Annotated in this window: 99 protein-coding genes and 1 pseudogene (2 of these 100 only partly in view); 62 read left to right on the top strand and 38 right to left on the bottom strand. The window is 70.2% G+C overall.

All coding sequences use genetic code 11. From position 1 onward, the window contains the following. The 3 genes from ABD932_RS08045 to ABD932_RS08035 all read left to right on the top strand — a co-directional run. On the top strand, nucleotides 1–547 hold the 3' portion of the coding sequence (locus tag ABD932_RS08045; protein WP_345010067.1) for a helix-turn-helix domain-containing protein. It extends 314 nt beyond the left edge of the window; the window shows 547 of its 861 coding nt (coding positions 315–861); its start codon lies beyond the left edge, outside the window; its stop codon occupies nucleotides 545–547. Then, nucleotides 548–802: a DUF397 domain-containing protein gene (locus ABD932_RS08040; RefSeq protein WP_019757219.1), complete on the top strand. Its 255-nt coding sequence runs from the start codon at nucleotides 548–550 to the stop codon at nucleotides 800–802. 80 nt (nucleotides 803–882) lie between these two features. Continuing rightward, nucleotides 883–1,701: an SAM-dependent methyltransferase gene (locus ABD932_RS08035; protein ID WP_345010064.1), complete on the top strand. Its 819-nt coding sequence runs from the start codon at nucleotides 883–885 to the stop codon at nucleotides 1,699–1,701. A gap of 65 nt (nucleotides 1,702–1,766) precedes the next feature. Here ABD932_RS08035 and ABD932_RS08030 read toward each other — a convergent pair whose 3' ends face one another. The 4 genes from ABD932_RS08030 to pdxR all read right to left on the bottom strand — a co-directional run bounded on the left by ABD932_RS08030 (nucleotide 1,767) and on the right by pdxR (nucleotide 8,207). Next, the gene (locus ABD932_RS08030) at nucleotides 1,767–2,405 is read right to left on the bottom strand and encodes a protein-tyrosine phosphatase family protein (RefSeq protein WP_345010063.1); all 639 of its coding nucleotides are present in this window, start codon (nucleotides 2,403–2,405) and stop codon (nucleotides 1,767–1,769) included. A gap of 267 nt (nucleotides 2,406–2,672) precedes the next feature. Further along, complete coding sequence (locus ABD932_RS08025) at nucleotides 2,673–3,590, bottom strand: hypothetical protein (RefSeq protein WP_345010061.1); 918 nt, start codon at nucleotides 3,588–3,590, stop codon at nucleotides 2,673–2,675. Further along, the gene (locus ABD932_RS08020) at nucleotides 3,587–6,424 is read right to left on the bottom strand and encodes a PEP/pyruvate-binding domain-containing protein (protein ID WP_345010059.1); all 2,838 of its coding nucleotides are present in this window, start codon (nucleotides 6,422–6,424) and stop codon (nucleotides 3,587–3,589) included. The genes ABD932_RS08025 and ABD932_RS08020 overlap by 4 nt, the downstream gene beginning before the upstream one ends. 262 nt (nucleotides 6,425–6,686) lie before the next feature. Further along, complete coding sequence (gene pdxR / locus ABD932_RS08015) at nucleotides 6,687–8,207, bottom strand: MocR-like pyridoxine biosynthesis transcription factor PdxR (RefSeq protein ID WP_345010057.1); 1,521 nt, start codon at nucleotides 8,205–8,207, stop codon at nucleotides 6,687–6,689. 47 nt (nucleotides 8,208–8,254) lie between these two features. Between pdxR and ABD932_RS08010 the strand changes: the two genes are divergently transcribed. Next, complete coding sequence (locus tag ABD932_RS08010) at nucleotides 8,255–8,782, top strand: carboxymuconolactone decarboxylase family protein (protein WP_345010055.1); 528 nt, start codon at nucleotides 8,255–8,257, stop codon at nucleotides 8,780–8,782. 102 nt (nucleotides 8,783–8,884) lie between these two features. On the opposite strand, the gene ABD932_RS08005 is transcribed toward ABD932_RS08010, so the two are convergent. The 3 genes from ABD932_RS08005 to ABD932_RS07995 form a co-directional block, all read right to left on the bottom strand. Continuing rightward, complete coding sequence (locus ABD932_RS08005) at nucleotides 8,885–10,372, bottom strand: glutamate synthase subunit beta (RefSeq protein WP_345010053.1); 1,488 nt, start codon at nucleotides 10,370–10,372, stop codon at nucleotides 8,885–8,887. Between the two features lie 178 nt (nucleotides 10,373–10,550). Continuing rightward, nucleotides 10,551–11,030, bottom strand: coding sequence for an anthrone oxygenase family protein (locus ABD932_RS08000; RefSeq protein WP_345010051.1), 480 nt, complete (start codon nucleotides 11,028–11,030; stop codon nucleotides 10,551–10,553). A gap of 311 nt (nucleotides 11,031–11,341) precedes the next feature. Beyond that, entirely contained in the window at nucleotides 11,342–12,037 is a 696-nt protein-coding gene (locus ABD932_RS07995; protein ID WP_345010049.1) for a DUF2293 domain-containing protein, read from the bottom strand. 174 nt (nucleotides 12,038–12,211) lie between these two features. Here ABD932_RS07995 and ABD932_RS07990 point away from each other — a divergent pair, with 174 nt between their 5' ends. From ABD932_RS07990 to ABD932_RS07980, 3 genes are all read left to right on the top strand, one after another. Beyond that, nucleotides 12,212–12,844, top strand: a complete 633-nt coding sequence (locus tag ABD932_RS07990) for a nucleoside/nucleotide kinase family protein (RefSeq protein WP_425587420.1) — start codon at nucleotides 12,212–12,214, stop codon at nucleotides 12,842–12,844. A 54-nt stretch (nucleotides 12,845–12,898) separates the two neighbouring features. Next, nucleotides 12,899–13,327 (top strand): PPOX class F420-dependent oxidoreductase, encoded by a 429-nt coding sequence (locus tag ABD932_RS07985; RefSeq protein WP_345010045.1) that lies wholly within the window; start codon nucleotides 12,899–12,901, stop codon nucleotides 13,325–13,327. Between the two features lie 136 nt (nucleotides 13,328–13,463). Continuing rightward, on the top strand, nucleotides 13,464–13,901 hold the full coding sequence (locus tag ABD932_RS07980; protein ID WP_126391192.1) for a CBS domain-containing protein: 438 nt from the start codon (nucleotides 13,464–13,466) through the stop codon (nucleotides 13,899–13,901). Between the two features lie 90 nt (nucleotides 13,902–13,991). Here the strand turns inward: ABD932_RS07980 and corA are convergent, their stop codons facing one another. Continuing rightward, nucleotides 13,992–15,119: a magnesium/cobalt transporter CorA gene (gene corA / locus ABD932_RS07975; RefSeq protein WP_345010042.1), complete on the bottom strand. Its 1,128-nt coding sequence runs from the start codon at nucleotides 15,117–15,119 to the stop codon at nucleotides 13,992–13,994. 305 nt (nucleotides 15,120–15,424) lie between these two features. Between corA and ABD932_RS07970 the strand changes: the two genes are divergently transcribed. Next, on the top strand, nucleotides 15,425–16,219 hold the full coding sequence (locus ABD932_RS07970) for a methyltransferase (protein ID WP_345010040.1): 795 nt from the start codon (nucleotides 15,425–15,427) through the stop codon (nucleotides 16,217–16,219). Between the two features lie 60 nt (nucleotides 16,220–16,279). On the opposite strand, the gene ABD932_RS07965 is transcribed toward ABD932_RS07970, so the two are convergent. Further along, nucleotides 16,280–17,278: a carbohydrate kinase family protein gene (locus ABD932_RS07965; RefSeq protein WP_425587424.1), complete on the bottom strand. Its 999-nt coding sequence runs from the start codon at nucleotides 17,276–17,278 to the stop codon at nucleotides 16,280–16,282. 130 nt (nucleotides 17,279–17,408) lie between these two features. Beyond that, nucleotides 17,409–18,317: a pseudouridine-5'-phosphate glycosidase gene (locus tag ABD932_RS07960; RefSeq protein ID WP_345010038.1), complete on the bottom strand. Its 909-nt coding sequence runs from the start codon at nucleotides 18,315–18,317 to the stop codon at nucleotides 17,409–17,411. 99 nt (nucleotides 18,318–18,416) lie between these two features. Here ABD932_RS07960 and ABD932_RS07955 point away from each other — a divergent pair, with 99 nt between their 5' ends. Beyond that, nucleotides 18,417–18,878 carry a VOC family protein gene (locus ABD932_RS07955; RefSeq protein ID WP_345010036.1) on the top strand — a complete coding sequence of 154 codons (462 nt, stop codon included), beginning with the start codon at nucleotides 18,417–18,419 and terminating at the stop codon, nucleotides 18,876–18,878. A 2-nt stretch (nucleotides 18,879–18,880) separates the two neighbouring features. Here the strand turns inward: ABD932_RS07955 and ABD932_RS07950 are convergent, their stop codons facing one another. From ABD932_RS07950 to ABD932_RS07940, 3 genes and pseudogenes are all read right to left on the bottom strand, one after another. Continuing rightward, nucleotides 18,881–20,170: an MFS transporter gene (locus ABD932_RS07950; RefSeq protein WP_345010034.1), complete on the bottom strand. Its 1,290-nt coding sequence runs from the start codon at nucleotides 20,168–20,170 to the stop codon at nucleotides 18,881–18,883. 193 nt (nucleotides 20,171–20,363) lie between these two features. Then, nucleotides 20,364–20,918, bottom strand: coding sequence for a methylated-DNA--[protein]-cysteine S-methyltransferase (locus ABD932_RS07945; protein WP_345010032.1), 555 nt, complete (start codon nucleotides 20,916–20,918; stop codon nucleotides 20,364–20,366). Between the two features lie 74 nt (nucleotides 20,919–20,992). Continuing rightward, nucleotides 20,993–21,850: pseudogene (locus tag ABD932_RS07940) on the bottom strand (glycerophosphodiester phosphodiesterase); the annotation flags it as partial. A gap of 278 nt (nucleotides 21,851–22,128) precedes the next feature. Here ABD932_RS07940 and ABD932_RS07935 point away from each other — a divergent pair. From ABD932_RS07935 to ABD932_RS07905, 7 genes are all read left to right on the top strand, one after another. Further along, nucleotides 22,129–22,995, top strand: coding sequence for an MHYT domain-containing protein (locus ABD932_RS07935; protein WP_345010030.1), 867 nt, complete (start codon nucleotides 22,129–22,131; stop codon nucleotides 22,993–22,995). Between the two features lie 40 nt (nucleotides 22,996–23,035). Beyond that, on the top strand, nucleotides 23,036–25,183 hold the full coding sequence (gene uvrB, locus ABD932_RS07930) for an excinuclease ABC subunit UvrB (protein ID WP_345010028.1): 2,148 nt from the start codon (nucleotides 23,036–23,038) through the stop codon (nucleotides 25,181–25,183). 196 nt (nucleotides 25,184–25,379) lie between these two features. Further along, entirely contained in the window at nucleotides 25,380–25,958 is a 579-nt protein-coding gene (locus tag ABD932_RS07925) for a TerD family protein (protein ID WP_126391172.1), read from the top strand. 61 nt (nucleotides 25,959–26,019) lie between these two features. Next, the gene (locus ABD932_RS07920; protein WP_345010025.1) at nucleotides 26,020–28,092 is read left to right on the top strand and encodes a TerD family protein; all 2,073 of its coding nucleotides are present in this window, start codon (nucleotides 26,020–26,022) and stop codon (nucleotides 28,090–28,092) included. Nucleotides 28,093–28,317: 225 nt separating this feature from the next. After that, complete coding sequence (locus ABD932_RS07915) at nucleotides 28,318–29,319, top strand: TerC/Alx family metal homeostasis membrane protein (protein ID WP_345010023.1); 1,002 nt, start codon at nucleotides 28,318–28,320, stop codon at nucleotides 29,317–29,319. Between the two features lie 126 nt (nucleotides 29,320–29,445). Next, nucleotides 29,446–29,748, top strand: coding sequence for a hypothetical protein (locus tag ABD932_RS07910; RefSeq protein WP_345010021.1), 303 nt, complete (start codon nucleotides 29,446–29,448; stop codon nucleotides 29,746–29,748). Nucleotides 29,749–29,863: 115 nt separating this feature from the next. Further along, on the top strand, nucleotides 29,864–30,964 hold the full coding sequence (locus ABD932_RS07905; protein WP_345010019.1) for a calcium:cation antiporter: 1,101 nt from the start codon (nucleotides 29,864–29,866) through the stop codon (nucleotides 30,962–30,964). Between the two features lie 49 nt (nucleotides 30,965–31,013). Here ABD932_RS07905 and ABD932_RS07900 read toward each other — a convergent pair whose 3' ends face one another. Continuing rightward, a complete protein-coding gene (locus ABD932_RS07900; RefSeq protein WP_345010017.1) occupies nucleotides 31,014–32,285 on the bottom strand; it encodes an MFS transporter in 1,272 nt (423 codons plus the stop codon). A gap of 95 nt (nucleotides 32,286–32,380) precedes the next feature. After that, nucleotides 32,381–33,427, bottom strand: a complete 1,047-nt coding sequence (locus ABD932_RS07895) for a S66 family peptidase (protein WP_345010015.1) — start codon at nucleotides 33,425–33,427, stop codon at nucleotides 32,381–32,383. A gap of 104 nt (nucleotides 33,428–33,531) precedes the next feature. Between ABD932_RS07895 and aroQ the strand changes: the two genes are divergently transcribed. Next, complete coding sequence (gene aroQ / locus ABD932_RS07890) at nucleotides 33,532–34,005, top strand: type II 3-dehydroquinate dehydratase (protein WP_345010013.1); 474 nt, start codon at nucleotides 33,532–33,534, stop codon at nucleotides 34,003–34,005. Between the two features lie 66 nt (nucleotides 34,006–34,071). On the opposite strand, the gene ABD932_RS07885 is transcribed toward aroQ, so the two are convergent. The 4 genes from ABD932_RS07885 to ABD932_RS07870 all read right to left on the bottom strand — a co-directional run bounded on the left by ABD932_RS07885 (nucleotide 34,072) and on the right by ABD932_RS07870 (nucleotide 37,426). Then, nucleotides 34,072–34,800 carry an amino acid ABC transporter ATP-binding protein gene (locus ABD932_RS07885; protein ID WP_345010484.1) on the bottom strand — a complete coding sequence of 243 codons (729 nt, stop codon included), beginning with the start codon at nucleotides 34,798–34,800 and terminating at the stop codon, nucleotides 34,072–34,074. Nucleotides 34,801–34,841: 41 nt separating this feature from the next. Next, entirely contained in the window at nucleotides 34,842–35,762 is a 921-nt protein-coding gene (locus tag ABD932_RS07880) for an amino acid ABC transporter permease (RefSeq protein WP_345010011.1), read from the bottom strand. Beyond that, a complete protein-coding gene (locus ABD932_RS07875) occupies nucleotides 35,759–36,643 on the bottom strand; it encodes an ABC transporter substrate-binding protein (protein WP_345010008.1) in 885 nt (294 codons plus the stop codon). The genes ABD932_RS07880 and ABD932_RS07875 overlap by 4 nt, the downstream gene beginning before the upstream one ends. A 312-nt stretch (nucleotides 36,644–36,955) precedes the next feature. Beyond that, the gene (locus ABD932_RS07870; RefSeq protein WP_345010006.1) at nucleotides 36,956–37,426 is read right to left on the bottom strand and encodes a hypothetical protein; all 471 of its coding nucleotides are present in this window, start codon (nucleotides 37,424–37,426) and stop codon (nucleotides 36,956–36,958) included. Between the two features lie 283 nt (nucleotides 37,427–37,709). Here ABD932_RS07870 and ABD932_RS07865 point away from each other — a divergent pair, with 283 nt between their 5' ends. Then, complete coding sequence (locus tag ABD932_RS07865; protein ID WP_345010482.1) at nucleotides 37,710–46,400, top strand: golvesin C-terminal-like domain-containing protein; 8,691 nt, start codon at nucleotides 37,710–37,712, stop codon at nucleotides 46,398–46,400. A 24-nt stretch (nucleotides 46,401–46,424) separates the two neighbouring features. Beyond that, on the top strand, nucleotides 46,425–46,943 hold the full coding sequence (locus tag ABD932_RS07860; protein WP_345010004.1) for a hypothetical protein: 519 nt from the start codon (nucleotides 46,425–46,427) through the stop codon (nucleotides 46,941–46,943). Nucleotides 46,944–47,087: 144 nt separating this feature from the next. On the opposite strand, the gene ABD932_RS07855 is transcribed toward ABD932_RS07860, so the two are convergent. Both ABD932_RS07855 and ABD932_RS07850 read right to left on the bottom strand, forming a co-directional pair. Next, nucleotides 47,088–47,738, bottom strand: a complete 651-nt coding sequence (locus tag ABD932_RS07855) for an MBL fold metallo-hydrolase (protein ID WP_345010002.1) — start codon at nucleotides 47,736–47,738, stop codon at nucleotides 47,088–47,090. Between the two features lie 213 nt (nucleotides 47,739–47,951). Beyond that, a complete protein-coding gene (locus tag ABD932_RS07850) occupies nucleotides 47,952–48,638 on the bottom strand; it encodes a maleylpyruvate isomerase family mycothiol-dependent enzyme (protein ID WP_345010000.1) in 687 nt (228 codons plus the stop codon). Nucleotides 48,639–48,889: 251 nt separating this feature from the next. Here ABD932_RS07850 and uvrA point away from each other — a divergent pair, with 251 nt between their 5' ends. Further along, complete coding sequence (gene uvrA, locus ABD932_RS07845; RefSeq protein ID WP_345009999.1) at nucleotides 48,890–51,946, top strand: excinuclease ABC subunit UvrA; 3,057 nt, start codon at nucleotides 48,890–48,892, stop codon at nucleotides 51,944–51,946. Between the two features lie 154 nt (nucleotides 51,947–52,100). On the opposite strand, the gene ABD932_RS07840 is transcribed toward uvrA, so the two are convergent. From ABD932_RS07840 to ABD932_RS07830, 3 genes are all read right to left on the bottom strand, one after another. After that, nucleotides 52,101–53,012 (bottom strand): carbohydrate kinase family protein, encoded by a 912-nt coding sequence (locus ABD932_RS07840; protein WP_345009997.1) that lies wholly within the window; start codon nucleotides 53,010–53,012, stop codon nucleotides 52,101–52,103. After that, nucleotides 53,009–54,121: a LacI family DNA-binding transcriptional regulator gene (locus ABD932_RS07835; RefSeq protein WP_345009995.1), complete on the bottom strand. Its 1,113-nt coding sequence runs from the start codon at nucleotides 54,119–54,121 to the stop codon at nucleotides 53,009–53,011. The genes ABD932_RS07840 and ABD932_RS07835 overlap by 4 nt, the downstream gene beginning before the upstream one ends. Before the next feature lie 255 nt (nucleotides 54,122–54,376). Further along, nucleotides 54,377–55,333 (bottom strand): hypothetical protein, encoded by a 957-nt coding sequence (locus tag ABD932_RS07830; RefSeq protein WP_345009993.1) that lies wholly within the window; start codon nucleotides 55,331–55,333, stop codon nucleotides 54,377–54,379. Between the two features lie 818 nt (nucleotides 55,334–56,151). On the opposite strand from ABD932_RS07830, the gene uvrC reads away from it, so the two are divergent. The 13 genes from uvrC to ABD932_RS07765 all read left to right on the top strand — a co-directional run bounded on the left by uvrC (nucleotide 56,152) and on the right by ABD932_RS07765 (nucleotide 72,909). Next, complete coding sequence (uvrC, locus tag ABD932_RS07825; RefSeq protein ID WP_345009991.1) at nucleotides 56,152–58,290, top strand: excinuclease ABC subunit UvrC; 2,139 nt, start codon at nucleotides 56,152–56,154, stop codon at nucleotides 58,288–58,290. Continuing rightward, a complete protein-coding gene (gene rapZ, locus ABD932_RS07820) occupies nucleotides 58,287–59,303 on the top strand; it encodes an RNase adapter RapZ (protein ID WP_345009989.1) in 1,017 nt (338 codons plus the stop codon). The genes uvrC and rapZ overlap by 4 nt, the downstream gene beginning before the upstream one ends. Then, a complete protein-coding gene (locus ABD932_RS07815) occupies nucleotides 59,300–60,367 on the top strand; it encodes a gluconeogenesis factor YvcK family protein (RefSeq protein WP_345009987.1) in 1,068 nt (355 codons plus the stop codon). Before rapZ ends, ABD932_RS07815 begins: the two co-directional genes overlap by 4 nt. Next, a complete protein-coding gene (gene whiA, locus ABD932_RS07810) occupies nucleotides 60,358–61,347 on the top strand; it encodes a DNA-binding protein WhiA (protein WP_345009985.1) in 990 nt (329 codons plus the stop codon). The genes ABD932_RS07815 and whiA overlap by 10 nt, the downstream gene beginning before the upstream one ends. A 153-nt stretch (nucleotides 61,348–61,500) precedes the next feature. Further along, the gene (locus ABD932_RS07805) at nucleotides 61,501–64,455 is read left to right on the top strand and encodes a M14 family metallopeptidase (protein WP_345009983.1); all 2,955 of its coding nucleotides are present in this window, start codon (nucleotides 61,501–61,503) and stop codon (nucleotides 64,453–64,455) included. Nucleotides 64,456–64,684: 229 nt separating this feature from the next. After that, the gene (gene gap / locus ABD932_RS07800; protein WP_126391134.1) at nucleotides 64,685–65,692 is read left to right on the top strand and encodes a type I glyceraldehyde-3-phosphate dehydrogenase; all 1,008 of its coding nucleotides are present in this window, start codon (nucleotides 64,685–64,687) and stop codon (nucleotides 65,690–65,692) included. 144 nt (nucleotides 65,693–65,836) lie between these two features. After that, entirely contained in the window at nucleotides 65,837–67,048 is a 1,212-nt protein-coding gene (locus tag ABD932_RS07795; RefSeq protein ID WP_345009981.1) for a phosphoglycerate kinase, read from the top strand. A gap of 5 nt (nucleotides 67,049–67,053) precedes the next feature. After that, nucleotides 67,054–67,830, top strand: coding sequence for a triose-phosphate isomerase (gene tpiA / locus ABD932_RS07790; protein ID WP_345009979.1), 777 nt, complete (start codon nucleotides 67,054–67,056; stop codon nucleotides 67,828–67,830). 123 nt (nucleotides 67,831–67,953) lie between these two features. Further along, nucleotides 67,954–68,190, top strand: a complete 237-nt coding sequence (gene secG / locus ABD932_RS07785; protein WP_031121198.1) for a preprotein translocase subunit SecG — start codon at nucleotides 67,954–67,956, stop codon at nucleotides 68,188–68,190. Between the two features lie 201 nt (nucleotides 68,191–68,391). Next, complete coding sequence (locus ABD932_RS07780; protein WP_003976875.1) at nucleotides 68,392–68,727, top strand: RNA polymerase-binding protein RbpA; 336 nt, start codon at nucleotides 68,392–68,394, stop codon at nucleotides 68,725–68,727. Nucleotides 68,728–68,873: 146 nt separating this feature from the next. Further along, nucleotides 68,874–70,142 (top strand): MFS transporter, encoded by a 1,269-nt coding sequence (locus ABD932_RS07775; RefSeq protein ID WP_345009977.1) that lies wholly within the window; start codon nucleotides 68,874–68,876, stop codon nucleotides 70,140–70,142. 52 nt (nucleotides 70,143–70,194) lie between these two features. Beyond that, nucleotides 70,195–71,850, top strand: a complete 1,656-nt coding sequence (pgi, locus tag ABD932_RS07770) for a glucose-6-phosphate isomerase (RefSeq protein ID WP_345009975.1) — start codon at nucleotides 70,195–70,197, stop codon at nucleotides 71,848–71,850. 90 nt (nucleotides 71,851–71,940) lie between these two features. After that, nucleotides 71,941–72,909, top strand: a complete 969-nt coding sequence (locus ABD932_RS07765) for a hypothetical protein (RefSeq protein ID WP_345009973.1) — start codon at nucleotides 71,941–71,943, stop codon at nucleotides 72,907–72,909. Nucleotides 72,910–72,940: 31 nt separating this feature from the next. Here the strand turns inward: ABD932_RS07765 and ABD932_RS07760 are convergent, their stop codons facing one another. From ABD932_RS07760 to ABD932_RS07750, 3 genes are all read right to left on the bottom strand, one after another. Then, nucleotides 72,941–75,289 carry an ABC transporter permease gene (locus tag ABD932_RS07760; RefSeq protein ID WP_345009971.1) on the bottom strand — a complete coding sequence of 783 codons (2,349 nt, stop codon included), beginning with the start codon at nucleotides 75,287–75,289 and terminating at the stop codon, nucleotides 72,941–72,943. 50 nt (nucleotides 75,290–75,339) lie between these two features. Further along, nucleotides 75,340–76,092 (bottom strand): ABC transporter ATP-binding protein, encoded by a 753-nt coding sequence (locus tag ABD932_RS07755; RefSeq protein WP_345010480.1) that lies wholly within the window; start codon nucleotides 76,090–76,092, stop codon nucleotides 75,340–75,342. 80 nt (nucleotides 76,093–76,172) lie between these two features. Further along, nucleotides 76,173–76,688: a PadR family transcriptional regulator gene (locus ABD932_RS07750; protein WP_126391121.1), complete on the bottom strand. Its 516-nt coding sequence runs from the start codon at nucleotides 76,686–76,688 to the stop codon at nucleotides 76,173–76,175. A gap of 125 nt (nucleotides 76,689–76,813) precedes the next feature. On the opposite strand from ABD932_RS07750, the gene ABD932_RS07745 reads away from it, so the two are divergent. From ABD932_RS07745 to ABD932_RS07725, 5 genes are all read left to right on the top strand, one after another. Continuing rightward, nucleotides 76,814–78,091, top strand: coding sequence for an ABC transporter substrate-binding protein (locus ABD932_RS07745; protein WP_345009969.1), 1,278 nt, complete (start codon nucleotides 76,814–76,816; stop codon nucleotides 78,089–78,091). Nucleotides 78,092–78,226: 135 nt separating this feature from the next. After that, nucleotides 78,227–79,870, top strand: coding sequence for a glycoside hydrolase family 13 protein (locus ABD932_RS07740; protein ID WP_345009967.1), 1,644 nt, complete (start codon nucleotides 78,227–78,229; stop codon nucleotides 79,868–79,870). Nucleotides 79,871–79,939: 69 nt separating this feature from the next. Next, nucleotides 79,940–81,271 (top strand): ABC transporter substrate-binding protein, encoded by a 1,332-nt coding sequence (locus tag ABD932_RS07735; protein WP_345009965.1) that lies wholly within the window; start codon nucleotides 79,940–79,942, stop codon nucleotides 81,269–81,271. A 6-nt stretch (nucleotides 81,272–81,277) separates the two neighbouring features. Beyond that, complete coding sequence (locus ABD932_RS07730) at nucleotides 81,278–82,642, top strand: ABC transporter permease (RefSeq protein WP_345009963.1); 1,365 nt, start codon at nucleotides 81,278–81,280, stop codon at nucleotides 82,640–82,642. Continuing rightward, nucleotides 82,639–83,478, top strand: a complete 840-nt coding sequence (locus tag ABD932_RS07725) for a carbohydrate ABC transporter permease (protein WP_345009961.1) — start codon at nucleotides 82,639–82,641, stop codon at nucleotides 83,476–83,478. Before ABD932_RS07730 ends, ABD932_RS07725 begins: the two co-directional genes overlap by 4 nt. A 213-nt stretch (nucleotides 83,479–83,691) precedes the next feature. On the opposite strand, the gene pgl is transcribed toward ABD932_RS07725, so the two are convergent. Genes pgl through tkt form a run of 5 tightly spaced genes read right to left on the bottom strand, consistent with a single transcriptional unit; the run spans nucleotide 83,692 to nucleotide 90,432 of the window. Beyond that, a complete protein-coding gene (gene pgl, locus ABD932_RS07720; protein ID WP_345009959.1) occupies nucleotides 83,692–84,474 on the bottom strand; it encodes a 6-phosphogluconolactonase in 783 nt (260 codons plus the stop codon). Beyond that, nucleotides 84,471–85,652, bottom strand: coding sequence for a glucose-6-phosphate dehydrogenase assembly protein OpcA (opcA, locus tag ABD932_RS07715; RefSeq protein WP_345009957.1), 1,182 nt, complete (start codon nucleotides 85,650–85,652; stop codon nucleotides 84,471–84,473). Before opcA ends, pgl begins: the two co-directional genes overlap by 4 nt. After that, nucleotides 85,649–87,187, bottom strand: coding sequence for a glucose-6-phosphate dehydrogenase (zwf, locus tag ABD932_RS07710; RefSeq protein WP_345009955.1), 1,539 nt, complete (start codon nucleotides 87,185–87,187; stop codon nucleotides 85,649–85,651). The genes opcA and zwf overlap by 4 nt, the downstream gene beginning before the upstream one ends. Nucleotides 87,188–87,191: 4 nt before the next feature. Further along, nucleotides 87,192–88,310, bottom strand: coding sequence for a transaldolase (gene tal, locus ABD932_RS07705; RefSeq protein WP_345009953.1), 1,119 nt, complete (start codon nucleotides 88,308–88,310; stop codon nucleotides 87,192–87,194). 34 nt (nucleotides 88,311–88,344) lie between these two features. After that, the gene (gene tkt, locus ABD932_RS07700; RefSeq protein WP_345009951.1) at nucleotides 88,345–90,432 is read right to left on the bottom strand and encodes a transketolase; all 2,088 of its coding nucleotides are present in this window, start codon (nucleotides 90,430–90,432) and stop codon (nucleotides 88,345–88,347) included. A 364-nt stretch (nucleotides 90,433–90,796) separates the two neighbouring features. Here tkt and ABD932_RS07695 point away from each other — a divergent pair, with 364 nt between their 5' ends. From ABD932_RS07695 to ABD932_RS07680, 4 genes are all read left to right on the top strand, one after another. Beyond that, the gene (locus ABD932_RS07695; RefSeq protein WP_425587419.1) at nucleotides 90,797–91,765 is read left to right on the top strand and encodes a heme o synthase; all 969 of its coding nucleotides are present in this window, start codon (nucleotides 90,797–90,799) and stop codon (nucleotides 91,763–91,765) included. Nucleotides 91,766–91,849: 84 nt separating this feature from the next. Then, nucleotides 91,850–92,140, top strand: coding sequence for a hypothetical protein (locus ABD932_RS07690; RefSeq protein ID WP_345009949.1), 291 nt, complete (start codon nucleotides 91,850–91,852; stop codon nucleotides 92,138–92,140). 113 nt (nucleotides 92,141–92,253) lie between these two features. Then, the gene (locus ABD932_RS07685; RefSeq protein ID WP_345009947.1) at nucleotides 92,254–93,360 is read left to right on the top strand and encodes an amidohydrolase family protein; all 1,107 of its coding nucleotides are present in this window, start codon (nucleotides 92,254–92,256) and stop codon (nucleotides 93,358–93,360) included. Nucleotides 93,361–93,378: 18 nt separating this feature from the next. Beyond that, entirely contained in the window at nucleotides 93,379–94,119 is a 741-nt protein-coding gene (locus tag ABD932_RS07680) for a nucleotidyltransferase domain-containing protein (protein ID WP_345009945.1), read from the top strand. 10 nt (nucleotides 94,120–94,129) lie between these two features. On the opposite strand, the gene ABD932_RS07675 is transcribed toward ABD932_RS07680, so the two are convergent. The 4 genes from ABD932_RS07675 to ABD932_RS07660 all read right to left on the bottom strand — a co-directional run bounded on the left by ABD932_RS07675 (nucleotide 94,130) and on the right by ABD932_RS07660 (nucleotide 97,784). Continuing rightward, the gene (locus tag ABD932_RS07675) at nucleotides 94,130–95,122 is read right to left on the bottom strand and encodes a COX15/CtaA family protein (RefSeq protein WP_345010476.1); all 993 of its coding nucleotides are present in this window, start codon (nucleotides 95,120–95,122) and stop codon (nucleotides 94,130–94,132) included. A gap of 76 nt (nucleotides 95,123–95,198) precedes the next feature. Continuing rightward, a complete protein-coding gene (locus tag ABD932_RS07670; RefSeq protein WP_345010474.1) occupies nucleotides 95,199–95,915 on the bottom strand; it encodes an ABC transporter permease in 717 nt (238 codons plus the stop codon). Nucleotides 95,916–95,971: 56 nt separating this feature from the next. Next, nucleotides 95,972–96,895, bottom strand: coding sequence for an ABC transporter ATP-binding protein (locus tag ABD932_RS07665; protein WP_250082933.1), 924 nt, complete (start codon nucleotides 96,893–96,895; stop codon nucleotides 95,972–95,974). A gap of 91 nt (nucleotides 96,896–96,986) precedes the next feature. Further along, a complete protein-coding gene (locus ABD932_RS07660; protein ID WP_345009942.1) occupies nucleotides 96,987–97,784 on the bottom strand; it encodes an AAC(3) family N-acetyltransferase in 798 nt (265 codons plus the stop codon). A gap of 161 nt (nucleotides 97,785–97,945) precedes the next feature. On the opposite strand from ABD932_RS07660, the gene ABD932_RS07655 reads away from it, so the two are divergent. Genes ABD932_RS07655 through ABD932_RS07620 form a run of 8 tightly spaced genes read left to right on the top strand, consistent with a single transcriptional unit; the run spans nucleotide 97,946 to nucleotide 104,529 of the window. Beyond that, nucleotides 97,946–98,707 carry a helix-turn-helix transcriptional regulator gene (locus ABD932_RS07655; protein WP_250082934.1) on the top strand — a complete coding sequence of 254 codons (762 nt, stop codon included), beginning with the start codon at nucleotides 97,946–97,948 and terminating at the stop codon, nucleotides 98,705–98,707. Then, nucleotides 98,704–100,128 carry a Fe-S cluster assembly protein SufB gene (gene sufB / locus ABD932_RS07650; RefSeq protein ID WP_062719203.1) on the top strand — a complete coding sequence of 475 codons (1,425 nt, stop codon included), beginning with the start codon at nucleotides 98,704–98,706 and terminating at the stop codon, nucleotides 100,126–100,128. The genes ABD932_RS07655 and sufB overlap by 4 nt, the downstream gene beginning before the upstream one ends. Nucleotides 100,129–100,188: 60 nt before the next feature. Continuing rightward, nucleotides 100,189–101,370, top strand: coding sequence for a Fe-S cluster assembly protein SufD (gene sufD, locus ABD932_RS07645; protein ID WP_345009936.1), 1,182 nt, complete (start codon nucleotides 100,189–100,191; stop codon nucleotides 101,368–101,370). Then, nucleotides 101,370–101,687, top strand: a complete 318-nt coding sequence (locus ABD932_RS07640) for a non-heme iron oxygenase ferredoxin subunit (protein WP_031057580.1) — start codon at nucleotides 101,370–101,372, stop codon at nucleotides 101,685–101,687. The genes sufD and ABD932_RS07640 overlap by 1 nt, the downstream gene beginning before the upstream one ends. A gap of 7 nt (nucleotides 101,688–101,694) precedes the next feature. Then, nucleotides 101,695–102,459, top strand: coding sequence for a Fe-S cluster assembly ATPase SufC (gene sufC / locus ABD932_RS07635; RefSeq protein WP_345009932.1), 765 nt, complete (start codon nucleotides 101,695–101,697; stop codon nucleotides 102,457–102,459). Further along, the gene (locus ABD932_RS07630) at nucleotides 102,456–103,712 is read left to right on the top strand and encodes a cysteine desulfurase (RefSeq protein ID WP_345009930.1); all 1,257 of its coding nucleotides are present in this window, start codon (nucleotides 102,456–102,458) and stop codon (nucleotides 103,710–103,712) included. Before sufC ends, ABD932_RS07630 begins: the two co-directional genes overlap by 4 nt. A 20-nt stretch (nucleotides 103,713–103,732) precedes the next feature. Continuing rightward, nucleotides 103,733–104,200, top strand: coding sequence for a Fe-S cluster assembly sulfur transfer protein SufU (gene sufU / locus ABD932_RS07625; RefSeq protein ID WP_126391079.1), 468 nt, complete (start codon nucleotides 103,733–103,735; stop codon nucleotides 104,198–104,200). After that, the gene (locus tag ABD932_RS07620; protein ID WP_345009927.1) at nucleotides 104,197–104,529 is read left to right on the top strand and encodes a metal-sulfur cluster assembly factor; all 333 of its coding nucleotides are present in this window, start codon (nucleotides 104,197–104,199) and stop codon (nucleotides 104,527–104,529) included. Before sufU ends, ABD932_RS07620 begins: the two co-directional genes overlap by 4 nt. 75 nt (nucleotides 104,530–104,604) lie before the next feature. On the opposite strand, the gene ABD932_RS07615 is transcribed toward ABD932_RS07620, so the two are convergent. Then, nucleotides 104,605–105,435, bottom strand: a complete 831-nt coding sequence (locus ABD932_RS07615; protein WP_345009925.1) for an AbfB domain-containing protein — start codon at nucleotides 105,433–105,435, stop codon at nucleotides 104,605–104,607. A 295-nt stretch (nucleotides 105,436–105,730) separates the two neighbouring features. On the opposite strand from ABD932_RS07615, the gene ABD932_RS07610 reads away from it, so the two are divergent. The 7 genes from ABD932_RS07610 (at nucleotide 105,731) to ABD932_RS07580 (ending at nucleotide 110,959) form a co-directional block, all read left to right on the top strand. Further along, nucleotides 105,731–106,570: an endo alpha-1,4 polygalactosaminidase gene (locus ABD932_RS07610; protein ID WP_345009923.1), complete on the top strand. Its 840-nt coding sequence runs from the start codon at nucleotides 105,731–105,733 to the stop codon at nucleotides 106,568–106,570. 71 nt (nucleotides 106,571–106,641) lie between these two features. Beyond that, a complete protein-coding gene (locus ABD932_RS07605) occupies nucleotides 106,642–106,962 on the top strand; it encodes a DMT family transporter (RefSeq protein WP_250082939.1) in 321 nt (106 codons plus the stop codon). Then, nucleotides 106,962–107,498, top strand: coding sequence for a TetR/AcrR family transcriptional regulator (locus ABD932_RS07600; RefSeq protein ID WP_345009920.1), 537 nt, complete (start codon nucleotides 106,962–106,964; stop codon nucleotides 107,496–107,498). Before ABD932_RS07605 ends, ABD932_RS07600 begins: the two co-directional genes overlap by 1 nt. A 143-nt stretch (nucleotides 107,499–107,641) precedes the next feature. Further along, a complete protein-coding gene (gene dapD, locus ABD932_RS07595; protein ID WP_345009918.1) occupies nucleotides 107,642–108,631 on the top strand; it encodes a 2,3,4,5-tetrahydropyridine-2,6-dicarboxylate N-succinyltransferase in 990 nt (329 codons plus the stop codon). A gap of 131 nt (nucleotides 108,632–108,762) precedes the next feature. After that, nucleotides 108,763–109,002, top strand: a complete 240-nt coding sequence (locus ABD932_RS07590) for a hypothetical protein (RefSeq protein WP_345009916.1) — start codon at nucleotides 108,763–108,765, stop codon at nucleotides 109,000–109,002. Between the two features lie 178 nt (nucleotides 109,003–109,180). Next, nucleotides 109,181–109,741, top strand: coding sequence for a SigE family RNA polymerase sigma factor (locus tag ABD932_RS07585; RefSeq protein WP_345009914.1), 561 nt, complete (start codon nucleotides 109,181–109,183; stop codon nucleotides 109,739–109,741). Further along, nucleotides 109,742–110,959 (top strand): WD40 repeat domain-containing protein, encoded by a 1,218-nt coding sequence (locus ABD932_RS07580; protein ID WP_345009912.1) that lies wholly within the window; start codon nucleotides 109,742–109,744, stop codon nucleotides 110,957–110,959. Here ABD932_RS07580 and dapA read toward each other — a convergent pair whose 3' ends face one another. Beyond that, a complete protein-coding gene (gene dapA / locus ABD932_RS07575; RefSeq protein WP_345009910.1) occupies nucleotides 110,960–111,862 on the bottom strand; it encodes a 4-hydroxy-tetrahydrodipicolinate synthase in 903 nt (300 codons plus the stop codon). 160 nt (nucleotides 111,863–112,022) lie between these two features. Here dapA and ABD932_RS07570 point away from each other — a divergent pair, with 160 nt between their 5' ends. The 5 genes from ABD932_RS07570 to ABD932_RS07550 all read left to right on the top strand — a co-directional run. Beyond that, nucleotides 112,023–112,151 (top strand): hypothetical protein, encoded by a 129-nt coding sequence (locus ABD932_RS07570; protein WP_345009909.1) that lies wholly within the window; start codon nucleotides 112,023–112,025, stop codon nucleotides 112,149–112,151. Next, complete coding sequence (locus ABD932_RS07565) at nucleotides 112,148–112,843, top strand: hypothetical protein (RefSeq protein WP_345009907.1); 696 nt, start codon at nucleotides 112,148–112,150, stop codon at nucleotides 112,841–112,843. Before ABD932_RS07570 ends, ABD932_RS07565 begins: the two co-directional genes overlap by 4 nt. Nucleotides 112,844–113,373: 530 nt before the next feature. Beyond that, on the top strand, nucleotides 113,374–113,853 hold the full coding sequence (locus ABD932_RS07560) for a DUF3618 domain-containing protein (protein ID WP_345010472.1): 480 nt from the start codon (nucleotides 113,374–113,376) through the stop codon (nucleotides 113,851–113,853). Nucleotides 113,854–114,109: 256 nt separating this feature from the next. Beyond that, nucleotides 114,110–114,811 (top strand): antibiotic biosynthesis monooxygenase, encoded by a 702-nt coding sequence (locus tag ABD932_RS07555; RefSeq protein ID WP_345010470.1) that lies wholly within the window; start codon nucleotides 114,110–114,112, stop codon nucleotides 114,809–114,811. An 87-nt stretch (nucleotides 114,812–114,898) separates the two neighbouring features. Next, on the top strand, nucleotides 114,899–115,343 hold the 5' portion of the coding sequence (locus ABD932_RS07550) for an ArsR/SmtB family transcription factor (RefSeq protein ID WP_345009905.1). 206 nt of this gene lie beyond the right edge of the window; only the first 445 of its 651 coding nucleotides appear in the window; its start codon is at nucleotides 114,899–114,901; the stop codon falls past the right edge of the window.

Here is a 115,343-nt window from a genome sequence, read left to right as displayed (position 1 = left end):
CCTGGAGGGCGCCGCCGGCCTCATCCGGTCGTACGAACCCCACTTCGTGCCCGGCCTGTTGCAGACCGAGGACTACGCGCGCGGAGTGCTGAGGTCGGGCGCCATCGGCCAGACCAGCCCCGACGACATCGAGCGCCATGTCGCCCTGCGCATGCAGCGCCAGCGACTGCTCACCCGCGAGGACGCGCCCCGGCTGTGGGTCGTGATGGACGAGACCGTGCTGCGCCGCCCGGTCGGCGGCCCGGAGGTGATGCGTGCCCAGATCGACAGGCTGCTCGAGGCCGCGAAGCTGCCCAACGTGACGCTGCAGGTGGCCCCGTTCGCGAACGGGCCGCACCCCGGCACGTACGGGCCCTTCGTGCTGTTCCGCTTCGCCATGCCCGAACTGCCGGACATGGTCTACAGCGAGTACCTGACCGGCGCCGTCTACCTCGACGCGCGTACCGAGGTGGCGACCCACCTCGAGGTCATGGACCGCATGGCGGCGCAGGCCGCTACGGCACATCGCACGAAGGAGATCCTCCGGGATCTCCGCAAGGAGCTGTGAATGGATCGCATCAAGCCGCGCATACGCGTCTACAACGGCATGCCCGCGCGGGACTTGGGCAGCGAAGGCTGGCACAAGCCGTGGAGCGGCGGCAACGGAGGCAACTGCCTGGAGGCGATGAAGCTCGCCGACGGCCGGATCGCCGTCCGTCAGTCCACCGACCCGGACGGGCCCGCGCTGATCTACACCACGGACGAGATGACCGCGTTCATCGAGGGCGCCAAGGCGGGGGAGGCGGACTTCCTGCTGTCCTGACCTTGTTGTTCAGTCGCTGCCCTTGTTTTTCAATTCCCTTATTTTGGTACTGAGTTGAACGTCTTCTACTGCAGACCCTTATGGAGTTCGTCATGACCGGGCGGAACCGTTTCGTGGAGATCGACACCAGCAAGCCGCATCCCGCGCGGATGTACGACTGGTATCTCGGCGGCAAGGACAACTACCCGGTCGACGAGGCCATGGGGCAGCAGATGCTCGCCCTCGACCCGCGCGTCCCGGTGATGGCGCGGGTCAACCGGGCCTTCATGCACCGTGCCACCGGCTGGCTCGCCCGGCACGGCGTACGGCAGTTCCTGGACATCGGCACCGGCATCCCGACCGAGCCGAACCTCCACCAGGTCGCCCAGCGGATCGCGCCGGACGCGCGCGTGGTCTACTGCGACAACGACCCCATCGTGCTCGCGCACGCGGCGGCCCTGCTGCGCGGCACCGACGAGGGGGTCACGGAGTATCTCCAGGCCGACGTCCGCGACCCCGACGCCATCGTCGAAGGCGCCAAGCAGGTCCTGGACTTCGGCAAGCCGGTGGCCCTCTCCCTCGTCGCGCTGCTGCACTTCGTCTCCGACGAGGACGGCGCGCACGAACTGGTCAGCCGACTGCTGTCCGAACTCCCCTCCGGCAGCTACCTGGTGATGAGCCACGCGAGCGCCGACTTCACTCCGGAGGAGTCCGAGGCGGCGACCGAGAAGCTCAAGGCGGCCGGCGTCACGCTGGCCCTGCGTTCCCGCGAGGAGTTCACCCGCTTCTTCGACGGCCTCGAACTCGTCGAGCCCGGCGTGGCAGTGCCCCACCACTGGCACCCCGAGCTGGGGGAGCCGGTACCCGGGCAGGACGACGGGGTCATTCCCGGGTACGGGGCGGTGGGGCGCAAGCCGTAGCCGTACGGCGTCGGCGTCGGCGTCAAAGGCCTCGCGAGTGCCTTACCGGTACGGCATCAAGTGCCTTACAGGTACGACATCATGCGCCGCGGAGCGTCCACCAGGCGGCTGAGGAAGACCACCGGCAGCGGGGGCTGCTCCGCCTTGGCCGGGCTGAGGTTCAGCCCGTAGTAGATCTGCTCGATCGACGGCGGTCCGACCGCGAGGTTGCGCCGTACCGCCTGCGACGGCGACTCCTCACCGGTCTCCACGAGGTACGCCGCGACCATCGCGCCCGTACGGCCGACACCCGCGCCGCAGTGCACGAACACCGGGCCGGACGCCGAGGCGACGGTGTCGAGGAAGCGCTGCACCTGGTTGGGCGACGGCGTCTGCCCGTCGCGGATCGGCAGGCGTACGGCCTTCAGCCCGGCCTCGCCCGGCTCGGCGAGCTGTGCCGCGCTCATGCGTTCGGCGCGCAGGTCGACGACGGTGGTGATGCCCATGCTCGCCAGCGCCCGGTAACCGGCGGGGGAGGGGGCGGAGCCGCGCCACAGCCGGCCGTCGGTGTCCACGGGCTGGAAGTGGTTCACGCCCTGGACGGTGCGGGTGCCGACGGGTGCCGGGGTCCCTTCGCGGGCCAGGTACGACAGGCCGAGAATGCTGCCCGCGCCGGCTGCCCACAGGACGAGGTAGCCGATGAGGAGCCCGATGAGGAGTCGCATGGCGCGCCGGGACAGCGGGCGCTTGCGGAGGGTAGGGCGGGGCAGGGTAGCGGTGAGAACAGCCATGGGCGACCCGGGGGACTAGGGGACGAGGGCGCGAATGGCAAGCGTAGCCCGGGTCTGTGATCAACTGGGCGTTAAGTCCGTTTTTGTGTAATACATCTCACTTGTCATGTTCGGTCGTAGTGCAGGCCGGGCAGGCCCTGGCAGGCTGGTCGGTCGCGGCCACTCGGGGGCGGCCGCTCGGTCACCATCGCTCGGCGACGGTCACTCCTCGCTCGGCTCCGCGTCGCCGACGGCGACCACCGTGAGGTGGGCGCGCTCCACGGTCGCGTCCTCCAGGCAGCCGCGCAGTCGCATCAGGTCGTGCTCGCTGAGCGCGGGCCGTACGACCCCGGCGAACATGTCGTCCCCCAGGTCGCCCAGGGTGGCGTGGCACAGCGGTACGGCCGTGGAGTCCCGGCAGCTCTCCCAGATCTGCTGCGCGGCCAGGGCCTTCCGGGCCGATGTCATGTCCGGGCCCCGCAGATCGACCTGGACGACGACCGAGGTCGCCTCGTTGTCGTTGGACTCGTCGGCCCTGGTCTGGGTGAGGTTGGCGAGCCCCACGATCAGCGCGGCGAGCAGCGCGGCGGCAAGGACGCCGACGGTGGTCACGCGTGCGGTACGGCCCCGGGAGGACCCGGCGCCCAGCGGCGGCAGGTCGTCCAGGTCGCCGGATGCCCCCGGATCAGGCGCGGCGAGGACCGCCAGCCGCCCGGCCAGTCGCCGCTCGGCGGGTCTGGCCGTGGCCGCCGCGACCTTCTGCACCACCCAGGCCAGCCCGGTCAGCACCACGCCGGCGACCATGAGGACCGGCACGAAGACGTACGTCCGGTCCGCCGGGTCGTCCAGCCACCGGAACCGCTTCTCCTCGCGCGCCGCGGCCGGCTCCCGCAGCCGCGTCAGTACGTCCTCCTGGCGGGCGTCCAGCTCCCGCTGCCGCCGGTCGGTGTCGCGCAGCCGCTCCTCGATCCGGTTCAGCCGCCCCAGCGTCACCAGGCCGAACAGCATCACCTCGACCACCAGCAGCAACACCCCGCAGATCATGGCCCGCTGCCACTGCCAGCGGTACAGATAGACGATGAGATAGGTGCCCGCGCCGGCGGCGGCCAGCGCTCCGAAGACGTACGCGATCCTTCTCATGGCGCGTCCCCCTGTCGTACGTCACCCGCCGTCCCGTCGACGGTGAGCCGGGAGCCGGGCGGGAAACGGCGTACGGCGTCGGTGGCGCCGACGACCGCCGGGAGCCCGAACTCCCTTGCCAGGACGGCCAGATGGGACAACGGGCTGCCGGTCTGGGCGACCAGACCGGTGAGGTCCGGCAGCAGCGGGGCGAGCGCGGGGTCCAGGGTGCGCACGACCAGTACGGCATCCGTCGGCCGGGGGCCCGTCCCGTCCCACACGGTCCCGACGACCCGCCCCGCGGACACGCCCCGCACGCCGTCGCCCCGGCCGGCGGTGCGCTCGGCGACGACGACCTGACCGTCCGCGAGCCGGAAGGCGTCCGGCAGCGGCGGCGACTCGGCCTGCGGCACGCGCGCGTGCAGGTCGCCGGGCAGGGCCTCGCCGGCCAGCACGGCGGCCAGCTCCGCCCACCGCAACAGCCCGACGCGTTCCACGCCGATCCCCAGCCGCCGCGCGACGTCCCGCACGAGCCGGACCTGGAGTTCCTGCACCCACCGGATGCGTAGGCGGAGGGATTCGCGGGGTGTGAGGAGGGGGGTGCGGGCGGGGGCGGGTGTGTGGGGGTGCGCGGCCGGTTTGGTCAGCGGGTGGGGGAGGGGGGCGGCTTCAGCGCGGGAAGTGGGGGAAGTGCGGGAAGTGAGGGGAGCGGCCTGAGTGGTCCCGGTGAACGGGGCTGCGTAGACGGCGAGGGCCGCGCTGGTGGGGGTGGTCGTGCGGGTGGTGCCGGTCGGGGTGGTCGCGGTGCCGGTTGGGATGGTCGCGGTGCCCGGTGTGGGGAGCCGAGCCGGCTCGAGGGTCGGCAGGCGCGGAGCGGGCGTGCGGCTGCCGTTGCCCGTGGGCGGGGTGTGGGGCGTCGGGGGCGGCGTCGCTTCGGGGCGGGCGGTGCCGTTGGCTTTCCGGACGCGAGTCGGCTCGGGGGCGGTGGTCGCGGCGGCCGCTTGGGTCGCCTGGGGCCGTGGTTCTTGTTGTCCCGGTTCCTCCACTGCTCGGCCGATCGCTGTGGGGCGGGTCGGGTCGGGCGCCGTGGCCGGTGTCGTCGACGCTGCCGCCGTAGCGCCCGGCGGTCGACCCCGTCCCCGCAGGCTCGGGGTGGTGAGGGCCAGGATCACGGGGTCCGTGGCGATCAGCTGGTCGTCGGGTATGCCCTGGGCGCGGGCCTCGGCCAGGGTGGCGAGAGCCGTACCGGCCGCTGTGCGGCTCTTGGGCGGTTCGTCGAGGAGGGCACCCGCGAGAGCCTCCTGGGCGTGCAGCGAGACCAGGGCCCGTCGGGTCCAGCGGAGCTCCGCGGCCAGGGCGGAACCGGAGAGGCCGCTGGGCGACGGGATCTCGGCGAGGCGGCGGTCGACGTCGGCGACGAGATCGGTCGCCAGCCCGGGCAGGGAGGACACGAGGCGCCCCACCCGCCAGGCCGCGACGAGCCGACGCGCCCCCGGCGCCGGGTTGAGCAACGCGAGCCACCGGTGCCGCGGCGGCACCGCGCCGAGGAGACGCAGGTCGGCGGCGGCGCGTCCGGCGACGGTGGTGACCACGGGCACCGACTTCAGCAGCCGACGCGGCGCGGTGCCACCGATGTCGAGCGCGGCCGCGAGCCCACGGGCCATCGGCACCACCCACAGGTCCTCCTCCAGCGGGGCCAGCTGCTCCGGCAGCGTCTCCGCCACCGGGCCCGGCCCGAGCAGCCGCGCACCGCGGCCCGGCCGCGCCGCCATCGCCGTGATCGGGCGGCTCTGGAACAGCCACAGCCGCCCGTCCGCGTCGAACCCGAACTCCACGTCCTGCGGCCCGCCGAAGACCCGCCGGACCTGCCGCGCGAGCCGCGCCAGGCGGAACAGCTCGGCGCGCGTGAGCAACGTGCTGCTCTCCGCGGATGCGGGATGTGGATTCTCCGAGGGGGCTTTCGAGGGGACGGCGTGCGGGTTCGTCGAGGACACGGCTTGCGGATCCCTGGAAGGCCTCCTCCGCGGGCCCTCCGAAGACTCCGTGGACGACGCCGGCCACGGCTCGTCCGAAGGCGCGGCGCGGTGGTCCCCCGGAGCTTCGGTCCGTCGTCGTCCCTCCGCTGCCTCCGACCTTCGATTCCCCCGATTCCCCGGACTCCTCGGATCCCCTGGACCCTCCGGATTCCCCGGAATCCCCAGATCCCCCGAAGTCTCCGTCCGCAGCAGTCGTCCGTGTCCGCTCAGCCAGTAGTCGGTACCGGCATGCGCCCCGCTGACCAGACTGTCCGGTCCGCCGCGCACCGCGCTGACCAGCAGCCGGTCGGCCCGCCCCTCGACCGGGTCGGCGCCGAACATCACCCCGCCGACCCGTGCGGTGAGCATGGGCTGCACCAGCACCGCCATCTGTGCCGTGGACCCGTTGGCCCGGTGCGCCGAGTCGAGCACGGTCTGTACGGCCGTACGAAAGGCCTGCCAGCCGCGTACGTCGAGCACCGAGGCGAACTGGCCCGCCAGGGAGGATTCCTCGGTGTCCTCCTGTGGCGAGGAGGACCGTACGACGAGCGGGTGGGCGCCGCCGTCGGAGAGCTCTTCCCAGGCGCGCCGCAGAGCGACCATGTCGCCGCCCGCGCGGTGCGGGATCACGAACCCGGGCAGCACGGGCAGTCCGGCGCGGGCCGCGCGGGCGAGGTTCGCGGCCTTGGACCCCGTCAGCTGTGGGAGTGCCGCGCCGGGCCGGTCCAGCGGGACGATGGCCGGGCCGTACTCCTCGACGGCCTGGCCGGGGGCGATGTCACCCCGGTGCACTTCCCTGTCGCGGGCACCTTCTCCATGACATTCGTCGATCGTCGTCATCGAACACCCTCCAGGACCGACCGCCAACAGGGGGGACGCGCGGGGGTGGCCCTGCGCCTGACGACGGAACGAAGGATGGGGGCGAGCCGCTACCGGCCCGGTCCGGGTGCGACGACAGCACGCCTCCTGCTCCGATGATCCCACTCCTGTTCAGCTGCATGTAGCCCAGAAGTCACTTTTCGGACAGATGTCGGACAGATGGGAGAACAAATCAGAATGCGGCAGTATGCCGGGACGGGCCGACTCGTTCGGCGCCCGGTCCTCAGCCGCCGTCCGGTCCCCGCTCCTCACCGGGCGGCAGCACCCCGCACAGCGCCTCCAGTGCCGCCCCGTACGCATGCTCCGAGGGGGTGGCGCAGCCGACGACGAGGCCGTCGCGGACCGGCATGTCCGACTCCGTGGCCTCCGGGTGGCGGAACTCGGCGAGGCCGTCCAGGGCGATGCCCTGCCAGGTCGCCGCTTTGACGGTGGACCGCTCGGTGCCGGGCGGCAGTCGCAGCACCGCGTGCAGTCCGGCGGCGACGCCCGTGACCTCGATGTGCGGAGCCTGCTCGGCGAGGGCGGTGACGAGGCGGTCGCGGCGGCTCCGGTACCGCTGCCGCATGCGCCGTACGTGACGGTCGTACGCCCCGGAGACGATGAAGTCGGCGAGGCTCAGCTGGTCGAGAACGCTCGCCCAGGCCTCGCGCTCGCCCTTGGCCGCGAGCACGGCGTCGACGTACCGCTCCGGCAGCACCATCCACCCGAGCCGCACCGCAGGCGACAGGCTCTTGCTGACCGAGCCGATGAAGATCACCCGCTCGGGATCGAGGCCCTGGACGGCGCCGACGGGCTTGCGGTCGTAACGGAACTCACCGTCGTAGTCGTCCTCCAGGATCACGCCCCCACGCGCGCGTGCCCAGTCGATCACGGCGGCGCGGCGCTCGGGGTGCAGCGGGCCGCCGGTCGGGAACTGGTGCGCGGGAGTGAGCAGCACGGCCCGCTCGCGTGCCAGCCGGTCGACGCGTGCGCCGTCCTCGTCGAGGGGGAGCGGTACGGTCCGTACGCCCGCGGCGGCGAGGAGTTCCCGGTGGAAGCCGAGCCCGTACGCCTCGACGGCCAGCGGTCCGCGCAGCACGCCACGACTCCCGCCTCTGCCTGCGCCACCGTCCGTGCCCGTGCCCCTGCCTGTGCCCCCGCCCGCGTCCTGGGCGAACAGGAGCCGCAGGGCGTGCGCGAACCCGGAGCAGATCACGATGCGACCCGGCTCGGTGCGTACGCCACGCGCGCGTGCCAGGTACTCGGTGAGTGCCTCCCGCAGTTCGACGCGTCCGGCGGGATCTCCGGGCCCGAAGACCTCGTTCGGCGCCTGCTGGAGGGCCCGCCGGTAGGAGGCCAGCCAGGCCGCGCGCGGGAACGCCGACGCGTCCGGAGTGCCCTGCCGCAGGTCGTGCCGAGGTCCACGCGCGCGTGGAGGTGTCCGGGGGGACTTACGGGCCACCCGCTCGGCGGCCCGCAGAGGCTCGGCGCGCTCGGCCACCCTCGTCCCCGCCCCCTGCCGGGCGGTGAGCCAGCCCTCGGCGACCAGTTCCGCGTACGCGTCGGCCACCGTGTTGCGGGCGACCCCGAGGTCGGCGGCGAGCGAACGGTACGGCGGCAGCCGGGTGCCCGGCGCGAGCCGCCCACCGCGCACGGCGTCGCGCAGGGCACGCGTCAACGCGGCCCGCCGCCCGCCCGGTCCGGACAGCTCCAGATGCAGGTCGGCACCGATCCGCTCCGCGGAATTGACCCACGATTTCGCCATGGAAATGCACCCTACAGCCGGTCTTTCCGACCCATAGGTTGAGGGACATGACGACGCACACGATCAACACCACGACCGCCGGTACCCCTGCCTCCGCTGCCTCCATCGCCGCCGCCGAGGCCGCGAGGACCCGCCTGGACTTCGCGAAGGCCGCCCCCAAGGTCTTCCGCGCCATCATCGGCTTCGACGCCGCCGCCCGGGAGGGCCTCGACCCGACCCTGGTCGAACTGATCCAGATCCGCGCCTCGCACCTCAACCACTGCGCCTACTGCCTCCACATGCACACCAACGACGCCCGCAAGGCCGGCGAGAGCGAGGACCGGCTGCACATGGTCGCCGTCTGGCGCGAGGCCCGCCACTTCTTCACCGAGAAGGAGCAGGCGGCCCTGGCCCTGACGGAGGCGGTGACCCTGGTGTCCGACGGCGGCGTCCCGGACGAGGCCTACGCCCAGGCGGCGGCCCACTTCGACGACGCGGAACTGGCTCACGTCCTCGCCCTGATCATGACGATCAACACGTGGAACAGGGTGGCGTTGGCCACGGGGAAGGTGGCGGGGACGGACGAGCGACGGTAGACGGACGAGGCGGCGGTAGACGGACGAGCGGTCGCGGGGGAGGCGGGAGCTCGTGGCCGAACCCTCCGCAGCCACCGCCGGGGGCTCTCCCGCCGGGGGCTCTCACACGGTCATGGGCCGGTCGTACGGCGAGATCGGCGATGGCAGCCTGGAACTCCCCGTCAGATAACGATCGACGGCCGCCGCCACAGCCCGCCCCTCCGCGATCGCCCACACGATGAGCGACTGTCCCCGGGCGGCATCCCCGGCGGCGAACACCCCAGGCGCGTTCGTCGCGAACCCGGCATCCCGCGCGATCGTGCCGCGAGGCTGCAGTTCCAGCCCCAACTGGTCGATCAGCCCGTCCTCCCGGTCGGGCCCGGAGAAGCCGAGGGCGAGCAGTACGAGGTCGGCCGGCAGCGTCCGCCCGGTGCCCGGCAGCGGGCGGCGCCGGGCGTCCACCTCGGTCAGGTGAAGCGACCGTACGTGCCCGTCGGCGTCACCGGTGAAGCGGAGCGTGGACGCCGCGAACAGCCGCGCGTCCGCGTCCGCCGCCGGCGCCGTCTCCAGATCGCGCGCCTCCTCGTGGGCGGCCGACAGCCGGTAGATCTTCGGGTACGTCGGCCAGGGCTCGGTGTCCTCGTCCCGCTCGGCATCCGGCTGGGCGTAGATGTCCAGCTGGGTCACGGACGCGGCGCCTTCCCGTACGGCCGTGCCCAGACAGTCGGCCCCCGTGTCCCCACCGCCGACGATGACGACATGCTTCCCGGCGGCGGACAGCGGAGACGTCTCCAGATCTCCCTCGCGCACCCGGTTGGCCAGCGGCAGATACTCCATCGCCTGCTCGATACCGCTCAACTCCCGCCCCGGCACCGGCAGTTCACGCCAGGCCGTGGCCCCGGTGGCGATCACCACGGCGTCGTAGCGCGACCGCAGCTCGGCCGCCCCGATGTCCCGCCCGACCGCCGTCGACGTACGGAACTTGGTCCCCTCGGCCGTCATCTGCTCGATCCGCCGCTCAAGATGGTGCTTCTCCATCTTGAACTCGGGGATGCCGTACCGCATCAGGCCGCCGATCCGGTCGTCCTTCTCGTACACGGCGACCGTGTGCCCCGCCCGCGTCAACTGCTGCGCCGCCGCGAGCCCGGTGGGCCCCGACCCGATCACCGCGACCGTCCGCCCGGACAGCCGGTCCGGCGGCTTCGGCGGCGCGAACCCCTCCTCCCAGGCCCGGTCCGCGATGGCGCACTCGACGTTCTTGATGGTGACGGCCGGCTGATTGATCGCGAGCACGCACCCGGCCTCGCAGGGTGCCGGACACAACCGCCCGGTGAACTCGGGGAAGTTGTTGGTCGCGTGCAGCCGATCCGCCGCCGCCCGCCAGTCCTCCCGCGACACCAGGTCGTTCCACTCGGGGATCAGATTGCCCAGCGGGCAGGCGTCGTGGCAGAACGGTATGCCGCAGTCCATGCAACGGTCGGCCTGCTTGCTGATGATCGGCAGCAGCGCCCCGGGGACGTACACCTCGTCCCAGTCCTTGACCCGCTCCTCGACGGGCCGGCGCGGCCAGTCCTGGCGGGGGGTGGTCATGAAACCCTTGGGATCGGCCATGGCCGTCTTCCTCATGTGCGCGCGTGTGCCGTGTCGGAGCCGTCCGTCATCGAGCGACACCCTGCCGACGCTCTTCCGGCACTCTTCCAGCACTCTTCCGGCAACGATACGTCCGACCAGCCACGTGCGCAGGGTGGGGGACAGCGCTTTCTCCGGCCCGCCCCAAGTCGGTGCGGGGTCAGGTGAGGGCCAGGACGTACGCCACCGTCGCGGCGGCCGAGGCGACCATGCGGACGTGGTTCCACGCCGTCCACTCGCGCACGTACGTCGGCCAGTAGTCGGCCGCCTCCGGAGTGCCCGCGTCGAGCTTGAGCAGCGCGTCGTTGCGGGGCACGTTCGCCACCATGGTCACCCCGAACGAGCCGAACAGATACAGCCCGCTGCCCAGCAGCAACTCCACCAGCCCCTCGTCCGGCCAGAGCACGAACGTCACCACGGCGATCACCGCGCACAGCACCGCCGACCCGAGGAACACCAGCATGAAAGCCGGCGCCAACGCCGTCACATTGATCGCCTTCATCGCGGCGACGCCCTGCGCCGGCGGCAGCGCGGCCAGCCCGCGCATCACGAAGGTCGAGAAGGCGCAGAAGACCCCGGCCACCAGACCGGTCCCGACCACACCGATCACGACCAGTACGAAGTACGGCCCATCGATCATGTCAACGTCAACTCCCCGTGTCCCGCCGAGATCCTTCCCGGCCCGGCCCATCTGTCACCTCAAGTGAAATCCTGTACGAGAACGGTCACCATGGCCGAGCGGCGCGAGCACATACGCGAACGTCCAGCAGGCCGATGGACGGGTGCCGCGCCCTGAGGAACGGCGCCGTGGGCGGTCGGCGCGGGTCCGGTGGTGGCCGCAGTGCCTTCCGTGCCCGGCGCGTGCGAGCCCTGTGCGCGCTCTTGCCCAGGCGGTTCCCGTCGGCGTCGGCTGTCGCCGAGGCGCGCGACCGAAACCGAAGGGGATCACCGTCAGCCGGCCTCCGACACCTCGGCCCGCCACCCCCGCAACGTCGTCTCCACCGCCGCCATGATCCGCCGCCGAGCCTCGTGCCGTGCCACCCCGCTCATCAGCAACTGGTCGTACGGCGTGTCCAGATGCCGCACGGACGCCACGACCGCCGACGTCACCGCCCCCTCGGACAGCGCCCGCCCCGCCGCACTCCGCCCCACCCGCCCGCTGCCCCGCGCCGACGCATGCCCGGCGATGTCCCGCGCCCGCTCCACCGGACACCCCGGGAACAGCCGCCGTATCTCCGCCGCGAAAGCCTCCGCGAACCGCACGTCCTCCCGCGCCCGCCGCCGGGCGTCCCGCATCCGGCGCCGCCGTCGAGCCTCGTCGTCCGCCAGACACCGCTGCTCGGCCCGGGCGAGTCCCGCCTCCTCGACGAGCACGCCCTGCCGCTCGTAACGGCCTCCGCGCCGGTTGAACCGCACGACCACCGCCGACAGCGCACTCTCCTCCCTCGACCGACGCGTCAACGCCGTGTCGCCGCGCGGCAGGAACACCAGATGCCCGAGATCCGCACAGTCGAGACAACGCGGCGCCCCGTCCTCCAGCACGAGCATCTGCAACGGCCCCCCATGACACTCCGCACAGTGCCGCCGCTTGAGGGGCTGAATCACCAGAAGGCCGGTGCGGTGTGGGGGAGTTGCGAGGGGCGCCATACCGGGTTCATTCCCCTCCGGGCGGGTCCGGGGAACTACCCGACAGTCGTCCGACGCGCCGCGCTCAGCATCGCGACCACACCGCAGTACCGTCCCCCGACTGCGTAGCACCCCGCACTGCGCACCCCGCACCCCACGCCACCCCGTCCGCCTCCCTGTCGCATCATGGGCCCTGTGCGACTCGAAGCGATCACCTGGGACCGGCTCGGCGACCTGTTGGCCGAGCGGCTGCTCGACCTGAAGCCGGCCGACGGCAGCCCCTGGCCGCGCGTCGCCTTCGACGGTGCCCCGGCGGCCCGCCCGGGAGACCTCGCCGAGCGGGTGGGCGAGGCGCTGCGCATACGCGGTCGCCGCTCGCTCGCCGTCAGCGCGGAGGGCTTCCTGCGCCCCGCCTCGGTCCGGCTGGAGTACGGCCACCAGGACGTGGATGCCTATTACGACAGCTGGTTCGACACCGGCGCCCTGTGGCGCGAGGTCTTCGGCCCTCTCGAACCCGGGGGCGACGGCCGCGTCCTGCCCGACCTGTGGGACCCGCTCACCGACCGAGCCACCCGCAGCCCCTACGTCCAACTCCCGCCCGGCGGCGTCCTGTTGCTGCACGGCCCCCTCCTGCTGCGCCACTGGTTTCCCTTCGACCTGACCGTCCACGTTCTCCTCTCACCCGGCGCCCTGCGTCGTCGTACTCCCGAGGCCGATCACTGGACCCTCCCCGCCTTCGAGCGCTACGACCACGAAACCGACCCGGCCGGCACCGCGGATGTCCTGGTGCGCGCCGACGACCCGCGACACCCGGCGTGGAACGGCTGAGCAGGATCTGGCAATCCGCTTTTGCATGCACGTGCATTTAATTACCCTGCTGCCATGACGAACTCCACGAGTGATCCGATCTCCTCCGGCGACTCCCCCTTCGACGACTCCCTCCGCTCCCTGCTCGACGGCAAGAACTTCGCGAGCGTGGCCACCCTCGGCCCCGACGGCGCCCCGCAGAACTCGGTGGTCTGGTTCAAGCGCGAGGGCGACACCGTGCTCTTCTCCTCCGTCGACACCCGCCAGAAGGTGCGCAACCTCCGCCGCGACCCCCGCATCAGCCTCTCGGTCTACGACCTCGCCAACCCCTACACCTCAATCGAGATCCGCGGCACCGCCGAGATCGTCCCGGACGAGGCCAAGCGGCTCCCGTTCGAGCTCTCGCACAAGTACCTCGGCATCGACCCGCCCGCCGAGAAGGACGACGAGACCCGAGTGATCATCCGTGTCGTCCCGCGGAAGATCGTCCGTTTCTCGGCCTGATCACCGTCTGCCAGCCGGTGGCCGTGACCGTTCGGCTCCGGGTGCATGCAGCGGACGGCGCGGCGAGAATGAAGGGCGCCGGGACTAGCGGTGCGTCCGGCGCCGCGCCGGCCGTCCGGCATCGGGAGGTACTCCAATGACCACTGCCGGAGACATCATGCACCGCGGCGCCCAGTGGATCCCCGCCCACGAGACCCTGGACCGCGCCGCCCAGCTCATGCGCGAGCTGGGCGTCGGAGCTCTGCCCATCAGCGACGAGAACGAACGGCTCTGCGGCATCCTGACCGACCGTGACATCGTCATCGGCTGCGTGGCCGTGGGTCATGACCCGAGCAAGGTCACCGCAGGTGAGATGGCCCAGGGCACCCCGCGCTGGATCGACGCGAACGCCGACATCAGTGACGTGCTCCGGGAGATGAAGGAGCACCAGATCCGCCGGCTTCCCGTCATCGACGACAAGCGCCTGGTCGGCATGATCAGCGAGGCCGATCTGGCCCGGCATCTGTCGGAGGGTCAGATCGCCCACTGGGCCGAGAGCGTCTACGCCACGTCCGGGGCGCAGAAGAGGCGCTGACCCGGCGAACGCTCCACCTTCACCTCCTGTGTCGTCCCCGTCCGGCCGGCCGTGCCGGGCGGGGACGCACCGGAGTCGGCCGGAGAACCGTCAGAGCCACCCGTTGCGCCGGAAGCCGCGGTACAGGACCACGCACGCGACGGATATCACGGCTATGACCAGCGGGTAGCCGAACGTCCAGCGCAACTCCGGCATGTAGTCGAAGTTCATTCCGTACACCCCGCACACCATCGTGGGCACGGCGATGATCGCGGCCCAGGCCGTGATCTTCCGCATGTCCTCGTTCTGCGCGACGGTGACCTGCGCCAGGTGCGCCTGCAGGATCGAGTTCAGCAGTTCGTCGAAGGCGAAGATCTGTTCCTTGGCCCGCAGCAGATGGTCGGACACGTCGCGGAAGTAGGCCTGTATCTCCGGCTCCACCACCCGGATCGGCAGCGTGGCCAGGTTCTCGAGCGGGCGGCCCAGCGGAACCACGGCCCGCTTCAGCTCCAGGAGTTCCCGCTTGAGCTGGTAGATCCGCCCCGGGTCGGCTCGCGCGCCGTTCTCCGCGAACACATCCGTCTCCACCTCGTCGATGTCCTCCTGCACCGAGTCGGTGACGCTCAGATAGTCGTCGACCACGTGGTCCGCGATCGCGTGCAGCACCGCCGCCGGCCCCTTGGCGAGCTGCTCGGGGTTCGACTCCAGTTCCTCGCGCAGCGGGCCCAGTGAGCCGTGCCGCCCGTGCCGCACCGTGATCACGAAGTCCTGGCCGACGAACACCATGATCTCGCCGGTGTTCACGACCTCGCTCGTCGCCGTGAGCTGCTCGTGCTCGACGTAGCAGACCGTCTTGAACACGGCGAACAGCGTCTCGTCGTAGCGCTCCAGCTTCGGGCGCTGATGTGCCTCCACCGCGTCCTCGACCGCCAGTGGATGCAGGGCGAACAGCTCGGCGATGCCCGCGAACTCCTGGTCCGTGGGTTCATGGAGGCCCAGCCAGACGAATCCGGCCCCGCGTTTGCGCACTCGCTGCACGACGTCCACCAGGTCGCCGTTCTCCTGGACCCGCACGCCGTCCCGGTACGTCACGCAGTTCACCACGGAGGAGCCCAGCGGGGACCTGGCGGGGTGGCTGAGGTCGACACGCGGGCGCCGTCGAGCCAGCCGTGCCACCTTGCGGAGGCTGCCGACCTTGTCGAGGCCCGTGACCTTCCGCAGATTCCCTGCCATGGACATCTGGATCTCCTTGCGTGGATCCTCGCGCCGCACTTCTGCGCCCTGGCTGGCCAGTTTGCCAGTTGGGGGTGAGCTGCGGGTAAGCCTGTGGGAATAGCGGATTCCGCTTTGTTCCCGGTTGTGGATGAAGGGATTCTGTCCAGGTCTCCGTACGGAATGGGTCCGTTGGGTGCGAAGCGTCGTGCGATGCGCGGTGCGGAGGGTGGTGCGCATGGCCGGAAGCGGGGTGGGGCGGGTGGAATTCGGGCCCGTCCCACCGAGCGTCGACCACTCCCGGCAAACAAGACAAATGGGATGATCTCGGCATGATGCGAACCGACCGGAATCTCCTCCACAACCGGCAGGCCGAGGCGGGCGAGCACTGCGACGCACTGGGCCCTCTCTTCGATCCCACGACGTTCCGGTACCTCGAAGGGTTCGGCATCGGACCCGGCTGGCGCTGCTGGGAGGTGGGCGCCGGCGGCACCTCGGTGGTCTCCTGGCTGGCCAAGAAGGTCGGCCCGACCGGAAAGGTGGTCGCGACCGACCTCGACACCTCACGGCTCGCCCCGGCCGCCCGCCCACCGGTCGAGGTCCGGGTGCACGACGTGGGCGCCGAGGAGCCGCCGGGGGAGGAGTTCGACCTGGTGCACGCCCGGGTCGTCCTCTCTCATGTACCGGACCGTGAATGGGCGTTGCGGTCGATGATCAAGGCCCTGCGCCCGGGCGGCCGGCTCCTGGTCGAGGACGCCGACCCCCTCCTGCAGCCCCAGCTCTGCCCCGACGAGTACGGCCCCGAACAGCAACTGGCCAATCGCCTCCGCGACGGCGTCCACGCCCACCTCGCCGAGCACGGCGCCGACCTCTCCTTCGGCCGCAGACTCCCGCGCCTGCTCCGTGCGGCCGGGCTGCGCCGGGTGGTCGCCGACGTGTACTTCCCGGTCTCCTCGCCCGCCTGTGCCGCCCTGGAGTCCGCCACCGTTCGCGAAATCCGCGACCAGCTCGTCACCGCGGGCATCGCCACCGACCGGGACATCGACCGCCACCTCGCCAACATCACCGCCGGCGGCATGGACCTGGCCGCGACCCCGATGATCTCGGCGTGGGGGCGCAAGGCGTAGACAGCGGACAGCGGACAAGGGGCATGCGAGGGCGTGGGCGGCACGCCGGACCAGCGGACGTCACCCCCGCCGCGGCGGCCTTCCGCCCACCCGCTCCACCGCCAGCGCCCCCGCCCGGCATCCCTCCCGAGCCGCGTCCTGCGGTCCGGCCCCGGAGAGGAGGGCCGCGAGGAAGGCGCCGGTGAAGGAGTCGCCCGCACCCGTCGTGTCCCGAGGCGTCGCCGGCACGGCGGGGACGTGGGCGCTCACGGTGCCCGACCGGGCGACCACAGCGCCGTCCGCGCCCTGCTTCGCCACCACCAGCGGGACATGACGGCTCAGCTTGGCCGCCGCGTCCGCCCCATCGGGCAGCCCTGTGAGCAGGCACGCCTCGTCGCGGCTCGGCAGCAGGACATCCACGCCCTCCACCAGAGCCAGGAAACGGTCCACGCCGAGCTCCACGAGGAACCCCGCCGACGCCGGATCCAGGCTCACCGGCACGCCACGCGCGCGTGCCGACTCCAGAGCCACCGCCACGAGCGCCCGGCCCTGCTCGGAGAACAGCAGGTAGCCCGAGAGATGCAGCCGGGCGACACCGTCCAGCATCGCGTCCGACCAGTCGCCGGGCTCGAGCCGCAACGACGCGCCGCTGTCGGTGAGGAAGGTGCGCTCGGCGGCCGCGCCGGTGTCGACCAGGCAGATCACCGTCCCGGTCGGCGCCTGCGGGTCCACGACCAGACAGGGCTGTACTCCGCCGGCGGTCAGCTCACGCTCGTGCCATGCGGCCGTGTCCACGCCGACCCGCCCCAGCAACCGCACATCCGCACAGCCCCAATACGCGGCCCAGCAGGCCACGTTGGCGCCCGCGCCGCCAGGCACCGTCCGGACGGCCGCGGCCGTGTCCGTACCCGAGGCGAGCGGCCCCCGGTGCCGGGCGATGACGTCCGTCACCACGTCGCCGACGACAAGAAGCGCACCGTCGCCGACGCGGCTGACGGCCCGTCCGCTCCCCGAACCGTCAGGCGCTGTGCCGCCGTTGCCCGGATGGTGCACGGCTGCCCCGTTCCCCGGATGGTGCACGGCGGCCCCGTTGCCCGGATGGTGCACGGCGGCCCCATTCCCCGGCTTGTCCACGGCTGCCCCGTTCCCCGGTCCGCGACCGCCCGCCTCGCGCCCGGTTCCGCGTGCCCCCGTCCCGGTCACCTGCCGCTCACGCCCCGGCCGACGCTGCCGCGATCCGCCCCGCGAGCCGTACGTTGCCGCGCACCGCCGCGAGATTGGCGCTCAGCGAGGCACCGTCCGTGTGCCTCACCAAGTAGTCCAACAGGAACGGAGTGACCGCCTGACCGGTGACGCCCTGCTCCTCGCACGCGTGCAGCGCGTCGGCGAGCACGCGCGCGTGCAGTTCGGGATCCAGCTGCTCCTCCTCCGGCACCGGATTGGCGACGATCAGCGCCGACTCGGGCCCGCCGAGGGCGTCCTGAGCGCGCATCACCTCGGCCACCTCCCGCGGCGATCCAAGCGTCCACTCCACCGGATGCCCCGAGTCGGAGAGGTAGAAGCCGGGGAAGCGCTCCGTGCGGTAACCGGCCACCGCCACACCCAGCGTCTCCAGCCGCTGCAGGGTCGCCGGGACATCCAGGATCGACTTCACGCCGGCACACACCACCGTGATCCTCGTGCGCGCCAGGAGCCCCAGGTCGGCCGACTCGTCCTGTGTCACCGTCCACTCCCGGTGCACACCGCCGAGCCCACCCGTCGCGAAAACCCGTACGCCTGCGAGGGCCGCCAGCAGGGCCGTCGCCGACACCGTGGTCGCCCCGCTCGCCCCGGAGGCCACCGCGAGCGGCAGATCCCGGTGCCCCAGCTTGCGGATCCCGTCCTCGTTCGCGACCCGCTCCAGCTGCTCCTTGTCCAGCCCGACATGGGGTCGGCCGTCCAGCACGGCGATCGTCGCGGGAACGGCGCCTTCCCGCCGTACGACGTCCTCCAGCTCCAGCGCCACCTGCAGATTGCGCGGGCGCGGCAGCCCGTGCGCGATGATCGTGGACTCCAGGGCCACCACGGGTCGACGCGCGTCGATCGCCTCCCGCACCTCTTCGGACACCACCAGCACCACGCGCCTGCCTCCTGTCTGTCGGTCTTCCCTCATTTCTGGCGGGCTGCGCACCAGGCCAAACCCTTGCGGCCTGTGGGAGACGACACCAGCCTGGGATGTATGAAGGACAACACCGCACGTCTCGACCATGTCGTCCTCTGGGTGCGCGACCCGGTGGCCTCGGCCGACTTCTACGAGAAGGCGGTCGGCATGGAGCCGGTCAGGCTCTCCGAATACTCCTCGGGGGCGGTTCCGTTCCCCTCCGTGCGCCTCAACGAGGAGACGATCCTCGACCTCATGCCGCTCACCATGGCGGAGCGCATGAAGATGCTTCCCGGCGCCGCCGACAGCTCCGGCCACCCGGTCAACCACGTCTGCCTGGCTCTGCCCGGCGACGACTTCGACGCGCTGCGGTCCCGCCTGGAGGAGCGCGGCGCGCCCGTGTCGGACATTTCCCACGACGCCTTCGGCGCCCGCGGGAAGGCCAAGCGCAGCTTCTACTTCCGCGATCCCGACGGCAATGTCTTCGAGGCCCGGCACTACGACTCGGGGACTGGCCCTCGATCGGCGGCCCGGGCCTGAACTCAACCGTCCGCCGAGACGTCCCGCGCCTGCCGCCCGCGCCGCGTGAACAGTGCCAGCGCTGCCAAGGGGACGAGCAGACACGCGGCGGTGAAGTTCAGCCAGGCGTAGCTCGCCTGGGCGACCACGAGCCCGGCGACCGCTCCGCCGACGCCCGCGGAGGCGTTCATGATCAGGTCCGAGAGCCCCTGAGCGGCGGCGCGCGCGGGCTGCGGTACGGAGTCCGTGAGCAGCGCGGAACCGGAGACGAGCCCCGCCGACCAGCCGAGCCCCAGCACGAACAGCCCGACGGCCGTCTGCCTGTGATTGCCGCCCGCCGTACCGGCGAGGAACACCGCGCACGCCAGCAGCCCCACGGAGAGCCCGATCCCGGACAGCCGCCCAAGTCGGTCCGACAACCGCCCCATGAGCGGCGCGAACGCGTACATACCCGCGATGTGCCCGCTGATGACCAGCCCGATCAGATCGATGCCCGCACCGTGGTGCGCGAGGTCGACCGGCGTCATCGACATCACCGAGACCATCGCGGTGTGCGCCACGGCGACCGTCACCACCGCGAGCCTGGCGCGCGACGAGGCGGCCACAGCGGCCAGCCCGGCGCGCAGCGAACGCGCCGCGGGCGACTGTTCCTCGGCCGGTGCGAGTGCCCGCGCCGTCAGCAGCGGGTCCGGCCGCAGCAGTACGGCCACCACGACCGCGGATATCAGGAAGATCCCGGCCGCCCACAGGAACGGTCCAGCCGCCGCGGGTATCCCGAGGCCCGTGACACTGCGGCCGGCGGGCGCGGCGATGTTCGGGCCGATGACCGCGCCTATGGTCGTCGCCCACACGACGAGCGAGATGGCCCGAGCCCGCCGCTCCGGCTCGGCCAGGTCGGCGGCCGCGAATCGCGCCTGCAGATTCGCCGACGAGGCAGCGCCGAACGCGGCCATACCGCACAGCAACAACGGAAAGCTCCCGACACCGGCCGCGACCACCGTGACACCGGCACCCACCGCACCGATGAGATAGGCCAGCACCAGCCCTGGACGGCGACCCCGCGCGGTCATCAGCGCGGCCAGCGGCATCGACAGCACCGCTGTACCTGCGACGGTCGCGGTGGGCGCGAGCCCGGACAAGGACTCGGTGCCACTGACCTCCGTGGCCAGCACGGCCGCGAGCGCGATGCCGGTGGCGACACCCAGCCCGCCCAGGATCTGCGTCGCGATCAGCACGGCCGATGTACGGCGCCGCAGGGCCGGCAGCCGGTCGGGCGTCACGGTCGCGATGACCTGCCGCTCGACGGAGGTCACGACGCGCACCCGGCCGTACGGCGCGCCGGACCGGCCGACCCGGGACAGCACACCGGGCCGGCCGCGTACAAGTGGGTGAAAGGTGTCGTCACAGGCGCAGTTTCCCCCTCTGGTCCCGCCTGCCCAACCCGTGCGTCCGCCGAAGACGCCCGGTTGCAGAGCGCTGCCCAATCCTCGGAAGTTCCGGAAAGCCTCAGAACAGCGGCTCCGGCAGCACTCCCTCCAGCGCGAGCAGCTTCCGCTTGGTCTCCAGGCCGCCCCCGAACCCACCGATGCCGCCGTCGCGCTCCACGACCCGGTGACAGGGCACCACGACGGGCAGCGGATTGGCGCCCATCGCCATGCCCACCGCCTGGGCGGCACCCGGCTGTCCGACCCGCCCGGCCAGATCGCCGTACCCGACGACGGTGCCGTACGGGACCCCGGCGGCCAGCTCGCGCAGCACCTCCCGGTTGAAGCCGGAGATGAGCGACCAATCCAGGGGCAGCTCGAAGTCGCGCCGCGTACCCGCGAAGTACTCCTTCGTCTGACGTATCCCCTCGGCCAGCAGCGGCGAGCCGGGTGCTTCGACCGGCTCGGTGCCCAGCCGGGACGCCAGCCGGTCGAGTGCCTGGTCGCGCACCTTCTCCGTGGCATGGAAGACGACGCTGACCAGGCCGTCGCGGGTCGCGGCAAGCATCAGTGGACCGATGTCGGTACCGACGACGGCCCACACGACCTGCTGCTCGTACTGCCCATGGCTGTCCATGCGCCCACCGTACGACCCACCGCTGACAACGCCCCGAGAGCGGACGCCGACTCCCGCTCAGGGTTTTCCTCGGGCAGGGTGTCCCGCACCACGTCGGGATTGTTGGTGATGATGCCGTCCACGCCGTACCCGGCGACCAGCCTGGCGGTGTCCGCGTCGTTCACGGTCCATGTGAAGACCTCCAGCGGCCTGCCGTGCGGCCCGGTGAAGGTGTGCACGGAGGCGACATAGCGCCTGGAGATGGAGCTGTACGAGGGGTTGATCTGGTCGGCGAAGGTCGCGTACCCGGCGAGGTCCGACGCGGGCGGTGTGCCGAGGAAGCCGGTCTTGACGGCGGGCTTCAGGTGGTGGACGGTTCGAATGCTGTCGGCGCTGAAGCTCTGCACGATCAACCGGCTCGCGAGGTGGTGCGGATCAAGCCAACCCGCGTCGTCCAGAACCTTGAGGGTCTGCCGCTCGATACCCGGGTACAGATCGGGGTTCTTGATCTCCAGCAGCAGCTTCTGGTGGTGCAGCTCCAGGCGGTCCGCGAACTGCTCCAGCGTCGGCACGCGCGCGCCCGCGTACGCGGGACCGAACCAGCTGCCCGCGTCCAGGCGGGCGATCTCGGCGGCGGTGAAGTCCTTCACCTTCCAGGGCGCCCGGTCGGGGAAGACCTGCTCCACATCGGTCGTGCGCTTCAGGTTGTCGTCGTGGACGACGACCAGCTCGCCGTCCTTCGTGCGCTGGACATCGTTCTCCACCCAGCTGATGCCCAGGTCGGCGGCCTTGTCGACGGCGGCCAGCGTGTTCTCGGGGGCGTATGCGGAGGCTCCCCGGTGGGCGATGACCGTGGGCTGCTCGGTGCCGGCCAGGGCGTCGGAGGCGGGAAGCAGAAGAGCGGCGGTCCCCAGGAGCGCGGTCGTCGTGGCGGCTACAGCGCGCGCGTGCATGCGTACTCCTCGCATCGAACGATCACGGACAGCACAACTCTGACAGCAGAGGGTCAACGATGAGGGAGTACAGAATGGCCACAGATTGAATGGAGTTGCCCGGGCCCGCTCACCTGTGCCGCACAACTGGGGCAAGCCCGTGTTTCTTTGCCGGAAAATCGTTCGACCATTGCGGTGGGAGTTACTCTCTGCCTCAACCCTGACCGCTCGGGCGGTCCTGGGAGGGGGCGCATTTCACGGAGTTCCGGGACGTAAGAGGGCGGGAAGGGCAGCCGCGTATGCAGGGCACGATCGACGGTTTCAGCTACGGACTCGTCACACCGCTGGTGGCCTACCTCATGGCCTGCCTCGGCGGTGCCCTCGGTCTGCGCTGCACCACCAGATCGATGCTCGTCTCGCATTCCTGGCGCCCGGGCTGGCTCGCCCTGGGATCGGCGGCCATCGGCTCCGGCATATGGACCATGCACTTCGTCGCGATGATGGGGTTCACGGTCGCGGAGACGCCGATCCACTACGACAAACCGATGACGTTCGCGAGCCTGGCCGTCGCCATCGTCATGGTGGGCATCGGGATCTTCATCGTCGGCTACAGAGGGGCCAGCGGAACGGCGCTGTTCACCGGCGGCACCATCACCGGCCTGGGCATTGCCTCGATGCACTACCTCGGCATGGCCGGTATGCAGCTCAACGGCAGGCTCGAGTACAACACCTTCACCGTCTCCGCCTCGGTCGTGATAGCGATGGTGGCGGCCACCGCCGCCCTGTGGGCCGCCGGACAGGTCAGAGGGTTCCTGTGGAGCGTGGGCGCGAGCCTGGTCATGGGCCTCGCCGTCAGCGGCATGCACTACACGGGCATGGCCGCCCTGAGCGTTCATCTCCACGGCACGGAGGCCCCCTCGTCGGGTGACTCGCCCGCCTCCCTGCTCGCGCCGATGCTGGTCGGCCCGCTCGCCTTCCTCCTCCTCGCGGGCGCCGTCGTGCTGTTCGACCCGAAGATGGTCATGGGGAAACCCACCGGTGCCCCCGTCGAGCACAAGCCGGGCGTCCCGGCGCACGCCACCGTCCCGCACCCGACCCGCCGCCCGCCGCTGCGGCCCCGCCAAGCCAAGGGCCACCGAGGCTCCCGAGCCCCGCAGAACCACTGATCGGACCGCGTTGTCAGTGGCGGGTCGTACGGTGGATTCCATGCGGCCCGTTTCCAGCATCGAACGCACGGTGGCGCCCTTCGAGGTCGTCAGCCCCTACCAGCCCAGCGGCGACCAGCCGCAGGCCATCGCCGAGCTCGCCCGGCGCATCGAAGCCGGCGAGAAGGACGTCGTCCTGCTCGGCGCGACCGGCACAGGCAAGTCCGCCACCACCGCGTGGATGATCGAGAAGCTCCAGCGCCCCACCCTGGTGATGGCGCCGAACAAGACGTTGGCCGCCCAGCTGGCGAACGAATTCCGCGAGCTCCTGCCGAACAACGCCGTCGAGTACTTCGTCTCGTACTACGACTACTACCAGCCCGAGGCCTACGTCCCGCAGTCGGACACCTACATCGAGAAGGACTCCTCGATCAACGAGGAGGTCGAGCGCCTGCGCCACTCCGCGACCAACTCGCTGCTCACCCGCCGTGACGTCGTCGTGGTCGCCTCGGTCTCCTGCATCTACGGCCTCGGCACCCCGCAGGAGTACGTGGACCGGATGGTCCCCCTCAAGGTCGGCGAGGAGATCGACCGCGACCAGCTGCTGCGCCGCTTCGTGGACATCCAGTACACGCGCAACGACATGGCCTTCAGCCGCGGCACCTTCCGGGTGCGCGGCGACACCATCGAGATCTTCCCGGTCTACGAGGAGCTCGCCGTCCGCATCGAGATGTTCGGCGACGAGATCGAGGCCCTGTCCACGCTCCACCCGCTCACCGGCGAGATCATCAGCGACGACCAGCAGCTGTACGTCTTCCCGGCCTCCCACTACGTCGCGGGCCCGGAGCGCATGGAGCGCGCTGTCAACGACATCGAGAAGGAACTGGGCGAGCGCCTCGCCGAACTGGAGAAGCAGGGCAAGCTCCTGGAGGCCCAGCGCCTGCGGATGCGCACGACGTACGACCTGGAGATGCTCCGCCAGATCGGCTCCTGCTCCGGCGTCGAGAACTACTCGATGCACTTCGACGGCCGCTCGCCCGGCTCCCCGCCCAACACCCTGATGGACTACTTCCCGGACGACTTCCTGCTCGTCATCGACGAGTCGCACGTCACCGTGCCGCAGATCGGCGCCATGTACGAGGGCGACGCGTCCCGCAAGCGCACCCTCGTCGACCACGGCTTCCGCCTGCCCTCCGCCCTCGACAACCGGCCCCTGAAGTGGGAGGAGTTCCAGGAGCGCATCGGGCAGACCGTCTACCTGTCGGCGACCCCGGGCAACTACGAGCTCTCCCGCTCGGACGGCGAGGTCGAGCAGATCATCCGCCCCACCGGCCTGATCGACCCGGAGGTCGTCGTCAAGCCCACCGAGGGCCAGATCGACGACCTGGTCCACGAGATCCGGGAGCGCGTCGCGAAGGACGAGCGCGTCCTGGTCACCACCCTCACCAAGAAGATGGCCGAGGACCTCACGGACTACTTCCTGGAACTCGGCATCCAGGTCCGCTACCTGCACAGCGACGTCGACACGCTGCGCCGTGTCGAGCTGCTGCGCGAGCTGCGCGCCGGCGAATTCGACGTCCTCGTCGGCATCAACCTCCTCCGGGAGGGCCTCGACCTTCCCGAGGTGTCCCTGGTGGCGATCCTCGACGCCGACAAGGAAGGCTTCCTGCGCTCCGGCACCTCCCTCATCCAGACCATCGGCCGCGCGGCGCGCAATGTCTCCGGCCAGGTCCATATGTACGCCGACAAGGTCACCCCGGCGATGGAGAAGGCCATCGACGAGACCAACCGCCGCCGCGAGAAGCAGGTCGCCTACAACAAGGCGAACGGCATCGACCCCCAGCCGCTGCGCAAGAAGATCAACGACATCGTCGCGCAGATCGCCCGCGAGGACGTCGACACCGAGCAGCTCCTCGGCACGGGCTACCGCGCGAAGAAGGACGGCCGGGGCACCAAGGCACCCGTGCCCTCTCTCGGCGACAAGGCGGCCAAGGGCGCGAAGGCGACCAAGCCGGCCAAGGGCAAGGGCAAGGAGACGGTGCCGACCGACCGGCCGGCGGCCGATCTCGCCGAGCAGATCGAGGAGTTGACGGAGCGTATGCGCGCCGCCGCCGCGGATCTGCAGTTCGAGATCGCGGCCCGACTGCGTGACGAGGTGTCCGAGATGAAGAAGGAACTGCGCCAGATGAGGGAGGCGGGCCTGGCCTGACGGGACCGCAGACGCCGGTCCACGCCCCGAACCGATGCCCCCGAACGCCCTTCGGGGGCCACCGAGTACGCGCTGTGTTGCAAGACCGACACAAAGTGCGGACCGGGGTACGGCACTGTCAGTGCCCCTGCGTAGGGTTCTGGTCATCCGCGGAGCCCGCGGCCAACAGGGGACAGCTCGAGAGGGGATTCAGCACGTGACCGTCAACATGACCAAGGGTCAGGCCATCAGTCTGCAGAAGAACGACGGCGGCAGCCTGACCGCGGTGCGCATGGGTCTCGGCTGGCAGGCGGCTCCCCGGCGCGGCCTGTTCGGCTCGCGGACGCGAGAGGTCGACCTCGACGCCTCCGCCGTCCTGTTCGCGGACAAGCAGCCGGTCGACGTCGTCTTCTTCCGTCACCTGGTGAGCGACGACGGTTCGGTGCGCCACACCGGTGACAACCTCGTCGGTGGTGTCGGCCAGGGCGGTGACGACGAGGCGATCCTCGTCGACCTCGCGCGCATCCCGGTTCACATCGACCAGATCGTCTTCACCGTGAACTCCTTCACGGGCCAGACCTTCCAGGAGGTGCAGAACGCGTTCTGCCGCCTGGTCGACGAGACCAACGGCGAGGAGCTCGCCCGCTACACCCTCGCGGGCGGCGGCTCCTACACGGCCCAGATCATGGCGAAGGTGCACCGCGCGGGCGCCGGTTGGCAGATGACCGCCCTGGGCACCCCGGCCAACGGCCGCACCTTCCAGGACCTGATGCCGGCGATCCTGCCGCACCTGTAGGACTGCAGGGCGGCCCGGCGGGCGGCACACGACACGAAAAGCGACACAGGGGGACGAAGGCATGACGGCCGAGCTGGTGCGGGGACAGAACCACCCGCTCTCCCAGGCCCGACTGGAGATCCGGGTCTCGGCCGGCACGCCGATCGTGGCCGGAGCCACGCTCGGCGACGAGCAGGGCAGGATCCACGGCGTCGAATGGGTGGCGCACCCCGGCGCCCCTACTCTGCCCGGCCTCGAAGTCTCCCGGCAGGCGGCCGCCGATCATCGCCTGGCGGTGGACCTGGACGCCATGCCGGAGGCCGTCCACCGCATCAGTGTGCTGCTCGCCCTGCCGATCGGAGTCACAGGCCCGACCCGCTTCGGCGCCGTCCCCACCCCCTTCGTCGCGGTCACCGGCCTCGACGGCACCGAGGTCGCCAGCTACACCATCAACGGCCTGGAGGCCGAGTCGGCCGTCGTCGCCCTGGAGCTGTACCGCCGACAGGGCGCCTGGAAGGTGCGCGCCATCGGCCAGGGCTATGCCGGAGGCCTCGCCGACCTCCTCACCGACCAGGGCCTGCCCCAGGCCCACCAACTCGCCGACGGCATCAACGAAGCCGTGGCCCAGGGCATGGCCCGTTCGGTGCCGGCGCCCCCGCCGCGGACGGACGGCGACCGCTCCCGGCAGACGGCCGCACCGGCACTCGGCCCGGACCAGGGCGGCCCCGCCCCGCAGGGCGCCCCCGGCTCCGTATCACCGCAGCAGTCGTCGCCCTACGGCACCCAGACACCGGGCGGGCCGGGCCACTCGGCAGCGCAGCCGGATTCGTACGACATCCAGCCGCCCGGCGTACCGGGCCGGCCCACGCCGCAGCCGTCGTATCAGGACGGAACCGGCGCAGGCGACCCCGCCCAGTCCACGCCCACGTCGGGCGGGCCGATCGACTACAGCCACCCGCGCCGCCAGAACGCGGCTCCGCCGCCGCCCCCGCCGGCCGCGCCCCCGTCCCAGCCCGGACAGCCCGCGCAGCCCGTCGCGGGTGACGCCACCGGCTGGTCGATGGACGAGCGGCTCTACAACCAGGTGTGGGGCATGTTCGAGGACCTGGCCCGTACGACCGCCGCCTACCGCAGCGCGGTCGACTTCGCCGACTCGCGCATGGAGAAGGAGCTCGACCAGGTCCTGTCGGACCCGCGCAGCCGGATCGGCGGGCAGGGCGACGCCGCACGCGAGGCGGCCCAGGTCAAGCACGCCCAGCTCGTCAACCAGGCCAGGGCGACGCTCGACCGGGACATCGCCCAGCTCACCGCCGAGGCCGAGGTCGTCGAACCCGCGCTGCCGCCCGCGTACGCACGCTGGGACAACCCGGTCTGGCACGGCTACCGCGTACCGATGGAGATCCCCATGGCCCTGCGCCTGGGCGACCTCCATCTGCCCGAGAGCGAGGGGCTGCGTATCCCGATGCTGGTCCGGCTGCCGCTGGAGCGCGGTCTGTGGATCGACAGCGGACGCGGCGGATCGCTCGACGGCTCGTTCACCGACTCCCACGAGCTGCGGCGCCTGGCGATGGAGACGGCGGTGGCGCACGCGGCACGGCTGCTCGCCGTCTATCCGGCGGGCGAGTTCACGGTGCACGTCATCGATCCGGCCGGTTCGGGCGCACAGGCACTCGCGCCGCTGGTGCAGACCGGTGTGCTCGCGGCCCCGCCCGCCGTGGGCGCGGCCGGTGTCACGGAGACCCTGACGCGGCTCACCCAGCGCGTCGACCTGGTGCAGATGGCGGTGCGCGGCGGTGCCCCCGACTCCCTGCCGCCCGGCTTCGACACCTCCGAGCAGCTGCTGATCGTCAACGACTTCCCGCACGGTTTCGACGACCGTGCTGTCAACCAGCTGCGCTACCTGGCGGACGAGGGGCCCGCCGTCGGCGTCCACCTGATGATGGTCGCGGACCAGGAGGAGGCGGCCGGCTACGGCCCGTTGCTCGACCCGCTGTGGCGTTCGCTGCTGCGACTGACCCCGGTGCCGGACGACCATCTCGCCGACCCGTGGGTGGGGCATGCCTGGACCTACGAGCCCTCATTCGTGCCGCCCGGCAGCCAGGTGCTCCAGCAGGTGCTCACGCAGGTCGCGGCGGCTCGCACCAAGTACCAGTAAAGTGCCTCTGACCAGCACACTTGGCCTTTCTTTTGCCAAGTACTTTACCTTTCCTTGGTGATTGGGGTACTGTTCATCCCACGGAGGGGAGTACTCCCTGTCTGCTGCGGCGTACCCGTCAATACGGATCAGGCCAGATCCCGGGGCGTCGGCCCATCGTGGGTGGAAGAGACCTCCGGCGCGCGACGACGCTGTCATTTGCCGTTACGTACTGCCGGAGGCGCAGTGGAAGTTTCTACGACCCTGTGGGTCCTGACCATCGTGGGCCTTGCCGCCCTGATCGCGGTCGATTTCTTCATCGGCCGCAAGCCGCACGACGTGTCGATCAAGGAAGCCGGGATCTGGACCGTTGTCTGGATCGCCCTGGCCGGTCTCTTCGGGCTCGGCCTGCTGGTCTTCGGTGGCGGGCAGCCCGCCGGCGAGTTCTTCGCGGGCTTCATCACCGAGAAGTCACTGAGTGTCGACAACCTCTTCGTCTTCGTCCTGATCATGGCGAAGTTCGCGGTGCCGTCCCAGTACCAGCAGAGAGTGCTGCTGGTCGGTGTCCTCATAGCCCTGGTGCTGCGGGCCATCTTCATCGCCGCCGGTGCCGCGATCCTCGCCAGCTTCTCGTGGGTGTTCTACCTCTTCGGTGCCTTCCTCATCTGGACCGCCTGGAAGCTCATCCAGGAGGCCCGGGCCAACGAGGAGGACGAGGACTGGGAGGAGAACAAGCTCCTCAAGGCCGCCGAGCGCCGCTTCGGCGTGGCCGACCGCTACCACGGCACCAAGCTGTGGATCCAGCAGAACGGCAAGCGGGTCATGACCCCGATGCTGGTCGTGATGCTGGCGATCGGCACCACCGACGTGCTCTTCGCCCTCGACTCCATACCGGCGATCTTCGGCCTGACGCAGGACCCGTACATCGTGTTCACGGCCAACGCCTTCGCGCTGATGGGTCTGCGGCAGCTGTACTTCCTCATCGGTGGCCTGCTGAGGAAGCTGGTCCACCTCAGCTACGGCCTGTCGATCATCCTGGGCTTCATCGGTGTGAAGCTGGTGCTGCACGCGCTGCACGAGTCCGGCGTCCACGTCCCGGAGATCAGCATTCCGGTCTCGCTCGGCGTGATCTGCTCGGTCCTGATCGTCACCACGATCACCAGCCTGCGGGCTTCCAAGAAGCAGGCGGCGGCCGAGGCGGCGCAGGAGCGGAGCGAAGGCGCTCCGAAGGACAGCATCGACGTCTGACCACGTCGGACGTAGGAACAACCAACACCGGGAGTGGTGCCCAGCGAATTGCCGAGCACCGCTCCCGGTGCTTCGTTGGTGCTGGGTGTCCCTGGCCGGGGACACCACGGCCCGTCGGAGGCACCCATGAAGTTCGTGCAGATCATCGACTTCGAGACCGATCGCATCGATGAGATGCGGGAGCTGGCCCACGAGACGCAGCAGCGCCTGGCAGACCGCAGCGGCGGCCCCACGCGCCGGCTCGTCCTCAAGGACAGGGACCAGACCAACCGCTACCTCGTAGTGATCGAGTTCGATTCCTACGAGGACGCCATGCGCAACAACGATGATCCCGAGACGACCAAGTTCGCGGAGCAGATGGCCGCGCTGTGCACCAGGCCGCCGTCCTTCACGGACTGTGACGTACAGGAGATGACCGATTTCGCGTAGCGACATACGGCACACAGGGCCCCCGCACCCCGAGGGCGCGGGGCCGCCCGACAGCCACCCTGACGACCACACGGACCGGAATGCGAACCTCCAGGCCCTCTGCGACGATCGCTCCATGATCGCTCGGCTCAGGCCGCTCACGACCCGGTGGACGTCCTTCGTGCCGGTGCTCGCGGTCGTCCTGCTGGTCTTCACCTGGGGACGGGACCTGCCCGGCGCGATCGTCGCGCTGGTGACGCTGGTCCTCGCGGGGGCCGTCCTGGCCGCCGTGCACCACGCCGAAGTGATCGCCCACAAGGTCGGCGAACCCTTCGGGTCCCTCGTCCTCGCCGTCGCCGTGACGATCATCGAGGTCGCCCTGATCGTGACCCTGATGGCGGACGGCGGTGACAAGAGCTCCACCCTTGCCCGGGACACGGTCTTCGCGGCCGTGATGATCACCTGCAACGGCATCGTCGGGCTGTGCCTGCTGGTCGCCTCGCTGCGGCACCGTACGGCGGTCTTCAACCCCGAGGGCACGGGAGCGGCGCTCGCGACCGTCGCCACCCTGGCCACACTCAGCCTGGTGCTGCCGACGTTCACGACGAGCAAGCCCGGGCCGGAGTTCTCCAGCGTGCAGCTGACGTTCGCCGCGCTCTCCTCGCTGATCCTGTACGGCCTGTTCGTGACGACCCAGACCGTGCGGCACCGCGACTACTTCCTGCCCATCACCCGGCAGGGCGAAGTGATCACCGTGGACGACCACGCCCAGGTGCCCTCCAAGCGCGCCGCCTTGATCAGCCTGGGGCTGCTGGGCCTGGCCCTCATCGGCGTGGTCGGCCTGGCCAAGGGGGTGTCGCCCACCATCGAGTCCGGCGTGGCCGCCGCCGACCTGCCGCACGCCGTGGTCGGCGTGATCATCGCCCTGCTGGTGCTGCTCCCCGAGACGATCGCCGCGGTGCGCTCCGCCCGCCGCGACCGCGTGCAGACCAGCCTGAACCTCGCGCTCGGCTCGGCGATGGCCAGCATCGGCCTGACCATCCCCGCAGTCGCCCTGGCCTCCATCTGGCTCTCGGGCCCGCTCGTCCTCGGCCTCGGCCCCACCCACATGGTGCTGCTCGCCCTGACGGTGGTGGTGAGCTCGCTGACGGTGGTGCCGGGGCGTGCGACGCCGCTCCAGGGCGGCGTCCACCTGGTGCTGTTCGCGGCGTACCTGGAACTCGCGCTCAATCCGTGACGGCGGTACGGTCCGTGACCGCCGTCGTTCATCGCTGCGGCGGAGCCCGTCACCCGGTGGCGGGCTCCGCCGCCACGGCGGGCACCGGCCGTGTCTCGGGCAGCAACGCGAAGCACCCCAGGCTGAGCAGCGCGATCCCCGTCAGATACGCCCCCACACCCCAGGGCACCCGACCGCCCTGTTCGGCGAGCGCCGTCGCCGCGATCGGCGTGAGCGCGCCCCCGAGAACGCCACCGAGGTTGTAGCCCACCGCGGCGCCCGTGCAGCGCACCCGGGGCTCGTACAACTCCGGCAGATACGCGGCGATCACGGCGAACATGGTGATGAACGCGAGCATCGCCCCGAGGAAGCCCAGGAACATCAGCAACGGCTCGCCCGTGGCGAGGAGCGCGACCATCGGGAACATCCACAGGGCGGCGGCAGAGCATCCGATCAGGGTCAGGGGCCGCCGCCCGTACCGGTCGCCGAGCACCGCCGCCACCGGTGTGAGGGAGCCCTTCACCAGCACCACCGCCATGATGCAGGTCAGCATGACGCTGCGGTCCACTCCGAGTCGCTCGGTGCCGTAGGCGAGGGACCAGGTCGTCACGGCGTAGAAGATCGCGTACCCGATGGCGAGGGCTCCGGCCGTCAGCAGCACCAGTCGCCAGTGGTCGCGCACGACCTCGGCGAGCGGCACGCGCGCGTGGTCGTCGATTTCGAGGAACCGGGGGCTCTCGGCGAGCGACGACCGCAGCCACAGCCCCACCACGGCCAGCACACCGGCCGCCCAGAACGGCACCCGCCATCCCCACGCCGCGAACTGCGCCTCGGACAGGGTCGCCGACAGCCCCAGCACCACCCCGTTGGCCAGCAGGAAGCCGAGCGCGGGCCCGACCTGCGGGAAGCTCGACCACAGACCGCGTCGCTCGGCGGGCGCGTGCTCCACGGTCAGCAGCACGGCACCGCCCCACTCGCCACCGAGGCCGAGCCCCTGCAGAAAGCGCAGCACGAGCAGCAGCAGCGGAGCGAACACACCGATCGTGTCGTACGTCGGTACGCAGCCCACCGCGACCGTGGACGCGCCGGTCAGCAGCAGCGAGGCGACGAGGACCGGCCGGCGTCCGCGCCGGTCGCCGATGTGCCCGAACAGCACCGACCCCAGTGGCCGCGCCACAAAGCCCACGCCGAAGGTCACGAAGGCGGCCAGGGTCCCCGCGACCGGCGAGAACGTCGGGAAGAACAGCGGCCCCAGGACCAACGCCGCAGCGGTCCCGTAGACGAAGAAGTCGTAGAACTCGATGGCCGTCCCGGCGAGCGAGGCGGCCGCGAGCCGCAGCATGGAGGGGTCCTTTACGGTGCGTACATCGTGCATGCTGCGTCAACTACCCACGGTGACCACGGGTTACGGGGGCGCACGGGCGCGCCGGGGCTTGATCAGTACGTGACGGTGATGCGCCGGGCGGGGCCGTCGACGCGGACGATGCCGCCGTAGGGGATGACGAGTTGCGGGTCGGTGTGGCCGAAGTCCACGTCGAAGACGATCGGGGTGTCGGGGGCATATACCCGCATGGCCCGCAGCACGGCCTCGCGCTGCTCCGTGGCGTAACGGGCGGCATCCTCCGGGCTGTTGGGGCACTCGAAGGACCAGGTCTTCGCCCGGCCCATCAGCAGGGCCGAGAAGCGCTGGAGCAGGCCGCGTTCGCCCATGTTCCGCAGGATGCGGAAGACCTCCGTGCCGCTCGGCATCTCCTCGGACGTCTCCAGGAGCAGCACTCCGCCGTCGTACTCGGAGAGATCGCGGGCGATCTCGCGATCGGCCATCAGGAGCCAGCCGAGGATCTCCAGACAGCCGCCCCAGCTGCGGCCTTCCACCACCCGGTCGTCGTTGACCCACGTCCATCCGCTGCCGGGCCGCGTCTCCGGCTCCGCGTCGAAGGTCGCCGGGTCGGCCCAGTCGCGGTTGACGTCGTTCCAGCGCTCGGCAGGCCGGAGTTCGTACTCACCGGAGGTGAACAGCGCGGCCCGCAGTGATTCGGCGGTCAACGGCTCCATGGCGACGGGGCGGCCCAGTGCGGTCATCACGGTCGCGCCGTGGTACCCGACGATCCCCGTGTTACGCAGGTACATGAGCAGGTTCGTGTTGTCGCTCATCCCGAAGAACGGCTTCGGGTTCGCCCGGATCAACTCCCGGTCCAGCAGCGGCAGCACGGTGATCTGGTCGTCGCCGCCGATGGACGCGATGACCGCCTTGATGTCGGGGTCGGCGAACGCGGCATGGATGTCGTCGGCCCGCTCCTGCGGCGTCGAGCCCATCTTGCGGGTCGCCGGGTACTCGACCGGTTCGAGCTCGTAGTCCTTGCGCAGCCGCTCCAGGCCCAGCTCGAAGGGGCGCGGGAAGAGCCCGGGCAGGCCCGCGCCGGGGGAGATGACGGCGATGCGGTCGCCGGGGGAGGGCTTGGGAGGGTACGAGATCATGGTCATGACTGGAGGGTAGGACCGGTGGCGTGATCCGCGCACCGTGATAAACCGGGGTCTGAGCAGCGGTCGTCGACGCGCCGCCCGACCCCGAAAGGACCGGAGGAACCGTGCCCCGCACCCTGGCCAACGCCCCGATCATGATCCTCAACGGCCCCAACCTGAACCTGCTGGGCCAGCGCCAGCCGGAGATCTACGGCTCCGAGACCCTGGCCGACGTCGAGGCACTGTGCGCCAAGGCGGCGGCCGCGCACGGCGGCACGATCGACTTCCGGCAGTCCAACCACGAGGGCGAGCTGGTCGACTGGATCCACGAGGCGCGCCTGAACCACTGCGGGATCGTGATCAACCCGGGCGCCTACTCGCACACGTCGGTCGCGATTCTGGACGCACTCAACACCTGCGACGGACTGCCCGTGTTGGAGGTCCACATCTCCAACATCCACAAGCGCGAGGCGTTCCGGCACCACTCGTACGTCTCCCTGCGCGCCGAGGGCGTCATCGCGGGCTGCGGTGTGCAGGGGTACGTCTTCGGGGTGGAGCGGGTCGCGGCACTGGCGGGGGCGGGACAGGCCGACACCTGACGTCAGCCGGCGGGGCGAACATGTAAGGACCGCCCGGCCATGGCGAGCGGTCCTTACAACCGGTCCTTACAACCGTCCCGCCTCCACGATCCGCCGCAGGAAGCGCCGAGTCCGCTCCTGCTGCGGATCGCCGAAGATCTGCTCGGCCGTGCCGCGCTCCAGGACGACACCTCCGTCCAGAAAACAAACCTGGTCCGCGACCTCGCGTGCGAACCCCATCTCATGCGTGGCCAGCACCATGGTCATCCCGTCGTCCTTCAAGTCGCGGACGACGGTGAGGACTTCGCCCACGAGCTCCGGGTCGAGGGCGGCGGTGATCTCGTCGAGCAGCAGCAGCCGGGGCCGTACGGCAAGAGCGCGCACGATCGCGACGCGCTGCTGCTGGCCGCCGCTCAGCCGGTCCGGGTACTCGCCCGCCTTGTCGGCCAGCCCGAGCCGCTCCAGCAGCTCACGCGCGCGTGCCTCGGCCTCCGCGCGGGACACGCCGTGCACCCGGCGCGGGGCGAGGGTGATGTTCTCCAGGACCGTCAGGTGCGGGAACAGGTTGTACGCCTGGAACACCACGCCGATACGGCGCCGTACGGCGTCCTGGTCCACGCGCGGATCGGTGATCTCCTCGCCGTCCAGCCAGATCGCGCCGTCGTCGATGTCCTCCAGGAGGTTCGCGCACCGAAGCAGCGTCGACTTGCCGGAGCCGGAGGCCCCGATCAGCGCGGTCACCGTGTGCGGGGCGACCTCCAGGTCGACGTCCCGCAGCACGACCGAGTCGCCGAAGGTCTTGCGGACGGACTCCATGCGCAGCACAGGCGCGTCGCTCACCGGCGCGGGCGTGTCGCTCACAGGGCTCCTCCTTGGGCGCGCCGGCGGTCCATCCGGGCCGTCACCCAGTCCGTGAAGCGGGTCATCGGGATGGTCAGCGCCACGAAGACCAGGCCCGCGACGATGTACGGCGTGTAGTTGAGGCTGCGGCCCACGATGATGTCCGCGGCGCGTACGGCGTCCACCGCGCCGCCGATCGAGACCAACCCGGTGTCCTTCTGCAGCGACACCAGGTCGTTCAGCAGCGGCGGTACCTGACGGCGTACCGCCTGGGGCAGGACCACGTGCCGCAGCGCCTGCCGGTTGGTGAGGCCGAGCGAACGGGCCGCGGCGCGCTGCGAGGGGTGGACCGACTCGATGCCCGCGCGGAACACCTCGGCGACGTACGCCGAATACGTCAGCGTCAGCGCCGTACCGCCCAGCAGCACCGGGTCCACGGTCACACCCTGCAGCCGCAGCGCGGGGACGCCGAGGACGACGATCATGAGGTTGATGATGAGCGGAAGGCCCCGGAAGAAGTCCGTGTACGCCGCCGCCAGCGCCCGCAACGGGAAGAACACCGGGCCGCGCAGCGTGCGGGCGACGGCGATGAGCATGCCGAGGACCAGCACGGCCGCGCCGCAGATCAGCAGCAGCCGGACGTTGAGCCAGAGCCCTTCGAGGACCTTGGGGAACGCCTCGCGCGCGTACCCCCAGTCGAAGAAGGTCTCCTTGGTGCGCGGCCAGCCCGGGGCGTTGACCACGACCAGGTAGAGGACGACACCGGTGACCAGGGTGGAGAGGGCAGCGATCGCCGTGGCGCGGCGGGCGCGCAGGCGCTTGTGGCGCTCGCGGTCGAGACGCCGCTGCGAGGGCACGTAGCCGTCGTCACCCGCGCCGGACATGCCATCGTCGTCGTCCGCGCCCTCGTGGCCGGACTCCTCCTTCGTGAGAGTCACTTGAGCACCGGAGCGTCGACGGCGTCCGACAGCCACTGCTGCTCGAGCTCGGCCAGGGTGCCGTCCTCGCGCAGGGCGTCCACGGCGTCCGTCACGCACGAGGTGAGCGCGCTGTCCTTGTCGAGGACGAGCCCGAACTGCTCCGGCGTACCGCCCTGGTTCTCGAACTGGCCGACGATCGTCGCGTCCGTCACCTCGGCCGCGGTGATGTAGAAGGCGGTCGGCAGGTCGACGACGATGGCGTCGACCTGACCGTTCTTCAGCGCGGACTTGGCCTGGTCGTTCTTGGCGTACGCGGCGGCCTCCTGCGTCGGCTTCACCACGTCGTCGATGTAGTCGAGGCTGGTGGTGCCGACCTGGGCGCCCAGCTTGAGCCCCTTGAGGTCCGCGACGCTCTTGGCCTTGGCCGCCTTGCTGTCCTTCAGGGCGATGACGGCCTGGCGGACGTCGTAGTAGCCGGACGAGAAGTCCACGGCCTTCTTGCGCTCGTCGCTGATGGACACCTGGTTGATGTCGAAGTCGAAGGTCTTCTCGCCCGGCGCGAAGGCCTTGTTGAACGGCACGCTCTGCCAGACGACGGCGCTCTTGTCGTAGCCGAGCTGCTTCGCCACGGCGTAGGCGACCGCCGACTCGAAGCCCTCACCATTGGCGGGCTTGTCGTCCTTGAACCAGGGCTCGTACGCCGGCTCGTCGGTGGCGATGGTCAGCTTGCCGGAGGCCTCGGTGGCCAACTTGCCCTTGGCGCAGGTGTTCCCGGCCGACCCCGACGGTGTGCCGGCGGCCTTGTCGTCCGGCTGGGGAGCGCAGCCGAGAGCGGTGGCGAGGAGAGCTGTCGTTGCGACGACGACGGCGCGGCGCAGCGCGCGAGGGGCAGGATGCATGGCGGGAGATTGACAGTACACCGTCGCTTTTGTCGAGGTAACGACGGTGAATGTCCGCATAGTGGGAACGGGTGTTGCGTTCCTGTGAACAGTCCCCACACCAGTCCCGGCGCCAGGTCCCCGCGGCAGTCGCCGGGGCCGCCGGCCGAGGGCGGGGATTTTGAGACCGGCGGCCCGTACCGCTCAGGAGCCGTCATCCTGAGCGGGGCTGCTTCCAGTTGACTGCGCAACTACGCGCGCCGGGAGCGCGCGCGGGGCGCCGACGCGTGCGAATGGTTCACACGGGGTGTGCGCGCGGGCGGTGCGGGGAGCTCATGATGCGGCGGCCATGGTGGCCCCGGGCAGGGCGCCGCTGCAGGTGGCGCGGCCGAACGTGCCGGTGGCGGTGGCGCTTTGGACGTGTTGGCCGTGGATGGCCAGGGCGCAGCGGGCCTGGCCGCCCTGTTCACCGAGGGTGATGCTGACCGTCGGGTCCTGGCCGAGGGGAACGTCGACGGTCTTGCGCCAGGGCAGCGTGGCCGCTTTGACGACGACGGCCTTTCCGGCTTCGTCGCGGGCCTGGTAGGTGATGTCCGCGGCGCCCTGACCGGTCACCTCGTAGGTCACCGAGGCGGTGGGGGTGCGGAGCGCGGGCTTGCCGTCGCCGCCCTTGTCGGTGTCGACGACGCCGTACACGACGAGGCCCGCGCAGGCGGCCAGCGCAGCGCCGGCCACGATGAGGCCCGACCGGTCCGCGCGCCGGAAAAGTGACGGCGTTGAGGATTCTCGCGGCTTGCCGTCCATGAATGGCCCCTTCGGAATGTGACTGCTCGGAAATTGAACTCGGCGGGTTATACACGATGTCGTCCGCCGAAGGCCAGTGAGAGGAAATAACGGACATTCAGCAGCCTGTTCGGCGCCAATGGTCCGTATTGTCCGCACGCTTGACACGGCGTCATCGGAATGAATAGAAAACCGGCGCCCCCGCCCATGGGTTCGTGTACCGACGGGTGCGGGGGAATTCCGGTGGCATGTTGCCATGACGCACTAGGAAAGGTTTGGCGTGAAACCCAGACTGGGCAGGCTCATGGCGTGCCTGGTGGTAGCCGCGGTGACGAGCACCGCGTTGCCCCAGGTCGCGTACGCGGCGCCCGCTGACGAAGGTGACGACAAGGGTATTGTCGACACCATCAAGGGCTGGTTCGGCGATGATGGCAACGACGGCGGTGAATTGGAGCCGCCGCCGTCCCAAGACGAATTGGGTATAGCAGATCGGGAGAAGGTTTCCTGGCCGAAGGTCGATCCGAAGGCCAAGCGGGTCAGGGAGCTGTCGGGTAAACGAACGGCGAACTCTCGGTTCTGGCAGCTGTCGGACGGGCGGGTCGAAGCGGAATTGTCGGCGGCGCCGACGTCCTACCGCTCGGGTTCGGGCAAGAAGTCGTCCTGGAAATCGATCGATACGACCGTTCGCGCGTCGCAGGCGAAGGACTTCGAGTTCGCCAACACGACGAATGAGGGCCGGAGCTGGTTCGGCTCGGACACGGACCGGCTGGTGCGCTTCCGCTCGCCGGACGGACGCTCGGTCACCCTGGGCCTGGACGGCACGGACAAGGGTCTGAAGCCGAAGGCCAAGGGTTCCACGGTCACGTACGAGGACGCGGTCGAGGGCGCGGACCTGGAGTACGTGGTCGGTCCGGGCCGGGTGAAGGAGAACATCACCCTCGCCGAACGACCCGACGGTCCGCTGCGGTTCACGTTCACTCTGGACACCGACGGGCTGGTGCCGAAGGCGCGCAAGGACGGCTCGGTCGCGCTGTACGGAGAGCTGCCGCACACGCCGGTGATGGTGATCCCGGCGCCGTACATGACGGACGCGAGGAAGGCGGAGAAGTCCGTCTTCGGCCAGACCTACAGCACCAAGGTCACGCAGAAGCTCACCAAGGACGGCAAGTCCTGGAAGCTGACGGTCACGCCGGACGCGAAGTGGCTGGCGGCGAAGGAGCGGCAGTACCCGGTCGTCATCGACCCGACGATCACGATCGCGCCGTCGCCCTCGCAGTCTCAGGATGTCATGGTCCTGTCGGATCAGCCGTCGACCAACTTCAACACCACCTGGAAGCTGTCCGCGGGCCGTACGTCGAGCACGGCGAACGCCCGCTCACTGATCAAGTTCCCGCTGGGCGAGATCCCGTCGGGCACGAAGATCGACTCGGCGCGGCTGGAGATGTACTTCGACCAGGCGCACACGACGGCCACCACGAACACCCAGATCGGCGTCTACCGGGCCACCGGCGCCTGGGACGAGACGACGGCGACCTGGTCCAACACCAGTTCGCTGGTGGGCGAGGAGTCCGCCACGACGGTCCAGGTCGACGACGAGGACGCGGGCACCGCGGCGGTCGGGGCATGGCAGACCTCGGGCACGACGACCAACGCGGTCGGGGGCACCTTCCGCTACAACCAGGACTCGATCACCGGCGACAGCTTCACCTGGCCGGTGAGGGTGCCGGAGACGGCCAGCTACCGGGTGGACGCGCACTATGTGCAGGGCTCCAACCGGGCCACCAACGCTCCCTACACGGTGACGTCCGCGGGCGGTGCCACCAACACCTACACCGTCAACCAGACCTCCGGCTCCGGCGGGGTGTGGACGTCGCTCGGCGGGGGCACCAACGAGCTGACCTTCAACAAGGGCGGCGCCTACAAGGTCGAGCTCAAGGACACCTCGGTGGCCGCCGGCCAGGCGGTGATCGCGGACGCGGTGCGGCTGGTCGACCCGGCGAAGATCACCAAGTCGGCCGGGCAGTACAACCGGTGGCACAGCTTCCCGGTCGGTGACACGGTGCAGAAGTGGCTCGACGGCAGCGCCACGAACCACGGCTTCGTGCTGAAGGCGACCGACGAGGCGAACAACCCCCTCGGCGGCCCGCGCTACGAGGCCGGTGACGGCGACTACGGCGGCGAGACCTCCACGATCCCCCGGTTGACGGTGATGTACGGCAAGGTCGGCACCACGCTGGACTCGCCCACGGTGATCCACTCCACCGGCCCGAAGCTGAGCTGGAAGGCGTACTCCAACACCACCGGGGACACGGACCTGAACATCGTGGAGTACCAGCTGCACCGCTCCACGCAGCAGGCGTTCACACCGTCCGCGGCCACGCTGGTGGCGCCGATCGACAAGAGCGCGACGACGTACACGGACACCACCGCGACGCCGACTCCGGACTCCTCGGCGGAGGAGATCGGGCGGTCGTACTACTACCAGATCGTGGTCAAGACGGCCGACGGCCAGCTGCTCGGCTCACCCACCCGCATCGTCGGCGTGCCCAAGGCGGGCCGCACGATGGAGCTGCTCCAGGGCACCGCGGCCGGCATCACGGACACCACGCTGTCGTCCGCGGCCCCGACCACCAACCTGGACACCATCGACTCGGCCGGTGCGGGCCAGAAGTGGCTGACGGTGGGCAACAACTCGCCCACGTACGGCAAGACCCGCACGGTGATGAAGTTCCCCACCGGCGATCTGCCCACCACCGCCACGGTGCTGGAATCCCGGCTGTTCATGTGGGGCGCGGAGACCACCACCGACACCAACGGTGCCATCTACGAACTCCACGGCCTGACAAGGGACTTCTCCGAAACCCAGGCCACCTGGAACAGCGCTGCCACGGGCACGGCGTGGACCGCGGCCGGCGGCGACTTCTCCGCCACGGTCTCGGACACCGTCGCCTCGGTCTCCGAGGTGGGCAGGCACTGGTGGGACGCCACGTCGCTGACCCAGGGCTGGGTGAGGACCCCGACGTCCAACAAGGGCGCGATGGTCAGGCTGAAGGACGAGACGAGCACCGGCCCACAGGAGCGGACGGTGTTCCTGGCCTCGGAGACGGCCGACCAGCAGCTCGGCCCGCTGCTGAGGGTGATCTACGTCGACTCCACGACCGAGGACACCTACTACGCGCCCCAGACCCCGGCCCGTATGACCCCGAACTCGACGTACACGGTCGGGTTCACGGTCACCAACACCACGTCGAGCGCGTGGGCCACGGGTGAGCGCGAGCTGTCGTACACCTGGAAGCTCCCGGACGGCACGGACGCCACCACCGGCGGCAACCAGCTCTCCACCGCGATCCCGGCGCTGTCGCCCGGCCAGTCCGCGACGATCCAGGCGCAGGTGAAGACGCCCATCAACTCGGACTCGGGCAGCAAGCGCACCGAGTACGTGCTCGGCTGGGACGTCCGCAGGAAGTCGGACGGCAGCTGGCTGTCGGCGGGCACGGGCGGTATCGCGTCGCTGAAGCAGAACGTGGCGGTGGAGGACCCGACCTCCAACGCGCTGGGCCTGGAGAAGTTCTACTCCTACACCGGCAAGAACACCGGCGCGGGCTCGACGGTGATGAACAACCTCGCCTCGGGCAACAGCGTGTGGTCCTACAACGCGTTCACCAACCCGGGACGCGGTCTGACCACGTTCGCGCGGTTCGCGTACAACTCGCTGGACACCTCCGACACGGTGTCGGGTGCGGGCTGGTCGGCACAGCTGGCAGGTCCGATCCGGCTCGGCGCGCCGCTGGACTTCCACCCCAACCCCAACGCCAACGCGACCGAGATCCGCCTCCCGGACGGTGACGGCACCACGCACGTCTTCGCCAAGCAGGCCGACGGCACCTGGAAGGCTCCGGCGGGCGTCCACTACCGCATCACGATGAAGGCGGGCCTGGACTGCACCCCGAACAAGGATCCTGTCCCGGATGCCTGGACGCTGCTGCGGCCGGACGGCACGCGGTTCCTCTTCGGCTGCGACGGCTATCTGACGTCCACCGTCGACAAGAACGGCAACACGCAGACGTACACATACGAGGAACGCAAGTCCAACAACAAGCCGACGAAGTTCCTCACCTACATCACCGACCCGGCGGGCCGCCAGTCCCTGCGGGTCGAGTACTACAAGAAGGGCGACGCGTCGTACGACTACATCGACGACACGGGCGCCAAGGTCACCGGCAGCAACCTGACCAACTCGAAGATCTACGACCACGTCAAGTCCATCACGGACATCTCGGGGGCCGTCCCGGGCCTGCCGACCCGCAAGCTCTCCTTCTTCTACACGACGAAGGGCCTGCTCGGTCGGCTCACCGACGGTGACGGCTCGGCGCAGCCGAAGGTCTTCAAGTTCACGTACGACTCCGACCAGGGCAACAAGAACGTCAAGCTGGTCACGGTCACCGACCCGCGCGGCAACGGCACCGACCTGGCGTACTTCGAGCCGCAGGCCGGCGACGACCCGAAGTACCACTGGTGGACCAAGACCATCACCGACCGTCTGGGCCATGACACGGGCTTCGCGTACGCGGCGAACACCACGAACACGAAGTTCACCGACAGCACCGTCACGGACGCCCAGTCGCACGCCACGAAGTACGTCACGGACGACTTCGGCCGCCCGGTCCAGACGACGAACGCCAAGTCCCAGACCGCCAGGATGAGCTGGGACGCCGACAACAACGTCACCTACCTGGAGGAGGACAACGGGGCGAAGAGCGCGTACTGCTACGACCAGAAGACGGGCTACCCGCTCTGGCGGCGCGACGCGGAGAACAACAAGTCGGGTGTGCCGGACCAGACGTCCAGCTGTGTGCCGGACACCTCCAAGTGGCCTGCGAACGCGTCGAAGTACGAGTACCAGACGCGTGCGGACGGCTTCTCGGCCGACCTGTTCCGCAAGACCTCTCCCGAGGGGCGGGCCTGGCAGTTCGGGTACGACTCGTTCGGCAACCTGAAGACGGTCACCGACCCCAAGGGCGTCGCGACCACCACGGTCGCCGGTGACTACACCACCAAGTACGACTACGACTCCTACGGCCAGCTGACCAAGGCGACCGACGCCAACGGCAACCCGACGACCAACAGCGACTTCGGTCCGGCCGGCTACCCGGCGAAGATCACCGACGCGCTGAACAGGTCCACGTCGTACGTGTACGACGACCGCGGTCAGGTCACCGAGGTCAGGGACGCGCTGGGCAAGGCGACCACGCAGACGTACGACACGTTCGGCCGTCCGCTGGTCAAGACGGTGCCGAAGGAACAGGCGACGGGCGCCCTGATCACGACCCCGGCACCGGAGTACGACGCCAACGACAACGTCACGAAGTCGACGGCGCCCAACGGCGCGGTGTCGACGGCGGTGTACGACGCGGCGGACCAGATCACGTCGGCCACGTCGCCGAAGGACACGACGGCCTCGGACGTGCGGGAATCGACCTACACGTACGACAAGGTCGGCAACCTCAAGACGACGACCGAGCCCAAGGGCACGCTGACGACGTCCGACGCCACCGACTACCGCACGACCAACGACTACGACGAGATCTACCAGCTCACGTCCGTGGTCAACGCGGGCGGCGACAGGATCAGCTACGAGTACGACAACGTCGGCAACCGGGTCAAGGTCATCGACCCCAAGAAGAACGCGACCGCCGACGCCACCGACTACACCACCAAGACCGCGTACGACCTGAACCACCGGGTCACCATGACCACGGACGCGGCCGGGAAGACCAGCAAGACGTCCTACGACAAGGACTCCCTGGTCGTCTCCACCACGGACGCGGAGGACCGCACCACCCTCATCACCCATGACGAGCGCGGCAAGCAGACCGAGGTCAAGGTCCCGCACGACGGCACCACGACCATCACGTACCGCACGACGAAGTACGAGTACGACCAGGTCGGCAACACCACCAAGGTGATCACGCCGCGAGGTACCGCGACGGCCACGGCGGACGACTTCGCCGCGCGTACCGAATACGACGCGCTGAATCGCCCCGTCAAGCAGTACCAGCCGTACGACCCCGGCGATGCCCGCTACAACACCCCGAACGTCTACACCGAGACGGTCTACGACGAGGTCGGGCGGGTCAAGAAGACCTCGCTGCCGCCGTCGGAGGGCCAGACGGTCCGTAACGACACCACCTACTCCTACTTCGACAACGGGTGGGCGAGGTCGTCCACGGACCCGTGGGACATCGTCACCACGTACGACTACAACGAGTTGGGCCAGCAGACCGCGCGGACGCTCACCTCGGCCGGCGGATCCACGGACCGCACCATGAGCTGGTCGTACTACCCCGACGGCAAGCTGAGGACGAAGTCCGACGACGGCGTGCCCGCGGGCAAGTCGGTCGTCCTGGTGGACAACTCGGACACGCAGAACACGGCCTCGACCGGTACCTGGACGAAGGGAGACATCGCCGGTCAGCAGGGTTACGACCACCGCACCCACGCGGCGGGCACCGGAACGGACACCTTCACCTGGACCCTCAACATCCCGAAGGACGGGACGTACACCGCGTACGTGAGGTTCCCGGCGGTGACGGGGGCGGCCACCACGGCGAAGTACACCCTGACCCACGGAACGACCACCGAGCCCTCGGTGACGAAGAACCAGACGGCGAACGCCGGCACCTGGGTGCAACTGGGCTCGTACAGCCTCGAGCAGGGCGAGGACGCCAAGCTGAAGCTGGACCAGAACAGCGGCGGCATCGCTGTCGCGGACGCCGTCAAGCTGGTCCGTGACACCACCGGCGAGACCGACAACGAGAAGCGCACCTTCGCCTACGCCTACGACGTCAACGGCAACATGACGTCGATCGACGACACCTCGTCCGGCGCCAGGATCGACGCGTACACCCTCACCTACACCGGGCTCAACCAGCTCCAGAAGGTCACCGAGGCACTGGCCGGTCAGGAGAAGAAGTCCACGTCGTACACCTACGACGCCAACAGCCAGACGAGCACTGTCACGCACCCCGACCAGTTCTCCAAGTACACGTACGACCTGCGTGAGCTGGTCAAGACCGTGTCGGTCGGCAAGTCGGCGACGGACCCGGCGCCGAAGGTGTCGTCGTACACCTACACCGACCGCGGTCAGCGGCTGCGCGAGACCAAGGCCAACAACAACACCATCGACTACACGTACTTCCTGGACGGTGCGCTGAAGTCGACCACGGAGAAGAAGGGCTCCGGCACCCTCGTCGCCTCGCACACCTACGCCTACGACGCCAACGGCAACAAGGCGCAGGACGTGGCGCAGAAGATGAACGCCGACAACCACGCGGCGTACCTGTCCTCGACGACCTCCTTCACCTACGACCCGGCCGACCGTCTGACGAAGTCGGTCAAGACGGGCACCGGGGCCGGTACCGACACCTATGACTACGACGCCAACGCCAACGTCGTCAGGCAGACGGTCAAGGGAACGGAGACCCTGTTCACCTACGACCGCAACCGGCTCCTGACCGCCTCCGTGGGCGGACAGGCATCGAACTACACCTACGACCCCTTCGGCCGGCAGGAGTCCGTCACCGCGGGCGGCGAGGTCGTCCAGCGGAACGTGTACGACGGCTTCGACCACGTCGTGGAGTCCCAGAAGATGGACGACACAGGTGCGCTGAAGTCCACGAAGTACACCTTCGACCCGCTCGACCGCACCGCTGCGAAGACGGCGGACGGCAAGACCACCGACTTCACCTACCTGGGCCTCTCCGACGAGGTGCTGAACGAGGAAGTCGCGGGCAAGGTGGAGAAGTCGTACCAGTACAGCCCGTGGGGTGAGCGCCTTTCCCAGGTCAAGCACAACACGGACGGTACGACCGAGGACGGCTACTACGGCTACAACAGCCACACCGACGTCGAGACCCTCACCGACGGCAACGGCGACACCAAGGCGACGTACGGCTACACCGCGTACGGCTCCGACGACGAAGCCGAGTTCACCGGCATCGACAAGCCCGAAGTCGCTGATCCCGGCAAGGAGGCCTACAACCCCTACCGCTTCAACGCCAAGCGCTGGGATGTCCAGTCCGGCACCTACGACATGGGCTTCCGCGACTACGACCCGGGCCTGAACCGCTTCACGACCCGGGACATGTACAACGGCGCGCTCGCCGACATGGGTCTGTGCGCCGACCCGTTCACCGGGAACCGATACGCCTTCACCGGAGGCAATCCCACCAGCAGGGTCGAGTACGACGGTCATGAATGGTGGAACCCCGTGAGCTGGTTCTCGGGTGCCACCAAGACCGCCGCGAAGCGCAGCCCCGTGGGGATCGTCGCCACCATCTTCAAGAACATCCTCGGATTCAACGCGGCACCCACCGAGGACGAGCGCAAGTCGAAGGTCGGAGACAGGCCGGACTACTCCAAGGGACTGGTCACCACTCCCGACGAGCAGTACGAGTACCGCCCTCACGGCACCACCACTCCGGCGAATCAGAGTGACTGCCAGGAGCACAGAAACACCGTCATCTACTACGAGCCGCTGGATTCTCAAGGACGCGCCCAGGGGGTGTGGGCCTGCCTGAACGGCGCGGACCTCAACTACAAGAACCAAGAAGGGCAATTGAAGTATCCGGACCGGGACACGAACATCGTCGGAAGCCCGGCACCCTGGCCGCTGGAATCGCCTGACGACTGGGCGAATCGCCCCAAGGGCTGGGAGCTCGGATCCGGATTGGACCGGGCGCATCTCCTCGCCCGGCAATTCGGCGGAAGCGGCATCGACCGCCGGAACCTGGTGGCGTTGCCGAGCCATGTCAACCAGGGGAGCATGGCGGACTGGGAAGAGGCGATCAAGGATCAGTTGGAGCAGGGCAAAACCGTGTTCTACCGTATCGAGGCGACCTACCAGGGGAACAGCACCGAACCCTCACTCTCCGGGTGGGCACAGGTGATCGGCGGGGAGTCCTACCCCTGGGGCTACGTCGCCGGCACCGGCTGACAGCGACCGGGAAGAGAGAGTCCCATGCAAAGGGTCAATGAACTCGTCTCCATGACCGGTTGGCAGGGCGAGCGGCAGAAAGTGGAATGGGGCGAGATCGAGCGTCGGCTCGAAACTCGTCTCCCGGCCGACTTCAAGGAGATCTGCGAAGTGTTCGGCCGTGGCGCCTTCTGTGGCTACCTGGAACTGCTGCCGGTGGACAGTGCGGGTCCGCGCAGTCTGCTCGGGAGATGGACGGCGATGAAGGAACGATGGGCGAATCCGAGGATGCGCGCACGTTTCGAGCCGTATCAGGTCTTCGAGCAGAGCGGGCTCATTCTCTGGGGGCAGTCGGTGACAGAAGCCTCGTACTACTGGCTGGCCGATGCGTCGGAAAGTCCAGAGACGTGGCCGATCGTCGCCAGGACCGACCCTCTCGAGGAGTTGCACCGATTCGATGTCTCCACCTCGGAGTTCATCTGCCGGGTACTCACCGATCGGGACTTCAGGCCCTTCTCCGTTGCGAGCAAGGTGAAGAGCCTGTATTTCGAGTCCTACGGCTGACGGGGCGGATCGGATGATCAGCCCCTGATGTCCGGAGCCCCGTAGACCCAGAGAGTCCTCGCGCTCCCGTCCGAACCGGCGGGAGTGCGAGGACTCTTGTCTTTCCGATCTCCCCGGAGGGCGCGGACGCGGTCCTCCTGAGCTTTACCAGCCGCGCTCCCACCAGGCGGCGATCTGCGGCCGCTCCGCGCCCAGGGTGGTGTCGTTGCCGTGGCCCGGGTAGATCCAGGTCTCGTCCGGCAGGGAGAAGATCCTCGCCTCCAGGCCCTCCATGAGGGACTTGAAGTCCTGGGGCCGTGTCGTCCGCCCCGGACCTCCTGGGAAGAGGCAGTCTCCCGTGAACACATGGGGATGCCCGTGCGGATCGTCGTAGACCAGGGCGATCGAACCCGGCGTGTGCCCGACCAGGTGGCGCGCGGTGAGCTCCACACGCCCCACCCGGACGGTGTCGCCGTCGTCCACCAGGACCTCGGTCGGCACGGGGATGCCGTCGGCGTCGTCCCGGCCGGCGTACGTGCGGGCGCCGGTGGCCTCGACGACCGCGGCGAGCGCCTGCCAGTGGTCGCCGTGCCGGTGCGTGGTGACGACGGACGCGATGCCGTCGTCACCGATCATGCCGATCAGCGTCTCCGCGTCGTTGGCGGCGTCGATCAGCAGTTGCTCGTCCGTGGCCCGGCAGCGCAGCAGATAGGCGTTGTTGTCCATCGGGCCGACCGCGATCTTGGTGATCATCAGGTCCTTGAGCTCGTGCACGTCGGCGGGGCCGCCGACCGTCACCTGTCCGCTGTAGGTCATGTCGGCAGCCTATAGCGGCAGGTGGTCGCTGGGCCGTGCAGGCATTGCGGTGGCAGAGGGGGCCGCGGGCCGTGCAGGCGCGCGGTGGCAGGGCGGTCCCCGGGCCGTGGAGGCATGGGGCGACAAGGCGGTCCCCGGGCCGTGGAGGCGTTGCGGCGGCACCGCGGCCCAGGAGCCGCCCAGCTCTCCGGCGGCCCGGCGAGCGTCCAGGTGCTACAGCGGGGGAAGCGACGGCAGCGAGCCGCCCTCCACGGTCAGACCGGCCCCGTCGCGGCGGCCCGCGAGCCAGCCGAGCAGGTCGGGTGCGGACCCTCGGACGGTGACCTCGGCGGCGCCCGCCTCCCGGCCCGTGCTCCACGCGCGCGTGCCGTCCGTGAGCCGGGTCGGCGGCACATCGGGGTGCCCGGTGAACCGCTGGGCGAGGAAGTCGATCTCCCGCTCCACGAACTCGGCCGGCAGGTCCTCCAGCTCGTACCCGATCCCGAGATCCACGTGATGCAGCTCCACCTCCACCCAGCGTCGGAACGGCACCCGGGCCGCCGCGTCCGTGACGCCGTTGCGCAGTTCCACCGTGCGCGACCAGTCCGCGGGGGCAGCTCCCGTGTCCTGGAAGCGGGCCGCGCTCTCGCGCACGTCGGTGAGCTGGACGTCGAGGGGGCGCGGGGCGTCCGCCTCGATGTCGGCGTCCCGGGCGGCGGCGGACACGTACATGGGGCGCCCCTCGAGGACGTTCACGAGGGCGTCCGCGTTGCGTGCGAGATGGGCGAGGACGTGGCCGCGGCTCCAGCCGGGGAGCCGTGACGGCTCGGCCACCGCCGCGTTGTCCAGCTTGACCGCTGCGGTGAGCAGCCGATCGGTCGCTTCACGTACAGACACCAGGTCACGAGCGTGATCAATCATGGTGCTGACACTAACCCCGCCACACCTTTGGGTGAAGGTGGTGAACGAGTGCCGTAAATCGAATGCGCGTGCTATAGGCTCGGTCGTGGCGTCGGGCATGCTGGATGGCCCGGGATTGTTGTCGCATCCGGGAATCCGACCGGCGTTGTCAGTGGCTCCCCCTAGTCTGAGAAGGCACGGGGGCCTCGAGTCTGAGAAAGCACGGGGGCCTCGCCCCCCTGTCACTTCTCTCAAGAAAGGTGCGGACCGGCGTGGCCGACCGTCTCATCGTCCGTGGCGCGCGCGAGCACAACCTGAAGAATGTCTCGCTCGACCTGCCACGCGACTCGCTCATCGTCTTCACGGGCCTGTCGGGGTCGGGCAAGTCCTCGCTGGCCTTCGACACCATCTTCGCCGAGGGGCAGCGGCGCTATGTCGAGTCGCTGTCGTCGTACGCCCGGCAGTTCCTCGGCCAGATGGACAAGCCGGACGTCGACTTCATCGAGGGACTCTCCCCGGCGGTCTCCATCGATCAGAAGTCCACCTCGCGGAACCCGCGCTCGACGGTCGGCACCATCACCGAGGTCTACGACTACCTGCGCCTGCTCTTCGCGCGCATCGGCAAGCCGCACTGCCCCGAGTGCAGCCGCCCGATCTCGCGCCAGTCGCCGCAGGCTATCGTCGACAGGGTCCTGGAGCTGCCGGAGGGGAGCCGCTTCCAGGTGCTGTCGCCGCTGGTGCGTGAGCGCAAGGGCGAGTTCGTCGATCTCTTCGCCGACCTGCAGACCAAGGGCTACTCCCGCGCGCGTGTGGACGGCGAGACGATCCAGCTGTCCAACCCGCCCACGCTGAAGAAGCAGGAGAAGCACACCATCGAGGTGGTCGTCGACCGCCTCACGGTCAAGGACTCGGCCAAGCGTCGCCTCACCGACTCCGTGGAGACCGCCCTCGGCCTGTCCGGCGGCATGGTCGTGCTCGACTTCGTCGACCTCCCCGAGGACGACCCCGAGCGCGAGCGCATGTACTCCGAGCACCTGTACTGCCCGTACGACGACCTCTCCTTCGAGGAGCTGGAGCCGCGCTCCTTCTCCTTCAACTCGCCCTTCGGCGCCTGCCCCGACTGCACCGGTATCGGTACGCGCATGGAGGTCGACCCGGAGCTGATCGTCCCGGACCCGGAGAAGACCCTCGACGAGGGAGCCATCCACCCCTGGTCGCACGGCCACACCAAGGACTACTTCGACCGCCAGATCGGCGGCCTCGCGGAGGCCCTCGGATTCCGCACGGACATCCCCTTCGCGGGTCTGCCGCTGCGGGCCAGGAAGGCCCTGCTCAACGGCCACAAGACGCAGATCGAGATCCGCTACCGCAACCGGTACGGGCGCGAGCGCGTCTACATGGCGTCCTTCGAGGGCGCCGTCAACTTCGTCAAGCGCCGGCACAGCGAGGCCGAGAGTGACGCCAGCCGTGAGCGCTTCGAGGGCTACATGCGCGAGGTGCCCTGCCCCACCTGTGAGGGCACGCGTCTGAAGCCGATCGTCCTCGCGGTCACGATCATGGAGAGGTCGATCGCCGAGGTCTCCGCCATGTCCATCAGCGACTGCGCGGAGTTCCTGGGCGAGCTGAAGCTCAACGCCCGCGACAAGAAGATCGCCGAGCGCGTGCTGAAGGAGGTCAACGAGCGACTGCGGTTCCTGGTCGACGTCGGCCTGGACTACCTCTCGCTCAACCGCGCGGCCGGCACACTCTCCGGCGGCGAGGCCCAGCGCATCCGCCTGGCCACCCAGATCGGCTCCGGTCTGGTCGGCGTGCTCTACGTCCTCGACGAGCCGTCCATCGGCCTGCACCAGCGCGACAACCACCGGCTGATCGAGACCCTCGTCCGGCTGCGCGACATGGGCAACACGCTCATCGTCGTCGAGCACGACGAGGACACCATCAAGACCGCCGACTGGATCGTCGACATCGGCCCCGGCGCGGGTGAGCACGGCGGCAAGGTCGTGCACAGCGGCTCCCTGAAGGAACTGCTCGCCAACGCCGAGTCGCAGACCGGTCAGTACCTGGCCGGCAAGAAGTCCATCCCGCTGCCCGACATCCGCCGCCCGCACGACCCGTCCCGGCAGCTCACGGTGCACGGCGCCCGCGAGAACAACCTGCAGGACATCGACGTCTCGTTCCCGCTGGGCGTGTTCACCGCGGTCACCGGTGTGTCCGGCTCCGGCAAGTCGACGCTGGTCAACGACATCCTGTACACACACCTGGCGCGCGAGCTCAACGGCGCCCGCAGCGTCCCGGGTCGGCACACGCGCGTGGACGGCGACGACCTCGTCGACAAGGTCGTGCACGTCGACCAGTCGCCGATCGGCCGCACCCCGCGCTCGAACCCGGCCACGTACACGGGCGTCTTCGACCACATCCGCAAGCTGTTCGCAGAGACCACCGAGGCGAAGGTCCGCGGCTACATGCCGGGCCGCTTCTCCTTCAACGTCAAGGGCGGCCGCTGCGAGAACTGCGCGGGCGACGGCACCATCAAGATCGAGATGAACTTCCTCCCGGACGTGTACGTCCCGTGCGAGGTCTGCCACGGCGCCCGGTACAACCGGGAGACCCTGGAGGTCCACTACAAGGGCAAGTCCATCTCCGAGGTCCTGAACATGCCGATCGAAGAGGCCATGGGCTTCTTCGAGGCCGTCCCGGCGATCAACCGCCATCTCAAGACGCTGAACGACGTCGGTCTCGGCTACGTCCGTCTCGGCCAGGCCGCGACCACCCTGTCCGGCGGTGAGGCGCAGCGGGTGAAGCTCGCCAGCGAGCTGCAGAAGCGCTCCACCGGCCGCACGGTCTACGTCCTCGACGAGCCGACCACCGGTCTGCACTTCGAGGACATCAGCAAGCTGCTGAAGGTCCTCGCCGGTCTGGTCGACAAGGGCAACACGGTCATCGTCATCGAGCACAACCTCGACGTGATCAAGACCGCGGACTGGGTCGTGGACATGGGGCCCGAGGGCGGCGCCGGCGGTGGCCTCGTCATCGCCGAGGGCACGCCCGAGCAGGTCGCGGGGGTTCCCGCCAGCCACACCGGCAAGTTCCTGCGCGAGATCCTCGGCGCCGACCGCATCAGCGACGCGGCCTCGGTGAAGGCCCCGCGCAGGACGGCGGCCAAGAAGACGGTCGCGGCAGGAGCGACGGCGCGGAAGACCGCGACGGCCAAGACCACGAAGACGACCAGGACCACCAGGACGGCCAACAACAAGGCCACCGACAAGGCGGCCGAGGCCACGAAGAAGACGACGCCCGCCAAGAAGACCACCAGGGCCCGCAAGGCCTGAGGCGGGCGGGCGACGAGCCCGAGCAAATCCTGAAAAGTGCGGCGCCCCGCGGGAACTCCCCGCGGGGCGCCGTCCGTTGCACAGTCAGCCGCTCGATCCAGGCGGTCCTGACGGACTTTGACTCCTCAACAGTGGAACGGAAAGGCAATGCCTCCTAGAAGTCCCCCAGTTCGGAGGCGTACGGCGGCTCAGCGCCCGCCCGGGAGCAGGTGATCGCGGCAGCCCGCGCCGCGAACCGCAACAGCCGTGTCCAGCCGTCGGCGCCCAGTCCCACGAGCGCCTCGGTGGACAGGGCGTCCTGGGCGGCCAGGCCGTGCAACAGGGCCGCGTTCACGGTGTCGCCCGCACCGATCGTGTCCACGACGTCGACCTCCTCGCCCGGCACGGAGTGCACCGCACCGTCCCGCGTGAAGGCGGTCAGCCCGTCACCGCCCTGGGTGATCACGACGGCCGCAGGTCCCGCGGCCAGCCACTCACGCGGAGTTCCGCCCAGCCACAGCGCGTCCTCCTCGGAGAGCTTGAGCAGCGACACCGACGGCAGCCAGCTCTTGAACCGCGCCCGGTAGCCGTCCGGGTCCGGGATCAGCCCGGCCCGGATGTTCGGGTCGAGCGCGGCGAACACCCCTTGTGCGGCCGCGCTCCGCATCAGCTCCTCATAGGCGCTCGCCCCCGGCTCCAGGACGAGCGAGCAGGTACCGAAGGAGACCGCGCGGGCCCGTGCGGGCAGCGCCTCGGGCGCCGTGAAGAGCCGGTCGGCGGTGCCCTCGACATAGAACGAGTAGGCGGCCGAGCCGTTCGCGTCGATGGTGGCGACCGCGAGCGTGGTCGGCTCCATCCCGCGCTGCACGCCCGACACATCCACCCCGGCCTCCCGCAGCCCGTCGAGCAGGGCCTCACCGAACGTGTCGTAGGAGGTCCGGGAGCAGAAGGCGGTGCTGGAGCCGAGCCGGCCGAGGGCCACGGCGGTGTTGTAGGGGCCGCCGCCGAGCGCCGGCTTCAGGCTCGCGAGGGCGCCCGTGCCCTGCGGTACCAGGTCGATCAGGGCCTCACCGGCGACGACGATCACGAGACGGTTCCTTTCACGGACGTCAGGGGCTGTTCGGGACTGGCGGAGGTCAGAGGCTCGGCGGCGCCCTCGGGCTTCCCGGACCCCCGCGGCTGCTCGGCGCAGCCGCACGAGGTGCGATGCACGAAGGCGCAGGGGAGTCCCACGGTTCTGGCAGGCCGGTCCGGCGAGGCGAGACGGTCCAGCAGCACACGGACCGCCTCGGCGCCGATGTCCCTGCTGGGCTGGGCGATCGCGGTGAGCCGGGGCGAGAACAGGTCGGCCCAGGCGAAGTCGTCGAAGCAGCACAGCGCGATGTCGTCGGGCACGGACAGACCCCGGTCGCGCAGGGCACGCAGGGCTCCGATCGTCATCGCGTTGTTGGCCGTGACGAGCGCGGTGGGCGGTGCGGCGAGTGACAACAGCGCGGCGGTGGCCCGTTCGGCGCCGGCCGAATCGGAGTCGCCGTGCACCACGAGGTGTTCGTCGTGGGCGAGCCCGGCGGCTGCGAGGCCGTCCCGGTATCCGGTCAGTCGCTCGCCGGTGGTGCTGAGTCCGGGCAGGCCGGCGATCAGCGCGATCCGCCGGTGGCCGAGCCCGGCGAGATGGGTGACCAGCCGGGCCACGGGTTCGGCGCTGTCGGCGCAGACCTGATCGAAGCGCTGCGAGCCGTCCGCCGGGCTGTCGACCACCCGGTCGAGGAGGACGGCCGGCACCTTGTGGCGCCCGAGGTAGGCGAGCAGTTCACGCGGGTCGGCGGAGGGCGCGACGATCATGCCGTCCACCCGGCGTTCGTGCAGGAGCTGGACGACCTTGCGTTCATGCACCGGATCGTCGTGCGGGTCGGCGATCAGCAGGCTGTAGCCCTGTTCCAGGGCCGCGGCCTCGACGCCCTGGAGTATCTCCGTGAAGTACGGGTTGCTGATCGCCGACACCGCGAGCCCGATGGACCGGGTGCGGGAGGTCACCAGGGAACGGGCCAGGGTGTTGGGCGTGTAGCCGAGCTCGTCCATGGCGGCCAGCACCGCCTGGCGGGTGTGGGGCAGCACCGGTCGGGTGCCGTTCAGCACATGAGAGACGGTCGCCACGGAGACGCCGGCGCTCCGCGCGACATCGGCCATGGTTGCCATCGGATCCCTCCCGGTTCCGCCTGTGCCGCGTGCCTCCCTGGGCTGCGGCGGGTCTTCCGGCCGGGAACGTATCCCATTCGGAGCCGGACGTAAACGATTGCGCAAGCGTTTACGTCCTCTCCCGGGCCGCTGACGGGAACATCAAGCCGTGCCGGACCCGTCAGGCTGTGCCGTGATGAGGCCGTGCCCGGACGAGGCGGTTCCGGGATCAGAACGCGGTGGTCGGCCGTGCCGAGGAAAGGTGGGAGCGGCGTCTCACTCCCACTCCCACCCGATGCCCAGGATCCCCGTCCGCACCCGTGGCTCGACAAGGTGGACGGAACGGTGCAGGCCGCTGAGGGCCAGTCCTTGGCGGCCGCTGCGGGGCGCCGCCGCCGAGTGCTGGGCGAAGCGGTGGCAGCGGACGGGGAGGGCGCTCTCCGTGAAGTGGACCTGGAGGGCGTACTGGCCGCCCGCGAGAGGGAAGCCGCGGGCGTACTCGCGGGACACGTCGGCCGTGCCGTCCTCGACGGCGTAGCGGAAGAGGTAGGTGTCGCCCGCCCGAAGCCGCGTGCCGAAGAGCAGCTCGGCCACCAGGACCCCGGTGTCGTGGTGCCAACGGACCCGCCCCGTGCGGCAGTTCTCCAGGGCCTGCACCGTCATGCGCTCCGGCATGCACCCCGGGTCGCCGTGATGGACGGCCACGAAGCGGTCCACGCCGTCCTTGTGGGCGCGCACGATGTGCTGAGATTCGCGTCCCGCCAGCTCACGGCGTGCCCCGATGCGTACCCGCTCGTGGTGCGCGAGGGTGTGCACGCCGCAGTCGACCGGACAGTCCAGCTCGGCCAGCAGCTGTTCCAGGACGCCCGAGGCCTCCACCAGGGAGCGGTAGGAGCGAGCCGCGGGCCGCTGGAGGGCGGAGTGGGCGTCGGCCTCGGCGAGCAGCCGGATCAGGGACTCCTCCGGCAGCTGGAGTATCTCCTCCAACGCCCGTACGGCACGCAGCGACTCGGGGCGCTGGGGCCGGCGTGCGCCCTGCTGCCAGTAGCTCAGGCTGGTGACGCCGACCTTCACGCCACGACGGGACAGATGGTGCTGCACGCGCTGCAGCGGCAGTCCCCGGGCGGCTATCGCGGCGCGCAGTGCGACGTGGAAGGGGCCGCCTCGCAGGGCCGTGTCCAGTTCCGCGGTGGCGACGGCAGGGAGGTCCGCGTGCTGTGTGGCGTGCGGCATGCAGGGGCCTTTCTGTGGTTGTTCACAACGGCTGGTCGGACCGTTCGCGCAGCTCGTCGGGGCCACCCCGTCGGCACGGCAGGGGTCTTCACATCCGTACGCCGTAGTTCACGGCCCCGAGTTCCCCCGCATTGAAGCGTGTTGACCAAGTCCCGACAACACCTGATGCCCAACAGCGGTGCTGTCCGACCGAGCCGCGATGTCGTCCCGCGCCTCGCTGCCTCACGTCGCCGTGCCCGTCCCGGTGCTGCTCCCGTCGCCCAGCACCTCCCTGACGGCGTGCGCCGAAAGAGCCGATTTGGGCAGGAAGCCGTGTGCCGGGCTCAGGGAGGGCCTGGACGGCCTGTGCGAGCGGGTCGGACACGAGGTGGTGGGCCAGGCGGGTGACGCGGACGGGCTGCTGGAACGGGTGGCAGGCGAGCGTCCCGACCTCGCGATCGTCGACATCAGGATGCCGCCCGACCAGTCCCTCGAGGGCCTCAAGGGGGCCCGCACGATCCGGGGCGCCATCCCGCCACCGGCATCCTCGTCCTGTCGGCGTTCGTCGAGGTCGAGGACGACTTCATCGAGGGCTCGACCGGATCTTCAGGGGCGGCTCGGTCGTCGACCCCTCGCCGGTGCAGGAGCTGCTCTCCGCCCAGCGCCGGGACGATCCGCTGCCCGCCTCGCATCCTGGGCAGACTCCGCCTCCCGGAGGGCGGCGACGACCACCGCCGCGTCCTGGCCGCACTCGCGCCCGTTCTGGAGTCCCGCTGACCGCGGGAGCGGTTGTCCACAGCCTCGCCGGACTGTCACCCCTCGCCAGTAGGGTGTGAGACATGGCCGATCCCTCCAGCTACCGCCCCAAGCCGGGACAGATCCCGGACTCTCCAGGGGTGTACAGGTTCCGTGACGAGCACCGCCGGGTGATCTACGTCGGAAAGGCAAAGAGCCTGCGCCAGCGCCTGGCGAACTACTTCCAGGACCTGGCGGGCCTGCACCCGCGCACCCGCACGATGGTCACCACGGCGGCGTCCGTGGAGTGGACCGTGGTGTCCACAGAGGTCGAGGCGCTCCAGCTGGAGTACTCCTGGATCAAGGAGTACGACCCCCGGTTCAACGTCAAGTACCGCGACGACAAGAGCTACCCCTACCTCGCGGTGACGATGAACGAGGAGTTCCCGCGTGTGCAGGTGATGCGCGGTCACAAGAAGAAGGGCGTCAGGTACTTCGGGCCGTACGCGCACGCGTGGGCCATCCGCGACACCGTGGACCTCCTCCTGCGCGTCTTCCCCGTGCGCACCTGCTCGGCCGGCGTCTTCAAGAACGCCCGCCGCACCGGCCGCCCCTGCCTGCTCGGCTACATCGGCAAGTGCTCCGCCCCCTGCGTGGACCGCGTCTCCGCCGAGGAGCACCGCGAACTGGCCGAAGAGTTCTGCGACTTCATGACCGGCCGCACGGGTGCCTATCTGCGCCGCCTGGAGAAGCAGATGATGGAGGCGGCCGAGGAGATGGAGTACGAGCGGGCCGCCCGCCTGCGCGACGACATCGAGGCCCTGAAGAAGGCCATGGAGAAGAACGCGGTCGTGCTCGCCGACGCGACCGACGCCGACCTCGTCGCGGTCGCCGAGGACGAGCTCGAGGCGGCCGTGCAGATCTTCCACGTGCGCGGCGGCCGGGTCCGCGGCCAGCGCGGCTGGGTCACCGACAAGGTCGAGGAGATCACCACCGGCGCCCTCGTCGAGCACGCCCTCCAGCAGCTCTACGGCGAGGAGACCGGGGACGCCGTGCCCAAGGAGGTCCTCGTCCCGGCCCTGCCCGACCCGCTGGAGCCCGTGCAGGAGTGGCTCACAGGGCGCCGCGGCTCCAGCGTCTCGCTGCGCATCCCGCAGCGCGGGGACAAGCGGGCCCTGATGGAGACCGTCGAGCGCAACGCCCAGCAGGCGCTCGTCCTGCACAAGACCAAGCGCGCCTCCGACCTGACCACGCGCTCGCGTGCCCTGGAGGAGATCGCCGACGCCCTCGACCTGGACAGTGCCCCGCTCAGGATCGAGTGCTACGACATCTCGCACCTCCAGGGCGACGACGTCGTGGCCTCCATGGTCGTCTTCGAGGACGGGCTGCAGCGCAAGAGCGAGTACCGCCGCTTCCAGATCAAGGGCTTCGAGGGCCAGGACGACGTTCGCTCCATGCACGAGGTGATCACCCGCCGCTTCAAGCGCTACCTCGCCGAGAAGGAGCGCACGGGCGAGTGGGCCGACGGTGAGAACACCCTCACGGACGCACCCTCCGGCGCCGACGACGGCCTCGGCCTCGCCTCTCCTGACCGCCCCACTTCCCCCGACCCCCTCGCCGAGGCCCCCCTCACCAACGGCCTCAAGGACGACGAGGGCCGCCCCAAGCGCTTCGCCTACCCCCCGCAGCTCGTCGTCGTCGACGGTGGCCAGCCGCAGGTCGCGGCCGCCCAGCGGGCCCTGGACGAGCTGGGTATCGACGACATCGCCGTCTGCGGCCTCGCCAAGCGTCTGGAGGAGGTCTGGCTGCCCGGCGACGACGACCCGGTGGTCCTGCCCCGCACCAGCGAGGGCCTCTATCTGCTCCAGCGCGTCCGGGACGAGGCCCACCGCTTCGCGATCACCTACCAGCGGACCAAGCGCGCCAAGCGTTTCCGGTCGAGCCCGTTGGACGATGTCCCCGGCCTCGGTGAGACTCGCAAGCAGGCGCTGATCAAGCACTTCGGTTCGGTGAAGAAGCTGCGATCCGCAACAATCGACCAGATCTGCGAGGTTCCGGGCATAGGTCGCAAAACGGCCGAGACGATTGCCGTGGCACTCGCCCAGGCGGCCCCGGCCGCACCCGCCGTGAACACGGCGACTGGAGAGATCATGGAAGACGAGGAATCCGAAACGACGGCGGAGACCTCGGGGGAGCCCGTGTCCGCGGGCGCCCCGGACGAACGACGGGGGCAGGAGAGATGAGCGAGCACGAGACACATCCCACGGGCGAACGAGATCAGCAGAGCCAGGAAACACACAAGGAAACCGGCGAGGATCTCACCCAGCAGGACGCACGCCAGGAAGACGGAGCACAGGTGAGTACGGGCATCGAGACAGCCGGGGTCCCCGAAACGGCCATCCCCGAGCTGGTGATCATCTCTGGCATGTCGGGGGCCGGCCGCTCGACGGCCGCCAAGTGTCTGGAGGACCTCGGCTGGTTCGTCGTCGACAACCTCCCGCCCGCGCTGATCCCCACCATGGTGGAGCTCGGCGCCCGCTCCCAGGGCAACGTGGCGCGGATCGCGGTGGTCGTCGACGTCCGAGGCAGGCGCTTCTTCGACAACCTCCGCGAGTCCCTCGCCGAACTCGACACGCGGGGCGTCACACGCCGGATCGTCTTCCTGGAGTCCTCCGACGACGCCCTGGTGCGCCGCTTCGAATCGGTGCGCCGCCCGCACCCCCTCCAGGGCGACGGCCGCATCGTCGACGGCATCGCCGCCGAGCGCCAGCTGCTGCGCGAGCTGCGCGGCGACGCCGACCTGGTGATCGACACCTCCAGCCTCAACGTGCACGAGCTGCGGGCCAAGATGGACGCCCAGTTCGCCGGCGAGGAGGAGCCCGAGCTGCGGGCCACGGTCATGTCCTTCGGCTTCAAGTACGGCCTCCCGGTCGACGCCGACCTGGTCGTGGACATGCGCTTCCTGCCCAACCCGCACTGGGTCCCGGAGCTGCGCCCCTTCACGGGCCTGAACGAGGAGGTCTCGGCGTACGTCTTCAACCAGCCCGGCGCGAAGGAGTTCATCGACCGCTACTCCGAGCTGCTGCAGCTGATCGCGGCCGGATACCGTCGTGAGGGCAAGCGGTACGTGACGATCGCGGTCGGCTGCACCGGCGGCAAGCACCGCTCGGTCGCCACGTCCGAGAAGCTCGCGGCGCGCCTTGCCTCCCAGGGCGTGGAGACGGTGGTCGTGCACCGGGACATGGGACGGGAATGACGGGACGTACTCCGCGGCTGAGCAGGCTGCGTCGCGCGGTGCCCGAGTCACGCGCGGGGCGGCCCGTCGAGGCCCGCGGTGCCAAGCCGCGCCGCCGGGGCACCCAGCCCAAGGTCGTCGCCCTCGGCGGCGGCATGGGCCTGTCCGCCTCGCTCGCCGCCCTGCGCCGGATCACCGGCGACCTCACCGCCGTCGTCACCGTGGCCGACGACGGCGGCTCCAGCGGGCGGCTGCGCGACGAGCTGGGCGTGCTGCCGCCCGGCGACCTGCGCAAGGCGCTGGCCGCGCTGTGCGGCGACGACGACTGGGGCCAGACCTGGGCCCGCGTCATCCAGCACCGCTTCCACTCCAAGGGCGACCTGCACGACCACGCGGTCGGCAATCTGCTGATCGTCGCCCTGTGGGAGCAGCTCGGCGACCACGTCCAGGCCCTCGACCTGGTCGGCAAGCTGCTCGGCGCGCACGGGCGCGTGCTGCCCATGTCCGCCGTGCCGCTGGAGCTGCAGGCCCTGGTCAAGGGGCACGACCCGGACCGGCCCGAGGACGTCGACACCATCCGCGGCCAGGCCAACGTCGCCCTCACCCCCGGTGAGGTGCAGTCGGTGCACGTCGTGCCGCACGACCCGCCCGCCGTCCCGGAGGCCGTGGCCGCCGTCCGGGACGCGGACTGGGTGGTGCTCGGCCCGGGCTCCTGGTTCTCCTCGGTCATCCCGCACCTGCTCGTGCCCGAACTCCTGGACGCCCTCATCGAGACGAAGGCGCGCCGGGTACTCTCGCTGAACCTCGCCCCGCAGCCGGGAGAAACCGAAGGCTTCTCCCCGCAGCGTCATTTGGAGGTTTTGGGACGACACGCCCCTAAACTCGCCCTGGACGTGGTGCTGGCCGACGAGGCCGCCGTGCCCGATCGGGATGTGCTCACCGAGGCCGCCAAGCGACTCGGTGCCGCGGTCGAGCTGGCCCCGGTGGCCCGGACGGACGGGACGCCCCGGCACGACCCGGAGCTCCTCGCCGCCGCGTACGACCGTATTTTTCGGATGCATGGAAGGATCGGCCCATGGCGATGACGGCAGCGGTGAAGGATGAGATCTCCCGGCTTCCCGTCACCCGGACCTGCTGCAGGAAGGCGGAGGTCTCCGCCATTCTGCGGTTCGCCGGCGGCCTCCACCTGGTGAGCGGGCGCATCGTGATCGAGGCGGAGCTGGACACCGCGATGGCGGCCCGCCGGCTCAAGCGGGACATCCTGGAGATCTTCGGCCACAGCTCCGAGCTGATCGTGATGGCGCCGGGCGGGCTGCGCCGCGGTTCGCGCTACGTCGTGCGGGTGGTCGCGGGCGGTGACCAGCTGGCCCGCCAGACCGGCCTGGTCGACGGACGCGGCCGCCCGATCCGCGGCCTGCCCCCACAGGTGGTCTCCGGGGCTACGTGCGACGCCGAGGCCGCCTGGCGCGGTGCCTTCCTGGCGCACGGCTCGCTCACCGAGCCCGGCCGCTCGTCCTCCCTGGAGGTGACCTGCCCGGGCCCCGAGGCCGCGCTCGCCCTGGTCGGCGCGGCACGCCGGCTGTCGATCGCCGCCAAGGCCCGTGAGGTGCGCGGCGTGGACCGCGTGGTCGTCCGGGACGGCGACGCGATCGGCGCCCTGCTGACCCGCCTCGGCGCGCACGAGTCCGTGCTGGCCTGGGAGGAGCGCCGTATGCGCCGCGAGGTCCGCGCCACGGCGAACCGCCTCGCCAACTTCGACGACGCCAACCTGCGCCGTTCCGCGCGCGCGGCCGTCGCTGCCGGTGCACGGGTCCAGCGCGCCCTGGAGATCCTCGCCGACGAGGTCCCCGAGCACCTCGCCGCCGCCGGACGCCTGCGCATGGAGCACAAGCAGGCCTCCCTGGAGGAGCTGGGCGCGCTCGCCGATCCGCCGCTGACGAAGGACGCCGTAGCCGGCCGTATCCGCCGTCTGCTGGCCATGGCCGACAAGCGTGCCCAGGATCTCGGCATCCCGGGCACGGAGGCCAACCTCTCCGAGGAGCTGGCGGACAACCTCGTGGGGTGAGACGTAAAAGATCGTCAACAGGCCGGTGCCGAAGTCCACTTGGGACGTCGGCACCGGTATTTGTCTGTCTTTGCGGCACTCTTGACTGGACCGTGAAATGGCATGAGCCTGGCAGCCATTCGTCACTGTGGCGAAAGACTGCTAGGGGGGTTCATGAGACCCAGAGCGAGATCGATCCTCGCTGCCGGTGCGCTCCTGATAGGCGGAGCGAGTATCGCACCCATCGCCCAGGCGCAACCGGGAAGTTCACAAGAAACCGACCCGAACGAAGTCAAGGTCTTCCGCGCCGAGGTCACCAAGAAGCAGGTACCCCTGCTGCTGGCGGCCGGTCAGGACGGCCACGAACTCAGTGAGCAGGCGCCCGAGAAGGGCACGGCCACGGTCGAGGTCTACCTCACCGACAAACAGGCCGAGAAACTCGAGAAGCAGGGCGTCGAGCTCACGGAGCACGATCTCTCCGCCAAGGCAGAGGCCCGTACGGAGAAGGCCGCGGAGGGCGTGTACCGCCCGTACAGCGGAAGTGGGGGGCTCAAGGAGGAGATCGTCCGGACCGGGCAGGAGAACCCCGGCCTCACCAAGGTCGTCTCCATCGGCAAGACGATCAACGGCCAGGACATCCTGGCGGTCAAGCTCACCAAGAACGCCAAGAAGACGAAGGACGGCGCCAAGCCGTCCGTTCTCTACGTCTCCAACCAGCACGCGCGCGAGTGGATCACGCCGGAGATGACCCGGCGTCTGATGCACTACTACCTGGACAACTACAAGACGGACAAGCGCGTCAAGAAGATCGTCGACTCGACCGAACTCTGGTTCGTCCTCTCGGCCAACCCCGACGGCTACGACCACACCTTCAAGGACTCCAGCACCCGCCTGTGGCGCAAGAACCTGCGCGACATCAACGGCGACGGTGTCATCAGCACCGGCGACGGCGTCGATCCCAACCGCAACTTCGCCTACAAGTGGGGCTACGACGACGAGGGTTCGTCCCCCAACCCCACCAGTGAGACCTACCGCGGCGCGTCCCCGGCTTCCGAGCCCGAAACGCAGGCGATGGACGCCTTCCAGAAGCGCATCGGGTTCGAGTACGGCATCAACTACCACTCCGCGGCCGAGCTCATCCTCTACGGCGTCGGCTGGCAGGTGGCCACGGACACCCCCGACGACGTTCTCTACGAGGCCCTCGCCGGCACCCCGGAGAACCCCGCGATCCCGGGCTACCACCCGCAGGTCTCCTCGGAGCTGTACACCACCAACGGCGAGACCGACGGCCACGCCGCGAACCTCAACGGCATCGCGATGTTCACGCCCGAGATGTCGACGTGCCAGACCGCGTCGAACATCGACCCCAACGACCAGTGGAACGCGGCCGACTGCCAGTCGGTCTTCAACTTCCCGGACGACGAGAAGCTGATCCAGCAGGAGTTCGCGAAGAACATCCCGTTCGCGCTCTCCGTCGCCGAGTCCGCCGCGCGCCCCGACCAGCCGTCCTCCTCGGTGGGTCTGAAGGCCGCCGACTTCACCCCGGCGGCGTTCACCACGTCGTACTCCCGCGGCGCGGACCAAGAGGTGTCCGTCGTCGTACGGAAGTCCGTGCGCGACAAGGAGCTCAAGTACCGCGTCAACGGCGGCCGTACGGAGGACATGGCGCTGAGGCCCTGGAAGGGCGGCGAGACGTACGGCGGTGACGACAACCTCTACTTCGACGAATACCGGGCCAAGGTCGCCGACGGCGACCCGGGCGACAAGGTCGAGGTGTGGTTCACCGGCGAGACCAGGAGCGGAAAGGCCGTCTCCAGCGAGCACTTCACGTACACCGTGGCGCAGCGACCGCGCGCGGACGTCCTCGTGGTCGCCGAGGAAGGCGGCACCGCCACGCACGCACAGAAGTACGTCGACGCGCTCAAGGCCAACGGCCGCAAGGCGATCGTCTGGGACGTCGCCACTCAGGGCGCGCCCGACGCGCTCGGCGTGCTGAGCCACTTCGACGCGGTCGTCCACTACACCGGCGCCAATGTCCCGGGCAACGCCACCCAGCTCCAGCTGCGCGCCTACCTCAACGAGGGCGGCAAGCTGATGGAGGCGGGCGAGCAGGCCGGCGGCAACGTGGACCTCGGCGGCGGCAACCTGTCGAACGACTTCAGCCAGTACTACCTGGGTGCCTACTCGCGCACGTCGACCCCCGGGGCCAGCGGCTTCACCGGTTCCGGCAAGCTCGGCGGCTTCACCGGAGCGCTCGGCGACGCCACCGGCAACCCGCTCGACAAGGCCGGGACGTACGGCGTCACTTCGGACGAGCTGCCCGCCGCCACGTACCCGCAGTTCGCCAGCGCGGGCGCGGGCCAGTTCGCCGGGACCGTCAACCCGTACGGGCCGTACGCGGGCTCCTACATGGCGGCCGCCGTGCACACCGACGACGCCTACAAGCGCCTGACCAGGACCGTCGATCTCACCGCGGTGAGCGCGGCGGACAAGCCGACGCTGCGCACCCAGCTGTTGTGGGACGTCGAGCCCGGCTACGACAACGTGTTGGTCGAGGCCCACACCACGGGTGCCGAGGACTGGACGACCCTCCCTGAGGCGGGCGGCGCCACCAGCACCACCGTGCCGGCCGACTGCGAGGCCGGGTTCTACGTGGGCGAGCATCCCTGGCTGGCGCACTACCTGACCGTGGCCAACAGCGGCTGCACCGCGACCGGCAGCAGTGGCTCGTGGAACGCCCTCACCGGTGCCTCCGAGGGCTGGAAGCAGCTCGACTTCGACCTGAGCGCGTACGCAGGCAAGTCGGTCGAGGTCTCGATCAGCTACGTCAGCGACCCGGCCTTCGGCGGTCACGGCGTCCTCGCCGACGAGGCCTCGCTCGTCGTCGGCGGTACGGCGACCGGGACCGAGGGCTTCGAGACGTCGCTCGGCGCCTGGAAGGTGACCGGACCGCCCGCGGGCAGCCCGGCCGTCCTCAAGGACTGGGCGCGCACCGGGACGCTGTTCCAGACCTACGGAGCGGTCACCACGGACGACACGGTGCTGCTGGGCTTCGGCCTGGAGCATGTCGCCGCGGCGGCCGACCGCACGGCGCTCATCGGAAAGGCCCTCGACTCACTTGACGAGTGACACGCCGAGGTCAACTGTGCGCGACGCACAGTGACCGAATCGAGTGATCCGGGCTTCAAAGCAGGGCGGTCCGTACCCCTACTGGCGGGTACGGGCCGCCGTGCCGTGTATGGGACATCTGGATGTCACCGCGGCGGCCTCAGAGAGGTAGGGTCGTAGGCGGTCGGGGACATCCCAAATAGAGCTCGCCGGCACCGCATGGCCGGCGTACCAACGAGGAGATCGGTTCGTGACGATCCGCGTAGGCATCAACGGCTTCGGTCGTATCGGTCGCAACTACTTCCGCGCGCTGCTGGAGCAGGGTGCAGACATCGAGATCGTGGCTGTCAACGACCTGGGTGACACTGCGACCACCGCTCACCTGCTGAAGTACGACACGATTCTGGGCCGCCTCAAGCAGGAGGTCACCCACACCGCCGACACGATCACCGTCGACGGCAAAACCATCAAGGTCCTGTCCGAGCGCAACCCCGCCGACATCCCGTGGGGCGAGCTCGGCGTCGACATCGTCATCGAGTCGACCGGCATCTTCACCAAGAAGGCCGACGCCGAGAAGCACATCGCCGGCGGCGCCAAGAAGGTCCTCATCTCGGCTCCGGCCTCCGGCGAGGACATCACCATCGTGATGGGCGTCAACAACGACAAGTACGACCCGGCGAACCACCACGTCATCTCCAACGCCTCCTGCACCACCAACTGTGTGGCGCCGATGGCCAAGGTCCTCGACGAGAACTTCGGCATCGTCAAGGGCCTGATGACGACGGTGCACGCGTACACCAACGACCAGCGCATCCTGGACTTCCCGCACAAGGACCTGCGCCGCGCCCGCGCCGCCGCCGAGAACATCATCCCGACCACGACGGGCGCCGCGAAGGCCACCGCCCTGGTCCTGCCGCAGCTCAAGGGCAAGCTGGACGGCATCGCGATGCGCGTTCCGGTCCCGACCGGCTCGGTCACCGACCTCGTCCTGGAGCTCGGCCGCGAGGTCACCAAGGAAGAGATCAACGCCGCCTTCCAGAAGGCCGCAGAGGGCGAGCTCAAGGGCATCCTCGAGTACACCGAGGACCCGATCGTCTCCTCCGACATCGTCAACGCCCCGGCGTCCTGCACCTTCGACTCCTCCCTGACCATGGTCCAGGAGGGCAAGAACGTGAAGGTCATCGGTTGGTACGACAACGAGTGGGGCTACTCCAACCGCCTCGTCGACCTCACGGTCTTCGTCGGCAACCAGCTCTGATATCCAGAGCAGGCACCTCGATGTGAGAGCAGGGCTCGGGCGACGCAGGGACGCGTCGCCCGAGCCCTGACTCACGTGCGGATCCAACCTGTTGGATCACGAGCGTTTCCGAGCGATCACGAGCCCTTCCCAGGAGTCCCCTACATGAAGACGATCGACGAACTTCTCTCCGAAGGCGTCGCAGGCAAGCGGGTCTTCGTCCGCGCCGACCTGAACGTGCCGCTGGACGGCACCACGATCACCGACGACGGCCGTATCCGCGCCGTCCTGCCCACCGTCAAGGCGCTGGCCGAGGCGGGCGCACGTGTCGTCGTCGCCTCCCACCTGGGCCGCCCCAAGGGCGCTCCGGACCCGGCCTTCTCCCTCGCGCCCGCCGCCGCGCGCCTTGGTGAACTACTCGGTGGCGACGTCGCGTTCGCGACCGACACGGTCGGCGAGTCCGCCACGTCCACGGTCGCGGGCCTCGCCGACGGCCAGGTCGCGGTCGTCGAGAACCTCCGCTTCAACGCCGGCGAGACGAGCAAGGACGACGCCGAGCGCGGCGCCTTCGCCGACCGGCTCGCCGCCCTCGCCGACGTCTACGTCGGTGACGGCTTCGGCGCGGTGCACCGCAAGCACGCCTCGGTGTACGACCTCCCGGGCAAGCTGCCGCACTACGCCGGCTACCTCATCGCGGGCGAGGTCGCCGTCCTCAAGAAGCTCACCGAGGACGTCAAGCGGCCGTACGTCGTCGCGCTCGGCGGCGCCAAGGTCTCCGACAAGCTCGCCGTGATCGACCAGCTCCTCGGCAAGGCCGACCGGCTGCTCATCGGCGGCGGCATGGCGTACACCTTCCTCAAGGCCAAGGGCTACGAGGTCGGCATCTCCCTCCTCCAGGAGGACCAGGTCCCGGTCGTCACCGAGTACATGGAGCGCGCCGCGAAGAACGGCGTCGAGATCGTCCTGCCGGTCGACGTCCTGGTCTCCACCGAGTTCCCGGACCTGAAGACCAAGGCCCCGGCCAACCCCACGACCGTCGCCGCGGACGCCATCCCCGCCGACCAGGAGGGTCTGGACATCGGTCCCGAGACCCGCAAGCTGTACGCCTCGAAGCTCGCCGACGCCGCCACCGTCTTCTGGAACGGTCCCATGGGCGTCTTCGAGCACCCCGACTACGCCGAGGGCACCAAGGCGGTCGCCCAGGCCCTCGTCGAGTCCAAGGGCTTCACCGTGGTCGGCGGTGGCGACTCCGCCGCGGCCGTCCGCACCCTGGGCTTCGACGAGACCGCATTCGGCCACATCTCGACCGGTGGCGGCGCCTCCCTCGAATACCTCGAGGGCAAGACGCTCCCCGGCCTCGCCGCACTGGAGGACTGACCTTAATGAGCACGCGCACGCCGCTGATGGCGGGCAACTGGAAGATGAACCTCAACCACCTCGAGGCCATCGCCCACGTCCAGAAGCTCGCCTTCGCCCTGGCCGACAAGGACTACGAGGCCGTCGAGGTCGCCGTCCTGCCGCCCTTCACCGACCTGCGCTCCGTGCAGACCCTGGTCGACGGCGACAAGCTGAAGATCAAGTACGGCGCCCAGGACATCTCGGCGCAGGACTCCGGCGCCTACACCGGCGAGATCTCCGGCCCGATGCTGGCCAAGCTGAAGTGCACGTACGTGGCGATCGGCCACTCCGAGCGCCGCCAGTACCACGCCGAGACCGACGAGATCGTCAACGCCAAGGTCAAGGCCGCCTACAAGCACGGCCTCACCCCGATCATGTGCGTCGGCGAGGAGCTGGACGTCCGCGAGGCCGGCAACGCTGTCCCGCACACGCTCGCCCAGGTCGAGGGCGGTCTGAAGGACCTCCCGGCCGAGCAGGCCGAGACCATCGTGATCGCCTACGAGCCCGTCTGGGCCATCGGCACCGGCAAGGTCTGCGGCGCCGAGGACGCCCAGGAGGTCTGCGCCGCCATCCGCGGCAAGCTCGCCGAGCTGTACTCGCAGGACGTGGCCGACAAGGTCCGCATCCAGTACGGCGGCTCGGTCAAGTCGGGCAACGTCGCGGAGATCATGGCCCAGGCCGACATCGACGGCGCCCTCGTCGGCGGTGCTTCGCTGGACGCCGACGAGTTCGTCAAGATCGTGCGGTTCCGCGACCAGTGAGTATGCGGTAACGGCGATTCGTCGTACCCTTGCGGGGGTCGGGGCTTGGAATGTGAGCATGAGGCTCACAAAAAAGAGCTTCGACCCCCGTCGTCATCCGAATCCGAGGAAGTTGGTCCAGCCGTGGTTCTGGGGTTCTCCATCGCCCTGATCGTCTTCAGCCTGCTGCTGATGCTGCTGGTGCTGATGCACAAGGGGAAGGGCGGCGGCCTCTCCGACATGTTCGGTGGCGGCATGCAGTCGTCCGTCGGCGGCTCCTCGGTCGCCGAGCGCAACCTCGACCGGATCACCGTGGTGGTCGGTCTGCTGTGGTTCGCGTGCATTGTCGTGCTCGGCATCCTGATGAAGGTGAACAACTGACCGGCACGCACAATCCGTACGTAAGGCCCCATGTTCGGTACGCGCAGCTGAGCGCGGCCTATCATGGGGCTTGCGTCTTGGTGTAAGGGCTGTGTAACTCGAATCACTGGACGCGCGTTGGGCCTTACGTAGACTGAGGCGCTCGCAGCGAAGCGAAACGCCGACTCGCTTTGCGGCACCATCACGCAGGGAGTTACGACCGTGGCAAGTGGCAACGCGATCCGAGGAAGCCGGGTCGGGGCGGGGCCGATGGGCGAGGCCGAGCGTGGCGAGTCCGCGCCGCGTCTGCGCATCTCCTTCTGGTGCTCCAACGGGCACGAGACGCAGCCCAGCTTCGCCAGCGACGCGCAGGTTCCCGAGACCTGGGACTGCCCGCGCTGTGGCTTCCCCGCCGGACAGGACCGGGACAACCCGCCGGACCCGCCGCGAACCGAGCCCTACAAGACGCACCTGGCGTATGTACGGGAACGGCGCAGCGATGCGGACGGCGAGGCGATCCTCGCCGAGGCACTCGCCAAACTCCGGGGCGAGATCTAGGAGTTGAGGACCGGCCAGGTGCCTGCGGGCGCCTGGCCGGACCCGTTCGAGGCATCTGGGCCGCGCCGCTCGCGGACCGATTGTCAGTGGTGCCCTCTACGGTTTGTGTATCGATCTTTCGCATCGATGGACCGTGAGGGGGACTTGTGGCGACGGCTGAGGCGGCGGGACTGCGTGCGCCCGCGTGGCGCGGTGGGTTCGGGCGGTTGTGGACCGCCGCTGTGGTCTCGCGGCTCGGAGACGCCCTGCGTACGACCGCACTGCCGCTGCTCGCCGTGCAGCTCATGGACGATCCCCTGATCATCGCCTCGGTCACCGCCTGCGGCTATCTGCCCTGGCTGCTGTTCGGGCTGCTCGGCGGAGCCGTGGCCGACCGGGTGGACCAGCGGCGCGCGATGTGGGCGGTCGATCTCGTACGAGGGCTGCTCGTCGCCGGATTCGCGCTCGCCGTCGGACTCGGACACGCGTCGATCCCCCTGCTGCTGGCGCTCGCTTTCTCACTGACGACACTGCAGACACTGTTCGACAACGCGTCCACCGCCCTGCTTCCGTCCCTGGTGGACCGCGAGGCCCTGGGCAGTGCCAACGCCCGGCTGATGACCGGCCAACAGCTCGCGGGCGGCCTGCTGGCGGGCCCGTTCGTACCGCTGCTGCTCACGGTGGGGGCCGCCATGCCGTTCGCGGCCGACGCGGGCACCTATCTGCTGGCCGCCGCCCTGGTGGCCTCCCTGCGGGTACGGCCGCCCGAGCGAGGGCCTCGCCCGGCGGGCAGCACTCTGCGGGCCGAGATCGGCGAGGGACTGCGCGTCCTGTGGCGCGACCGGGCACTGCGGTCGGTCTGCGTGGCCACGTTGCTCTGCAACATCGGCATGGGTGCCCTGATCGCCACGCTGGTGCTGCACGTGACGCGCTGGCTGCACGGGGGCCATGCGGCGTACGCGGCGGCGATGACCGCGTACGCGGCCGGCAGCCTGGCCGGCGGATTCGCGGCCCAGCGGATCGCGCGCGGGACCGAAAGGGTGGGGGCGCTGCTGCTGGCCGGGACCGTCCAGACGGCGTCGCTGCTGCTCGCGGGGACCGTCAGACACCTGGCGGCCCTCCTGGTGGCCATGGCCCTGCTCGGCGCCATGGGCATGGTGTGGAACGTCAACCAGGTGACGCTCATGCAGCAGCGCAGCCCCGAGGCCATGGTGGGCCGCATCGCCTCGGCCTTCCGCACGGCCTCGACATCCGGTGCCCCGCTCGGTGCCCTGCTCGGCGGTGCCGTGGCCGGGGCGTTCGGGCTCAACGCGCCCGCCCTGCTGACCGCGGTGCTGTTCGCCCTCGCCGTCACCTCGTTGATACCGACGCGCAAGGCGGACGTACCTGTTGTTGCGCCGGACGACGACGCCACGACGGGTCACGCCCCGCGCTGATCAATTAGGTTGGAACAGCTGGGACAGGCACGAAAGAAGGCTGAAGTCGGACATGAACGCAGACGGCCGTACCAGGCTCAACCGGACGCCCGAGTGGACCGCGCTGGCCAAGCACCGCGAGGAGCTGGGCGAGGTGCGGCTGCGGGAGCTGTTCGCCGCCGACCCGGGCCGCGGTGCGGGGTACACGCTGCAGGTCGGCGACCTGCACATCGACTACTCCAAGCATCTGGTCACCGACGAGACGCTGCGGCTGCTGCGCGAGCTGGCCGCCGCCACGGACGTGTTCGGGTTGCGGGACGCCATGTTCCGCGGCGAGAAGATCAACACCACCGAGGACCGCGCGGTGCTGCACACCGCGCTGCGCGCGCCGCGTGACGCGGTGATCGAGGTCGACGGGGAGAACGTCGTCCCGGCTGTGCACGCCGTCCTCGACAGGATGGCCGGCTTCGCCGAGCGGGTTCGCTCCGGCGCCTGGACCGGCCACACCGGCAAGCGCATCAGGAATGTCGTCAACGTCGGCATCGGCGGCTCGGACCTCGGGCCGGCGATGGCGTACGAGGTGCTGCGCAGCTACACCGACCGCGACCTCACGGTCCGCTTCGTGTCGAACGTCGACGGCGCCGACCTGCACGAGGCCGTCCGTGATCTGGACGCTGCCGAGACGCTGTTCGTCATCGCCTCCAAGACGTTCACGACGATCGAGACGATCACCAACGCGACGTCGGCGCGCAACTGGCTGCTGGGCGAGCTGAAGGCGGGTCAGGAGGCGGTCGCCAAGCACTTCGTCGCCCTGTCGACGAACGCCGAGAAGGTCGCCGACTTCGGTATCGACACGGCCAACATGTTCGAGTTCTGGGACTGGGTCGGCGGACGCTACTCGTACGACTCGGCCATCGGGCTTTCGCTGATGATCGCCATCGGCCCGGACCGCTTCCGGGAGATGCTCGACGGCTTCCGGACCGTCGACGAGCACTTCCGCACCGCGCCCGCCGAGGCCAACGTGCCGTTGCTGCTGGGCCTGTTGGGCATCTGGTACGGCAACTTCCACGACGCCCAGTCGCACGCGGTGCTGCCGTACAGCCACTACCTGTCGAAGTTCACGGCGTATCTGCAGCAGTTGGACATGGAGTCCAACGGCAAGTACGTCGGCCGGGACGGGCGGGAGGTCGACTGGCAGACCGGGCCGGTCGTGTGGGGCACTCCGGGCACCAACGGGCAGCACGCGTACTACCAACTGATCCACCAGGGGACCAAGCTGATCCCGGCGGACTTCATCGGCTTCGCCGAGCCGGTCGCCGAGATGAGTGACGAGCTCAAGGCGCAGCACGACCTGTTGATGGCGAACTTCTTCGCCCAGACGCAGGCGCTGGCGTTCGGCAAGACGCCGGACGAGGTGCGTGGTGAGGGGGTGCCGGAGGAACTGGTGACCCACAAGACGTTCAAGGGCAACCACCCGACGACCACGATCCTCGCGCACGAGCTGACCCCGTCGGTACTCGGCCAGCTGATCGCGTTGTACGAGCACAAGGTGTTCGTGCAGGGCGCGGTGTGGAACATCGACTCCTTCGACCAGTGGGGCGTCGAGCTCGGCAAGGTCCTCGCCAAGCGTGTCGAGCCCGCGTTGACCGAGGGCGCCGACGTGCCGGGTCTGGACGCGTCGACGAAGGCGCTCGTCGCCAAGTACCGGGAGCTGCGCGGCCGACAGTGACCGGGGACGTCGGAGCGGGCGGCGCGTTGTCGTCCGCTTCCCGTAGACTCCCTCGTTGATCATGGGCACGATCACTCGGGGGAGTGCAAGTTGACACATCCACAAGGGAGTTGGACCGGCGGCGCGCTGACCGCCCGGTCGTTCCTGAAGCCGCATCATGTGGCGCGGGCGATGTTCCATCCGACCTGGATCCCGGAGTCCCTGGACCCGTCGGTGGACGCCCTCAAGCGCGTGCGGGTCATCGCGGGCGCGGTCGCGGCGTTCGGTGTCTACACCTTCGTCGAGGGCGGCTTCGCCTTCGACGAGATGCTCGACAACGCGGCCACCGCCTGTGTCGTCCTGCTGTTCATCACACCGCTCACGGTCGGCGTGATGCTGTACCTCTGGCAGCGCTCCGGCGCCGGTACGGCCGGGCAGCTGCGGGAGCCGCTCGTCAGGTCGCTGAAGTTGCTGCTGCTGTTCGTCGGCTCGGCGCTCGGGACGGTGCTGATCTTCCAGTTGGGCGGCGCCCTCGGGACGCTCGGGAGCCTGCTGTTCAGTCTTGTCGGCCTCTGGATGGGCTTCTTCGTGATCGCCGGTGCCTACCGGATCTCGGGGAACTTCTTCGGCACGGCTGCGGTGCACCGCTGTCTGCCGCCGCTGCTGGCCACCGTGACGACGTGGTTGATGGCCATCCCCGATCTCGTAACGGGTGACCTGCACGGCCTCGGCCTCGCCATGGGCGTCTTCTTCATCCTGGGCGCACCGGTGACGGTCACCGGGATCGCGCTGCTGGAGATGAGACGGCTGGAGCAGCGGTACGGCATCCGGCTCGCGGCACACCCGGCCACGCTGCCGACCCCGACCCCGACCCCGACCCCGACCCCGACACCGCCGCCACCGTCGTACGCCCCGAACGGCTTCGTGCCGCCGCAGTGCAACCCGTACGCGCCGTCCGGGAACCCCTACGGCACACCCCCGCAGGGCAACCCCTACGCGCCGGGCCCGCAGAATCCGTACATGCCGCAGCCGCCGCATCACCCGCAGCAGCCCCACGGCCACGGCCCCTACGGCGGCTGACCGCCCGAAACGCGCTAGCCCAGCCGCTCGCTCAGGCGACCGCGCTCAATGTGTCCGCGAGTCGGCGGCGGGCCGCGCGGGAGGCGGGGACGGCTGCCAGGGCGGCCGCGCCCGTGACCGCCGCGGCGCCGAAGAGGAGCAGGAGAGCGGCGGACGGGCCCTGGGCGATCCCGGCGCCGATGCCGCTCGATCTGCCCTGGGCGTCGATCAGCCAGTGCGCGAGGGGTGTGCCCAGGGCCGTACCGATGACGACCGCGGCCAGGGCGGTGCAGGTCGTGGACATGACGGTGATCGCGGTGATCTGGCGCGGGGAGAGGCCGATGGCCTTGAGGGCCAGCAGATCGCGCTCGCTCTCGCGGACGGTGCCGCCGATCGCCGTCAGCAGTTCGATGAGGCCGATGAGGGCCAGGACCGCGATCAGGCCCACGACCACGCCGCGCAGGGGGGAGAGGCCGTCGGCGGGGTTCGGGACGGCGTGCACGTCCAGGCGTCCTTGTCCGGCGGTGGTCAGGCGGTCGGCGACCTGTTGCGGGTCCGCGCCGGGGCGTAGCCGCAGCTCGTAGAGGGTGGGGCCGAGGTCCGGGTCGTTCTCGCGGAGGGTGTCGAGGGAGGTGGAGATGACCCGGCCGGCGTTCTCCGGCTCGATGCTGCGGCCGACGATGTGCAGGATCTGCGGCTGGTCACCGACGGTCATGCGGACCCAGTCGCCGACCCGCACGTCCAGCAGGTCGAGGAGCCCCTGCCCGGCCACCGCCTCGTCGCGACCCTGTGGTGCGCGGCCCTCGGCGAGGGCGTACGGGTAGGGGTCCTGGTGGGTGCCGAGGCCGCGCAGGGCGATGGTGGCCGTCTGGCCCGGGACCAGCGCGGCCACCTCGACGCCCGGGTAGGCGGCGGCGACCTGTCGGTCGCGTTCCAGCAGCGTGCGGGCCTCCGGGTCGGCCAGGCCCGAGTCGGCGCGGGCGGTGAGGGCGGTCGGCAGTCCCATCTGGTCGGGCCTGCTGTCGAAGCGGTCGATGGTGGTCCACGCGCTCATCGCCACCACGATCAGCAGCAGGGGCAGCGCGAGCCGGGCGACCGTGGCCAGCGACCGCGGACGGCGCGTGAAGGCCCGGTGCCAGCCCAGCACCAGCGCGGGCGGCAGCCGCAGTCCGAGCGCCTGCCGGGCCGCACCGGAGAGCCGCCCACCGGGCGGAGCCGCGGGCCGGGGCACCGGAACCGGAGGCACCCGCCCCGCACGCCATGCCGCGAGCCCCGTGGTCGCGCCGATGAGCAGCACCGCGCCCACCGGCACCACGAACAGCGCCACGGTGTTTCCGGGCAGCCCCTGCCACACCCCGACCGCGTCCCCGAGCCGGCCAGGGATACGGCTGCCCAGGGCCTGGATGACGGACGCCGCGGCCACGGCGCCCAGGAGCGCGTAGGCGAGGTGCTGGAGCAGGAAGACACGGACCACCTGGCCCGGGGTGAAGCCGATCGCCTTCAGCACCGAGATGTCCCGCAGATGGCCGCGGATCCGGGTGCCGATCGCGCCGTGCACGGCGAGCCCGGCCGCGACCAGCGCGCCCAGCCCGAACAGGCCCAGCACCTGCCCGAGCAGCCGGTTGTCGCCCTGCGCCTCGGAGCGGGCCTGCTTCCAGGTGGAGACCTCGCTGACCGCGCCGGCGCCCAGTACGGTCACGGCGCGCTGCACGGCGTAGTCGGTGTCCTCGGGGTCCGTCAGGCGCAGCCCGATCACCTCGCCGCCCGGGTCGCGCACGGCGGACGGCGACGCCCAGACGAGCCCCGGCTGCTCGCCCGCCCGGTAGCGCGGCTCGGCGCTGTCGGCGATGCCGAGGACGGTCAGGGTCCGGGGCGAGCCGGTGGCGGTCCCGCCGTCCGTGCCGGTTCCGGTGCCGTTCCCCGTGCCCGTGCCGGTCCCGCCGGCGGGCAGGGTGAGGGTGTCGCCGGGTGCGGCCAGGAGGGCGCGGGCCAGGCGGGTCTCCAGGACGACGCCGTCGGGGGTCGCGGGATCCAGCCAGCGGCCGGAGGTCAGGAGCGGGCGGCCGACGGTGGGGCGTTCGGGGGTGCCGCGCAGCTCGACGGAGGCGCGGGTGCCGCGGGCGGCGAGGGTGGTGGACGCGGTGGGGTAGGGGCCCGCGACGGACTCGACGCCGTCTAGTTCGGCCAGTTGCCCGGTGTCGGCCGAGGAGCCGGTGTGCAGCCAGACGTGCGCACCGTGTGCCTGGGTGAAGACGCGCTGCCAGGGGTTGGTGGCGTAGCCGAAGAGTGCCGTGGCCAGCAGCAGCGACACGACGATCCCGGCCGTGGCCAGCACGAGGAACAGTGCCTCGCCGCGGTGTGTCCGCAGATCGGAGTGCGCCCAGCGCAGGGTGGCTCGCATGGCCTCAGCCCCTCGGCCCGGACACCGGACGGTGGTCGTACACCCGCATGTCAGTCCTTGAGCTCCAGCACACCGGAGATCCCGCCCCGGCGCGGCGGCGCGGCGGCGTCCAGTGTGGCGTCGTCGGCTATCCGGCCGTCGAAGAAGCTGATCACCCGGTCCGCGGCGCTCGCGAGACGGGCGTCATGGGTGACCAGCACGATCGTCTGGCCGCGTTGGTGGAAGCGGGACAGCAGCCGCATCACCTCGCGGGTGCCCTTGCTGTCCAGGCTGCCCGCGGGCTCGTCGGCCAGCAGCAGCGGGGGACGGTTGACCAGGGCCCGGGCCAGCGCGACCCGCTGCTGCTCGCCGCCGGACAGTTCGCCCGGCATGCTCCGCTCCTTGCCCGCGAGCCCCAGCTCGGCCAGCAGTTCCGTCCGCTCGGCGCGCGCCCGCTTCGGCGGGACGCCGGCCAGCAGCGCGGGAAGCTCGACGTTGTCGGCGACGGAGAGGTCGGAGACCAGGTTGAAGAACTGGAAGACGATCCCGATGCGCTTCCTGCGCTCCACCGCCCAGCGGGCCTCGCGCCACGCGTCCGCGCACTCGCCGTCCAGCCAGATGCTGCCGCTGTCGGGCCGCTGCAGCCCGCCCAGCAGATGCAGCAAGGTCGACTTGCCGGCCCCGGACGGACCGGTGACGGCCACGAACTCCCCCCGCCGCACGGCGAGATCCACACCCCGCACGGCATGCGCCGGGGCGCCCTCGCCGCGATGCGTCTTGACCAGGCCCTCGGCACGCAGCACAGGGCTCTCGGCGCGCGGCACAGCGCTCTCGACACGCGGCACCGGGCTTTCCGCGCCCGGCTCAGGGCTTCCCGCGCGCAGCTCAGGAGTGGAATCCTCGCTCACTCCAGCTCCTCCAGCTCTTCCTGGCACCGCTCCAGCCAGTCGAGGTCGGCCTGCAGATGCAGCATCGCGCCCTCTATCAGCAGGTGGGCGATGCGGTTGTCCCGGTCCTCGGCGGCGGCCAGTTTCGACAGTTGACGCATGGTGTTCAGGTACTGCCGCCGCTGCTTGTTGATCAGGGCGACCTGGTCGGCGAGGCCGCTCTGCGGGGCGAGCGCCAGCTTCATGAAGAACTCGTCCCGCACCCGCGGCTCGTCCTCGGGCTCCTCGAACCAGGCGCGCAGCGCCTCACGCCCGGCGTCGGTGAGGTGGTAGACCTTTTTGTTGGGCCGGCTGGACTGCTCGACGTCCTCGCCCTCGATCAGCCCTTGCTTCTCGAGACGGCCGAGGGTCACATAGATCTGGCCGACGTTCGGCTGAGGGTACGCGGAGCCCAGCGTCTGCTCAAGGTCCTGCTTCAGCTCGTAGCCGTGCGCCGGGCCGCGTGCCAGCAGTGCCAGGAGGGGCAGACGCACTCGTGCTCTCCTCCCCGCATCCCGAGTAATGTGCCGCGAGGCCTAGTATCGCGCATACCTAACAGGTATACATGGCCTCTGACCCAGGACGAAGACGACCGGGGCCGGTGTGCAAGGAGGAACCTATGCGGTGGATACATGCCGCCGGTAGGGGCCTCCTCGTCCTTGTTGTGATCCTGACCGGCTATGTCGCCTCCGGCGTCCACGCCGGCGAGGGCGCCGGGAGCGGCAGAGGTCCCCTGACCATCGCCACCGCCGGTGACCTCACCGGCTATCTCGGCTCCGTCCTGGAGGGCTGGAACCGCACCCATCCCGACGAGCGGGTCACCCTCGTCGAGCTGCCGGACTCCGCCGACGAGACCCGCGCGCAGATGATCACCGACCTGCGCGACGGCGACGACGACGGCGGCCGCTTCGACATGCTGAACATCGACGTCAGCTGGACCTCGGAGTTCGCGGCGCAGGGCTGGATCCGCCCGCTGCCCCGCGACCGCTTCCCGCTGGACACCTTCCTGCCGCCGGTCGTGGACACGGCGACCTACGACGGCCGGCTGTACGCGGTCCCGTACGTGACCAACGCCGGCCTCCTGCTCTACCGCAAGGACATCCTCGCCAAGGAGGGCGTCGACCCGCCGCGCACCTGGGCCGAACTCGAACGGGCCGCGAGGACCATCGCGCCCGAGTACGGCCTCGACGGCTACGCCGGCCAGTTCCTGCCCTACGAGGGCCTCACCGTCAACGCGGCCGAGGCCGTCTACTCGGCGGGCGGTTCGATCCTCGGTGACGAGGGCGAGCGCGTCACCGTCAACTCGACGGCCGCCCGCGAAGGCATCGACTTCCTCGCCCGCGGCGTACGCGAGGGCTGGATCCCGAGGCGGGCGCTCACGTACAAGGAGGAGGAGTCCAAGCAGGCCTTCCAGGACGGGCGCCTGCTGTTCCTCCGTAACTGGCCGTACGCCTACGTCGTCGCGTCGGCCAAGGGCTCGCCGGTCGCCGGGAAGGTCGGCGCCGTACCGCTGCCGGGGCCCGACGGGCCCGGGACGAGCGTGCTGGGCGGCTCCAACCTCGCCGTCAGCACACACGCCCGGCATCCCGACTCGGCCGCCCGTCTGATCGCGTACCTGACGAGCGAACGCGTCCAGCGCCAGGTCCTCAGGCGCGGGGCGCTGCCACCCGTACGGGCCGACCTGTACGAAGATCCCGAGCTGATGCGGGAGTTCCCGTATCTGGCGACCCTGCGCGAGAGCGTGCTGACGGCCGCGCCGCGCCCCAAGAGCCCGCGCTACGACCAGGTGAGCCTGATGGTGCAGGCGGTCGTGCACGACGCGATGACCGGGCGGGAGACGCCCGAGGCGGCCGTGCGGCGGCTGGCGCGGGAGCTGGCGACCACCTCCAGCCGCTAGTTACTTGTTAAGTAACGGGGACGTCTCATCTGCCATGCGGTTGCCCCTTTAAGTCCGTATTTGGCGCCCCAACCCGCCAGTAGTGTCTGTTCTTTTCATTGACATCCCCGCGACACGCCTACCTAACATGCATACATGTTGAGTAAGTACCACTGGTGGCGCGACGCGGTGATCTACCAGGTGTATGTCCGCAGCTTCCTGGACAGCACCGGGGACGGCATCGGCGACCTGGCCGGGGTCCGCGCCGGACTGCCCTACCTGAAGAAGCTCGGCGTCGACGGCATCTGGCTGAGCCCCTTCTACCCCTCGCCGCAGCACGACCACGGCTACGACGTCGCCGACTACTGCGACGTCGACCCGCTCTTCGGCGACCTCGCCGAGTTCGATCTGCTCGTCGCGGCGGCCCGTCGGCTCGGCATCAAGGTGCTGCTCGACATCGTCCCCAACCACTGCTCCAGTGAGCACCCGTGGTTCGAGGAGGCGCTGAACGCCGAACCCGGCAGCGCCGCCCGCGCCCGCTTCCACTTCGCCGACGGCCGCGGCGCCGACGGCGAGGAGCCGCCCAACAACTGGCACTCCATGTTCGGCGGCCCGGCCTGGAGCCGGGCGACCGAGGCGGACGGGCGGCCCGGACAGTGGTACCTGCACATGTTCGCGTCCGAGCAGCCCGACTGGAACTGGCGCAACCCCGAGATCGGCGCCGAGTTCGAGCGGATCCTCCGCTTCTGGCTGGACCGGGGCATCGACGGCTTCCGCATCGACGTCGCCGCCGGCCTGTACAAGCACCCGGAGCTGCCCGACTCCGACGACCCGGAGGCCGACGCCCGCACCCGCGACTCGGTCAACCCGCTCGCCTGGAACCAGCCCGAGGTGCACAGGGTGTGGCGCCAGTGGCGTTCCATATGCGAGGAGTACACCGCCCGCGACGGCCGTGAGCGCCTCCTCGTCGGCGAGGTGTCCGTGCCGACCGCACGCGAGCACGCCCTGTACGTCCGCTCCGACGAACTCCACCAGGCCTTCTTCTTCGACCTGCTCAGCGCCCCCTGGGAGGCAGACGCCTTCCGCAAGGTCATCTCCGAGGCCATGCAGGACATCGCCGGCACGGGCTCCACGGTCACCTGGGTCCTCAACAACCACGACCAGGTCCGCACCGTCACCCGCTACGGCGAACCCGCGACCGAGGGCAGCGGCCTCGGCGCCGCCCGCGCCCGTGCCGCCGCGCTGCTGATGCTGGCGCTGCCCGGAGCCGCGTACATCTACCAGGGCGAGGAGCTGGGCCTGCCCGAGGTCGTCGACCTGCCCGACGACGTGCTCACCGACCCGATCTTCCGCCGCACCGGAAGCCGTGCCCGCATCCGCGACGGCTGCCGGGTGCCGCTGCCGTGGTCGGGACAGGCGTCGCCGTTCGGCTTCACCTCCGGCGCGGAGAGCGCCAAGCCCTGGCTGCCGCAGCCCGAGTACTTCGCCGAGTACGCCACCGACCGCGCCCTCTCCGACACCCGCTCCTTCTGGCACCTGTACCGCGACGGCCTCCAACTGCGCGCCGCATTGCCCCAGTTGGGCGAGGGCACGCTGCGCTGGCTGGACAGCCCGCCCGGCGTCCTGGCCTTCGTCCGCGGCGACGGCCTGGTCTGCGCCGTCAACTTCGGTACGGCGCCCACCTCCGCGCCGGTCTCCGGCACCCCGCTGCTGTCGAGCGGGCCCTGCCCGGCCGGGGTACTGCCCGGCTCCACGGCGGCCTGGTGGATGAGCGACGGGACCGAGTCCCCAGCACTCTGAAACCTTCGCCGGCGGCCCCCGGCCCTTTGAACCCCCGTCAGTTTCCCCATCCCCGAAGGGACATCAACGATGATGCGACGACGTACCACCCTGCTCACCGGCTGCACCGCCCTCGTCCTGGCACTCGGCGCGACCGCCTGTGGCGGCGGGCCGGTCTCCGCGGGCGGCGGCGACAAGGCGCTCGACGGTCAGACGGTCACCGTGGCCGGTGTCTGGACCGGCACCGAGCAGAAGAACTTCCAGAAGGTGCTGGACGCCTTCACCGAGAAGACCGGCGCCAAGACCCAGTTCGTGTCCACCGGGGACAACGTCTCCACCGTCGTCGGCAGCAAGATCGAGGGCGGCAACGCCCCCGACGTCGTGATGGTCCCGCAGGTCGGCGTCCTGAAGCAGTTCGCGAAGAACGACTGGCTCAAGCCCCTGTCCGGCACGGCCCAGGAGTCCGTGGACGCCAACTTCGCCCCTGTGTGGAAGGACTACGGCAGCGTCGACGACACCCTCTACGGCCTCTACTTCAAGGCCGCCCACAAGTCGACGGTCTGGTACAGCCCCGACGCCCTCGCCCAGGCGGGCGTCGAGCCGCCGAAGTCGTACGACGACATGCTGAAGGCCGGACAGACCGTCTCCGACTCCGGACTCGCCGCCTTCTCGGTCGCCGGACAGGACGGCTGGACGCTGACCGACTGGTTCGAGAACGTCTACCTCTCCCAGGCCGGCCCCGAGAAGTACGACGCCCTCGCCGCGCACCAGCTGAAGTGGACCGACGCGTCCGTGGTCGAGGCGCTCACCACGCTCGGCAAGCTGTTCAAGGACAAGCAGCTGATCGCGGGCGGCCAGAAAGGGGCCCTCAACACCGACTTCCCGGGCTCGGTGGAGAAGGTGTTCGGGCCGAAGCCCGAGGCGGGGATGGTCTACGAGGGCGACTTCGTCGCGGGCGTCGCCAAGGACCAGTTCGGGAAGTCGATAGGCGAGGACGCGAACTTCTTCCCGTTCCCGGCGGTCGGCGGTGGCAAGGCGCCGGTGGTCAGCGGTGGTGACGCGGCCGTCGTCCTGAAGGACGGCAAGAACCAGAAGGCCGGCATGGCGCTCCTCGAGTACCTGGCGACGCCGGAGGCCGCGGCGGTGTGGGCCGAGGCGGGTGGCTTCCTGTCCCCGAACAAGGCCGTCGACCTCACGTCGTACAGCGACGACGTCACCCGCGCGACCGCCAAGTCCCTGGTCGCCGCGGGCGACTCGGTCCGGTTCGACATGTCCGACCAGGCCCCGGCGGCCTTCGGCGGCACCAAGGGCGCGGGCGAGTGGAAGCTCCTGCAGGACTTCCTGCGCGACCCGTCGGACCCGAAGGGGACCGCGGCGAAGCTGGAGGCCGCGGCGGCCAAGGCGTACGAGAGCCAGGGCTGACCTGACATGACCGCCACTCTCGTGAACGAGGCGAGCCGGGGGGCCGCCGTGAGCCCGGGCAGGGAACGTGCCCGGCGCTCGCGGCGGCGCGGCCGGATCATCGCCCTGCTCTTCGTCTTCCCCGCGCTGCTCCTGCTGGGCGCCCTGGTCGTCTACCCCGTGCTGTTCTCCGTCGGACGGAGTTTCTTCGACGCCTCCGGCACCCGTTTCGTGGGCGGCGAGAACTACGCAGAGATGTTCCGCGACCCGGCCACTCTCAAGGCCATCCGCAACACCACGCTCTGGGTCGTCGTGGCCCCGGCCCTGCTCACCGGCCTCGGCCTGATCCTGGCCGTGCTGGTGGAGAAGGTCCGCTGGGCGACCGCGTTCAAGCTGCTGCTGTTCATGCCGATGGCCGTGTCCTTCCTCGCGGCCGGCATCATCTTCCGGCTCGCGTACGACGAGGACCCGGACAAGGGCGTGCTCAACGCCGCCGCCGTCTCCGTGCACGACGCCTTCCAGGGCACGTCGACCTATCCGACGGCCCGGGCGCGCGACGGGCAGGGGCTGACGAAGGCCGCGGACGGCTCGTACCGCACGAGCGCGACCGCGTCTCCGGGCGAGGCGCTGACGCTGGGCCTGGTCGGGGTGCTGCCCGCGGATCTGCCGGACGACGCTCGGCCGGCGCATACGGCAGCCGAGCGGAAGGCGGCCCCCGGTGAGCTGCGCGGCGTCGTGTTCCTCGACTTCACGCCCGGTGGGGGAGGGGAGCAGGGCCAGGTCGACCGGCGGGAGAGCGGGTTGCCCGAGATGACGGTCGAGGCGGTGCGGGCCGGAGAGGCGGTCGCCTCGACGACCACGGCGGCCGACGGCTCGTTCAGCTTCGAGGGGCTGGACGACGGCTCGTACACGGTGAAGCTGCCGGCCTCGAACTTCGCCGCGCCCTACGAGGGCATCTCCTGGCTCGGGCCCACGCTCGTCACTCCGGCGATCATCGGGGCGTACCTGTGGATCTGGACGGGCTTCGCCATGGTCCTGATCGGCGCGGGTCTCGCGGCCCTGCCCCGGGACGCGCTGGAGGCGGCCCGGATGGACGGCGCGAACGAGTGGCAGATCTTCCGGCGGATCACGGTGCCGCTGCTGGCGCCGGTGCTGACGGTGGTCTTCGTGACGCTCGTGATCAACGTGATGAAGGTCTTCGACCTCGTCTACATCATCGCGCCCGGCCCGGTGCAGGAGGACGCGACCGTGCTCGCGACGCAGATGTGGCTGGTGTCGTTCGGCGGCGGCAACAACCAGGGGCTGGGCAGCGCGTTGGGTGTGCTCCTGCTGTTGTTGGTGATCCCCGCCATGGTCTTCAACGTCCGCCGTTTCCGAGGGAGTCAGCGATGAACGCGGTCAGGCGGGGCCTGGGCAACGGAGTCGTCCAGGCGTTTCTGGTGGTGATCGGGCTGGTGTGGCTGACGCCGCTGGCCGGCCTGTTCCTGTCGTCCCTGCGGTCGGCCGAGGACACGGCGAAGGGCGGCTGGTGGACCGTGTTCACCAGTCCCGGCCAGCTGTCCTTCGACAACTACTCGGCGCTGCTGGGGAACGCCGGGATCAGCCAGGCCTTCTGGAACACCGTGCTGATCTCGGTGCCGGCGACCGTGCTGGTCGTGGTCATCGCCGCGCTCGCCGGGTACGCGTTCGCGTGGCTGGACTTCCCCGGCCGCGAGGCGATCTTCCTGGTCGTGGTGGCGCTGCTGGTCGTACCCGTGCAGATCGGCCTTCTCCCGGTCGCCAAACTCTTCGGCCAGCTGGGGCTGTTCGGCACGATTCCCGGTGTCGTCCTGTTCCATGTGGCGTACGGGCTGCCGTTCGCCGTGTTCCTGCTGCGCAACTACTTCGCCGAGATGCCGAAGGAGATGCTGGAGGCGGCGCGGATGGACGGGGGGAGCGAATGGCGGATCTTCACCCGGCTGGTGCTTCCGGTGGGGCGCCCGGCGATCGCCTCGCTGGCCATCTTCCAGTTCCTGTGGGTGTGGAACGACATGCTGGTGGCGCTGCTGTTCGCCGACAGTGCGTCTCAGCCGCTGACCGTTGAACTCCAGTCGCAGATACGGCAGTTCGGCAGCAACATCGATGTGCTGGCGCCCGGGGCGTTCGTGTCGCTGGTGGTGCCGGTGGTGGTGTTCTTCGCGTTCCAGCGGCACTTCGTGCAGGGGGTGATGGCGGGGTCGGTGAAGTAGGGTTCCTCGCCCCCGCCGCCCCTACCCGTCCCGTCCCTGAGGGCTCCGCCCCCAGACCCCCGTTTCGGCCCCGAAAAGGCCTCGTCCTCAAACGCCGGACGGGCTGAACTATTCAGTCCCTCCGGCGTTTGAGGAGCGGGGTCTGGGGCGGAGCCCCAGAAGGATGGAACGGGCAGGGGCGGCGGGGGCGAAATCAATCCCGCCGCCCCTCACTCACGACGACGCCGGCGGATACAACGACCGCGGCAGCTGCGACGCCGCCGCCGAGTCCAGCAGCCACAGCGTCCTGGCGCGGCCATACGCCCCCGCCGCCGGTGCCTGGATCTCACCCGCGCCCGAGAGGGCGATCGCCGCAGCCTGCGCCTTGTCCTCGCCCGCCGCCAGCAGCCACACCTCACGCGCCGCCCGGATCGCGGGCAGGGTGAGGGTGACGCGGGTCGGCGGGGGTTTCGGGGCGCCGTGGACTCCGACGACCGTGCGCTGCGTCTCCCGTACCGCGGGAAGTTCCGGGAACAGGGAGGCGACGTGGGTGTCGGGGCCCACGCCCAGCATCAGGACGTCGAAGGTGGGCACCGCGCCGTGGTTCTCCGGGCCCGCCGCCCTCGCCAGTTCCTCCGCGTACGAGGCGGCCGCGGCCTCCACGTCCGCGCCGAACGGCCCGTCCGAGGCGGGCATGGCGTGCACCCGCTTCGGGTCCAGCGGCACCGTGTCCAGCAGTGCCTCGCGGGCCTGCGTGACGTTGCGCTCCGGGTCGCCCTCGGGGAGGAAGCGCTCGTCGCCCCACCAGAGGTCGAGGCGGCCCCAGTCGATGGCGTCCCGCGCGGGGGCGGCCGCCAGCGCGGCCAGCAGGCCGTTGCCGTTGCGGCCGCCCGTGAGGACGACGGACGCCGAGCCCCGGGAGGCCTGGGCGTCCACGATCTTCGTGATCAGCCGGGCCGCCGCGGCCTGCGCCATCAGCTCCTTGTCGTGGTGCACGACCAGCTGCGGAGTGCTCACTTCGCCGCCGCCTTCTTCGCTTCCGGCGCGGTCACGTCCGGTGCTGTCACTTCCTGCGCCGCCGCTTCCTTCCCGGATGCTTTCGCAGCGACCTCGGCGGGCTCTGCGGCCGGTTCTCCTTTGGCCGGCCCTTCCGCCTCCGCGGGCGACTCCTCGGCCCTGGCCACGGCAGCCTCGGCCAGCGCCACCGCCTGCACGGCCTTGGCCACGGCGGCCTCGGCGGCGTCCGCGCCCCGAACCGCCGGAGCCGGCACCGAGTTCAGCCGCTCCACCCCGAACCGCAGCGCCGAGGCGTATGTGTCGTCCGGGTCGAGCCGCCGCAGCTCCTCCGCGATCAGCTCGGCCGTCTCCCGCCGCTTCAGCGCCACCGCGCGGTCCGGCTGGCCCTGGATGGAGAGGGTCGCCAGGGAACCGTCCGCGCGGTCCAGCGTTATCGGGCCGCAGTCGGTGTCCATGCGGACCGCCGTCAGACCGGGGCCCGACGACAGCGACCGCTTCACGGGCACGTCCAGCCGGTCCGCGAGCCACATCGCCAGCAGCTCACAGCTCGGGTTGAACTCCTCGCCCTCCACCTCGACGGCCTGCACCTCGCAGACCACCTGGTCCAGAGCCGCCGCGAGCATCGAACGCCACGGCGTGATCCGGGTCCAGGACAGGTCGGTGTCGCCCGGCGTGTAGGTGTCGGAGCGGGCCGACAGCTCCCGCACCGGCTGCTCCGAGGCGTACGTGTCCGTCACCCGGCGCTGGGCGAGGGCGCCCAGCGGGTCGTTCGCCGGGTCGAGCGGCGCGTTGACCGGCCACCAGACGACCACCGGGGCGTCCGGCAGCAGTAGCGGCAGGACCACCGACTGCGCGTGGTCGGACACCTCGCCGTACAGGCGCAGCACCACCGTCTCGCCGCTGCCGGCGTCCGCGCCCACCCGGACCTCGGCGTCCAGCCGGGACTGCGTACGGTCGCGGGGCGAGCGTGAGACGCGCTTGATGACGACCAGGGTGCGCGAGGGGTGCTCGTGCGAGGCGTCGTTCGCCGCCTTGAGGGCGTCGTACGCGTTCTCCTCGTCCGTCACGATGACCAGCGTGAGCACCATGCCGACGGCCGGCGTGCCGATCGCCCGACGGCCCTGCACCAGCGCCTTGTTGATCTTGCTGGCCGTGGTGTCCGTGAGGTCTATCTTCATGGCCGGCGCCAGCTCCGTCCGTCTCGCTCGAGCATTTCGTCCGCCTCGACGGGGCCCCAGGTACCGGACGGGTACTGGGCAGGGCTGCCGTGCGTGTCCCAGTACTCCTCGATCGGGTCGAGGATCTTCCAGGACAGCTCGACCTCCTCGGTGCGCGGGAAGAGGTTGGAGTCACCGAGCAGGACGTCGAGGATCAGACGCTCGTACGCCTCGGGCGAGGACTCCGTGAAGGACTCGCCGTAGGCGAAGTCCATCGACACGTCCCGGATCTCCATCGACGTGCCGGGCACCTTCGAACCGAAGCGGACCGTGACGCCCTCGTCGGGCTGGACGCGGATCACGATCGCGTTCTGGCCCAGCTCCTCGGTGGCCGTCGTGTCGAAGGGGGAGTGCGGCGCCCGCTGGAAGACCACCGCGATCTCGGTGACCCGTCGGCCGAGCCGCTTGCCGGTGCGCAGGTAGAAGGGGACGCCCGCCCAGCGGCGGTTGTCGATGCCCAGCTTGATCGCGGCGTACGTGTCCGTCTTGGACTTGGCGTCGGTGCCCTCCTCCTGGAGGTACCCGACCGCCTTCTCGCCGCCCTGCCAGCCGGCCGCGTACTGCGCGAACACGGTGTCGCGGCCCAGGTCCTTCGGCAGCCGTACGGCGCCCAGGACCTTGGTCTTCTCCGCGGCCAGCGCGTCCGCGTCGAAGGAGGCGGGCTCCTCCATGGCCGTCAGGGCCATCAGCTGCAGGAGGTGGTTCTGGATGACGTCACGGGCGGCGCCGATGCCGTCGTAGTAGCCGGCGCGGCCGCCGATGCCGATGTCCTCGGCCATGGTGATCTGCACGTGGTCCACGAAGGACCGGTTCCAGATCGGCTCGAACATCGTGTTGGCGAAGCGCAGCGCCAGGATGTTCTGGACGGTCTCCTTGCCCAGGTAGTGGTCGATACGGAAGACCTGGTCCGGGGCGAAGACCTCGTGGACGACCTTGTTGAGCTCCTCGGCGGACTTCAGGTCGTGGCCGAAGGGCTTCTCGATGACCGCGCGGCGCCAGGAGCCGCCCGTCTGGTCGGCGAGGCCGTGCTTCTTGAGCTGCTGGATGACCACCGGGAAGGAGCGCGGCGGTACCGACAGGTAGAAGGCGAAGTTGCCGCCCGTGCCCTGGGCCTTGTCCAGCTCCTCGATGGTGCCGCGCAGCCGCTCGAAGGCATCGTCGTCGTCGAAGGTGCCCTGCACGAAGCGCATGCCCTGGATGAGCTGCTGCCAGACCTCCTCGCGGAAGGGGGTGCGGGCGTGCTCCTTGACCGCGTCGTGGACCTCCTGCGCGAAGTCCTCGTGGGCCCACTCGCGGCGGGCGAAGCCGACCAGCGAGAAGCCCGGCGGCAACAGGCCCCGGTTGGCGAGGTCGTACACCGCGGGCATCAGCTTTTTACGTGACAAATCGCCCGTAACGCCGAAGATCACCAGGCCCGACGGCCCCGCGATACGCGGGAGCCGTCGGTCGGCGGCGTCACGAAGCGGGTTCGCTTCAGTGACGTTGAAGGGTGGCAAGGGATCAGCCCTCCGAGGGGGCGAGGCGCTCGAGTACCGCCTCGGTCGACTTGAGCAGGTCGTTCCAGGACGCCTCGAACTTCTCGACGCCCTCGTCCTCCAGGAGCTGGACCACGTCGTCGTAGGAGATGCCGAGCTTCTCGACGGCGTCCAGGTCGGCGCGGGCCTGCTCGTAGGTGCCGGCGACGGTGTTGCCGGTGATCTGGCCCTTCTCCTCCGTGGCCTGGAGGGTGGCCTCGGGCATGGTGTTGACGGTGTTCGGCGCGACCAGGTCGTCGACGTAGAGGGTCGGCTTGTAGGCCGGGTCCTTCACGCCGGTCGAGGCCCACAGCGGACGCTGCTTGTTGGCGCCCACGTTCTCCAGCGCGCTCCAGCGGTCGGAGGAGAAGACCTCCTCGTACGCCTGGTAGGCGAGGCGCGCGTTGGCCACGCCGGCCTTGCCGCGCGCGGCCTTGGCCTCGTCGGTGCCGAGCGCGTCGATGCGCTTGTCGATCTCGGTGTCCACACGGGAGACGAAGAAGGACGCCACGGAGCGGATGAGCGACAGGTCCAGCCCGCGCTCCTTCGCCTTCTCCAGGCCCGCGAGGTAGGCGTTCATGACCTCGCGGTAGCGCTCCAGCGAGAAGATCAGCGTGACGTTGACGCTGATGCCGAGGCCGATGACCTCGGTGATCGCCGGAAGGCCCGCCTTGGTGGCCGGGATCTTGATCAGGGTGTTCGGACGGTCGACCAGCCAGGCCAGCTGCTTGGCCTCGGCGACGGTCGCCCGCGTGTTGTGGGCGAGCCGCGGGTCGACCTCGATGGAGACCCGGCCGTCCTGGCCGCCGGTGGCGTCGAAGACCGGGCGCAGGATGTCGGCGGCGTCGCGGACGTCCGCCGTGGTGATCATGCGGATCGCCTCTTCGACGGTGACCTTGCGGGCGGCGAGGTCGGCGACCTGCTGCTCGTAGCCGTCACCGCTGCTGATCGCCTTCTGGAAGATCGTCGGGTTGGTGGTGACACCGACGACGTGCTGCTGGTCGATCAGCTCGGCGAGGTTGCCGGACGTGATGCGCTGGCGCGACAGGTCGTCCAGCCAGATCGCGACGCCCTCCTCGGAGAGGCGCTTCAGTGCGTCTGTCATGGAAAATCAAACTCCTACGTCTCGTATATCAGCGTCAGCGCTGGGCTGCGGCGAGGGATTCCCGCGCCACGGCGGCCACGTTCTCCGCAGTGAAGCCGTACTCCCGGAAAAGGACCTTGCCGTCGGCCGAAGCACCGAAGTGCTCCAGGGAAACGATGCGACCCGCGTCCCCGACGTACTTGTGCCAGGTCAGACCGATACCGGCCTCGACGGCGACCCGCGCCTTGACGGCCGGCGGAAGGACGCTGTCCCGGTACCCCTGGTCCTGCTCCTCGAACCACTCCACGGACGGCATGGACACGACCCGCGTCGGCACCCCGCCGGCCTGGAGCTGCTCGCGCGCCTCGACGGCGACGTGCACCTCGGAACCGGTCGCGATGAGGACGACCTCGGGCTCGCCACCCTCGGCCTCGAACAGGACGTAACCGCCGCGCGCGGCGTCGTCGTTGGCCTCGTACGTCGGCACACCCTGACGGGTCAGCGCGAGCCCGTGCGGGGCGCCCTTGCCGAACTCCTTGGTGTAGCGCCCCAGGATCTCGCGCCAGGCGATCGCGGTCTCGTTGGCGTCGGCCGGACGGACGACGTTGAGACCGGGGATGGCGCGCAGGGACGCGAGGTGCTCGATCGGCTGGTGGGTGGGGCCGTCCTCACCGAGACCGATGGAGTCGTGCGTCCACACGTACGTCACCGGCAGGTGCATCAGCGCCGACAGACGCACGGCGTTGCGCATGTAGTCGGAGAACACGAGGAACGTGCCGCCGTAGATACGGGTGTTGCCGTGCAGCGCGATGCCGTTCATCTCCGCGGCCATGGAGTGCTCGCGGATGCCGAAGTGGATCGTGCGGCCGTACGGGTCGGCCTCCGGCAGCGGGTTGTCCGCCGGGAGGAACGACGACGTCTTGTCGATCGTCGTGTTGTTGGAGCCGGCCAGGTCGGCCGAACCGCCCCACAGCTCGGGGATCACGGCACCCAGCGCCTGCAGCACCTTGCCGGACGCGGCACGGGTCGCGACGCCCTTGCCGGGCTCGAAGACCGGGATCTTCTCCGCCCAGCCGGTGGGCAGCTCGCCCTTGCTGATCCGGTCGAACTCGGCCGCGCGCTCGGGGTTGTTGTCCCGCCAGAGCTGGAAGGACTTCTCCCACTCCGCCTTCGCGTCGGCGCCCCGCTCCAGAGCCTTGCGGGTGTGGCCGATGACCTCGTCGGTGACCTCGAAGGACTGCTCCGGGTCGAAGCCGAGGACGCGCTTGGTGGCCGCGACCTCGTCGTCGCCGAGCGCCGAGCCGTGGGCGGCCTCGGTGTTCTGCGCGTTCGGGGCGGGCCAGGCGATGATCGAGCGCATCGCGATGAAGGACGGCTTGTCCGTCACCTTCTTCGCTTCCTCGATCGCGTTGTAGATGGCGTGCGGGTCGAGGTCGCCGTCCGGCTTCGGGGCGATCCGCTGCACGTGCCAGCCGTACGCCTCGTACCGCTTGACGACATCCTCGGAGACGGCCGTCTCGGTGTCGCCCTCGATCGAGATGTGGTTGTCGTCCCACAGCAGGACCAGGTTGCCGAGCTTCTGGTGGCCGGCCAGCGAGGACGCCTCGGCGGAGATGCCCTCCTGGAGGCAGCCGTCACCGGCGATGACGTAGACGAAGTGGTCGAAGGGGGAGGTGCCCTCGGCCGCCTCCGGGTCGAACAGACCGCGCTCGTAGCGGGCGGCCATCGCCATGCCGACGGCGTTGGCGACACCCTGGCCCAGCGGGCCGGTGGTGGTCTCGACGCCCACGGTGTGGCCGTACTCCGGGTGACCGGGGGTCTTCGAACCCCACGTCCGGAACGCCTTCAGGTCGTCCAGCTCCAGGCCGAAGCCGGCCAGGTACAGCTGGGTGTAGAGGGTCAGGGACGAGTGGCCGGCGGACAGCACGAAGCGGTCGCGCCCGACCCACTCGGCGTCCGCGGGGTCGTGCCGCATCACCTTCTGGAAGAGGGTGTACGCGGCAGGCGCCAGGCTCATCGCCGTACCCGGATGGCCGTTACCGACCTTCTGTACGGCGTCGGCGGCCAGGACGCGGGCGGTGTCGACGGCCCGCTGGTCCAACTCGGTCCACTCGAGGTCTGTGGTGGTCGGCTTGGTGCTCACCCTGGGTCAGGGCTCCTCTCCACATGTCGGTTGCCGGTGTCACGGGCACACACGCCCACCGGCTGCCGGCGTACTCGGCGTCGGCCGGCCGTTGTCGAGCCTACCCCCGGAAGTACGTGCGTTTTTTCGAGTCATCCCAGACTGCCGGGAGTCGCCGGGATGTGCCTCCCGACTAGGTCGTTCCGCGTTCGGCAAGTGAATACGCAGCCGCTCATCCGGGTGCTCAATCGAGCCGCCGTGCGCCCGTCGGACCACCCCCTTCAACACGACCCCACCCCCGCGAATGTCCGGGTCTGGGCAACGTCTAGAGTGGCGTGGTACGCGCGAGCCTTTACCGGGACTTCACACGGGGAGGCTTGCTGGGATGTCTCTGTCAGGGGTGTGCGTGACGGCCGTTGAATCCCGTCCAGCGGGGATTATCGGGACGAGCCAGAGCCCGAGCCGGCGGCCGATCGGGGCCCGGGTCAAGGCGTTCGTGGCGTTGACCAAGCCGCGGATCATCGAGCTGCTGCTCATCACCACCGTTCCGGTGATGTTCCTGGCCGAGCAGGGCGTGCCCGACCTCGGTCTGGTGCTGCTCACCTGCATCGGCGGCTACCTGTCCGCGGGCGGCGCCAACGCGCTGAACATGTACATCGACCGCGACATCGACGCGCTCATGGACCGCACCTCGCAGCGCCCGCTGGTCACCGGCATGGTCAGCCCGCGCGAGTGCCTGGCCTTCGGCATCACGCTGGCGGTCGCCTCCACGCTGCTGTTCGGCCTCACCGTCAACTGGCTGAGCGCCTGGCTCTCGCTCGGGGCGCTCCTCTTCTACGTCGTCGTCTACACGATGATCCTCAAGCGCCGTACGTCGCAGAACATCGTGTGGGGCGGCATCGCGGGCTGCATGCCGGTGCTGATCGGCTGGACGGCCGTCACGAACTCCCTCACCTGGGCGCCGCTCATCCTCTTCATGGTGATCTTCTTCTGGACGCCGCCGCACTACTGGCCGCTGTCCATGAAGGTGAAGGACGACTACGCGCGCGTGGGCGTGCCGATGCTCCCGGTCATCGCCTCCAACAAGGTCGTCGCCAAGCAGATCGTCATCTACAGCTGGGTGATGGTCGCGGTCTCGCTCCTGCTCACGCCGCTCGGCTACACGGGCTGGTTCTACACCGCGGTCGCGCTGGGCGCGGGCGGCTGGTGGCTGTGGGAGGCGCACGCGCTGCAGAACCGCGCGAAGGCCGAGGTGACGGGCGTGAAGCTGAAGGAGATGCGCCTGTTCCACTGGTCGATCACGTATGTGTCGCTGCTGTTCGTGGCGGTCGCGGTGGACCCCTTCCTGAGGTAGGGGACCCTGCGGTAGGGGTGCTGAGGCACGGGTCACGCACCTTGCCCGTCGCCATTCGATCTACTCGTCGGTAGCATCCTGGTCATGGCAGACAAGGTGGCCAAGCTGGCCAAGCAGATCAACACCTTCGCGAAGTCCCATGGCGGCGCCGAGGCCCAGGTCGCATACATCGGACAGCGCGGCGCCCGAATCGTGCTCGTCGGCGACGACGGCGGCTGGGGCGACCTGGTGGCACCGTCGTACGAGATCGCCGAGCAGGCGGTGGAGAAGGCCGGAGTCACCCGCCACGAGTCCTTCGACGGCGAGTTCGCGGCGAAGGTGACGACGGGCAAGTACGAGTGGAAGAGGATGGCGGGCATCCAGATCGGCGGTTGAAACCAGCCGCACCCGCCGAACAACCTGAGCCACCCTCCCTCTTACGCAACACCTAGTCACCGGTTCACCCGTTAGGACCTGTAGCAAGCGCAGTCCACCCACGGGGAGCCCGGATGATCGACACGCCATCCCTCGTGGACCAGTACTGCCACGGCGTACTGCGAACGGAGCTGGGCCTCGGCACCTTCGAGGCCCAGTTGGCCCGCACGGAAGGCCCCCCGGCCCCCGGCACCACGCTCTTCGACACCCAGACCGGCTTCGCCGTACGCCGCTGGTGCCCGCCCCTCCTCGGTCTGGAACCGCACTGCCCACCCGCCCGCTATCTGGCCAGACGCCGTGAACTCGGCGTAGTGGAAGCGGGCCGGCGTCTGCTGCGCGGCAGTGGCATCACGACGTATCTGATCGACACCGGCGTGCCCGGCGACCTCACCGGCCCCACCGAACTGGCCTCCGCCGCCTCCGCCGAGGCCCTTGAGATCGTGCGCCTGGAACTGCTCGCCGAACAGGTCGCCGACACCTCCGGCACCGTCGAGTCCTTCCTCGCCAACCTCGCCGAATCGGTGCACGGCGCGGCGGTCGGCGCCGTGGCCTTCACCTCCGTCGCCGGAGTACGGCACGGACTCGCGCTCGCCCCCGAGCCCCCCGGGCCGGGAGAGGTACGGGGCGCGGCCGGCCGCTGGCTGGCGGGGCGCAGGGTGGGCGGGGAACTGACCGACCCGGTGCTGCTCCGGCACCTGCTGTGGATCGCGGTGGCCTCGGGACTGCCGCTCCAACTGCACGCGGGGCTGGCGGAGCCCGGCGTGCGGATCGACCGCGCCGACCCGGTGCTCCTCACGGACTTCGTCCGCGCCACGGCCGGCCTCGGCACCGACCTGATCCTGCTGCACGGCTACCCGTACCACCGCCACGCCGCCCACCTGGCCGGCGTCTTCCCGCACGTCTACGCCGACTCGGGCGCCGCGCTCATCCGTACGGGCGCCCGCGCGGCCACGATCCTCGCCGAGATCCTGGAACTGGCTCCCTTCGGCAAGATCCTCTTCTCCAGCGGCGCGCAGGGCCTGCCCGAACTGCACGTGGTGGGCGCGGGGCTCTTCCGCGAGGCCCTCGGCAGGGTGCTCGGCGGCTGGGTCGCCGAGGGGGCGTGGTCGCTGGCGGACGCGCAACGGGTGGCGGGGATGGTGGCGGAGGGGAATGCGCGGCGGGTGTACGGGCTGGGGTGAGCCCTCCAGACTGGGCGGATGCCGACCTCTGCCTTACTCGACCGTTTTCTCGCGGAGCTCCAGCCCCTCGCTCCCGTCGCCGTCTGGGCGCACGGCTCGCTCGCCGGGGGCGACTACCAGGAGGGCCGCAGCGACCTGGACCTGATCGCCGTACTGGACGGCCCGCTCACGCCCCGTACCGTATGGCGGCTGGCGAAGCTCCACGCCCGACTGCGGGCCGAGCCGCTCGCCGCGCAGTTGCACTGCACCTACCTGACGCCCGGCACGGCGGCCGATCCCGACCGGCCTCATCTCACCTGGGCGCACCAGGAGCTGTTCAAACGGCCGGTGACGCCGGTGACCCGACGCGAGCTGCACGCCTTCGGGCTGGTGCTGCTCGGGAAGGCGCCGGCCGGCCTGCTGCCGCCGGTCTCGGACCGGGAGCTCGGCGACTTCGTCGTACGCGACCAGCGGGACTTCTGGCGGCCGGCCGTCGACAACCCCCGGTTGTGGACGCGGGACGTCTGGGTCGACCTGGGGCTGATCACCTTCGCCCGGGCAGGCGTCACCTTGCGCGACGGCCGCCTGATCTCCAAGCGCGAGGCCCTGGACCTGCTGCCCGGGCTCGGGGTGTCCGCGGAGGTGGTCGAGGACATCCGCAGGCGCCGCTACGGCGACGCCGCCGCGCCGCCGGACGAGGCGTGGGCGGCGCGCAGGGCCGGGCTGACGCGGGCCTACCTGGGGCCGGCGATCGACGAGTTGGTGACGAGGTACGGCTGACTCGGCTGACTCACGCGCGCGTGCCGACCGTCGCCTCGGTCGCCGGAGCCGGGATGCCGATCTCGTCGTGCGGCCGTTCCCGCAGGGACAGCAGCACCCGCAGCACCGCGATCCATGTCACGGCCGAGCCGAACATGTGCAGGCCGACCAGGATTTCGGGGAGGTCCGTGAAGTACTGGACGTAGCCGATGACGCCCTGCGCGAGGAGGATCAGGAACAGGTCGCGGGTGCGGTTCAAGGGGCCCTTCGGGGCGTCGACCGCCTTGAGGACGAACCACAGGGCGAACGTCAGCGTGACCACGATCCAGGCCAGCACGGCGTGCAGCTTGGTGACGGTCTCCCAGTCGACCGGCATCCGCTCGACCTCGCTGGAGTCGCCCGCGTGCGGGCCCGCACCGGTGACCACCGTGCCGACCAGGATCAGCAGCACCGAGGCCCCGACCAGGACCCACACCAGCTGCTGCACCGCCTTGCCGATCAGGGGACGCGGCGCCGCGTCGCCCTCCCGGGTGCGCTGCCACATCACCGTCGCGACCGCGATGAGCGCGGACGTCGCCACGAAGTGGGCCGCGACCGTGTACGGGTTGAGGCCGACCAGGACGACGATGCCGCCGAGCACCGCGTTGCTCATCACGATCCAGAACTGCGCCCACCCCAGCCGGGTCAGGCCGCGCCGGTACGGCTTGGTGGAGCGGGCCGCGATGATCGCCCAGCCGACGGCGGCGCACAGCACGTACGTCAGCATGCGGTTGCCGAACTCGATGGCGCCGTGCAGGCCCATCTCGCGGGTGGCGGTCAGCGAGTCGTCGGTGCACTTGGGCCAGGTCGGGCAGCCGAGCCCGGAACCGGTGAGGCGTACCGCACCGCCGGTGACCACGATGAGCACCGACATCACGAGCGCGGCGAGGGCCGCCCGTCGGACCGTCCTCGGGGTCGGGGTCCAGCGTGCGGCGATGAAGGCGAGGGGGTTGCGCACGGCCGCTACGGCGTCGGCGCGGGTCAGCTTTGGCACGCGCCCTATCGTAGGCGGCCGCTTGTGCACGCTTTCACGAGGGTCCCGGGACCGGGGTCCGGGAGGCCTACTCCCAGCGGAAGAACTTCCCCGCCGCGGCCAGCCCCACGACCGCCCACACGGCCAGAATCCCCAGGTCGCCCCATGGCATCCCGGCCCCGTGCTGCAGCACGTCCCGCAGTCCGTCGGAGAGGGCCGAGATCGGCAGCAGGCCCAGCACGTCCTGCACACCTGCCGGGAACTTGTCCAGCGACACGATCACCCCGCCGCCCACGAGCAGCAGCAGGAAGACCAGGTTGGCGGCGGCCAGGGTGGCCTCGGCCTTGAGCGTGCCCGCCATGAGCAGGCCGAGGCCGGAGAAGGCCGCCGTGCCGAGGACGAGAAGGAGCAGCACGGCCAACGGGTTGCCCTGCGGCGACCAGCCGAGCGCGAAGGCGATCACCGTCAGCAGGACGATCTGCAGGACCTCCGTGACCAGCACCGACGCCGTCTTCGCGGTCATCAGGGCCCAGCGGGGCAGTGGCGAGGAGGCCAGCCGTTTCAGCACGCCGTACCGGCGCTCGAAGCCCGTGGCGATCGCCTGCCCCGTGAACGCCGTGGACATCACGGCGAGCGCGAGGACGCCGGGGGTGAGGAAGTCGACGGCCTCGCCGGCGCCGGTGTCGACGATGTCCACCGAGCTGAAGAGGACCAGCAGGAGGGTGGGGATCACCACGGTCAGGAGCAGCTGTTCGCCGTTGCGCAGCAGCATCCTGGTCTCGAGTGCCGCCTGTGTCGCGATCATGCGGGGGAGGGGGGCGGCGCCCGGCTTCGGGGTGTACGTACCCGTACCGACGGTGGTCACGAACGCAGCTCCTTGCCGGTCATTTCCAAGAACACGTCTTCCAGGGTGTGCCGCTCCACCGAGATCTTCTCCGGCATCACCCCGTGCTGCGCACACCACGACGTCACCGTCGCGAGCAGCTGCGGGTCGACCTTGCCGCCGACCCGGTACGAGCCCGGCGTCAGCTCCGCCGCCGTGCAGTCGGCGGGCAGGGCCTTCAGCAGGGATCCGACGTCGAGGCCGGGGCGGCCGGTGAAGCGGAGGGTGTTCTCGGCGCCGCCGCGGCACAGCTCCTCGGGGGAGCCCTGGGCGATGACCCGGCCCGCGTCGATGATCGCGACGTCGTCGGCGAGCTGCTCGGCCTCGTCCATGTAGTGGGTCGTGAGGATGACGGAGACGCCGTCGGCGCGCAGGTCCCGGACCAGGTCCCAGGTGGCCCGGCGCGCCTGGGGGTCGAGCCCGGCGGTCGGCTCGTCCAGGAACACCAGCTCGGGGCGGCCGACCACGGCCATGGCGAGCGCGAGCCGCTGCTGCTGGCCGCCGGAGAGGCGGCGGTAGGCGGTCCGGCCGCAGCTGCCCAGCCCGAGCCGCTCGATCAGGGCGTCGACGTCCAGGGGGTGCGCGTGCAGCTTGGCGACGTGCCGCAGCATCTCGTCCGCCCGCGCGCCCGAATAGACGCCGCCGGACTGCAGCATCACGCCGATGCGCGGCCGCAGCTCGCCGGACTGTCTCACCGGGTCGAGGCCCAGGACGCGCACCGTGCCGGAGTCCGGCCTCCGGTATCCCTCGCAGGTCTCGACCGTCGTCGTCTTGCCCGCGCCGTTGGGCCCGAGTACGGCGGTCACGCCGGCCCGGGCCACCAGGTCGAGGCCGTTCACCGCGGTCTTCGTGCCGTACCGCTTCACCAGGGCCTGGACCTGGACCACGGGCTCAGTTCGCATGGCTCCAGAGTCTAGGTACGAGGCCGGTAACCCGAACGGCCGGGTTCACATCTCCCCGCACGGCGGGTTCACATCTCCCCACACGCCCGGTTCAGATCTCCTCGGCGCGGGGCCGGTGTATCTCCAGCCACCGCTGCGCGTACGCCACCGCGTCCGCCACCGGGAACAGCCGTACGTCGGCCGCGCCCGCCTTCCCGCGCACGACAGGGCGGTCCCGCTCGAAGTCGTGCCCCAGCTGGTCGAACCGCTCCGAGGTGATCGACACCTCGGTCACCACCTCCCATCCCGTGGGCCCCGGCCGCCCCACCTTCACCAGCGGCGACGGGATCCGGTACTCGGCGAGGTGGAAGCTGGTGCACGTGTCGTAGCCGGCGCCGAGCAGCAGCACGCGCGCGTGGAGCTCCTCCAGCCGGGCCAGCGGGCTGCGCTCGCCGAGGCGGCAGTCGAGGGCGTGGCCGCCGGTGATCTCCGCGGCGCGCGGGCCGACGGCGGCGAACGACGTCTGCGGATGCGCGCTGCGCAGGGCACCTGGCCAGGTCCGTACGGTCTCCGGGACGACGCCGACCCCGCGCGTGGGCGTGGTCAGCGGGTCGTACGCGGGCATGGTGGCCCGGATCGTCTCCCACCAGTCCTCGGGCACCGGCGGGTTGCTCCACACCGCCGGGTCGGAGAGGTCGCCGCTCTGGGTGGGGACCACCAGCGTGCCGTCCGGACCGAGGGCGTCGAGCAGTGCCTGGACGACCGCGACGGCGCCTCCGCAGACCCAGCCGAGGGCGCTGAGCGAGGAGTGCACGAGGAGGGTTTCACCGGTTCGGACGCCTAGCTCGCGCAGATGTGCCGCGAGGGTGTCCCGAGTGACAAGAGGCCCGGTCGGAGGGGGTGTGGACATGCTTCCGGAGTGTTCCGGACGGGGCCTCCAAGTGCCACCGGTTTGATCGATCAAAGATCGTTTCCGCAGGTCAGATTAGGTATGCCTAAGTGACGCAGGGCACCCGCGAGGCGCCCGGCCGCGGCTTGCCTGCCTTTGAGGAATTACGCAACAATGGCGTTGTGAAAAACGTCGGCGAGGCTCGGGAGACCCCCATGGGAACCCCTCAGGAGGAGCTCGCGACCGGGGAGCGCTCCACGCGCAACCGGGTCGCGCGGTCCATCCTGGACCACGGCCAGTCGACCGTCGCCGAGCTGGCCGGCCGGCTGGGACTGACCCAGGCCGCCGTACGCAGGCATCTGGACGCACTGGTCGCCGACGACGTCGTGGAGGCTCGCGAACAGCGGGTGTACGGCACGCGCACGCGTGGCCGTCCCGCCAAGGTCTTCGCGCTCACCGACTGCGGCCGTGACGCCTTCGACCAGTCGTACGACAAGCTGGCGGCGGACGCCCTGAAGTGGATCGCCGAGCGCGAGGGCGGGAGCGAGGCGGTCGCCGCCTTCGCCCGCGCCCGGATCGCCGCCCAGGCGAGCGTCTACCGCAAGGCGATCGAGGCGGCCACACCGGACAAGCGCACCGAAGCCTTGGCCAAGGCCCTGAGCGCCGACGGGTACGCTGCTACGGCGCGCAGCGCACCCCTCCCCCAAAAAGGCGAGCAGCTCTGCCAGCACCACTGCCCGGTCGCCCATGTCGCGGAGCAGTTCCCCCAGCTGTGCGAGGCGGAGACGGAGATCTTCGCCGAGCTGCTCGGAACGCACGTCCAGAGACTGGCGACCATCGCGCACGGCGACGGCGTCTGCACGACGTTCATCCCAAAGATTTCCCACACGCAAGTTCATAGCGACAACGCATCTGCAAGCACGGCCGGGAGGAACCCCGCATGACTCTCCCCATCGAGGAGACTGCCCACCCTGAGCTCGAGGGTCTGGGCAAGTACGAATACGGCTGGGCCGACTCCGACGAAGCCGGCGCCTCTGCGAAGCGTGGTCTGAGCGAGGACGTCGTTCGTGACATCTCCGCGAAGAAGAACGAGCCGGACTGGATGACCAAGCTCCGCCTCAAGGGTCTGCGGCTGTTCGACAAGAAGCCCATGCCGAACTGGGGCTCGGACCTCTCGGGCATCGACTTCGACAACATCAAGTACTTCGTGCGTTCCACGGAGAAGCAGGCGGAGTCCTGGGAGGACCTGCCCGAGGACATCAAGAACACGTACGACAAGCTCGGCATCCCCGAGGCGGAGAAGCAGCGCCTCGTCGCCGGTGTCGCGGCCCAGTACGAGTCCGAGGTCGTCTACCACCAGATCCGCGAGGACCTGGAGGAGCAGGGCGTCATCTTCCTCGACACCGACACCGCGCTGAAGGAGCACCCGGAGCTCTTCAAGGAGTACTTCGGCACCGTCATCCCGGTCGGCGACAACAAGTTCGCGTCGCTGAACACCGCGGTGTGGTCGGGCGGCTCCTTCATCTACGTGCCGCCGGGCGTCCACGTGGAGATCCCGCTCCAGGCCTACTTCCGTATCAACACGGAGAACATGGGCCAGTTCGAGCGGACCCTGATCATCGTCGACGAGGGTGCCTACGTGCACTACGTCGAGGGCTGCACCGCCCCGATCTACAAGTCGGACTCGCTGCACTCCGCGGTCGTCGAGATCATCGTCAAGAAGAACGCCCGCTGCCGCTACACGACCATCCAGAACTGGTCGAACAACGTCTACAACCTGGTCACCAAGCGCGCCGTCGCCTACGAGGGCGCGACCATGGAGTGGATCGACGGCAACATCGGCTCCAAGGTGACGATGAAGTACCCGGCCGTCTACCTGATGGGCGAGCACGCCAAGGGCGAGACCCTGTCCATCGCCTTCGCGGGCGAGGGGCAGCACCAGGACGCCGGCTCCAAGATGGTCCACATGGCGCCGAACACGTCCTCCAACATCGTGTCGAAGTCCGTGGCGCGTGGTGGCGGCCGTACCTCCTACCGCGGTCTGGTCGAGATCGGCGAGGGCGCCCACGGCTCGAAGTCGAACGTGCTGTGCGACGCGCTGCTCGTCGACACCATCTCCCGCTCCGACACGTACCCGTACGTGGACGTCCGCGAGGACGACGTGTCCATGGGCCACGAGGCGACCGTCTCCAAGGTCTCCGAGGACCAGCTCTTCTACCTGATGAGCCGCGGTCTGAGCGAGTTCGAGGCGATGGCGATGATCGTGCGCGGCTTCGTCGAGCCGATCGCCAAGGAGCTGCCCATGGAGTACGCCCTCGAGCTCAACCGGCTGATCGAGCTGCAGATGGAAGGCGCGGTCGGTTAAGACCCGCCGCCCGACAGCAGCCAGCAATTTCTGACGTAGGAAGAGAGCAGACCGACAGCCATGGCTGAGGCTCAGAACATCCCGGTGGGGTCCACCACCGCCGGCGCGGTGGCCGTTGCCGCCGAGTCGACCGTCGCCACGCGCATGAGCGCGCCCCCGTCCTTCGACGTTGCGGACTTCCCGGTCCCGCACGGCCGCGAGGAGGAGTGGCGGTTCACCCCGCTGGAGCGCCTGCGCGGGCTGCACGACGGCACCGCCGTGGCGACCGGCGACGGCCTCCAGGTCACCGTCGAGGCCCCGGAGGGCGTCACCGTCGAGACCGTCGGCCGCGACGACGCGCGCCTCGGCAAGGCGGGCACGCCCGTGGACCGGGTCGCCGCCCAGGCGTACTCGGCGTTCGAGAAGGCCGGTGTCATCACCGTCCCCAAGGAGACGGTCCTCACCGAGCCGATCCGCATCGCCGTGCACGGCGAGGGCGGGGTCGCCTACGGCCACCAGGTCGTGGAGCTCGGAGCCTTCGCCGAGGCCGTCGTCGTCATCGACCACACCGGTGACGCCGTGCTCGCCGCCAACGTCGACTACATCCTGGGCGACGGCGCCAAGCTCACCGTCGTCTCCGTCCAGGACTGGGACGACAAGGCCGTCCACGTCGGCCAGCACAACGCGCTGATCGGCCGGGACGCCACCTTCAAGTCGTTCGTGGTCACCTTCGGCGGCGACCTCGTACGCCTCCACCCGCGTGTCGCCTACGCCGGCACCGGCGGCGAGGCCGAGCTGTTCGGCCTGTACTTCACCGACGCGGGCCAGCACCAGGAGCACCGCCTCCTGGTCGACCACAACACCCCGCACTGCAAGTCCAACGTGATGTACAAGGGCGCGCTCCAGGGCGACAACGCCCACGCGGTGTGGATCGGCGACGTCCTCATCGAGGCCAAGGCCGAGGGCACGGACACGTACGAGATGAACCGGAACCTGGTTCTGACCGACGGCGCCCGCGTCGACTCCGTGCCGAACCTGGAGATCGAGACCGGCGAGATCGTCGGTGCCGGCCACGCCTCGGCGACCGGCCGCTTCGACGACGAGCAGCTCTTCTACCTGATGGCCCGCGGCATCCCGGCCGACGAGGCCCGTCGTCTGGTGGTCCGCGGCTTCTTCGCCGAGCTGGTCCAGCAGATCGGCGTCGACGACATCGAAGAGCGCCTCCTCGTGAAGATCAACGAGGAGCTGGAGGCCACGGTCTGATGGCTTTCGTACGCGCCTGTGGGCTGAGCGAGCTGGAGGAGGACACCCCCAAGAGGGTGGAACTCGACGGCACGCCGGTCTCGGTCGTGCAGACCGAGGGCGAGGTGTTCGCCATCCACGACATCTGCTCCCACGCGAACGTCTCGCTCTCCGAGGGCGAGGTGGAGGACTGCCAGATCGAGTGCTGGCTGCACGGCTCCTCGTTCGACCTCCGTACCGGCAAGCCGTCCGGCCTACCCGCGACGCGCCCCGTCCCCGTATACCCCGTAAAGATCGAAGGGGACGACGTGCTCGTCTCCCTCACCCAGGAGTCCTGAGGCACCCATGGCAACGCTTGAAATCCGAGACCTGCACGTCACCGTCGAGGCCGACAACGCCACGAAGGAGATCCTCAAGGGCGTCGACCTCACCGTGAAGCAGGGCGAGACGCACGCCATCATGGGCCCCAACGGCTCCGGCAAGTCGACCCTCGCCTACTCCCTCGCGGGTCACCCGAAGTACACGATCACCGGCGGCACCGTCACCCTCGACGGCGAGGACGTCCTGGAGATGTCCGTCGACGAGCGCGCCCGCGCGGGCCTGTTCCTGGCGATGCAGTACCCGGTCGAGGTCCCCGGCGTCTCGGTCTCCAACTTCCTGCGCACCTCCGCCACCGCCATCCGCGGCGAGGCCCCCAAGCTGCGTACCTGGGTGAAGGAGGTCAAGGAGGCCATGGAGCGCCTCAACATGGACCCGTCCTTCGCCGAGCGCAACGTCAACGAGGGCTTCTCCGGCGGTGAGAAGAAGCGCCACGAGATCCTTCAGCTCGAGCTGCTCAAGCCGAAGGTCGCGATCCTCGACGAGACGGACTCCGGTCTGGACGTCGACGCGCTGCGCATCGTCTCCGAGGGCGTCAACCGCGTCCGCGAGACCGGCGAGGTCGGCACCCTGCTGATCACCCACTACACGCGCATCCTGCGCTACATCAAGCCCGACCACGTCCACGTCTTCTCCGGCGGCCGCATCGTCGAGTCCGGCGGCGCCGAGCTCGCCGACAAGCTGGAGAACGAGGGCTACGAGGCCTACACGAAGGGTGGCGCATCCGCGTGACACAGCTGCCGGGCCTCCTCGACACCGAGGCGCTGCGCAAGGACTTCCCGATCCTGGACCGCGTCGTCCACGACGGCAAGAAGCTCGTGTACCTGGACAACGCGGCGACCTCGCAGACGCCGCGCCAGGTGCTCGACGTGCTCTCCGAGTACTACGAGCAGCACAACGCCAACGTCCACCGTGGCGTGCACGTCCTCGCCGAGGAGGCCACGGCGCTGTACGAGGGCGCGCGCGACAAGGTCGCGGAGTTCATCAACGCGCCCAGCCGTGACGAGGTGATCTTCACCAAGAACGCCTCCGAATCGCTCAACCTCGTGGCGAACATGCTCGGCTGGGCCGACGAGCCCTACCGGGTGGACCACGAGACCGAGATCGTCATCACGGAGATGGAGCACCACTCCAACATCGTGCCGTGGCAGCTGCTCGCGCAGCGCACGGGCGCGAAGCTGAAGTGGTTCGGTCTCACGGACGACGGCCGCCTCGACCTGTCCAACATCGACGAGATCATCACCGAGAAGACGAAGATCGTCTCCTTCGTGCTGGTGTCGAACATCCTGGGCACGGTCAACCCGGTCGAGGCGATAGTGCGCCGCGCGCAGGAGGTCGGCGCGCTGGTCTGCATCGACGCCTCGCAGGCCGCGCCGCACATGCCGATGGACGTGCAGTCCCTCCAGGCCGACTTCGTGGCCTTCACCGGCCACAAGATGTGCGGCCCGACCGGCATCGGCGTGCTCTGGGGCCGCCAGGAGCTGCTGGAGGACCTGCCCCCGTTCCTCGGCGGCGGCGAGATGATCGAGACGGTGTCGATGCACTCGTCGACGTACGCTCCCGCCCCGCACAAGTTCGAGGCGGGCACGCCCCCGATCTCGCAGGCGATCGGCCTCGGCGCGGCGATCGACTACCTCAACTCGATCGGCATGGACAAGATCCTCGCCCACGAGCACGCCCTCACCGAGTACGCGGTGAAGCGGTTCGCGGAGGTCCCCGACCTGCGGATCATCGGCCCGACCACGGCCGAGGACCGCGGTGCCGCGATCTCCTTCACGCTCGGCGACATCCACCCGCACGACGTGGGCCAGGTCCTCGACGAGCAGGGCATCGCCGTCCGGGTCGGCCACCACTGCGCCCGCCCGGTCTGCCTGCGCTACGGAATTCCTGCGACCACGCGAGCGTCGTTCTATCTGTACTCCACGCCGGCCGAGATCGACGCTCTGGTGGACGGCCTGGAGCACGTACGGAACTTCTTCGGCTGACGGGACGGGAAGAGCGACGCATGAAGCTGGATTCGATGTACCAGGAAGTCATCCTGGACCACTACAAGAACCCGCACGGGCGTGGTCTGAGGGATGGCGACGCCGAGGTGCACCACGTGAACCCGACGTGCGGCGACGAGATCACGCTCCGTGTGAAGTACGACGGCACGACGATCGAGGACGTCTCGTACGAGGGCCAGGGCTGTTCCATCAGCCAGGCGAGCGCGTCCGTACTGAACGAACTCCTCGTCGGCAAGGACCTCTCCGACGCGCGGAAGATCCAGGAGACCTTCCTGGAGCTGATGCAGTCCAAGGGGAAGATCGAGCCCGACGACGCGATGGAGGAGGTCCTGGAGGACGCGGTCGCGTTCTCCGGAGTCTCCAAGTACCCGGCCCGGGTCAAGTGCGCCCTCCTCAGCTGGATGGCGTGGAAGGACGCGACGGCCCAGGCCCTGGGCGGAGCCGACGCCGAAAGGAAGACGGCATGAGTGACACCGTGGAGATGAAGCCGGCCTCGGAGGAAGAGGTCCGTGAGGCGCTGTACGACGTCGTCGACCCCGAGCTGGGTATCGACGTCGTCAACCTCGGCCTGATCTACGGCATCCACATCGACGACGCGAACGTGGCGACGCTCGACATGACCCTGACTTCGGCGGCCTGCCCGCTGACCGACGTCATCGAGGACCAGGCCAAGTCCGCCACGGACGGCCTCGTCAGCGAGCTGCGCATCAACTGGGTCTGGATGCCGCCGTGGGGCCCGGACAAGATCACGGACGACGGCCGCGAGCAGCTTCGGGCGCTCGGGTTCAACGTCTGAGGCCACCAGGGGCTTGTCCGGCCCGAGGCCGGACACAAGCGGCGGTACCTGTCGGGTGCCGCCGCTTTCGTGTGCTCAGGCCAGCCCGCCGACCAGCCGGAACGACGAGTCCGACAGGTACAGGGAGCTGTACTCGAAGCGTTCGAGACGGACCACGAAGTCGCGGTGGCGCAGGAAGTGGCCCGGGTAGTTGACCGACTCCAGCATGGTGGCACCGGAGTGGGACGGCGAGGCGCGGGGGCAGAATGTGGCGTCCTGCCCGAAGAGGGACGAGCCGTCGTTGCGGTCGGCGCGCAGGACGAAGGCGCGGTGGCGCAGGTACCGGCCGTCCTGCGTGGCGAAGGAGTAACAGGAGCTGTTCGCCAGGCCCTTGACCTGTTTGAAGGTGGAGTCCTCGCGGGACTCCGAGCCGTGGACCCGGTCCAGCCTCACGTAACCGTCGCTCACATGCCAGTAGCGGTCCGGGTAGTTGACCGAGCGGACGGATCGCCAGGTGGTGGTGGCCGGTGGCTTCGGCGTGGCGGTCGGTGAACTGTCCTCGTGGGAAGGCGACTTGGACGGATCCGGCGCGGGTTTCGGCGTGCTGGCGTGCTGTTGGCCGGGCGACCGGGTCGTCGGCCGGTCCGTCGACAGGCCGCTCTTGCCCTTGGGAGGAGTCTCCGACGGGCTGGCGAAGGAGATCAGACCGGGGTACGACGTGTTCTCGGTGGCGGACGACGCCGAGGGTGACTCCTCCTCGGATTCCCTTTCGGATACGGCGATCGCGGTGACGCAGGCGACGATCGTCGCCACCGCCATCCCGCCCGCCAGCCACAGGCGGCGCGTCCCCGGCGCCCGTGAGGTGTCCGGGGCCCAGCCGTTCTCCCAAGGTTGGTCCTGAGACGGCCGGGACTTGTTGTCTGGCATGCGCTGTTCCCCCCAGCGGCGTCATGGGGCGACGACCGCGGCTGCGAAGGCCCGGTATGTGAACGATGAACAACACTAGTGGAACCGGTGGTCCCGGAGCAGCCCTTTGTCATGCCGTATCCACTGTCATCAGCCGTATCCACAACTCCGGTGCGCGCCCGGCACCTTGCCGGCGGGACCCGTCCCGACCCCGACCGCGGCAGGCGGCCGCCGGCCGCGGTACCCGCCCGTCGCGGCGCAGGGCATCATGGCCGGGCAGCGTCGAAGATCACGCACCCACAGGAGCCCTCGGATCATGGTCCACCGCATTCCCCCAGTACTCCGCCGAGCGCTCGCGGCCGCAGCGCTGTGCGGTGCGCTCGCCGTGGCCGCGGGCGGATGCACGGAGTCCGACGGCGGGGACGCCGACGCGCAGAAGGTGGAGCTGCCCGAGCCGGGGGTCGCCTTCGACTACCAGATCGGCGGCGCCTACCAGCCGCCCGCGGGCGTACGTGCGGTCTCCCGCGACCGCACCGCGAAACCCGCGCCGGGGGTGTACAGCATCTGCTACGTCAACGCCTTCCAGGCCCAGCCGGACGCCGAGGGCTGGTGGGAGGAGCACCACCCCGACCTGCTGCTCCGTGACGCCGACGACGCGCCGGTCGTCGACCGGGACTGGGACGAGGCCCTGCTGGACATCTCGACGGCCGCCAAGCGTGAACGGCTCGCCGGGATCGTGGGGAAGTGGATCGACGCCTGCGCCGAGTCCGGGTACCAGGCGGTCGAGGCCGACAACCTCGACTCCAACGAACGGTCCGACGGGCTGCTGACCGCCGAGGACAACCTGGCCTTTGGCAAGCTGATCGCCGCCCGGGCCCACGCGGCCGGCCTGGCGATCGGGCAGAAGAACGCCGCCGGCCTGGCACAGCAAGGGCGCCGCCTCGGCTTCGACTTCGCGGTCGCCGAGGAGTGCGGACAGTACGACGAGTGCGGCGCGTACGCGGACGCCTACGACGACCGGGTCTTCGTCATCGAGTACCGCTCCGACGGCCTCGCCGCGGCCTGCGCGGACTGGGGCGACCGGCTGTCGGTGGTCCTGCGCGACCTGGACGTCGTACCGGCGGGGGAGGGCGGATACCGCCGCCGTACCTGCTGAACCGCTCGGCACACAGGGCGGGTCCGGCCCTTTGTGTACGGTCGTACGCACCGTTGTGTACGCTTGTACACATGGGATACCTGCTGCTCGCCGGAGCCATAGCGGCCGAGGTGGCCGCCACGACCGCCATGAAGTACAGCGACGGCTTCAGCAGGCTGTGGCCGTCGCTGCTCACCGCGCTCGGATACGTCGTCTCCTTCGCGTTGCTCGCCCAGACGCTGCGGACCGTCTCCGTGGGCACGGCCTACGCGATCTGGGCCGGCGTCGGCACCGCGGCCATCGCCACCATCGGGGTCCTGCTCCTGGGGGAGGGAATGACGGTCACCAAGGCCGCCGGCATCGCGCTGATCATCGTCGGCGTGGTGGTGCTGAACCTGGGAGGCGCGCACTGATGGCCCGGCGCTACGACCCCGAGCGACGTCAGCGGATCATCGACGCGGCGATCCGGGTCGTCGGGGAGAAGGGCATCGCGGGGCTGAGTCATCGCACCGTCGCCGCCGCGGCCGACGTGCCGCTCGGCTCCACGACGTACCACTTCAAGACCCTCGACGACCTGTTGGTCGCCGCCCTGCGCCAGGCCAACGAGGGCTTCGCCAAGGTGATCGCCTCACGCGGCGGGCTGGAGGACCCGGACACCGACCTGGCCGGCGAACTCGCGGGCTGGATGGGCGAGTGGCTCGCCGGGGACCGCACCGGCGTCGAGCTGGAGTACGAGCTCTACCTCGCCGCCCTGCGCCGTCCCGCCCTGCGCCCCGTCGCCGACGAGTGGGCCCGGGATCTCGCCGACCGGCTGGCCCGTCGTACGGACGCGGTCACGGCACGGGCGCTGGTGGCGCTGATGGACGGGATCTGTCTGCAGGTGCTGCTCACGGAGGCGCCGTACGACGAGGAGTACGCCCGAGACGTACTGCGCCGCGTGATTCCCTGACGTGCGGCGAGCGCGGGAGGGCGTGCCGCGAGCCCGGGACGGGTGCCGCCACGACGTGCGTGTCCCGCGAGCGGCGGCCCGCACCCTGAGACGCCCCCGCCACCGGTTGGCCCGCGCGGCCCCCCGCCGGTTAGGTTGCCCTCATGACCGACACGACTGCTCCTCGCACCACCGGCGCCGTGGCCGCCGGCCTCGCCACGATCGCCGCCGACGGCACCGTTCTCGACACCTGGTTCCCCGCCCCCGAGCTCGTCGCCGAGCCCGGCCCCTCCGGCAGCGAGCGGCTGTCCGCCGAGAGGGCCGTGGAGCTTCTCGGCGAAGGCGCCGCCAAGGCGATCGGTCCGGACGCCCGCCGGGGCGTCGAGGTCGTCGCGGTCCGCACGGTCATCGCCTCGCTCGACGAGAAGCCGATCGACGCGCACGACGTCTACCTGCGCCTGCACCTGCTCTCCCACCGCCTGGTCCAGCCGCACGGCCTGAGCCTGGAGGGCCAGTTCGGCTTCCTCGCCAACGTCGCCTGGACCTCCCTCGGCCCGGTCGCCGTCGACGACGTCGAGAAGGTCCGGCTGAACGCCCGCGCCGAGGGCCTGCACCTCCAGGTGACCTCGATCGACAAGTTCCCGCGCATGACCGACTACGTGGCCCCCAAGGGCGTCCGCATCGCCGACGCCGACCGGGTCCGCCTGGGTGCCCACCTCGCCTCGGGCACCACCGTCATGCACGAGGGCTTCGTCAACTTCAACGCCGGCACCCTCGGCACCTCCATGGTCGAGGGCCGTATCTCCGCGGGCGTCGTCGTCGGCGACGGCTCCGACATCGGCGGCGGCGCGTCCACCATGGGCACGCTGTCCGGCGGCGGCAACGTGATCATCACCATCGGCGAGCGCTGCCTGGTCGGCGCCGAGGCGGGCGTCGGCATCGCGCTCGGCGACGAGTGCGTCGTCGAGGCCGGTCTGTACGTCACTGCGGGCACCCGCGTCACCATGCCCGACGGCCAGATCGTCAAGGCCCGCGAGCTGTCCGGCGCCTCCAACATCCTCTTCCGCCGCAACTCGGTCACCGGCACCGTCGAGGCCCGCCCGAACAACGCGGTGTGGGGCGGCCTGAACGACATCCTGCACAGCCACAACTGACGCCGTCAGTCGTACTCCGGCACGCTCACGTACGGGTTACTCGTCGTGACCTCCGCGCGGTCCAGGCAGATGAACGGGTGGACGCAGTTTCCGATCACACGCCGAACCGACGAGATGAGGACCGAGGGCTGATGACGGGTCGAGTGAAGACGAGCGGGCGGACCAGGACCGTGCTGCGCCTGGTGGTGGGTGTGCTGGCCGCGGGGGCGGCGTGCTGGCTGCCGGCCGGTACCGCGTACGCCGACGAGACCAACACGGGCTCGCACAACGGGCCCCGCATCGGGCTGGTCAACGTGGGGCAGGTGGACGACCCGATGGAGGATGTGCTGGAGCACTTCCTGCTCTTCGGCGACGGCTACAAGTGGGGCTGACCGCGCACTGAGCACGGCGAGCGTGAGCCGGGGCCCGTACCGCACAGGGAGGCGGTACGGGCCCCGGTGCGTGCGCGGAAGATCTTTCTGTGCGCAGGCATAGCGGCGGCGCCCCGCACGCGTCACGAGGGGTAGGAGAGGCGGGCACCGGGCCCGCCCGGGGGAAGAGAAGGTGACGATGGATGCCGAAGCGCAGGAGAGCTTTCGGGAGTTCGTGGGGAACCGGTCGTCCGCGCTGCTGAAGACGGCGGTACTGCTGGCCGGCGGTGACCGGCACGCCGCCGAGGACCTCCTGCAGAACGCCCTGATCAAGGCGGCCGGCCGCTGGCATCGCATCGACGAGCCCGAGGCGTACGTACGGCAGATCCTGTACCGGCAGCAGATCAGCCGCTGGCGGCTGAAGTGGCGGCGCCGCGAGCTGACCGTCGCCGAGCCGCCCGAGACCGCCGCGAACCCGGACGCCGCCCCCGCCGCCGAGCTACGGCTGCTGATGCGCGGCGCGCTGGCCCGGCTGACCCCGCGGCAGCGCACCGTGCTCGTGCTGCGCTACTTCGAGGACCTGCCGGAGGCCGACGTGGCCCGCATCCTCGGCTGCTCCGTCGGCACCGTGCGCTCCACCACCCACCGCTCGCTCGCCCGGCTGCGCACCCTCGCGCCCGAACTGGCCGCCCTCGGCTCCGGGTCCGCCGACGCCCGGCCGCAGCCGTCCCGTGACTTCTCGCCCGTGGAGGTGCGTTAAGTGAACGTCGAGGAACTCGTACGAGACTCCCTGCGGGAACTGGCCGCCGAGCAGACGCCGGCGGGTCCCGGTTACGCGGACCGGGTGCTGGGCGTCCGCCGACGCCGCCGCACCCGCAGGATCGCCACGGTCGCCGCCGCCACCGCGGCCGTCGTCGCCGTCGGGATCGCGGTGCCGCTGCTGGACGCCGGCCGGGAGGACGTGCGCCCGGCGAGCGTGCTGGACGGCCGTGGGACCAGCGCCCACCCGGACCAGTCGCCGCCGCGTGACCTGATCGCGGCCGGGGACGTGGCGCTCGCCGCCTACTCCACCTCGCGGATCGTCCCGCAGACGAAGAGCCGCGGTGTCGCCGAGCGCACCTACTGGCTCCTGGACCCGAAGACCGGGCGGTACGAGAAGGACGACAGGTGGTCCTTCGTCGCCGTCGCGCCCGGGATCACAACGGCCGCCGTACTGGAGCGGAACCTGCCCGCCCGGCGGATCGGCCTGCTCGACCTCGCGACGGGGGAGGTCGAGCGGTGGATCCCGGTGGACCACGGGGTCGGCGGGCTGGCGTACTCGTACGACGGGCGGAAGCTGGTCGCGACGACGTACGACGACAACCCCGACCTGCGTATCAGGCAGACGGGCGGGGACGGGGCGGTCCCCTGGGTGCCGGAGTTCGGCGAGTCGAGCCGCAGCGGCTTCCATGTCGTCGACGTCGCCTCCGGCACGGCCTCCTGGACCGGCGTCCGGTCCGGCAGTCGCGACATCAACTCCCGCCAGGACTTCGCCTTCAGCCGGACCGGTGACCTGGTGTACACGCCGGTCATCGGGCCCAGGGACGGTTCGCAGCAGTTCTACGACCTCGACGGCAACAAGGTCGCGGCGCCGGCGAACGAGCGCCACCTGCGTACGGACGTCGGCGCCAGGCTCTCCCCGGACGGCAGCCTCGCGGCCACCGGGCTGTCCAAGGAGGTCCCCGACAAGTCCTACTCCTCGATCCGCGATCCGCTCACCGGCAAGGAGATCACCAAGGTGCGCGGCGCCGAGCTGCTCGCCTGGGTGGACGAGAAGCGGCTCATCGCGCAGGAGCGGACCGCGGGCAAGGGACTGTACCGGCCCCGGCTCGTCCTGGTGACGATCGGCAGCGACGACGTCGAGTGGCTGAGCGGCCCGAGCGCGCAGAAGGACGAGGACCTGTCCTACGAGTGGCAGCCGGTACTCGCCCGGCGCTGATCAGCCGGCCGTCAGCTCCTCGTAGGCCGCCAGCAGCCCGTCCACCGCCGCACGGCCGGCGGGCCGCAGCGGCGCGCGGACGGGGCCCGCGGGCAGGCCGAGCTCATTGAGCAGCGCCTTGGCGGTCACCGTGCCGGGCAGGCCCGCCGACATCATCAACTCGATGAGCGGCGTGGCGCGTTGCTGGAGGCGGGCGGACACGGGGGTGTCGCCCGCCTCGAACGCGTCGAGGACCGCGCGGAGTCGGTCCGGTACGACGTTGGCGACCGTGCTGATGTAGCCGGCGCCGCCGACCGCGTACAGCGCGAGGTTGTGCTCGTCGCAGCCCGCGTAGTACGCCAAATCCGTGCGGGACAGCACCTTCTGGGCGCCGAGGAAGTCGTAGGAACAGTCCTTCACCGCGACGATCCGGGGGTGCTCGGCGAGCCGGATCAGCGTCTCCGGCTCGATACGCGTGCCGGTGCGGCCCGGGATGTCGTACAGCGTGAGCGGCAGTCCCGAGGCGTCCGCGACGGTCCGGAAGTGCTCCTCCAGCGCGTCCTGCGGAGGCTTGCTGTAGTACGGGCTGACCACCAACACACCGTCCGCGCCCGCCTTTTCGGCCTCCAGGGCGAGCTCCACGGTGTGCCGTGTGTCGAACGTGCCGATCCCGGTCACGATCGACGCCCGGCCGCCCACAGCCTCCCGTACCGCCTCGACGAGGGCCGCCTTCTCGGCGTCGGTCGTGGTCGGTGACTCGCCCGTCGTACCGGAGAGCACCAGTCCGTCACAGCCCTGGGAGACCAGATGGTCGGCGAGCCGCTGGGCCCCGTCGAGATCGAGCCCGCCGTCCGCGGAGAAGGGCGTGATCATCGCGCACAGGGCGCGGCCGAAAGGCGGGGCGGCGGAAGCGGGTGTCGTCATGGAACCAGTTTCGACAGACCGACAGTGAAGCTCCACTTAATTCTTCTACGAGGTATGCGTAAGTATTGCTGTAGTGAAGTCCATCAGGCCCTATGTCCAATACGCCCTTCATGGGTCACCATGGCCAGGACGGTCACCGCCATCGGCCCATGGAGGCGTCATGAAGCTCGGCAAGGCACTGGCCACCGGAGTCGCGGAAGAGCGGCCGCAGGACCACGAGGAGGAGCTCGAACTCCCCGAGGTGGTCGAGGAACTGAAGGCCCCCGAAGAGGTCCCGGCCGTCCGATGAGGCTGCGGCTTCCGGAGGAACGCCCGACGGAGCCGCTGACCGGATACAAGATCGCCCACCCGATGCTGTCCCAGGACGGCACCCGGGCCGGGTTCACCGGTGTGTCGCTGGGCGGCGCGCTGCCGTACGGAGTCCTGGCCGACGCGTCCTGCGTCTACGGGCTGCGACACCGGGCACCGAGCCGCCGCTGCGACTGCGGCTTCCACTGCGTGCACGACCGCACGGTGGCCGAGGCGCTGCTGTGCACGACCGAGCACCGGGCGGCGGCCCTGCTCGAAGTCACCGTGCTGGGCCGGTACATCCGCTTCGAGCGCGGCTTCCGCTACGCCCGTCAGCGGGTGCGCACCGCCACGGTCGGGCCGTGCGTCTGCGGTACGGTCGCCGCCGCCCTGGCCGACGCCGGCTGGGGCCGCCCCGGCTGGCGGGCGCTCGCCCCTTCCTGCGCGGGCTGCCTGCGCGGCCGTACGTCCGTCTCGCTCGCGGGGTTCGCCCGGCTGGGGGCGGAGGGGCTGCGGGTGGTGGCCGGCAAGGGGGCGTCCGTCGCGCTGACCGGCCCAGGTCCGGCCGACGACCTCGGCGTCCCCGAACTCGCCGCCGAGGCCGCGCTGTTGCAGGCCCGCCTCGACTGGTTCCAGGCCCAGCTGGCCCGGCTGGGCGAGCACGGGCCGGGCGGCGGCGGACGGCAGGGATAGCGGGGGCGGGTCCGGGTACCCGGGTGTTCCGAACCGGGCGCGGGCGGGCGCCTGACCGGAACCACGGCTTGCGAGCCGGTGCGGGACGGGGACCGCTCGGCGGGCGGACCCGTCGCGCGGGCGGGTGCCACTCATCGCCCGGTTCGGATCGGACATCGCGGAGACTCAGGAGACCAAAGGGAAGGGCGCGTGCGATGACGGACAGGAGGACGGGGGCGGAAGGGACTGCGGGGGAGCCGGCCGACGAAGCGGTCAAGGGTGCTGCCGCGAAGGCCGGAGCCGAGGGGGTCGGCGGGGCCGAGGGGTCCAAGGGGACCCGCGGAGCCAAGGGGCCCAACGGGCCCGGCGCGGCCAAGGAGTCGAAGGGGGCCGGCGGAGCGAAGAGGTCCAAGGAGCCTGGCGGAGCCAAGGAGGCAAAGGGGCCCGGTGGAGCCGAGGAGCCCAAGGGAGCCGGTGGAGCCGAAGAGGCCAAGGGAGCCGGTGGAGCCGAAGAGGCCAAGGGGGCCCGTGGAGCCAAGGGGCCCGAGGAGCTGCGGCGGCAGATCGAGGAGACGCGGAGCGAGCTCGGCGACACCGCGGCGGAGCTCGCGGGGAAGGCGGATGTGAAGGGCCGGGCCCTGACCCGTGCCGCCGACCTCAGGGACAAGGCGGGTGCCATGACCGTGCAACTGCGCAGCAGCGTGGGCCAGGCCGGGCAAGCGGTGCAGGACCGGGCGGCTCAAGCCGGGCATGCCGTCCAGGATCGGGCGACCCAGGCCGGGCACGCCGTCCAGGATCGGGCGACCCAGGCCGGGCACGCCGTCCAGGACCGGGCGACCCGGACCGGACACAGGGTTCACGACAAGGCGACGCGCGCGGGGCACGCCGTGGAGGGCCGTGTACCGCGCCCCGTCCGGACCGTCGTCCAGGCCGGCCTACGGCACCCGAAGCCGGTACTGGTCGCCGGGGCGGCCGTGGGAGCGGTGGTCGCGACCGGGGTGCTGCGGCGACGCCACCACGGGCACCGCTGAGGCGCAGAGCGAAGGCGCAGAGCGAAGGCACAGAGCGAAGGCGCGGGCGGCGCGGGCGGCGCGGGCGGCGCAGGCGGCGCAGGCGCGCGCACGGCCAGAGGGCGCGGGACCGGTCACCGGCCCCGCGCCCTGCCGCGTGCGCCCGAGTCCCGCAGTCCCGCGAACCCCCGCCCTCCAGGCGCCACTTGACCTCAAGTCCGGTTGAGGTCGAAAGGTGGTCGACATACGCATCGACCACCGATTCCCGGAGGCCTCCGTGACCCGTCGCACCACCACCCACCCCGACCTCACCCACCCGGGGATCGGCGCCCCCTTTTTCAGTACCTGGCGCGTGGGCACCCCCATTCGGCAGCGGCAGACCGTAGAGGCGATCGCCGACACCTGGCAGCGCCGCCCCTGGCCCGCCGACGGCCTCCTCGGCTACCACGTCTACACCGGCCACGACGCCTCCACCCTTCTCCACTACTCGCAGTGGAGGAGCGAGGAGGCCTTCGAGGCGTTCACGAAGGTGCACCGGCAGGAGCGTGTCGACGAGATAGACACCGCCGTACCGGGCATCGAGCGGCTGTGGCTCGGCCGGTACCGGCACTACCGCAGCCTCCGTCGGCCGGACGACACCCGCGTCCCCGGCTGCATCGTGATCGTCGACATCGAGTTCGACGGCCCCGACCCCGACCGGCAGCGCGCCTGGGTCGACGCCGTTCTGGAGGCGCTGGAGAACGAGCCCAACCCTCACCCCGGCGGCATCTCCGGCCACTTCCACCTGAGCACCGACGGCACCCGCGTCCTCAACTACGCCGAGTGGGAGAGCGCCCAGGCCCACATCGAGGCCCTCGGCGCCCCGGGCGACGGCATCGGCTCGGCGACGGAGCTGTGGCAGCGCGTGCAGACCTGGCCCGGACTGAAGCACAGCACCGTCAGCCGGTACGACCACGCCCTCGGCCTCGTCCCCGACTGACCTGTGGGTTTCCGGGAGAGCGGGCCGAACCAAACCGAAAACTCGAACCGTCTGGACAAAAAAAGTTTTCGGTGAGACGGTGGACCCATGCTGGACGTCACCGTGATCGAGGACCCCGAGGCCGCAGCCGTCTCCCTGGACCCCATAAGGGCCCGGCTGCTCGCCGAGCTGGCGGCCGGGCCCGCGTCGGCCGCCATGCTGGCCGGCAAGGTCGGGCTGCCCCGGCAGAAGGTGAACTACCACCTGAAGGCGCTGGAGCGGCACGGACTGGTCGAGCTGGCCGGTGAGCGCCGCAAGGGCAACGTGACCGAGCGGCTGATGCGAGCGACCGCCGCGTCGTACGTGATCTCGCCGCTCGCGCTCGCCGCCGTGCAGCCGGACCCGGACCGCTTCCGCGACCAGCTGTCCGCCCGCTGGCTGCTCGCGCTCGGCGCCCGGCTCGTCCGGGACGTCGGCTCGCTGATCACCGGTGCGACGAAGGCCCGCAAGCGGCTGGCGACGTACGCGCTGGACGGCGAGGTCCGCTTCGCCT

Source organism: Streptomyces shaanxiensis (genome assembly GCF_039537145.1).
In the GTDB taxonomy this organism is placed as follows: Bacteria; Actinomycetota; Actinomycetes; order Streptomycetales; family Streptomycetaceae; genus Streptomyces; species Streptomyces shaanxiensis.
The sequence above is the reverse complement of the archived record's forward strand: the minus strand, read 5'-3'. Positions and strand labels throughout refer to the sequence as shown.

Excerpts from the sequence above, each read along its gene's own strand:
- ABD932_RS08040 (WP_019757219.1), top strand. The coding sequence starts at position 548 with ATGGATCGCATCAAGCCGCGCATACGCGTCTACAACGGCATGCCCGCG.
- ABD932_RS08035 (WP_345010064.1), top strand. The coding sequence starts at position 883 with ATGGAGTTCGTCATGACCGGGCGGAACCGTTTCGTGGAGATCGACACC.
- ABD932_RS08030 (WP_345010063.1), bottom strand. The coding sequence starts at position 2,405 with ATGCGACTCCTCATCGGGCTCCTCATCGGCTACCTCGTCCTGTGGGCA.
- ABD932_RS08025 (WP_345010061.1), bottom strand. The coding sequence starts at position 3,590 with ATGAGAAGGATCGCGTACGTCTTCGGAGCGCTGGCCGCCGCCGGCGCG.
- ABD932_RS08020 (WP_345010059.1), bottom strand. The coding sequence starts at position 6,424 with ATGACGACGATCGACGAATGTCATGGAGAAGGTGCCCGCGACAGGGAA.
- pdxR (WP_345010057.1), bottom strand. The coding sequence starts at position 8,207 with ATGGCGAAATCGTGGGTCAATTCCGCGGAGCGGATCGGTGCCGACCTG.
- ABD932_RS08010 (WP_345010055.1), top strand. The coding sequence starts at position 8,255 with ATGACGACGCACACGATCAACACCACGACCGCCGGTACCCCTGCCTCC.
- ABD932_RS08005 (WP_345010053.1), bottom strand. The coding sequence starts at position 10,372 with ATGGCCGATCCCAAGGGTTTCATGACCACCCCCCGCCAGGACTGGCCG.
- ABD932_RS08000 (WP_345010051.1), bottom strand. The coding sequence starts at position 11,030 with ATGATCGATGGGCCGTACTTCGTACTGGTCGTGATCGGTGTGGTCGGG.
- ABD932_RS07995 (WP_345010049.1), bottom strand. The coding sequence starts at position 12,037 with ATGGCGCCCCTCGCAACTCCCCCACACCGCACCGGCCTTCTGGTGATT.
- ABD932_RS07985 (WP_345010045.1), top strand. The coding sequence starts at position 12,899 with ATGACGAACTCCACGAGTGATCCGATCTCCTCCGGCGACTCCCCCTTC.
- ABD932_RS07980 (WP_126391192.1), top strand. The coding sequence starts at position 13,464 with ATGACCACTGCCGGAGACATCATGCACCGCGGCGCCCAGTGGATCCCC.
- corA (WP_345010042.1), bottom strand. The coding sequence starts at position 15,119 with ATGTCCATGGCAGGGAATCTGCGGAAGGTCACGGGCCTCGACAAGGTC.
- ABD932_RS07970 (WP_345010040.1), top strand. The coding sequence starts at position 15,425 with ATGATGCGAACCGACCGGAATCTCCTCCACAACCGGCAGGCCGAGGCG.
- ABD932_RS07955 (WP_345010036.1), top strand. The coding sequence starts at position 18,417 with ATGAAGGACAACACCGCACGTCTCGACCATGTCGTCCTCTGGGTGCGC.
- ABD932_RS07945 (WP_345010032.1), bottom strand. The coding sequence starts at position 20,918 with ATGGACAGCCATGGGCAGTACGAGCAGCAGGTCGTGTGGGCCGTCGTC.
- ABD932_RS07935 (WP_345010030.1), top strand. The coding sequence starts at position 22,129 with ATGCAGGGCACGATCGACGGTTTCAGCTACGGACTCGTCACACCGCTG.
- uvrB (WP_345010028.1), top strand. The coding sequence starts at position 23,036 with ATGCGGCCCGTTTCCAGCATCGAACGCACGGTGGCGCCCTTCGAGGTC.
- ABD932_RS07920 (WP_345010025.1), top strand. The coding sequence starts at position 26,020 with ATGACGGCCGAGCTGGTGCGGGGACAGAACCACCCGCTCTCCCAGGCC.
- ABD932_RS07910 (WP_345010021.1), top strand. The coding sequence starts at position 29,446 with ATGAAGTTCGTGCAGATCATCGACTTCGAGACCGATCGCATCGATGAG.
- ABD932_RS07905 (WP_345010019.1), top strand. The coding sequence starts at position 29,864 with ATGATCGCTCGGCTCAGGCCGCTCACGACCCGGTGGACGTCCTTCGTG.
- ABD932_RS07900 (WP_345010017.1), bottom strand. The coding sequence starts at position 32,285 with ATGCTGCGGCTCGCGGCCGCCTCGCTCGCCGGGACGGCCATCGAGTTC.
- ABD932_RS07895 (WP_345010015.1), bottom strand. The coding sequence starts at position 33,427 with ATGACCATGATCTCGTACCCTCCCAAGCCCTCCCCCGGCGACCGCATC.
- ABD932_RS07885 (WP_345010484.1), bottom strand. The coding sequence starts at position 34,800 with ATGGAGTCCGTCCGCAAGACCTTCGGCGACTCGGTCGTGCTGCGGGAC.
- ABD932_RS07875 (WP_345010008.1), bottom strand. The coding sequence starts at position 36,643 with ATGCATCCTGCCCCTCGCGCGCTGCGCCGCGCCGTCGTCGTCGCAACG.
- ABD932_RS07870 (WP_345010006.1), bottom strand. The coding sequence starts at position 37,426 with ATGGACGGCAAGCCGCGAGAATCCTCAACGCCGTCACTTTTCCGGCGC.
- ABD932_RS07865 (WP_345010482.1), top strand. The coding sequence starts at position 37,710 with ATGGCGTGCCTGGTGGTAGCCGCGGTGACGAGCACCGCGTTGCCCCAG.
- ABD932_RS07860 (WP_345010004.1), top strand. The coding sequence starts at position 46,425 with ATGCAAAGGGTCAATGAACTCGTCTCCATGACCGGTTGGCAGGGCGAG.
- ABD932_RS07855 (WP_345010002.1), bottom strand. The coding sequence starts at position 47,738 with ATGACCTACAGCGGACAGGTGACGGTCGGCGGCCCCGCCGACGTGCAC.
- ABD932_RS07850 (WP_345010000.1), bottom strand. The coding sequence starts at position 48,638 with ATGATTGATCACGCTCGTGACCTGGTGTCTGTACGTGAAGCGACCGAT.
- ABD932_RS07835 (WP_345009995.1), bottom strand. The coding sequence starts at position 54,121 with ATGGCAACCATGGCCGATGTCGCGCGGAGCGCCGGCGTCTCCGTGGCG.
- ABD932_RS07830 (WP_345009993.1), bottom strand. The coding sequence starts at position 55,333 with ATGCCGCACGCCACACAGCACGCGGACCTCCCTGCCGTCGCCACCGCG.
- uvrC (WP_345009991.1), top strand. The coding sequence starts at position 56,152 with ATGGCCGATCCCTCCAGCTACCGCCCCAAGCCGGGACAGATCCCGGAC.
- rapZ (WP_345009989.1), top strand. The coding sequence starts at position 58,287 with ATGAGCGAGCACGAGACACATCCCACGGGCGAACGAGATCAGCAGAGC.
- ABD932_RS07815 (WP_345009987.1), top strand. The coding sequence starts at position 59,300 with ATGACGGGACGTACTCCGCGGCTGAGCAGGCTGCGTCGCGCGGTGCCC.
- whiA (WP_345009985.1), top strand. The coding sequence starts at position 60,358 with ATGGCGATGACGGCAGCGGTGAAGGATGAGATCTCCCGGCTTCCCGTC.
- ABD932_RS07805 (WP_345009983.1), top strand. The coding sequence starts at position 61,501 with ATGAGACCCAGAGCGAGATCGATCCTCGCTGCCGGTGCGCTCCTGATA.
- ABD932_RS07795 (WP_345009981.1), top strand. The coding sequence starts at position 65,837 with ATGAAGACGATCGACGAACTTCTCTCCGAAGGCGTCGCAGGCAAGCGG.
- tpiA (WP_345009979.1), top strand. The coding sequence starts at position 67,054 with ATGAGCACGCGCACGCCGCTGATGGCGGGCAACTGGAAGATGAACCTC.
- pgi (WP_345009975.1), top strand. The coding sequence starts at position 70,195 with ATGAACGCAGACGGCCGTACCAGGCTCAACCGGACGCCCGAGTGGACC.
- ABD932_RS07760 (WP_345009971.1), bottom strand. The coding sequence starts at position 75,289 with ATGCGAGCCACCCTGCGCTGGGCGCACTCCGATCTGCGGACACACCGC.
- ABD932_RS07745 (WP_345009969.1), top strand. The coding sequence starts at position 76,814 with ATGCGGTGGATACATGCCGCCGGTAGGGGCCTCCTCGTCCTTGTTGTG.
- ABD932_RS07740 (WP_345009967.1), top strand. The coding sequence starts at position 78,227 with ATGTTGAGTAAGTACCACTGGTGGCGCGACGCGGTGATCTACCAGGTG.
- ABD932_RS07735 (WP_345009965.1), top strand. The coding sequence starts at position 79,940 with ATGATGCGACGACGTACCACCCTGCTCACCGGCTGCACCGCCCTCGTC.
- ABD932_RS07730 (WP_345009963.1), top strand. The coding sequence starts at position 81,278 with ATGACCGCCACTCTCGTGAACGAGGCGAGCCGGGGGGCCGCCGTGAGC.
- ABD932_RS07725 (WP_345009961.1), top strand. The coding sequence starts at position 82,639 with ATGAACGCGGTCAGGCGGGGCCTGGGCAACGGAGTCGTCCAGGCGTTT.
- opcA (WP_345009957.1), bottom strand. The coding sequence starts at position 85,652 with ATGAAGATAGACCTCACGGACACCACGGCCAGCAAGATCAACAAGGCG.
- tal (WP_345009953.1), bottom strand. The coding sequence starts at position 88,310 with ATGACAGACGCACTGAAGCGCCTCTCCGAGGAGGGCGTCGCGATCTGG.
- ABD932_RS07695 (WP_425587419.1), top strand. The coding sequence starts at position 90,797 with ATGTCTCTGTCAGGGGTGTGCGTGACGGCCGTTGAATCCCGTCCAGCG.
- ABD932_RS07690 (WP_345009949.1), top strand. The coding sequence starts at position 91,850 with ATGGCAGACAAGGTGGCCAAGCTGGCCAAGCAGATCAACACCTTCGCG.
- ABD932_RS07685 (WP_345009947.1), top strand. The coding sequence starts at position 92,254 with ATGATCGACACGCCATCCCTCGTGGACCAGTACTGCCACGGCGTACTG.
- ABD932_RS07680 (WP_345009945.1), top strand. The coding sequence starts at position 93,379 with ATGCCGACCTCTGCCTTACTCGACCGTTTTCTCGCGGAGCTCCAGCCC.
- ABD932_RS07670 (WP_345010474.1), bottom strand. The coding sequence starts at position 95,915 with ATGATCGCGACACAGGCGGCACTCGAGACCAGGATGCTGCTGCGCAAC.
- ABD932_RS07665 (WP_250082933.1), bottom strand. The coding sequence starts at position 96,895 with ATGCGAACTGAGCCCGTGGTCCAGGTCCAGGCCCTGGTGAAGCGGTAC.
- ABD932_RS07660 (WP_345009942.1), bottom strand. The coding sequence starts at position 97,784 with ATGTCCACACCCCCTCCGACCGGGCCTCTTGTCACTCGGGACACCCTC.
- sufB (WP_062719203.1), top strand. The coding sequence starts at position 98,704 with ATGACTCTCCCCATCGAGGAGACTGCCCACCCTGAGCTCGAGGGTCTG.
- sufD (WP_345009936.1), top strand. The coding sequence starts at position 100,189 with ATGGCTGAGGCTCAGAACATCCCGGTGGGGTCCACCACCGCCGGCGCG.
- ABD932_RS07640 (WP_031057580.1), top strand. The coding sequence starts at position 101,370 with ATGGCTTTCGTACGCGCCTGTGGGCTGAGCGAGCTGGAGGAGGACACC.
- sufC (WP_345009932.1), top strand. The coding sequence starts at position 101,695 with ATGGCAACGCTTGAAATCCGAGACCTGCACGTCACCGTCGAGGCCGAC.
- sufU (WP_126391079.1), top strand. The coding sequence starts at position 103,733 with ATGAAGCTGGATTCGATGTACCAGGAAGTCATCCTGGACCACTACAAG.
- ABD932_RS07620 (WP_345009927.1), top strand. The coding sequence starts at position 104,197 with ATGAGTGACACCGTGGAGATGAAGCCGGCCTCGGAGGAAGAGGTCCGT.
- ABD932_RS07615 (WP_345009925.1), bottom strand. The coding sequence starts at position 105,435 with ATGCCAGACAACAAGTCCCGGCCGTCTCAGGACCAACCTTGGGAGAAC.
- ABD932_RS07610 (WP_345009923.1), top strand. The coding sequence starts at position 105,731 with ATGGTCCACCGCATTCCCCCAGTACTCCGCCGAGCGCTCGCGGCCGCA.
- ABD932_RS07605 (WP_250082939.1), top strand. The coding sequence starts at position 106,642 with ATGGGATACCTGCTGCTCGCCGGAGCCATAGCGGCCGAGGTGGCCGCC.
- ABD932_RS07600 (WP_345009920.1), top strand. The coding sequence starts at position 106,962 with ATGGCCCGGCGCTACGACCCCGAGCGACGTCAGCGGATCATCGACGCG.
- dapD (WP_345009918.1), top strand. The coding sequence starts at position 107,642 with ATGACCGACACGACTGCTCCTCGCACCACCGGCGCCGTGGCCGCCGGC.
- ABD932_RS07590 (WP_345009916.1), top strand. The coding sequence starts at position 108,763 with ATGACGGGTCGAGTGAAGACGAGCGGGCGGACCAGGACCGTGCTGCGC.
- ABD932_RS07585 (WP_345009914.1), top strand. The coding sequence starts at position 109,181 with ATGGATGCCGAAGCGCAGGAGAGCTTTCGGGAGTTCGTGGGGAACCGG.
- dapA (WP_345009910.1), bottom strand. The coding sequence starts at position 111,862 with ATGACGACACCCGCTTCCGCCGCCCCGCCTTTCGGCCGCGCCCTGTGC.
- ABD932_RS07570 (WP_345009909.1), top strand. The coding sequence starts at position 112,023 with ATGAAGCTCGGCAAGGCACTGGCCACCGGAGTCGCGGAAGAGCGGCCG.
- ABD932_RS07565 (WP_345009907.1), top strand. The coding sequence starts at position 112,148 with ATGAGGCTGCGGCTTCCGGAGGAACGCCCGACGGAGCCGCTGACCGGA.